General features: G+C 71.4%; 101 protein-coding genes and 3 pseudogenes (1 of these 104 only partly in view). 34 read left to right on the top strand and 70 right to left on the bottom strand.

What is annotated here, in order from left to right; genetic code table 11:
- Positions 1-120: 120 nt before the first annotated feature.
- Both ACWIHY_RS02425 and ACWIHY_RS02420 read left to right on the top strand, forming a co-directional pair.
- Positions 121-564 carry a MarR family winged helix-turn-helix transcriptional regulator gene (locus tag ACWIHY_RS02425; protein WP_454373676.1) on the top strand — a complete coding sequence of 148 codons (444 nt, stop codon included), beginning with the start codon at positions 121-123 and terminating at the stop codon, positions 562-564.
- 154 nt (positions 565-718) lie between these two features.
- The gene (locus ACWIHY_RS02420; RefSeq protein WP_454373675.1) at positions 719-1831 is read left to right on the top strand and encodes a catalase family protein; all 1113 of its coding nucleotides are present in this window, start codon (positions 719-721) and stop codon (positions 1829-1831) included.
- A gap of 45 nt (positions 1832-1876) precedes the next feature.
- Here ACWIHY_RS02420 and ACWIHY_RS02415 read toward each other — a convergent pair whose 3' ends face one another.
- The 3 genes from ACWIHY_RS02415 to ACWIHY_RS02405 all read right to left on the bottom strand — a co-directional run bounded on the left by ACWIHY_RS02415 (position 1877) and on the right by ACWIHY_RS02405 (position 6058).
- Entirely contained in the window at positions 1877-3253 is a 1377-nt protein-coding gene (locus tag ACWIHY_RS02415) for an amino acid permease (protein WP_454373674.1), read from the bottom strand.
- 66 nt (positions 3254-3319) lie between these two features.
- A complete protein-coding gene (locus tag ACWIHY_RS02410; protein WP_454373867.1) occupies positions 3320-5473 on the bottom strand; it encodes a phage holin family protein in 2154 nt (717 codons plus the stop codon).
- Positions 5474-5653: 180 nt separating this feature from the next.
- Positions 5654-6058, bottom strand: coding sequence for a hypothetical protein (locus ACWIHY_RS02405; protein WP_454373673.1), 405 nt, complete (start codon positions 6056-6058; stop codon positions 5654-5656).
- Between the two features lie 239 nt (positions 6059-6297).
- Here ACWIHY_RS02405 and ACWIHY_RS02400 point away from each other — a divergent pair, with 239 nt between their 5' ends.
- Together ACWIHY_RS02400 and ACWIHY_RS02395 are read left to right on the top strand one after the other, a co-directional pair.
- Positions 6298-7077, top strand: coding sequence for an MBL fold metallo-hydrolase (locus ACWIHY_RS02400; protein ID WP_454373672.1), 780 nt, complete (start codon positions 6298-6300; stop codon positions 7075-7077).
- Entirely contained in the window at positions 7074-7718 is a 645-nt protein-coding gene (locus ACWIHY_RS02395; RefSeq protein WP_454373671.1) for a DedA family protein, read from the top strand. Before ACWIHY_RS02400 ends, ACWIHY_RS02395 begins: the two co-directional genes overlap by 4 nt.
- A gap of 80 nt (positions 7719-7798) precedes the next feature.
- Here ACWIHY_RS02395 and ACWIHY_RS02390 read toward each other — a convergent pair whose 3' ends face one another.
- The 4 genes from ACWIHY_RS02390 to ACWIHY_RS02375 all read right to left on the bottom strand — a co-directional run bounded on the left by ACWIHY_RS02390 (position 7799) and on the right by ACWIHY_RS02375 (position 12412).
- Positions 7799-8833, bottom strand: coding sequence for an MBL fold metallo-hydrolase (locus tag ACWIHY_RS02390; RefSeq protein WP_454373670.1), 1035 nt, complete (start codon positions 8831-8833; stop codon positions 7799-7801).
- Between the two features lie 39 nt (positions 8834-8872).
- Complete coding sequence (locus ACWIHY_RS02385) at positions 8873-10090, bottom strand: aminotransferase class I/II-fold pyridoxal phosphate-dependent enzyme (RefSeq protein ID WP_454373669.1); 1218 nt, start codon at positions 10088-10090, stop codon at positions 8873-8875.
- A gap of 337 nt (positions 10091-10427) precedes the next feature.
- The gene (locus tag ACWIHY_RS02380; protein ID WP_454373668.1) at positions 10428-11663 is read right to left on the bottom strand and encodes a sulfite oxidase; all 1236 of its coding nucleotides are present in this window, start codon (positions 11661-11663) and stop codon (positions 10428-10430) included.
- Between the two features lie 41 nt (positions 11664-11704).
- Complete coding sequence (locus ACWIHY_RS02375) at positions 11705-12412, bottom strand: ANTAR domain-containing response regulator (protein WP_454373667.1); 708 nt, start codon at positions 12410-12412, stop codon at positions 11705-11707.
- Positions 12413-12487: 75 nt separating this feature from the next.
- On the opposite strand from ACWIHY_RS02375, the gene ACWIHY_RS02370 reads away from it, so the two are divergent.
- Positions 12488-13705 carry a PAS domain-containing protein gene (locus tag ACWIHY_RS02370; RefSeq protein ID WP_454373666.1) on the top strand — a complete coding sequence of 406 codons (1218 nt, stop codon included), beginning with the start codon at positions 12488-12490 and terminating at the stop codon, positions 13703-13705.
- Here the strand turns inward: ACWIHY_RS02370 and ACWIHY_RS02365 are convergent.
- Entirely contained in the window at positions 13653-14447 is a 795-nt protein-coding gene (locus ACWIHY_RS02365; protein ID WP_454373665.1) for an RNA polymerase sigma factor SigF, read from the bottom strand. The genes ACWIHY_RS02370 and ACWIHY_RS02365 overlap by 53 nt on opposite strands.
- Positions 14448-14713: 266 nt before the next feature.
- On the opposite strand from ACWIHY_RS02365, the gene ACWIHY_RS02360 reads away from it, so the two are divergent.
- The 3 genes from ACWIHY_RS02360 to ACWIHY_RS02350 all read left to right on the top strand — a co-directional run bounded on the left by ACWIHY_RS02360 (position 14714) and on the right by ACWIHY_RS02350 (position 18066).
- Complete coding sequence (locus ACWIHY_RS02360; RefSeq protein ID WP_454373664.1) at positions 14714-16519, top strand: thiamine pyrophosphate-requiring protein; 1806 nt, start codon at positions 14714-14716, stop codon at positions 16517-16519.
- Positions 16520-16987: 468 nt separating this feature from the next.
- The gene (locus tag ACWIHY_RS02355; RefSeq protein ID WP_454373663.1) at positions 16988-17425 is read left to right on the top strand and encodes a CBS domain-containing protein; all 438 of its coding nucleotides are present in this window, start codon (positions 16988-16990) and stop codon (positions 17423-17425) included.
- A 95-nt stretch (positions 17426-17520) separates the two neighbouring features.
- Positions 17521-18066, top strand: coding sequence for a type 1 glutamine amidotransferase domain-containing protein (locus ACWIHY_RS02350; RefSeq protein WP_454373662.1), 546 nt, complete (start codon positions 17521-17523; stop codon positions 18064-18066).
- Positions 18067-18113: 47 nt separating this feature from the next.
- Here ACWIHY_RS02350 and ACWIHY_RS02345 read toward each other — a convergent pair whose 3' ends face one another.
- Positions 18114-18719, bottom strand: coding sequence for a TIGR03086 family metal-binding protein (locus tag ACWIHY_RS02345; RefSeq protein ID WP_454373661.1), 606 nt, complete (start codon positions 18717-18719; stop codon positions 18114-18116).
- A gap of 55 nt (positions 18720-18774) precedes the next feature.
- Between ACWIHY_RS02345 and ACWIHY_RS02340 the strand changes: the two genes are divergently transcribed.
- Both ACWIHY_RS02340 and ACWIHY_RS02335 read left to right on the top strand, forming a co-directional pair.
- On the top strand, positions 18775-19923 hold the full coding sequence (locus ACWIHY_RS02340) for a baeRF2 domain-containing protein (RefSeq protein ID WP_454373660.1): 1149 nt from the start codon (positions 18775-18777) through the stop codon (positions 19921-19923).
- Between the two features lie 113 nt (positions 19924-20036).
- Positions 20037-21575 carry a diacylglycerol kinase family protein gene (locus tag ACWIHY_RS02335; RefSeq protein WP_454373658.1) on the top strand — a complete coding sequence of 513 codons (1539 nt, stop codon included), beginning with the start codon at positions 20037-20039 and terminating at the stop codon, positions 21573-21575.
- On the opposite strand, the gene ACWIHY_RS02330 is transcribed toward ACWIHY_RS02335, so the two are convergent.
- Positions 21547-22554, bottom strand: coding sequence for a cation diffusion facilitator family transporter (locus ACWIHY_RS02330; protein WP_454373657.1), 1008 nt, complete (start codon positions 22552-22554; stop codon positions 21547-21549). The two genes, ACWIHY_RS02335 and ACWIHY_RS02330, sit on opposite strands and share 29 nt — an antisense overlap.
- Positions 22555-22622: 68 nt before the next feature.
- Between ACWIHY_RS02330 and ACWIHY_RS02325 the strand changes: the two genes are divergently transcribed.
- On the top strand, positions 22623-22793 hold the full coding sequence (locus ACWIHY_RS02325) for a hydrophobic protein (protein ID WP_454373656.1): 171 nt from the start codon (positions 22623-22625) through the stop codon (positions 22791-22793).
- Positions 22794-22898: 105 nt separating this feature from the next.
- On the opposite strand, the gene ACWIHY_RS02320 is transcribed toward ACWIHY_RS02325, so the two are convergent.
- From ACWIHY_RS02320 to ACWIHY_RS02285, 8 genes are read right to left on the bottom strand one after another with little or no spacing between them, the layout of a single operon-like run.
- Positions 22899-23198, bottom strand: coding sequence for a gas vesicle protein K (locus ACWIHY_RS02320; protein WP_454373655.1), 300 nt, complete (start codon positions 23196-23198; stop codon positions 22899-22901).
- Positions 23195-23410: a gas vesicle protein gene (locus tag ACWIHY_RS02315; RefSeq protein ID WP_454373654.1), complete on the bottom strand. Its 216-nt coding sequence runs from the start codon at positions 23408-23410 to the stop codon at positions 23195-23197. Before ACWIHY_RS02315 ends, ACWIHY_RS02320 begins: the two co-directional genes overlap by 4 nt.
- Complete coding sequence (locus ACWIHY_RS02310; RefSeq protein ID WP_454373653.1) at positions 23407-24225, bottom strand: GvpL/GvpF family gas vesicle protein; 819 nt, start codon at positions 24223-24225, stop codon at positions 23407-23409. Before ACWIHY_RS02310 ends, ACWIHY_RS02315 begins: the two co-directional genes overlap by 4 nt.
- Positions 24222-24563, bottom strand: coding sequence for a gas vesicle protein (locus tag ACWIHY_RS02305; protein WP_454373652.1), 342 nt, complete (start codon positions 24561-24563; stop codon positions 24222-24224). The genes ACWIHY_RS02310 and ACWIHY_RS02305 overlap by 4 nt, the downstream gene beginning before the upstream one ends.
- A gap of 46 nt (positions 24564-24609) precedes the next feature.
- Positions 24610-24846 carry a gas vesicle protein GvpG gene (locus ACWIHY_RS02300; RefSeq protein WP_454373651.1) on the bottom strand — a complete coding sequence of 79 codons (237 nt, stop codon included), beginning with the start codon at positions 24844-24846 and terminating at the stop codon, positions 24610-24612.
- A gap of 7 nt (positions 24847-24853) precedes the next feature.
- The gene (locus tag ACWIHY_RS02295) at positions 24854-25570 is read right to left on the bottom strand and encodes a GvpL/GvpF family gas vesicle protein (RefSeq protein WP_454373650.1); all 717 of its coding nucleotides are present in this window, start codon (positions 25568-25570) and stop codon (positions 24854-24856) included.
- The gene (locus ACWIHY_RS02290) at positions 25567-25995 is read right to left on the bottom strand and encodes a gas vesicle structural protein GvpA (protein ID WP_454373649.1); all 429 of its coding nucleotides are present in this window, start codon (positions 25993-25995) and stop codon (positions 25567-25569) included. Before ACWIHY_RS02290 ends, ACWIHY_RS02295 begins: the two co-directional genes overlap by 4 nt.
- A gap of 28 nt (positions 25996-26023) precedes the next feature.
- Positions 26024-26383, bottom strand: coding sequence for a gas vesicle protein GvpO (locus ACWIHY_RS02285; RefSeq protein ID WP_454373648.1), 360 nt, complete (start codon positions 26381-26383; stop codon positions 26024-26026).
- Between the two features lie 91 nt (positions 26384-26474).
- Between ACWIHY_RS02285 and ACWIHY_RS02280 the strand changes: the two are divergent.
- Positions 26475-26800: pseudogene (locus ACWIHY_RS02280) on the top strand (MFS transporter); the annotation flags it as partial.
- A gap of 60 nt (positions 26801-26860) precedes the next feature.
- On the opposite strand, the gene ligD reads toward ACWIHY_RS02280, so the two are convergent.
- From ligD to ACWIHY_RS02260, 4 genes are all read right to left on the bottom strand, one after another.
- Positions 26861-27781 (bottom strand): non-homologous end-joining DNA ligase, encoded by a 921-nt coding sequence (gene ligD, locus ACWIHY_RS02275; protein ID WP_454373647.1) that lies wholly within the window; start codon positions 27779-27781, stop codon positions 26861-26863.
- Between the two features lie 129 nt (positions 27782-27910).
- Positions 27911-29773, bottom strand: coding sequence for a transketolase (locus ACWIHY_RS02270; RefSeq protein WP_454373646.1), 1863 nt, complete (start codon positions 29771-29773; stop codon positions 27911-27913).
- Between the two features lie 27 nt (positions 29774-29800).
- Positions 29801-31153: an NAD(P)/FAD-dependent oxidoreductase gene (locus tag ACWIHY_RS02265; protein ID WP_454373645.1), complete on the bottom strand. Its 1353-nt coding sequence runs from the start codon at positions 31151-31153 to the stop codon at positions 29801-29803.
- Between the two features lie 258 nt (positions 31154-31411).
- The gene (locus ACWIHY_RS02260; protein ID WP_454373644.1) at positions 31412-31828 is read right to left on the bottom strand and encodes a phage holin family protein; all 417 of its coding nucleotides are present in this window, start codon (positions 31826-31828) and stop codon (positions 31412-31414) included.
- A gap of 137 nt (positions 31829-31965) precedes the next feature.
- On the opposite strand from ACWIHY_RS02260, the gene ACWIHY_RS02255 reads away from it, so the two are divergent.
- A complete protein-coding gene (locus tag ACWIHY_RS02255) occupies positions 31966-32775 on the top strand; it encodes a class I SAM-dependent methyltransferase (RefSeq protein ID WP_454373643.1) in 810 nt (269 codons plus the stop codon).
- Positions 32776-32851: 76 nt separating this feature from the next.
- The gene (locus tag ACWIHY_RS02250) at positions 32852-33205 is read left to right on the top strand and encodes a VOC family protein (protein WP_454373642.1); all 354 of its coding nucleotides are present in this window, start codon (positions 32852-32854) and stop codon (positions 33203-33205) included.
- Positions 33206-33208: 3 nt separating this feature from the next.
- On the opposite strand, the gene ACWIHY_RS02245 is transcribed toward ACWIHY_RS02250, so the two are convergent.
- The 3 genes from ACWIHY_RS02245 to ACWIHY_RS02235 all read right to left on the bottom strand — a co-directional run bounded on the left by ACWIHY_RS02245 (position 33209) and on the right by ACWIHY_RS02235 (position 37777).
- A complete protein-coding gene (locus ACWIHY_RS02245) occupies positions 33209-35179 on the bottom strand; it encodes a DUF5107 domain-containing protein (RefSeq protein WP_454373641.1) in 1971 nt (656 codons plus the stop codon).
- A 150-nt stretch (positions 35180-35329) separates the two neighbouring features.
- Complete coding sequence (locus ACWIHY_RS02240) at positions 35330-35875, bottom strand: GNAT family N-acetyltransferase (RefSeq protein WP_454373640.1); 546 nt, start codon at positions 35873-35875, stop codon at positions 35330-35332.
- Between the two features lie 63 nt (positions 35876-35938).
- Complete coding sequence (locus ACWIHY_RS02235) at positions 35939-37777, bottom strand: CocE/NonD family hydrolase (RefSeq protein ID WP_454373639.1); 1839 nt, start codon at positions 37775-37777, stop codon at positions 35939-35941.
- Between the two features lie 193 nt (positions 37778-37970).
- Between ACWIHY_RS02235 and ACWIHY_RS02230 the strand changes: the two genes are divergently transcribed.
- Positions 37971-38459, top strand: coding sequence for a DinB family protein (locus ACWIHY_RS02230; protein WP_454373866.1), 489 nt, complete (start codon positions 37971-37973; stop codon positions 38457-38459).
- A 27-nt stretch (positions 38460-38486) separates the two neighbouring features.
- On the opposite strand, the gene ACWIHY_RS02225 is transcribed toward ACWIHY_RS02230, so the two are convergent.
- From ACWIHY_RS02225 to ACWIHY_RS02195, 7 genes are all read right to left on the bottom strand, one after another.
- Positions 38487-39422, bottom strand: a complete 936-nt coding sequence (locus tag ACWIHY_RS02225; RefSeq protein ID WP_454373638.1) for a S66 peptidase family protein — start codon at positions 39420-39422, stop codon at positions 38487-38489.
- On the bottom strand, positions 39419-41410 hold the full coding sequence (locus ACWIHY_RS02220) for a prolyl oligopeptidase family serine peptidase (protein WP_454373637.1): 1992 nt from the start codon (positions 41408-41410) through the stop codon (positions 39419-39421). Before ACWIHY_RS02220 ends, ACWIHY_RS02225 begins: the two co-directional genes overlap by 4 nt.
- 28 nt (positions 41411-41438) lie before the next feature.
- The gene (locus tag ACWIHY_RS02215; RefSeq protein ID WP_454373636.1) at positions 41439-42800 is read right to left on the bottom strand and encodes a M20/M25/M40 family metallo-hydrolase; all 1362 of its coding nucleotides are present in this window, start codon (positions 42798-42800) and stop codon (positions 41439-41441) included.
- Positions 42793-43626, bottom strand: a complete 834-nt coding sequence (locus ACWIHY_RS02210) for a M55 family metallopeptidase (RefSeq protein WP_454373635.1) — start codon at positions 43624-43626, stop codon at positions 42793-42795. Before ACWIHY_RS02210 ends, ACWIHY_RS02215 begins: the two co-directional genes overlap by 8 nt.
- A 122-nt stretch (positions 43627-43748) precedes the next feature.
- The gene (locus ACWIHY_RS02205; RefSeq protein ID WP_454373634.1) at positions 43749-44411 is read right to left on the bottom strand and encodes a class I SAM-dependent methyltransferase; all 663 of its coding nucleotides are present in this window, start codon (positions 44409-44411) and stop codon (positions 43749-43751) included.
- 170 nt (positions 44412-44581) lie between these two features.
- The gene (locus ACWIHY_RS02200) at positions 44582-46975 is read right to left on the bottom strand and encodes a DHA2 family efflux MFS transporter permease subunit (protein WP_454373633.1); all 2394 of its coding nucleotides are present in this window, start codon (positions 46973-46975) and stop codon (positions 44582-44584) included.
- 179 nt (positions 46976-47154) lie between these two features.
- Positions 47155-47598: an SRPBCC family protein gene (locus ACWIHY_RS02195; RefSeq protein WP_454373632.1), complete on the bottom strand. Its 444-nt coding sequence runs from the start codon at positions 47596-47598 to the stop codon at positions 47155-47157.
- A 137-nt stretch (positions 47599-47735) separates the two neighbouring features.
- Here ACWIHY_RS02195 and ACWIHY_RS02190 point away from each other — a divergent pair, with 137 nt between their 5' ends.
- A complete protein-coding gene (locus ACWIHY_RS02190; RefSeq protein WP_454373631.1) occupies positions 47736-48764 on the top strand; it encodes an Rv2578c family radical SAM protein in 1029 nt (342 codons plus the stop codon).
- 591 nt (positions 48765-49355) lie between these two features.
- Here the strand turns inward: ACWIHY_RS02190 and ACWIHY_RS02185 are convergent.
- On the bottom strand, positions 49356-49934 hold the full coding sequence (locus ACWIHY_RS02185; protein WP_454373630.1) for an adenylosuccinate lyase: 579 nt from the start codon (positions 49932-49934) through the stop codon (positions 49356-49358).
- A gap of 332 nt (positions 49935-50266) precedes the next feature.
- Between ACWIHY_RS02185 and ACWIHY_RS02180 the strand changes: the two genes are divergently transcribed.
- The 9 genes from ACWIHY_RS02180 to pssA all read left to right on the top strand — a co-directional run bounded on the left by ACWIHY_RS02180 (position 50267) and on the right by pssA (position 61097).
- Positions 50267-52048 (top strand): 3-hydroxyacyl-CoA dehydrogenase family protein, encoded by a 1782-nt coding sequence (locus tag ACWIHY_RS02180; RefSeq protein ID WP_454373629.1) that lies wholly within the window; start codon positions 50267-50269, stop codon positions 52046-52048.
- A gap of 79 nt (positions 52049-52127) precedes the next feature.
- On the top strand, positions 52128-52982 hold the full coding sequence (locus ACWIHY_RS02175) for a TetR family transcriptional regulator (RefSeq protein WP_454373865.1): 855 nt from the start codon (positions 52128-52130) through the stop codon (positions 52980-52982).
- A gap of 400 nt (positions 52983-53382) precedes the next feature.
- Positions 53383-54720, top strand: a complete 1338-nt coding sequence (ccrA, locus tag ACWIHY_RS02170) for a crotonyl-CoA carboxylase/reductase (RefSeq protein WP_454373628.1) — start codon at positions 53383-53385, stop codon at positions 54718-54720.
- Positions 54720-56732: a protein meaA gene (locus ACWIHY_RS02165; RefSeq protein WP_454373627.1), complete on the top strand. Its 2013-nt coding sequence runs from the start codon at positions 54720-54722 to the stop codon at positions 56730-56732. The genes ccrA and ACWIHY_RS02165 overlap by 1 nt, the downstream gene beginning before the upstream one ends.
- Positions 56729-57703: an HpcH/HpaI aldolase/citrate lyase family protein gene (locus ACWIHY_RS02160; RefSeq protein WP_454373626.1), complete on the top strand. Its 975-nt coding sequence runs from the start codon at positions 56729-56731 to the stop codon at positions 57701-57703. Before ACWIHY_RS02165 ends, ACWIHY_RS02160 begins: the two co-directional genes overlap by 4 nt.
- Positions 57704-57705: 2 nt before the next feature.
- Positions 57706-58218, top strand: a complete 513-nt coding sequence (locus ACWIHY_RS02155; protein WP_454373625.1) for a MaoC family dehydratase — start codon at positions 57706-57708, stop codon at positions 58216-58218.
- Positions 58219-58220: 2 nt separating this feature from the next.
- Positions 58221-59426 (top strand): acyl-CoA dehydrogenase family protein, encoded by a 1206-nt coding sequence (locus ACWIHY_RS02150; protein WP_069926178.1) that lies wholly within the window; start codon positions 58221-58223, stop codon positions 59424-59426.
- Positions 59427-59596: 170 nt separating this feature from the next.
- Entirely contained in the window at positions 59597-60253 is a 657-nt protein-coding gene (locus ACWIHY_RS02145; protein WP_069926179.1) for a phosphatidylserine decarboxylase, read from the top strand.
- 22 nt (positions 60254-60275) lie between these two features.
- Positions 60276-61097, top strand: a complete 822-nt coding sequence (pssA, locus tag ACWIHY_RS02140; RefSeq protein ID WP_454373864.1) for a CDP-diacylglycerol--serine O-phosphatidyltransferase — start codon at positions 60276-60278, stop codon at positions 61095-61097.
- A gap of 73 nt (positions 61098-61170) precedes the next feature.
- On the opposite strand, the gene ACWIHY_RS02135 is transcribed toward pssA, so the two are convergent.
- From ACWIHY_RS02135 to ACWIHY_RS02115, 5 genes are read right to left on the bottom strand one after another with little or no spacing between them, the layout of a single operon-like run.
- Entirely contained in the window at positions 61171-62448 is a 1278-nt protein-coding gene (locus ACWIHY_RS02135; protein WP_454373624.1) for an ABC transporter substrate-binding protein, read from the bottom strand.
- Between the two features lie 2 nt (positions 62449-62450).
- Complete coding sequence (locus tag ACWIHY_RS02130) at positions 62451-63521, bottom strand: branched-chain amino acid ABC transporter permease (RefSeq protein WP_454373623.1); 1071 nt, start codon at positions 63519-63521, stop codon at positions 62451-62453.
- Complete coding sequence (locus ACWIHY_RS02125; protein WP_454373621.1) at positions 63514-64404, bottom strand: branched-chain amino acid ABC transporter permease; 891 nt, start codon at positions 64402-64404, stop codon at positions 63514-63516. Before ACWIHY_RS02125 ends, ACWIHY_RS02130 begins: the two co-directional genes overlap by 8 nt.
- Positions 64401-65183, bottom strand: coding sequence for an ABC transporter ATP-binding protein (locus tag ACWIHY_RS02120; RefSeq protein ID WP_454373620.1), 783 nt, complete (start codon positions 65181-65183; stop codon positions 64401-64403). The genes ACWIHY_RS02125 and ACWIHY_RS02120 overlap by 4 nt, the downstream gene beginning before the upstream one ends.
- Entirely contained in the window at positions 65180-65989 is an 810-nt protein-coding gene (locus ACWIHY_RS02115) for an ABC transporter ATP-binding protein (RefSeq protein WP_454373619.1), read from the bottom strand. The genes ACWIHY_RS02120 and ACWIHY_RS02115 overlap by 4 nt, the downstream gene beginning before the upstream one ends.
- 181 nt (positions 65990-66170) lie before the next feature.
- Here ACWIHY_RS02115 and ACWIHY_RS02110 point away from each other — a divergent pair, with 181 nt between their 5' ends.
- On the top strand, positions 66171-67397 hold the full coding sequence (locus ACWIHY_RS02110) for a PucR family transcriptional regulator (protein WP_454373618.1): 1227 nt from the start codon (positions 66171-66173) through the stop codon (positions 67395-67397).
- Positions 67398-67684: 287 nt separating this feature from the next.
- On the opposite strand, the gene ACWIHY_RS02105 is transcribed toward ACWIHY_RS02110, so the two are convergent.
- Positions 67685-68818, bottom strand: coding sequence for a glycerate kinase (locus ACWIHY_RS02105; protein WP_454373617.1), 1134 nt, complete (start codon positions 68816-68818; stop codon positions 67685-67687).
- A 258-nt stretch (positions 68819-69076) separates the two neighbouring features.
- Between ACWIHY_RS02105 and ACWIHY_RS02100 the strand changes: the two genes are divergently transcribed.
- Positions 69077-70138 carry an ADP-ribosylglycohydrolase family protein gene (locus ACWIHY_RS02100; protein WP_454373616.1) on the top strand — a complete coding sequence of 354 codons (1062 nt, stop codon included), beginning with the start codon at positions 69077-69079 and terminating at the stop codon, positions 70136-70138.
- 219 nt (positions 70139-70357) lie between these two features.
- Positions 70358-71539: a hypothetical protein gene (locus tag ACWIHY_RS02095; RefSeq protein WP_454373615.1), complete on the top strand. Its 1182-nt coding sequence runs from the start codon at positions 70358-70360 to the stop codon at positions 71537-71539.
- 81 nt (positions 71540-71620) lie between these two features.
- On the opposite strand, the gene ACWIHY_RS02090 is transcribed toward ACWIHY_RS02095, so the two are convergent.
- The 15 genes from ACWIHY_RS02090 to ACWIHY_RS02020 all read right to left on the bottom strand — a co-directional run bounded on the left by ACWIHY_RS02090 (position 71621) and on the right by ACWIHY_RS02020 (position 90206).
- Complete coding sequence (locus ACWIHY_RS02090; RefSeq protein ID WP_454373614.1) at positions 71621-72163, bottom strand: methylated-DNA--[protein]-cysteine S-methyltransferase; 543 nt, start codon at positions 72161-72163, stop codon at positions 71621-71623.
- Between the two features lie 11 nt (positions 72164-72174).
- Positions 72175-73638 (bottom strand): AlkA N-terminal domain-containing protein, encoded by a 1464-nt coding sequence (locus ACWIHY_RS02085; protein ID WP_454373613.1) that lies wholly within the window; start codon positions 73636-73638, stop codon positions 72175-72177.
- Between the two features lie 50 nt (positions 73639-73688).
- A complete protein-coding gene (locus tag ACWIHY_RS02080) occupies positions 73689-74213 on the bottom strand; it encodes an O-acetyl-ADP-ribose deacetylase (protein ID WP_454373612.1) in 525 nt (174 codons plus the stop codon).
- A 25-nt stretch (positions 74214-74238) separates the two neighbouring features.
- Entirely contained in the window at positions 74239-75654 is a 1416-nt protein-coding gene (locus ACWIHY_RS02075; RefSeq protein ID WP_454373611.1) for a phytoene desaturase family protein, read from the bottom strand.
- Positions 75655-75770: 116 nt separating this feature from the next.
- Positions 75771-76589, bottom strand: coding sequence for an inositol monophosphatase family protein (locus ACWIHY_RS02070; RefSeq protein ID WP_454373610.1), 819 nt, complete (start codon positions 76587-76589; stop codon positions 75771-75773).
- 50 nt (positions 76590-76639) lie between these two features.
- Positions 76640-78445 carry a gamma-glutamyltransferase family protein gene (locus tag ACWIHY_RS02065; RefSeq protein ID WP_454373609.1) on the bottom strand — a complete coding sequence of 602 codons (1806 nt, stop codon included), beginning with the start codon at positions 78443-78445 and terminating at the stop codon, positions 76640-76642.
- Positions 78446-78499: 54 nt separating this feature from the next.
- On the bottom strand, positions 78500-80035 hold the full coding sequence (locus tag ACWIHY_RS02060; RefSeq protein ID WP_454373608.1) for an NCS1 family nucleobase:cation symporter-1: 1536 nt from the start codon (positions 80033-80035) through the stop codon (positions 78500-78502).
- A gap of 133 nt (positions 80036-80168) precedes the next feature.
- Positions 80169-81170, bottom strand: coding sequence for a TIGR03842 family LLM class F420-dependent oxidoreductase (locus tag ACWIHY_RS02055; RefSeq protein WP_454373607.1), 1002 nt, complete (start codon positions 81168-81170; stop codon positions 80169-80171).
- Between the two features lie 27 nt (positions 81171-81197).
- Entirely contained in the window at positions 81198-82601 is a 1404-nt protein-coding gene (gene hydA, locus ACWIHY_RS02050; protein WP_454373863.1) for a dihydropyrimidinase, read from the bottom strand.
- A gap of 250 nt (positions 82602-82851) precedes the next feature.
- Positions 82852-85116, bottom strand: a complete 2265-nt coding sequence (locus ACWIHY_RS02045; protein ID WP_454373606.1) for a bifunctional glycosyltransferase/CDP-glycerol:glycerophosphate glycerophosphotransferase — start codon at positions 85114-85116, stop codon at positions 82852-82854.
- Between the two features lie 182 nt (positions 85117-85298).
- Complete coding sequence (locus ACWIHY_RS02040; protein WP_454373862.1) at positions 85299-86552, bottom strand: aspartate aminotransferase family protein; 1254 nt, start codon at positions 86550-86552, stop codon at positions 85299-85301.
- Positions 86553-86593: 41 nt separating this feature from the next.
- The gene (locus ACWIHY_RS02035; RefSeq protein ID WP_454373605.1) at positions 86594-87436 is read right to left on the bottom strand and encodes a nitrilase-related carbon-nitrogen hydrolase; all 843 of its coding nucleotides are present in this window, start codon (positions 87434-87436) and stop codon (positions 86594-86596) included.
- Between the two features lie 196 nt (positions 87437-87632).
- The gene (locus tag ACWIHY_RS02030; protein WP_454373604.1) at positions 87633-89255 is read right to left on the bottom strand and encodes a hypothetical protein; all 1623 of its coding nucleotides are present in this window, start codon (positions 89253-89255) and stop codon (positions 87633-87635) included.
- A 157-nt stretch (positions 89256-89412) separates the two neighbouring features.
- Positions 89413-89826, bottom strand: a complete 414-nt coding sequence (locus ACWIHY_RS02025) for a PPOX class F420-dependent oxidoreductase (RefSeq protein ID WP_454373603.1) — start codon at positions 89824-89826, stop codon at positions 89413-89415.
- The gene (locus tag ACWIHY_RS02020; protein WP_454373602.1) at positions 89823-90206 is read right to left on the bottom strand and encodes a winged helix-turn-helix transcriptional regulator; all 384 of its coding nucleotides are present in this window, start codon (positions 90204-90206) and stop codon (positions 89823-89825) included. Before ACWIHY_RS02020 ends, ACWIHY_RS02025 begins: the two co-directional genes overlap by 4 nt.
- Positions 90207-90323: 117 nt before the next feature.
- Between ACWIHY_RS02020 and ACWIHY_RS02015 the strand changes: the two genes are divergently transcribed.
- Entirely contained in the window at positions 90324-90968 is a 645-nt protein-coding gene (locus ACWIHY_RS02015; RefSeq protein WP_454373601.1) for an NAD(P)-dependent oxidoreductase, read from the top strand.
- A gap of 22 nt (positions 90969-90990) precedes the next feature.
- Here the strand turns inward: ACWIHY_RS02015 and ACWIHY_RS02010 are convergent, their stop codons facing one another.
- Positions 90991-91242, bottom strand: coding sequence for a helix-turn-helix domain-containing protein (locus tag ACWIHY_RS02010; protein WP_454373600.1), 252 nt, complete (start codon positions 91240-91242; stop codon positions 90991-90993).
- A 41-nt stretch (positions 91243-91283) separates the two neighbouring features.
- Here ACWIHY_RS02010 and map point away from each other — a divergent pair, with 41 nt between their 5' ends.
- Complete coding sequence (gene map, locus ACWIHY_RS02005) at positions 91284-92051, top strand: type I methionyl aminopeptidase (protein ID WP_454373599.1); 768 nt, start codon at positions 91284-91286, stop codon at positions 92049-92051.
- 148 nt (positions 92052-92199) lie between these two features.
- Here the strand turns inward: map and ggt are convergent, their stop codons facing one another.
- Positions 92200-94038, bottom strand: coding sequence for a gamma-glutamyltransferase (gene ggt, locus ACWIHY_RS02000; RefSeq protein ID WP_454373598.1), 1839 nt, complete (start codon positions 94036-94038; stop codon positions 92200-92202).
- A 104-nt stretch (positions 94039-94142) separates the two neighbouring features.
- On the opposite strand from ggt, the gene ACWIHY_RS01995 reads away from it, so the two are divergent.
- Entirely contained in the window at positions 94143-94886 is a 744-nt protein-coding gene (locus tag ACWIHY_RS01995; RefSeq protein WP_454373597.1) for a hypothetical protein, read from the top strand.
- A gap of 9 nt (positions 94887-94895) precedes the next feature.
- Here ACWIHY_RS01995 and ACWIHY_RS01990 read toward each other — a convergent pair whose 3' ends face one another.
- Both ACWIHY_RS01990 and ACWIHY_RS01985 read right to left on the bottom strand, forming a co-directional pair.
- The gene (locus ACWIHY_RS01990; RefSeq protein WP_454373596.1) at positions 94896-96137 is read right to left on the bottom strand and encodes a cytochrome P450; all 1242 of its coding nucleotides are present in this window, start codon (positions 96135-96137) and stop codon (positions 94896-94898) included.
- Positions 96134-96740: pseudogene (locus ACWIHY_RS01985) on the bottom strand (alpha/beta fold hydrolase). Before ACWIHY_RS01985 ends, ACWIHY_RS01990 begins: the two are co-directional and overlap by 4 nt.
- 239 nt (positions 96741-96979) lie before the next feature.
- Here ACWIHY_RS01985 and ACWIHY_RS01980 point away from each other — a divergent pair.
- A complete protein-coding gene (locus ACWIHY_RS01980; protein WP_454373595.1) occupies positions 96980-98167 on the top strand; it encodes a L,D-transpeptidase in 1188 nt (395 codons plus the stop codon).
- A 126-nt stretch (positions 98168-98293) separates the two neighbouring features.
- Complete coding sequence (locus ACWIHY_RS01975) at positions 98294-99886, top strand: CocE/NonD family hydrolase (protein ID WP_454373861.1); 1593 nt, start codon at positions 98294-98296, stop codon at positions 99884-99886.
- Between the two features lie 37 nt (positions 99887-99923).
- On the opposite strand, the pseudogene ACWIHY_RS01970 reads toward ACWIHY_RS01975, so the two are convergent.
- The 12 genes and pseudogenes from ACWIHY_RS01970 to ACWIHY_RS01915 form a co-directional block, all read right to left on the bottom strand.
- A pseudogene (locus ACWIHY_RS01970) lies at positions 99924-100073 on the bottom strand (amino acid ABC transporter permease); the annotation flags it as partial.
- A 167-nt stretch (positions 100074-100240) separates the two neighbouring features.
- Positions 100241-100693 carry a DUF6278 family protein gene (locus ACWIHY_RS01965; RefSeq protein WP_454373594.1) on the bottom strand — a complete coding sequence of 151 codons (453 nt, stop codon included), beginning with the start codon at positions 100691-100693 and terminating at the stop codon, positions 100241-100243.
- Positions 100694-100764: 71 nt separating this feature from the next.
- The gene (locus ACWIHY_RS01960) at positions 100765-101544 is read right to left on the bottom strand and encodes an exodeoxyribonuclease III (RefSeq protein WP_454373593.1); all 780 of its coding nucleotides are present in this window, start codon (positions 101542-101544) and stop codon (positions 100765-100767) included.
- A 30-nt stretch (positions 101545-101574) separates the two neighbouring features.
- Positions 101575-102207, bottom strand: a complete 633-nt coding sequence (locus ACWIHY_RS01955) for an MBL fold metallo-hydrolase (protein ID WP_454373592.1) — start codon at positions 102205-102207, stop codon at positions 101575-101577.
- Between the two features lie 117 nt (positions 102208-102324).
- A complete protein-coding gene (gene pcaDC / locus ACWIHY_RS01950) occupies positions 102325-103644 on the bottom strand; it encodes a bifunctional 3-oxoadipate enol-lactonase/4-carboxymuconolactone decarboxylase PcaDC (RefSeq protein ID WP_454373591.1) in 1320 nt (439 codons plus the stop codon).
- A gap of 44 nt (positions 103645-103688) precedes the next feature.
- Entirely contained in the window at positions 103689-104270 is a 582-nt protein-coding gene (locus tag ACWIHY_RS01945) for a hypothetical protein (protein WP_454373590.1), read from the bottom strand.
- On the bottom strand, positions 104270-105418 hold the full coding sequence (locus ACWIHY_RS01940; RefSeq protein WP_454373589.1) for an ROK family glucokinase: 1149 nt from the start codon (positions 105416-105418) through the stop codon (positions 104270-104272). The genes ACWIHY_RS01945 and ACWIHY_RS01940 overlap by 1 nt, the downstream gene beginning before the upstream one ends.
- Before the next feature lie 189 nt (positions 105419-105607).
- The gene (locus ACWIHY_RS01935) at positions 105608-106423 is read right to left on the bottom strand and encodes an ATP-binding cassette domain-containing protein (RefSeq protein ID WP_454373588.1); all 816 of its coding nucleotides are present in this window, start codon (positions 106421-106423) and stop codon (positions 105608-105610) included.
- Positions 106390-107457, bottom strand: a complete 1068-nt coding sequence (locus ACWIHY_RS01930; protein WP_454373587.1) for an ABC transporter permease — start codon at positions 107455-107457, stop codon at positions 106390-106392. The genes ACWIHY_RS01935 and ACWIHY_RS01930 overlap by 34 nt, the downstream gene beginning before the upstream one ends.
- A complete protein-coding gene (locus ACWIHY_RS01925) occupies positions 107454-108467 on the bottom strand; it encodes a substrate-binding domain-containing protein (RefSeq protein ID WP_454373586.1) in 1014 nt (337 codons plus the stop codon). The genes ACWIHY_RS01930 and ACWIHY_RS01925 overlap by 4 nt, the downstream gene beginning before the upstream one ends.
- A gap of 95 nt (positions 108468-108562) precedes the next feature.
- Positions 108563-109561, bottom strand: a complete 999-nt coding sequence (locus ACWIHY_RS01920) for a sugar ABC transporter substrate-binding protein (RefSeq protein WP_454373585.1) — start codon at positions 109559-109561, stop codon at positions 108563-108565.
- A 107-nt stretch (positions 109562-109668) separates the two neighbouring features.
- On the bottom strand, positions 109669-110388 hold the full coding sequence (locus tag ACWIHY_RS01915) for a GntR family transcriptional regulator (protein WP_454373860.1): 720 nt from the start codon (positions 110386-110388) through the stop codon (positions 109669-109671).
- Between the two features lie 147 nt (positions 110389-110535).
- Here ACWIHY_RS01915 and ACWIHY_RS01910 point away from each other — a divergent pair, with 147 nt between their 5' ends.
- Positions 110536-111398, top strand: partial view of a Gfo/Idh/MocA family protein gene (locus ACWIHY_RS01910; protein ID WP_454373584.1) — the 5' portion only. 142 nt of this gene lie beyond the right edge of the window; the window shows 863 of its 1005 coding nt (coding positions 1-863); it begins with the start codon at positions 110536-110538; the stop codon falls past the right edge of the window.

Raw genomic sequence — 111398 nt, 5'->3', positions numbered from 1 at the left:
AGCCGGTGCGTGAGCCAGGCGGCCGTACGGATGCCGTGCGTACGTACACCACCGGGACAGTGGACCACGAGTGCGGGCCACCGGACCGGACAGCACCGGCTGGTCACGGAGAATGGGGACATGGGTGAGATCAGACCTCCGGCCGGGTCCATGGCAATCGACGACCAGCTGTGCTTCGCGCTGCACTCCGCATCGCGTGCGGTGACGGCCGCGTACCGGCCGGTGCTGGCCGAGCTCGGCCTGACCTATCCGCAGTACTTGGTGATGCTGGCGGTCTGGGAGCGCGGCGACGTTCCGATGAAGGAGCTGGGCGCCGTCCTCGGGCTGGACTACGGGACGCTCTCGCCCCTGTTGAAGCGGCTGGAGACGGCGGGGCTGGTGCGGCGGGAGCGGCAGGCGGACGACGAGCGGCTGGTCACCGTGTCGGCGACCGAGCAGGGCCGGGCGCTGAAGGCCGGGGCCGAGCGGGTGCCGGGCGCGATGGGACAGCGCTACGGCATGTCGGCCGAGGAGGCAGAGGGGCTGAGGACACGGCTGCGGGACCTCGTCGACCGGCTGAGCTGAGACGGGCGGCTGTGACGTGATGACGTGTCGCGACGTGGGGTCAATCACAGGCAGTTAAATCGTGCGCAATTAAGTTGTGCACTATCTTTTTCCCTGAGCAGGCCGCCCGGCCGCCCATCAGGAGACCCCAGGGGTCGGAAGAAGGAGTGCCGTCATGGATTTCGTCAGGTACGAGTCGTACACGCCGGTCGAGCGCCCCACCTACCAGGCCGAACTCGACGAAGTGGTGCGCAATGTCGGGCGCCGCACCCGGGAGTCCGTCGAGCGCCAGGGTGTGGGCCGCGCGGTCCGCACGGCACACGGCAAGACGTACGGCCTGGTGAAGGCCACCGTCATGGTGGGTGAACTGCCCGAGCCGTACGCCCAGGGCATCTTCGCCGCCCCGGCCGCCTACGACGCCGTCGTGCGCTACTCGAACGGGCTCGGCCACCTGCGGGCGGACTCCCTGCTCGGCGCGGCCTGCGGCATGGGCATCAAGATGTTCGGCGTGCCCGGCGCGTCGCTCCTGACGGACGAGGCCGAGGCGGCCACCTTTGACCTCAACCTGATCAACAACCGGGTGTTCTTCGCCAATACGGCGTACGACTACATGGTGATCGAGCGGCTCTTCGCCGAACTCCCCGACGCGCTGGTGGACCCGGCGCGGCGCAAGTCATGGATGGGTGAGTTCCTCACCCGCCAGGGCACGTTGGAGACAGCCGACGAATGGCTGTGGGACGAGCTCTTCGCGATGCTGTCGTTCGCCAAGGTCCCGCGGAACAACCTCTTCTCGTACACGTACAACAGCATGGGAGCCTTCCGGTACGGCGATCACATCGCCAAGGTGCGGACCGTCCCCACGCCGGACTCACTGGCGGGCATCGCACACACCGGTGTCGACGTGCTGTCCGACGGTGAGGCGTTCCGTAACACCCTGGTGGCGGAGGCAGGTGAGCGCGACCACTCCTTCGAGCTCCAGGTGCAGCTCAACACCGATCTGACGCGCATGCCGGTCGACAACACCTCGGTGGAGTGGCCGGAACAGCTCTCACCGTGGATCACGGTGGCCCGGATCGCCGTCCCCCGCCAGGACATCTCGGGAGAGGAGAACCTCGCCGCGGCGGACGGTACGTCGATCACCCCGTGGCGCTCGCGCGAAGACCACCGGCCCATCGGCGAGATCCAGCGGGTGCGGGAGGAGGTGTACCGCCGCTCCTCCATCGAGCGGCACCGCCTCAATGGCCTGCCCCGGCAGGAGCCGACGAGCAGTGCGGAACTCCTGGGCTGAGGCCGGGCCGGGGCCGGGTGCGGTCCCACCCGGCCCGAAGACCCGTCAGGCCGGGGCGTCGGCCCTGGCCTTGCGGGCCGCGATCCACGCGTAGACCAGGACGCCCGCGAAGAGGAACAGCACGCCCTGGTACACCGCCGCGTAACCGGAACCGGCCACCAGCCACATCGAGAAGCCGAAGGCCAGGGCGGCGAGGACCGCGTCGCGGACCAGGCGGGGGCGGTTGACGCGGTCCGAGCGGCCCGAGGCGAGGAAGTAGATCTGGGCTGCGGTCGACAGGAGGTAGGGGACGGTCGCCGTGAACGTCGTGACCAGGACCAGGATCTCGAAGACGCCCTCGGAGCCCGCCGCGTAGTTGTAGACGGTCAGGAGCGAGGCGAGGACGGCCGTGACGAGGACGCCCGCCGTCGGGACACCGCGCCGCTTCGTGGCGAACACCGCGGGGAAGAGGCCGTCCTTGGCGGCCGCGTACGGCGTCTGCGCGCTCAGCAGCGTCCAGCCGTTCAGCGCGCCGACCATGGAGACCAGGGCGGCGCAGGCGACGGCGGTGCCGCCCCACGAGCCGCCGAACATGGCGTTCACGGCGTCGGAGAAGGGCGCGGTGGAGCCGACCAGCTTGTCGTGGGCGACGGTGCCGAAGACCGCGAGCGTCCCCAGCAGGTAGATGAACGCGGCGCCGAGTGTGCCGAGGATCGTCGCCCGGCCGACGTTGCGTCGTGGGTCGCGGACTTCGCCGGCGCTGACGGCGGCCGACTCCACTCCGAGGTAACTGAAGAGAAGGATGGCCGCGGAGGCGGAGACCGCGCCGAGGGGACCCTGGCCGCTCGCCTGGAACGGGCCGAGGTTCGAGGCGTCGAAGAAGAAGAGGCCGCCGACGGCGACCAGCAGCAGGGGCGCGAACTTCAGCACCGTCGAGACCAGCTGGACCGCTCCCACGTACCGCGTGCCAGCCAGGTTCGCGAGGGCGGGGAGCCACTGGAGCGCCAGCGCGGCGGTGAGGGTGGCGGCGAGCGAGCCGTGGACGGGGATCAGCACGTCGAGGTAGCCGACGGCGGCCACGGCGAGGGCCGCGTTCGACACCCAGGTGGTGATCCAGTAGCTCCAGGCGGCGAGGAAGCCGGCGAAGTCGCCGAAGGCCTCGCGGGCGTAGACGTACGGGCCGCCCGTCTGCGGGTGCCTCTCGGCCAGACGCCCGAAGACCAGGGCGAGCGCGATCGCGCCGAGGGTCAGGATGCCGAAGGCGACGAGGCTGATGGTGCCGAAGGGGGCGACGGAGGCGGGCAGCAGGAAGATCCCGCCGCCGATGATGTTGCCCATGACCAGGGCGGTCGCGACCGGGAGGCCGAAGCGCCGGGCGTGCTTGCTCGGGGCGTCGGCGCCGCTCGCTGTGAGCTCGGGGGGTGGGGTGGTCAAGGTGGTCATGGGGTGGTGTGCCTCTCTCCGTACCAAAACCAGACCATGTTCTGGTACGGGGAACTGCGCACCAAATCAGGCTGATTTATCCTGTACGGCGCGCCCACCAACCGGAAAAGATCCTTCCGCTTCCACTTCTGGCTGGGAATCTTCCGCCGCCGCCAGCGGCACCTGCGGCCCCTGGCACTCCCGCAGCCACCGCCGCAGCACACCGTGCACCTGCTCCGCGCCTGCCAGCTCCTCCCCCTCGGTGACGGGCGGGGAGAGCGTGTAGGGGGAAAGGAGGAAGGGTCTGGCCTGTTCGCCGCCGAGGCCGCCGTGCGAGCCGATCTGCTCCTCGAAGGCGTGCACCCGCCCGGTCTCCGGATCGTGCCAGGAGTTCACCATGATGTCGGCGACGTGCGGGAAGCCGGACGTCCTGCGTACGGCGTCGGCGGCGCCCTTCCCGAACACGGCGAGCGGCCCCGTGCCGCCCGCACGATCGCTGGTTCCCTCGTCGCCGGCGCTGTCGTCTCCGTCGTCGTCTCCGTCGTCGTCGCGGTCGTCGTCCAGCCGGAATTCCGCGCCGTCGGCGCCGAGCACCAGCGCCCCGTGCTCCTCGCTCCGCACCAGCAGGAAGCCGATCCCGGGGTGGTTGGCGAGCGTCGTCAGCAGCGCCGGGTGGTGGCGGTCGATCTGCTCGCGCGTCGCCCGGCCCGCCGCGTCGGGGAAGGAGATCAGCCCGAGGTTGCCCGAGGCCAGCACGACCGGATCGGTGCCGGGCTCCGGGTGCTCCGGCTCCTCCTCGTCGTCGGGCACCGGCCGGTGAAGCGCGGTCCGTACGGCGTCGCGCGCCTCGGAGGCGCTAATGGTGCCCGCCGCGCGGCGCGGCACGGGCAGCCCGCAGCCGGCCCTGACGAGGTTCGCGAGGGTGAGCCCGTACGCCGACTGGAAGGTTTCCCCCGGGCTCTGCCCGTGGTCGGACAGCAGCACGAGCCGGTACGCGCGCGGAGCGTGCTCGGCGACCTTCGCTATCAGCTCCACCGACCGGTCGAGCCGCTCCAGTACCTTCAGCGCGTCCGTGCTGTGCGGTCCGGAGTGGTGCGCCACTTCGTCGTACGCCACCAGGTCGGCGTAGACGGCGGTACGTCCGGCGAGCATGTCGCCGAGGACCGCCGCGACCACGATGTCCCGCTGGACGACGGTCGCGAAGGCCCGGATGAAGGGGTAGAGGCCGCCGCGTTTCACTCGGGGGGTGTCGCCGCGCAGCCGCGCGCGCGTGGACTGGGCGATCTCCCGGACGACTTCGGCAACGAAGGAGATGGCGGTGCGTACGGCGTTGGCCGGGTCGGAGAAGTACGCGAAGTAGCCGGCCCGGGACCGGTTGGACCTGCCGCGCCGGGCCGCGATCGACAGGACGAGGGCGAGCTGGTCGGCGCCGCCGCTGAAGAGGTTGCCGCGGCTCGCGCCGTCGAAGGTGAGCAGTCCGCCGTCCCCGGTACGGGCGATCGCGCGGCGCTGCATCAGGGCCGCGCTGGCGGGGCGGCTGGAGACGACGACCTCCCGGCTCTCCTTCTCGTACCAGCGGAAGGCGGGGACGTCGTGGTTGGAACCGTGCAGTATGCCGAGCTGGCTGGCGCCGGTCTGGCTGGACCAGTCCGTACGCCACGGGGTCAGCCGGTGCGTGGGTTCCTCGCCGTCGAGCCAGCTCGCGACGGTCGGCATCAGGCCGTCGGCGACCGCCTGGAGCAGCACGTCGTGGCCGACGCCGTCGAGCTGGAGGAAGAGCGTGCCGGGGAGCCCGTTGCGTCCGTCGTCGCCGCCCTGCCTGCCACGGCGGTGGGCGAGCCGGGAGAGCCGGCGTTGATACGCGTCGTCGTCGCGTACCGCGAGGGCGGCGGAGGTCGCGGAGGCGACGGCGGACATGACGGCGGCCACGACGACCGCCGTCTCGGGGTCGGCCTCGCCCCGCCCGTCGGGGATGAGGCTGAGCGCGACGAGCAGCAGCGAGCCGTTGAGGAAGAAGACGAGCACGCCGAGTACGAGGGCGGGAACGAGCAGCAGCGCCCGTACGGCCAGGGGCCAGACCAGCGCGCCGAGCAGGCCGAACGCGCCCGCGCCCCAGACGGCGGTGAGCGCGACCCGGGTGATGCTGTCGCCGTCGTCCGCCTTGAGCTGGAAGTCCGGCAGGATCCCGGCGAGCACCAGCATCGTGAGCGTCGACACGGCCCAGACCGTGATCACGCGCAGCACGGCGCTGCCCGCGCTGCGCCATCGCCGTCGGACCACGCCGTCCCCACCTCACGTCCCGGGCCGCACCTGGGGCCCGCTTCCATTCCAGCGTGGCACAGCGGGACGTGGTGCCCCGGGCCTGCGCGTCGGTGATCGACGACGGCAGCGGTCAGAGGTACGCCGGAGCCTCAGTAGCGGTCAGCAGCCGTCATAACCGGCCGTCGGCATCGACAGTCTCCGGTGCACGCCCGCCTTCATGGCGGCGTTGTACGCGGGCTCGTCGAGGCCGGCCGTCTCGAGGCGTACGCCCCGGCGCTCGCACTCGGCGGAGAACTCCCGCACGGACGTCACGGCCCGCGCCAGCACGCGCTCGCTGGGCGCCACGAAGAGGTCGACGGCGCCCGCCTCGACGTCCGCCCACAGCGCGCGGTGGTCCGGGCGCATGCCGTAGAAGAGCAGCTGCCGGGTGACGACGTAGCCCTTGTCGGCAGCCCAGCGGGCGCACATCGCCTGCTGACTGCGGGTGTCCACCAGGAACGGATCACTGTCGAGCTCCTCGAGCGGAGTCAGGCTGGCTATGGCCGCCACTCGTATCCCGTCCATGACCCGACCCCCTGGGACGCTAGTTGTCGCCGCAGACCCTACTCCGCTTGTGCGACGGCGAGGAGGCGCACGCGGCGCACTCAGGGGGAGACCCAGGGGGAAGGAGAGGAGCGGCGGGCAACTCGCTCTTTTCACGTGCTCACAAGCGCTTTTCCGATGGGACGGCCCGGCACCGCCTACGCTCGTACTGGCAGGCGCCCCCCGGCGAGGCGGGCGAGGATCTGGCGAGGAGGCCGTTCGTGGCGGTGGAGATCACCTGGTGGGGTCATGCCACCTGCACCGTCGCGGACTCCGGGACCCGGGTGCTGACCGACCCCCTCTTCGCGCGGCGCCTCGCCCATCTGCGCCGCAGGCGTGGTGCGCTGCCGCCGCCCGCGGCCACCGAGGCCGACGCCGTGCTCGTCTCCCACCTGCACAGCGACCATCTGCATCTGCCGTCGCTGGGCCGGCTCGCGCCCGGCACCGCACTGATCGTGCCGCGCGGCGCGGTGCGTGCCGTGCCCGCCCTGCGCCGGCTGTCCGCTCAGGGTCTGTCCCTCACCGAGGTGGAGCCGGGCGAGGAGGTGCGGGTGAAGGATCTGGTCGTACGGGCGGTTCCGGCGCTGCACGACGGGCGGCGGCTGCCGTTCGGGCCGCACCACGCCCCCGCGCTCGGGTACGTCGTCACCGGTGAGGCGCGTACGTACTTCGCCGGGGACACGGGGCTCTTCGACGACATGGCCGACGCCGTGGGGCCCGTGGACGTGGCCCTGTTGCCGGTCGGCGGCTGGGGGCCCTTCCTCGGCCACGGGCATCTGGACGCGCGGAGGGCGGCGCAGGCGCTGGCCCGGATCGCGCCGCGCGCGGCCGTGCCGGTGCACTACGGGACGTACTGGCCGATCGGGATGGACGGGGTCAGGCCGCACGAGTTCCACTCGCCGGGCGACGAGTTCGCGCGGCATGCGGCGCGGCTCGCTCCGGGTGTCGTGGTGCACCGTCTCGGGCACGGCGAGAGTGTCCGGCCGGAGGCCCGCCGATGATCCACTCCGGCCTGCTGGAGACGGCGCAGGACGTGGTGGGCCGGGTGGACCAGGTGCCGCCGGAGTCGACCCAGCAGGCGGTCGGCTATCCGGCGTTGTTCCTGCTGGTGCTGCTGGGTTCGCTGGTGCCGGTGGTGCCTACCGGGGCACTGGTGAGTACGGCCGCCGTGGTGGCGTTCCATCACAGCGACCCGTTCGCGCTGCTGGTCGTCTTCGCGCTGGCGGCCTCCGCCGCGTTCCTGGGCGACATAGGTCTCTACTGGCTCGGCCTGCGCGGGGTCCGCTCGAAGAACGGCTCGCGCTGGCTGGAGGCGCTGCGCGGCCGGGCCGCACCCGACCGTCTGGAGCAGGCACGGAGCAAGCTGCACGAGCACGGGTCCCAGGTCCTGGTGCTCTCCCGGCTTGTTCCGGCCGGCCGGATTCCGGTGATGCTGGCGTGTCTGCTGTCACGGATGTCGATGCGCCGGTTCGCCCGGGGCGACGTGCCGGCCTGTCTCGCCTGGGCGGCGGCGTACCAGCTGATCGGCATCCTCGGCGGATCGCTCTTCCCCGAGCCGTGGCAGGGCGTGGTGGCGGCGGTGGCCCTGACGCTGGTGATCAGCGGGACGCCGGCCGTGTGGCGCCGGATGCGGCGTACGTAGCGGCCGGCAGCCCCCTGCGCCGGCCGGAGCACGGTGTGCCGCCGAGGCGGCCCAGCGCGCTACGCCGCGTCTCAGGGCCGTCAGGGCTCCAGAACGCGCGAGCCGCCGATCGGCAGGTCCCACAGCGTGTCGCGGGCCCGGCCGGCCGCCTCCCAGGCCGACCGTACCCGGGTCAGCGGCTCCAGGACCGGCTCGGCGGAGAGCACGAACGTCCCCCAGTGCATCGGCGCCATGCGCGCCGCCCCGAGGTCCTCGCACGCCTGCACGGCCTCTTCCGGATCCGCGTGTACGTCGCTGAGCCACCAGCGCGGCTCGTACGCGCCGATGGGGAGCAGCGCCAGGTCGATCCCTGGGTGGCGGGCACCGATCTCCTTGAACCAGTGGCCGTAGCCCGTGTCGCCCGCGAAGTACACGCGCTGTCCGTGGCCCCGTTGGTCGCTCATGACCCAACCGCCCCACAGCGAGCGGCAGGTGTCGGTGAGGGAGCGCTTGCTCCAGTGGTGGGCGGGGACGAAGTCGAAGCGGACACCGCCCAGTTCGGCACCCTCCCACCAGTCGAGTTCGGTGACGCGGGTGAAGCCGCGGCGCCGGCACCAGCGGGCCAGGCCGGCCGGGACGAAGAGCGGGGTGTCGTGCGGGAGCCTCTTGAGGGTGGGGGCGTCCAGATGGTCGTAGTGGTTGTGGCTGATGACCACGGCGTCGACCTGCGGCAGGTCCTCCCAGCGGACGCCGACGGGGGTGAGGCGGGCGGGCGTACCCAGGATCTTCTGCGACCAGACAGGGTCGGTGAGGATCGTGAGGCCGCCGGTGCGGACGATCCAACTGGCGTGCCCCGCCCAGGTGACGGCGAGGGTGGAGACGTCGGCGGCGGGCAGCGGGCCCGGCTCGAAGGGCACCAGCGTGATGTCACGCAGACCTTCGGGTGCCGGACGCAGGGCACCCTCGCGGGCGAGTCTGGCGAACGCCGTGACGCCGGGGAGCGGGCTGGTGAGCCGGTCGGCGAACGACCGGGGCCAGGTGCGGATTTCGCCCAGGGGGCGGGGCGGAGAGAGCGTGCCGGGGGCGGCGAGGGAGCGTGGGATCTGCTGCTCGGTCTGCGCTTGCGTCTCCGTCATCGAGGGGGGCTCCGTTCGGTGGCGTGAACCGGCTTGGGGTCAGCGGAGTTCGTCGAAGGCCGTTCCGAACGTGCTCAACGCTCGGGCCACGTGCGGTAGTTCCAGCGGCTCCGCTGCCATGAGGGACTCCAGACGCTGCTCCTGGGTTGCCCCGAGCAGCGGAGCGGTCTCGATCCGCACGCGCAGCGCGCCCATTTCGTCGCCGAACCGGTGGCCGCCGGGGACCGGGGCGCCGAGCCGTGCGCTCAGGTACTCCTCCAGGTCCATGGAGTCGGTGACCTCGCGGGCGGCGAGGCCGGCACGCAGCGGACCGAGGTCGGCGTACAGGTGGCGGCCCGCGTGCGGCGGGCGGGCGAGCGCCCCGGAGGCGAGGACCGCACGGTGTGCGGCGGCGGCCACGCGCGCGTGCAGCGCGGCGGCGGTCCTGAGCCTGACGGCGACCGGCTCGGGCTCGCCCAGCGCGTACGTCGCCGCCTCGGCGACGGGCCCCGCCACGACGGCGCCGATCGCGGTCAGCAGATCGAGGGTCCTGGCGCGCAGAGCGGCGCCGTACGCGGTGAGGGGGCAGCGGGCGACGGCGACGGGCCAGCTCGCCGGGGTGTAGGCCCCCGCCAGGTCGGCGAGGACGGTCACCTGGCCCGGGAACATCTCGGCGGGGCTGACGAACACCGTCTCCTGCGGCCGGTGCAAGGTGTCGCCCCAGGTCTCGTCGCTGATGATGTGCAGGCCCTCGGAGACCGCCGCCTCGCAGACCTCGTGCACGAGTTCGGGCGGGGCGACGGTGGCGGTCGGGTCGTCGGGGACGCAGAGCAGCAGCAGGCGCGGATCGCCGCCCTCGTCGCGAACCCGTCGTACGGTCTCCAGCAGCGCGAAGGGATCGGTGACGCCGCCGCACTCGGCGGGCGTGGGCACGTGGTACGCGGCCCGGCCGAGCATCGTGGCCTGCGGCACCCACCAGGCGGGGCAGGGCCGCGGCAGCAACACGTCGCCGCCGACAGCGGCCATCAGCGCGAACAGCAGCGGCTGTGCGCCGGCGGAGGCCGCCACGCACCGCGCCTCGGCGTGGAGCCCGCGCCGCCACCAGTACGCGGCGGCGGCACCGCACAGGGCCGGGCCGCCGCCGGGGGGTTCGGCGTGGGTGCGCCCGGCGGCGGCGGCGAGGACGGCGGACAGCTCCGGCAGCACCGGCAGGCCGGGGCCGGGGGCGGCGGGCCCGTACCGGACGGGGCCGCGCCCTTCCTCGACCGTCCGCTGCATGCGGTCACCTCCACGCCGATCGCCGGGCCCTGTATACGGTTATACGGGTGGTTCCCGTGCGGCGCTTGTGGGGCGTGCACCGGCGGGGCTCAGCCCGGGAGCCCCTCCTTCGGTCGCCGGCAGGGCTCGATTGCGCCCGGGCCCGGCCTCGGTCGTCTGCCCCGCGAGATCGCGCTGCCAACCGGCCCGGATTTCCGCCGCTCGCCCGTGGGCCCTCACCGCGGCGGGGCGACGGCCTGCGACTCCGGAGAGGGCACCGGAACGGGCCTGCGGGGCGTCCGGCGGCCGGGACCGGCGCCACCGGAACGCACCGGGGCCCGCCCCCGGCGTGCACCTCTCACCGCACGGTGACCCCGTGCCGTACGACCGCGTCGAAGAAGTAGCCCTGGGTGTTGTGCACCGAGGTGGCCGACTGCGTGTTGCCCGCCGCGTCCGTCGCGCGGGCCAGCAGCTCGGCCGGGCCCGCGTGGCGCGGGCGCCAGTCCGCCGACCAGCGCACCCAGCTGTGCCGGTGCGGGGTGTCGCGCAGCTTCGCCGGACGCCAGTGCGCGCCGCCGTCCGTACTGACCTCCACCTTGCGCACCGCGGCGGCCGCCGACCAGGAACGGCCGGTCAGACGGTGGGTCCTGCCCGCGTCGAAGGCGGTGCCCGGCGCGAACTCGAAAATGCTCTTGATCGTCTGCCGGGTGAGCGGGGCACTGCCCTCCGGCGGGTACGCCTCGCCGAACATCCGGTAGAACTGCGTGGTCCAGGGCGAGGACAACGGCGTATCGCTCACTTCGATGTCGCCGAGCCACTTGATGGACGCGATACCGACCCAGGACGGCACGACGACGCGTACCGGGAAGCCGTGGTCGTACGGCAGGGGCTCGCCGTTCATCTCGTACGCGAGGATCACGTCGTCCATCGCCTTGGTGACCGGCATGGGCCTGCGCGGCCTGCCGAGGCCTGCGCCGCCGGCCACGAACTCGTCGTCCAGGCCGCGCGGCATCACATCGACCGCGCGGTCACTGATCCCGGCGACCCGCAGCACGTCGGCGAGGCGGACCCCGCTCCAGCGTGCGACGCCGATCGCGCCGAGGGTCCAGGGGGTGCCGATGACGGGCCGGCCCTGCTGGGTGTCGAAGTAGCTGCGGCCGTTGCCGGCGCACTCCAGGAAGGCGGTGCGGGTGACGGAGGGCAGCGAGCGCAGCTGCCCGTAGGTGAAAACGACCGGGCCGCCGCGCAGCCCGCTGCCCCACACGGTCAGTCTCCACTCCGCCTCGCCGATCCGCGGCGTGGAGGTGTGGTTGCGTACGAAGAAACGGTCGACGGGGGTGAGCCGACCGGTCCCGGCGAAGGCGCCGACGTCGGTCTCGGCGTTGGTGCCGCGGATCGTGAAAACGTCGGGCGGAAGCGGCTTGACGATGCCGGGCGCGGAAGCGGCCCCGGACGGGGACGGGGACGCAGCAGCGGGCGCGGCGGCGGCCCACTGGGCGGCGACGGGCGTGGCCGCAAGCAGTTTCAGCAGGCCTCGGCGGTCCACCCCGCTCCATCCTGAGCGGTGGGGCCCAGAGGTCGTCGCAGCGCTCATCGCGGAACTCCTCGCACGTCGGGAGACAGGGAGGGGTGATCCTAGGGGTGCGCCGCGAGCCGGGCCAGAGTGCTTTCCAGGCCACGCCCCTTACCCCCGACGACCGTCTCCGCGACGTCCGACAGCCTGCGGTTCGACCGCTGGGACATCTGCCGCAGCACCGCGAACGCCTCCGCGCTGTCGCAACGCAGCACATGCATCACGATGCCGCTGGCCTGATCGATGGCGGCGCGTGAGCGCAGCGCCGTCTCCAGCTGGTCGACCTCGGCGAGGGCCTCGCGATAGCGCCGGTCGCGGACCAGCCCGGCGGTCACCTGCTCGCCGAGGACGCCCACGGGACCGTACGCCGCGCGCTCCAGGGAACCGGGGCGGAAACTGTAGAGACTGACGGTGACCTCGATGCCGGTACGGCGGAAGGGGATGGTCACACTGGCCCGTACGCCGGAATCGAGCGCCAGGGCCCGGTACGCGGGCCACCGCTCCTCGTTCAGCAGGTCTTCCGCGTCCACGGGCGCGCCACGGTCGAGCGCGGCCGGGATCGGTCCGTCGTCCACGGCGAGCTGGACCGAGGCGAGCGCGGCGAGATCGGGGTGGGTCGCCGTGGCGCGCCGCTCCGAGCCACCGCCGGCGATGGTCGCCACCGCGCCGCAACTGGCGGGGGCGCAGCGTGCGGACTGCTCGGCCAGCTCGGAGAGCCTGCGGACCGCGGAGCCGGGTTCCGCTCCCTGGACCTCCTGCTCGTACACCATGAGGGAGTCCTCCCTTCGTAGTGCGGCTTCCCGCCACCCGGTCCGCAAAACCGCTGGACCCGTTAGCTTTCTCGTATGACGCAGACGGACGACTTCGGCGCGGAACTTGCGGATTTCGTCAGACGGGTCGGCGAGTTGAGGGCAGCGCGCGCCCTGCCGCCCGACGAGCACCTCGCCGTCCTGGACGCGGCTCTCTTCGAACTCCGGCACGTGGCCGACACTTTGTGGCCCCGGTACGAGCAACTGAAGGCGGCCGCCCCGAACGCCTCCTCCCCGGACCGTCAGGAGCGACAGGAGCGCCAGTTGCTCAAGGCCCTGTTCCAGCGGCTGCCGATGCCGGTCGCGCTGGTGGACAGAGACACCGTCGTACGCCGGATGAACTTCGCCGCGACGGGACTCACCGGCGTACGCGCCGGATATGCGACGGGGCGCCCGCTGGCGGCGCTCCTGAGCCCCGGGGACCGGGCCGCGTTCCGTTCGCAGGCGGCGGCCGTGGCGCGTGGCGAGGGTGACCGGAGCCTGTCCGTCCATCTCCAGCAGCGGCCGGACGAGCGGCTGCTGGCCACGCTGACGGCGCTGCGCCCGCCGGACGAGCCGCATCCGGCGGTGCTCGTCCTCTTTCAGTCCGGGGTCTCCGCCGGGGCGTCCCCGTCCGCGGGGGCCGTCGCGGACGGCCGTCGGCGCCCCGCGCTGCCGGATCTCGTGGAGACGACCCGGCACGCGGAGCGCCTGGACCTGGTCGACGCGATGACGACCGAGCTGCTGTCCGTGGTGCCCGGGGACCAGGAGGCGGCCCTGGGCGGCGCGGCACGGGTGCTGCACGAACGATTCGCCGACTGGGTGGTCGCCGACGCCGTCGCCGGAAGGCCGATCAAGCGCACCCTGGTGCTCGGGCCCGGCGGCGGTCCGGGCGACGAGGCGCTCGCACAGGTCCTGGCCGGGCAGGACCCGGCCGACTGTCCTCTGGTGCTGGAGGCCGCTCGCGGCGGTTCCGCGAGCCTCCAGGTGCGGCCGGAGGACACGGAGGGTTTTGGTCACGACCCGTCGGGCGGTCCGGTGCTCGTACGGGCGGACGTCACCTCGCTGCTGTGCGTGCCGCTGACGGCGCCGGGCGTCGACGGGGCCGGGACCACCGGGCCCGTGCAGGGGGTGCTCACCCTGTTCCGTACGGGCGCCCGGCGGGCGTTCTCCATGGCGGATGGCCAGGTCATGGACCTGATGTCACGCCACGCGGCGCTCGCTATGCGGCGTCCCGCAGCGCCTCGTCGCGCAGACGGGTACAGCAGCGGCTGATGAGCCGGGAGACGTGCATCTGGGAGAGCCCGAGATCCGCGGCGATGCTGCTCTGCGTCATGTCGCGGAAGAAGCGCATGTAGAGGATCTTCTTCTCGCGCTCGGGGAGCCTGTTCAGGGCCGGCTTGACTGCCTCGCGGTCGACGACGACGTCGAGCGCTCCGTCGGGGCCGCCCAGCGCGTCGCTGAGTGAGTACCCGTCGCCCGTACCGGGCAGCTGGGCGTCGAGGGACAGCGCCGTGAACGAGTCGAGTGCCTCCAGTCCGGTGCGGGCCTCCTCCTCGGTCATGCCGGCCTTCGCGGCGATCTCCGCGACGGTCGGGGCGGGGCCGGAGACGGTCGCGGACAGCTCCTGACTGGCGGCGCGGACCCGGTTGCGGAGGTCCTGGACGCGGCGCGGCACGTGGAGGGTCCACATGTGGTCGCGGAAGTGACGCTTGATCTCGCCGGTGATGGTCGGCACGGCGTAGCTCTCGAAGGCCGAGCCGTGGTCCGGGTCGTACCGGTCGACCGCCTTGACCAGGCCGAGCGCGGCCACCTGGCGCAGGTCCTCGATGGCCTCGCCACGGTTGCGGAACCGCCCCGCGAGCCGGTCGGCCATCGGAAGCCAGGCGTTCACGATCTCCTGGCGCAGCGCGTCCCGCTCCTCGCCCTCGGGCATGGCGCACAGACGGCGGAAAGCCTCGGTCGTGTCGGGGGCGTCGTGGTGCGGGTGCGTCCTACGGGCGGTGGTGGATCGCATCTTCGTTGCAACTCCCTGAACGGTGCAAATGTCGGACTGTTGTCACCGCGGGGAGGGTTTGCCGGGCTCCGGGACATCGCACGCCCGGAGCGTCAGACTGCCGCTCCCACGGACGTGCCTCCGGTCCGAAGCACATGGAGCACGTGCCCCCGCTCCTGCACGGCAAACGGGTCGGGTTTCGAAGGAGGCCGGTTTCCCCTGCCGTGTCCCTGGTACCCGGCAAGGTGCTGTCTTGTCCGTCCGACACCCCCAGGAGGACCTTTCATATGAGCACCGACGTTGCCGACCGGATCCTGTCGCGCCTGCGCGAGTGGGGAGTCGAGTGCGTCTTCGGCTATCCGGGTGACGGCATCAACGGCCTGCTGGCGGCCTGGGGGCGCGCCGACGACCAGCCGCGTTTCATCCAGTCCCGGCACGAGGAGATGGCCGCGTTCGAAGCGGTCGGGTACGCCAAGTTCGGCAACCGGCTCGGCGTGTGCGTCGCGACGTCCGGGCCCGGCGCGATCCACCTCCTCAACGGCCTGTACGACGCCAAGCTCGACCATGTGCCGGTGGTGGCCATCGTCGGGCAGACCGCGCGCAGCGCGATGGGCGGCTCGTACCAGCAGGAGGTCGATCTGCACTCGCTGTTCAAGGACGTCGCCTCCGACTTCGTCGAGACGGTGACCGTGCCGGAGCAGCTGCCGAACGTACTGGACCGGGCGATCCGTACGGCGTACGCCCGGCGCTGTCCCACGGCGGTCATCGTGCCGGCGGACGTGCAGGAGCTGGAGTACACGCCGCCGCCGCACGCCTTCAAGATGGTCCCCTCCAGCCTGGACCGCAGCAGCTGGACCGCGATGCCGTCGCCGGACGCGCTGCGGCGGGCGGCGGACGTGCTCAACTCGGGGGACAAAGTGGCGATCCTCGTCGGCCAGGGCGCCGCGGGGGCGCGGGCCGAGGTCGCGGAGGTCGCGGAACTGCTGGGCGCGGGCGTCGCGAAGGCGCTGCTCGGCAAGGACGTGCTGTCCGACGAGCTGCCGTACGTCACGGGTTCCATCGGGCTGCTGGGCACCCGCCCGTCGTACGAGATGATGCGGGACTGCGACACGCTGCTGACGATCGGCTCCAGCTTCCCGTACGCCCAGTTCCTCCCCGAGTTCGGCAAGGCGCGGGCCGTGCAGATCGACATCGACCCGCACATGATCGGGATGCGCTATCCGTACGAGGTGAACCTGGTCGGCGATGCGCGGGCGACGCTGCGGGAGCTGATCCCGCTGCTGCGGCGCAACGAGGCGCGGGACTGGTTCGACGAGATCTGCGCGGGCGTCGAACGGTGGACGGAGATCATGGAGCGGCGGGCCGCCCTGTCCGCCGACCCGGTCAACCCGGAGTACGTGGCGGCGCAGCTGTCACCGCTGCTGCCGGACCACGCGATGGTGTCGGCCGACTCGGGGTCGGCCACCAATTGGTTCGCGCGCCATGTGCGGCTGCGCGGCGACATGCGGGCGTCGCTGTCGGGGACGCTGGCCACGATGGGGTGCGGTGTGCCGTACGCGATCGGGGCGAAGTTCGCCCACCCGAACCGTCCGGCGATCGCGCTCGTCGGTGACGGGGCGATGCAGATGAACGGGATGGCGGAGCTGATCTCGGTCGCGAAGTACCGGCACCTGTGGGAGGACCCGCGGCTGGTGGTCGCCGTCTGGAACAACCGGGACCTCAACCAGGTGACCTGGGAGCTGCGGGCCATGGGCGGCGCCCCGTCCTTCCTGCCGTCCCAGTCGCTCCCCGATGTGTCGTACGCGGCGTTCGCCGAGTCGATCGGCCTCACCGGGATCCGGGTGGAGCAGCCGGAGCAGGTGGAGAGCGCGTGGCGGACGGCGCTGGAGGCGGACGGTCCGGTCGTACTCGACTTCGTGACAGACCCGTCGGTGCCGCCGGTGCCGCCGCACGCGACGTGGGAGCAGATCGAGGCGACGGCGTCGGCGCTGCTGAAGGGCGACGCGGACGGGGCCTCGGTGATGAAGCAGGGCCTGAAGTCCAAGCTCCAGGAGTTCCTGCCGGGCAGCCCCAGGCCGGGCGCGGACGACTGAACCTCCGTCCCCCGCCGGGGCGCTGGTCGCCGGACGGGCTCGTCACCGAGCCTGTCCGGCGATGACGGTTTCGCTTCGCCTCCGTCGGCAGTACGAGTTCCTCGTAGCGGCCGAGCGCGATGATCACGCCCAGCATGAGAACCGGCATGAATACCGGGACCAGCACGGCTAAGCCCACCATGGCCCTGTCCTTCCTGAGGGACGGCCTGTGGTCCGGGTCACCAGCACGGCGGCGGGCAAACCTGCTGGGGCGAACGCTCCGGGCGCGGCCCGCACCGCCGCCTGTCGAAGCGGTACGCACACGCGCCCGGAGACTCATCCCTCTTCCCAGGGTGGCCGCTAGGCCGTGCACCGGGTCCCCCCTGCGGCAGGGCTCAAACACCACTGGCCGGCTCATGTTTGCCACCCGCGCCACGGGTACCCGCGCCCGTAGCAGACGGCGAGAAGGAAGAGATGAGGCGGACGGTCATGGCCCAGCTCGTGAGGGAATTCATGACGGCAGGTGTCGCGGCCGTACGGCCCGATGCCTCGCTCGTCGAAGCGGCGCAGCTGATGCGCGCGCAGGACATCGGTGATGTGCTGGTGGCGCAGGACAATGAGCTGATCGGTGTACTCACCGACCGGGACATCACCCTGCGCGCGGTCGCGGACGGCTTCGATCCCCTCACTGTCGACGCCCGGTCCGTGTGCACGCCGGCCCCGGTGTGCATAGGTCCGGACGACGAGGTGTCGACGGCCGTCGCCCTGATGCGGCAGCACGCCGTCAGGCGGCTTCCCGTCGTGGAGGACGGCCGCCCCCTCGGTGTGGTGAGCATCGGCGACCTCGCGGAGTTCCGGGACCCGCGGTCGGCGCTCGCCGACATCAGCCGGGCCGCGCCCGGCGCGGGCCCGGGCACCGGCGCCTGAGGCACCGGCAGAACAGCACACAGACAGCGCGGACAGCACGGACAGCGGTCAGCACGGGCAGACAGCACCGCACGCAGTCCGAGGGAAGGAGCACGATGCGGATCGCGTTTCTCGTGGCGCCGAAGGGCGTCGAGCAGGTCGAACTCACCGAGCCCTGGCAGGCGGTGACCGACACGGGTGACACCCCCCGGCTGGTCTCCACGAAGCCGGGCAGGATCCAGGCCTTCAACCACCTCGACAAGGCAGACACGTTCCCCGTCGACCAGGTGGCCGGCGACGCGTTGGTGGAGGAGTACGGCGGCCTGGTGCTCCCCGGCGGCGTGGCCAACCCGGATTTCCTGCGCATGGACGAGAAGGCGGTGGCGTTCGTACGGGCCTTCTTCGACGCCGGCAAGCCGGTGGCGTCCATCTGTCACGGCCCCTGGACGCTCGTCGAGGCGGATGTCGTGCGCGGCAGGACCCTGACCTCGTGGCCCAGCCTGCGTACGGACATCCGCAACGCCGGCGGGACCTGGGTCGACGAACAGGTGAAGGTCTGTGACGCGGCTCCCGCCACGCTGATCACCAGCCGCAGGCCGGGCGACCTCAAGGCGTTCTGCACAGCCTTCACCGCGGAGTTCGCGCGGGCCTCCAAGGCCTGACCCCGGCCCGTGCGGGGCCCGGGCCCGGGCAGGTCCGGGACCGGGCGTCAGGCGCGGCGCCCGAGCAGGGCGAGCAGCTTGGTCTGTACGTCGGCTCCGGGGGGCGGTTCCACCGGGGCGGCGAACAGACCGGTCTTCTCCAGCTCGGCGGAGTACGGCCCCACTTCGCGCACCGCGAAGTTCACCAGGTCCTCGGGCAGCCGCTCGTCGGCGCCGATCCCCCGCGCCAGATCCCACGCGTGAACCACCAGGTCGGAGACCATCTGCGAGCAGTACGCCGCGCACGGGGTGTCCCCGTACGACAGCTGTACGGTCCGCTCCAGCGCCCCCGGCGCCGCGAACGCCTCGCGTGCGGCCGCCGCCGCCCGGTCCCAGGCCGCCACCGGGTCGTCGCCCAGCGTGTCGCCCTCGGGGTCGAAGCCGAAGGCGCCGTCGGCGCCCTCCTCGGTCGAGCGCTGCTCGGTCACCAGCGGGGGGACCCACAGCTGTTCCACGGTCAGATGGTTGACAAGGTCGCGCACCGACCAGTCGGTGCAGGGGGTCGGCGCCTGCCACTGGTTCTCGCGTACGGCGTGCACGTGACCGCCGAAGAGTGCGAGCGCTTCGCTGTGGCGCGCAAGGAGCGGGTTCAGGTTCGAATCGTTGGTGTTCATGGTTCACCTTCGGGTACTCACCGTGCACGTCCTACCAGACATCCCGGAGGGAGAAATGGACCTCTCATTCCTCACCCCACTGTACGAACGTCCCGGCCCGTGGGCATCCGTCTACGCCGACACCTCGACGGTCGACGAGTCCACACCGGAGCGGCGCGAGCTCCACGCCCGTCAGGCCTGTCGCGATCTCCTGGAGCAGGGAGCCGACGAGGCGACGGGATACGCGGTGTACGACGCCCTGGCCTCGTACACCCACGGCGCGTCGCCCGCGGGCCGCGCCGTCTTCGCGCGGGGCGGCGAGGTGGTGATGGACCCGCCCCTGGCGGCCCGCCCGCCGGCCCCCTCGACCAGTTGGTCCGGGCTGCCGCGAGTCGCCCCGCTGCTCGTTCTCGCGGGCGAGGAGCCGGTGTGCCTGGTCGCGTACATCGACCGCAAGGGCGCGGACTTCGAGCTGCGCACCACCCTCGGGAGCCGTCCCGCCGGGCAGATCCACGGCGCGGACCGGCCGGTGCACCGCGCGGCGAGGGACGACCGGTCCGAACGCCACTTCCAGCGAAGTGCCGAGCACACGGGGGAGCAGAACGCCCGTGACACCGCAGAGGCGCTGAGTGCCTGTCAGGAGGAAACCATGGCCGCTCTGGTGGTCCTGGCGGGCGACGAGCGCGAGCGTCGCGCCGTGCACGACGCCCTTCCCCGGCGGCTCCGGCCCCTGACCGTCGAGACGGAGCACGGCGGCCGGTCGGCCGGGGCGGACTCCCGGCTGCTGGACGAGGACGTGGAACGGGCCAGGCAGGAGCACGCGCGCGGCAGGGCCGCCACCGAGCTGGAGCGCTTTCGCGCCGGGCGCGCCCCGTCCGCCGACCGGGGCATCGTCGTGGCGGCCGAAGGGGTGCCCGCGCTCGTTGACGCGGCGCGCGAGCACCGGATCTCCGAGCTGCTGGTGGACCCCGCGGGGCCCGACGCCGGGCGCGAGGTGTGGGTGGGCGACGAGCCGCACCAGCTGGCGGTACGCCGCACGGACGCACGCGCTCTGAGCGACTGCGAGCCGCACACGGCCCGCGCCGACGACGCGCTGCTGCGCTCGGCCGCCATGACCGGCGCCGAGGCGATCAGGGTCCCGGCGGGGGACGGCGACGCCCAGGACTCCGGTCCCGCGGGCGGCCTCGGGGCGCTGCTGCGGTGGGCCCGGCCGGACGGAACCTAACGGGGGCCCGCGAACGTGCGGCAGGGGGCCGGAGGTCCCGATGCGCGGGGGCCTTCAGGCCCGTCCCGGCGTGCCGCTGATTCGGAAGGCGCCGCGCCGGGTACTCGCGTGCCATGTCTTCTGCGTCTTCAGCGTCTTCTGCGTTTTCAGCACACGCGCATGTCCCGCCCCGGGCACCGGGGCGGATCGCCGCCTGGCTGAGCGCCCGTGACCGGGCGCTCTTCCACGGCGTGGCGACCCACCACTGGCCGGGCGCCGACCGCGTCCTGCCGCGCCTCAGCCACGGGGCGAACCACGGGGCGCTGTGGTTCGGTGCGGCCGCCGGAATAGCGGCGCTCGGCAGCGGTACCCGCGCCCGCCGGGCCGCCGTGCGCGGGGTCGCCTCGCTCGCGCTGGCCTCCCTCACCGTCAACACCGTGGGGAAGCGTTCGGTGCGCCGGGTCAGGCCCCTCCTGGACGCGGTGCCGCTGATGCGGCAGCTCAAGCGCCAGCCGGTCACGACCTCCTTCCCCTCCGGGCACTCGGCCTCCGCCGCGGCCTTCGCGACGGGTGTCGCGCTGGAGTCCAGGGGATGGGGCGCGGTCGTGGCGCCGATCGCGGCGTCCGTGGCGTTCTCCCGCGTATATACGGGTGCGCACTATCCGAGCGACGTGCTGGTCGGCGCGGCCCTGGGCGTCGGAGCCGCCTTCGCGGTGCGGGGGCTCGTACCGACGCGGGCGCAGATCCCGGCGCCCGGGCGGCCGTACACCGAGGCGCCCGAGCTGCCCGCCGGCCGGGGTCTGATCGTTGTCGTCAACAGACGGTCGGGCTCCGCGGCGGCCAAGGCGGCGCTGGTACGGGACGCGCTGCCGCGCGCCGAGGTCGTCGAGTGCGAGCCCGACGACCTGTCTGCCGAGCTGGAGAAGGCCGCGCAGCAGGGCCGGGCGCTCGGTGTCTGCGGCGGGGACGGCACGGTCAACCGGGCCGCGGTCGCCGCCGCCCGTCACGGGGTGCCGCTCGCCGTGTTCCCCGGCGGAACGCTCAATCATTTCGCCTACGACCTGGGCATCGAGGAAGTCGCCGACACCTGCCGGGCACTGAACTCAGGTGACGCGGTCAAGGTGGACCTCGGCCGGTTCACGCCCGGCCCCGGTCCCGACGGCGAGCCGGGACACTTCCTCAACACCTTCAGCCTGGGCGTCTACCCCGAACTGGTACGGATCAGGGAGCACTGGGCGCCGCGGATCGGCGGCTGGCCCGCCGGCGTACTCGCGGCGGCCGAAGTGCTGCGCGGCGAGCGGCCGCTGGAGGCCGAGATCGGTGAGCACAAGGGGCGCCGGCGCGCCCTGTGGATGCTGTTCGCGGGCAACGGCATGTACCAGCGCTTCGGCCCGACCCCCGGCCTGCGGCACAACCTGGCCGACGGGCTGCTCGACGTACGCGTGGTGCACGGCGGGCGGCTGCCCGGCCTGCGGCTGCTGGCCGCGGCGCTCGCGGGGCCGCTGAGCCGCTCCCCCGTGCACGCGGCGCAGCGGCTGCGCAGGGTGTGGATCTCGGGCCTCGCCCCGGGCACGCTGCTCGCGTACGACGGTGAAGTGGCTCCGGCGCCGCAGGAGTTCGTCATCGACAAGGCCGACGAAGCGCTCACCGTCTACCGTCCGCTTCCTCTGTAGAGAACTCTGCCGGCACCTCGGCAGGCGCTTCGGACGGAGTGTCAGTGTCGGACCGGAGGTCGGAAGAGGGGTCGGAAGGGGCCTCGGTGACATCGAGAAAGACCTGGTCGGCACGCGGCCAGGTCTTTTTCACGGCGCGTTTGATGCGTACGCAGACCAGCTCCACCTCCTCGCTGTCCAGCCCCGGCATCAGGTCGACGCGCGCCGCCACCAGGAGCGAGTCGAGCCCGAGCTGCATGGTCAGCAGTTCGGCGACGTTGTCGATCTCCGACTGGTCCTCGATGAGCGCGCGGATGGCCGCCCGCAGTTCGGGGTCGGCGGCCTCTCCGACGAGCTGGGCCCTGGCGTCCCGGCCGAGCCGGTAGGCGACGTACACGAGCAGCAGGCCGATGGAGAACGACGCGGCGGCTTCGTAGACGACCTTTCCGGTCACCATGTGGAGTGCCATGCCGGCCGCGGCGAGGAGCACGCCGACGACGGCGGTGCCGTCCTCCGCGACGACCGTGCGCAGGGCAGGGTCCTTGCCCAGTCCGACGCCCGGCTGGCGGTGCGCCTGGTGGAGGGCGCGGGCCAGGGAGGTGCCCTCGGCGAGCAGGGCGACACCGAGGACGGCGAGCCCGGCGACGTAGCCGGTGTGCGACTCCTTGCCGTCGGCTCCGGTGAGTGCCTCGAAGCCCTGGAAGAAGGAGAAACAGCCGCCCATGACGAAGATGCCGACGGCGGCGAGCAGGGCCCAGAAATAGCGCTCCTTGCCGTATCCGAAGGGGTGCTTCTTGTCCGGCGGGCGGCGGCTGCGGCTCAAGGACGCGAGCAGGAAGACTTCGTTGACGCTGTCCGCGACGGAGTGCGCGGCCTCGGAAAGCAGGGCGGGCGATCCCGATACCAGTCCGCCGACTGATTTCGCGGCGGCGATGACGAGGTTGGCGGCGAGCGCCACGAGGACGGTAATCCGGGTCTTGCGGTCGGACTTTCCGGTCACATCAGCTCTCAGGGGATTCAGTGTGCGGGGTCAAAATCCGGGCACTCGGAGCTCAGGAGGTACACACCATGGTTCCCATCCTGCTCGTTCTGCTTCTGGCACTGATTCTTTTCGGCGCCGGATTCGCGGTGAAGATTCTCTGGTGGATCGCCATCGCGGTCCTGGTCATCTGGCTCCTGGGATTCCTGATGCGCAGCACATCGACTACGGGAGGCAGGTCGCGTTGGTACCGCTGGTAGGAAAGTCGAGATGAACGGGGCGGCGGCCTGAGGGCCGCCGCCCCGTTTCTCTGTCCATTTCCCTGCCCTTCTCTGTCCTTCTTGTCTTTCTGCGCCCCGGTGTTCCTATTCGCCCTTGGGCAGCAGCGGCCCCAAAGGCCCCAGGTCGATATTGAGGTCCTCCGGTTCGAGCCCGAACCGGGTGCGCAGCACGTCCATCCGGTCCTCCAGGAGCATCAGCGTCATGCCGATCCGCTCCTCCTGCTCCTCGCTGAGGTCCCCGGTCTCCACCCGGCGCAGCGCCTGGCGTTCCATCAGCTGGCGCAGCAGCTCAACGACCGTCAGCACGAGCTTGACGAGATCGCGCTCGACGGTGTCGGCGTCGAGCTCCACACGGCGGCGTCCTTCGGTGGTTTCGGCGGTCACAGGGACTCCTCCTCGAACGGGGACGGCACGTCGACATTGACGGAGCTGATGAGCGCGTTGAGGTCGACCCGTACGAGATCGACGTCCGCGATACGCAGGGTCAGGTCGCCCGTGATGACGACCCCGCCGGCAAGCAGCCGGTCCAGGAGGTCGACCAGGGCGAGCTGGCGCTGGGCGAGCGGGCCGGTGTCGGCCGGCTGCGTCACCGTCATCCGGCTGCCTCTTCCTGGCCCGGCTGCCCCGCTCGGCCCGCGAAGGAGTACGGCGCCCAGGGGCCGGTGAGTTCCACCCGCACGCCCCTGTCCGCCGGTGTGAGCCGGCCGACCTCCGCCACGAACTCCTCGCTGCCCTCGCGCGGCACCAGATAGGCCGCGTTGAGGACGTTCTGCCCGGACGCCTCGGAGAGCCGGGAGTCCTGCGGGCGGTGCAGGGCGGCGGCCTGTGCGCGCCGGGAGAGTTCCGCGTGCAGCGTGCGCGACACCGCGTCGGCGCGCTCCCAGACGCCCTCGCGCGCCTGGCGCCGGCTGAGGCGGCGGCGCAGGTAGTCACGCCCGGTCGCGGGCGCGGCGCTCCGCGCCTGCGGCACCTCCGGCGGCGCGGACGGCTCCGACCCGGGGCTCGGCTCCGGCTCGGGATCGGCGTACACCTTGACGCCCCACTCCACCCGTCCCTCCAGCCGCTCCAGCGTCTGTACGAAGCGGTCGTGGCCCGCGTCGAGCAGCCTGCGTACGCCGCTGTCGTCCAGGCACACGGTGGCCAGGCGCAGCGGCACCGGGCAGGTGACGGTGGTCATGGCGCCGATGACGGCCTCGTGCGTGCGGGCGGTGGCGGTGAGCCAGTCGAGGTCCTCCAGGTTCTTCTTGAGCGGCGCCTCGGCGAAGTCCTCGGCCGGCACCGGGCTGACCACGGCGACGAGGCCGCCGTGGTCCAGCAGCCTGGGCGGCTCGCCGTCGAGGCCGCGCACGCCCTCGGGGAGGACCCCGTCGAAGGGCCGGGTGACCGCGTACACATAGCGCAGTTCGTTCATGCTCCGTCGTCCTCGCGCTCTTCGAGTGCGGGCGCCTTCGCCTCCAGATCGGCGATACGCCGCTGCAACCGCTCGTTCTCCTCGGCGAGTTCACGTCGGCGGGCGCCGGAGGAGAGCGACGGGTCGTCCTCCCACCAGTCGATGCCCATTTCCTTCGCCTTGTCGACGGAGGCCACGATGAGACGCAGTTTGATGGTGAGAAGTTCGATGTCGAGGAGATTGATTTTGATATCTCCCGCGATGACAACGCCCTTGTCCAGTACGCGCTCGAGAATGTCGGCGAGATTCGCGCCGCCGTTCGAGGCGTACGGGTCGGGAAGCCTGTTCGGCGTCGTCATACGTGGCCCCGGCTTCCGCCGGCTCCGTATTCAGCCGGTCTGTCGTTCATGTTTGCGGGTTCCTCTTCTCCAGCCGGTCGAGGAGTTCGTCCTCACGCCGGTCGAATTCGGCCTCGTCGATCTCTCCGGCCTCAAGCCGTCGCTCCAGGGCGGCGAGTTCACGCTGGATGGCCGAGGGGTCGTAGTACTGCCGTTCCGCCTCCGTGACCACCTGCCGCAGCACCCATGAGGTGCCGCGGACAGGGGCCAGGGGCAGGAGAAGAAGCTCTCCAAGGAGGCCCATCGCGTCGTCACTCCACGAAGCTGTAGGGCGGCAGCGGACCGTTCACCTGGAGTACGAGGTGGGGGTGCTCCTTGCGCAGGGCGTCCACCGCCTCCACGAAGTCCGCCGTGTGGTCACGGTCGACGAGGAACGAGACGTTCGCCAGCCAGCCGCTGCTCTCGGGCCCCGGACTGACGGCTCCCGCCGCCCCCTCCAGGGCACGGCGCACGAGCTCGCCGTCCCGCTTCTCGCGCTCCTGCACGGCCGCCACGACGCGTTCGCCGAGCCTGAGCTTCTGCTCGTACGTGCCGCCGCCTGCCGCCCGGTTGGCCTCGTTGAGCGCGCGCAGTTCGGCGTCGTCCGCCAGCACCTGATGGAGGACGGCCTCCTCGTCGTGCGAGGCCTTCACGTTGTACTCGACCTTCTTGTCGAGTGCGTCGAGCCGCTCCAGGTAGTGCTTCTCCCGTTCGGCGAGCACGGTGCGTACCGCGTCGTCGTCGGTCGACAGGCTCCCGAAGCGCATCGGGAGCACGGAGCCCACCGCGCCGGCCTCGGCGAGCACGGTCTGGTGCGCCAGCAGATCACGGCGCTTGGGCCTGAGGTCCTCGGGCGCGTCGCTGACCAGGGCGGTCAGTTCGCCGGTCCTCAGAGCGCGGACGGACATCGGCGGTTCGCCGACTCCGTTCGTCGGGTCAGGGAGTTCGGGGTGGTTACCGCGTGCGATGCCGTAGACGTACGTACTCATTCCTGCTCCTCCTTCCGGCGGGACGTGCTGCTGCGACGGGCGCGCGGCTTCGGCTCGGACTCCTCGTCACCGCCGCGGGCCTGCTGGAACGCGCCCGAGATGGTCTCGGCGGCGCCGGACAGCGCGCCCTTCGACTTGCCGCGGGCGCCGGACTCGGTGACCTGGCCGACTATCTCCGGCAGGCCGGGGCTCTTGTTGGCACCGGTCTCGAGGTCGAGGCGGTTACAGGCCTCGGCGAAGCGCAGGTACGTGTCGACGCTCGCCACCACGACCCGGATGTCGATCTTGAGGATCTCGATGCCGACCAGGGAGACACGTACGAACGCGTCGATGACCAGCCCTCGGTCGAGGACGAGCTCCAGGACGTCGTAGAGGCCGCTGGTACCGCCGCCGCCTCCACCTTGCTGTGCCGGGACTACAGTCATGCCGACCGGTCCTCCTTAGTGTGGGTGTCTATGAACGGTCTGCCCTGCCGCGCTCGTAGCGGTGAGCGCGCCGGTAGCCGGTGAGCGCTCCGTAGGCGTCGAGCGTGACTTCGTACGACGCGAGGAGGCTCATCGTGTCGGGGACCCGGGCCAGTTCGAGGACCTCGATCCGCAACGCCCAGCCGCCGTCCTCCGTGTGTTCGAAGGACGAGACCGACTCGGCCTCCATGCCGGTGAGCTCCGCCAGTTGTGCCTTCGCTCCGCGCAGCACATCCATCGGGCCCGGCAGGCTTTCCGCCGTGGACTGTGAACTCTGTTTGTTCTTGGGTGCGTTCTCGGACGCATCAGACGTATCGGACTTGCCGGATGTACCGGATGTATTTGCCATTGCAGCCTCCGTCATCGGGTAACCCGTGCTGCCGGTTCCAAACTCCCCGGCGCCCGAGCGTTGTTCGATTGCGTTCGGGTACCCGCCGGCGATGACATCAACGGACACAGGGGTGATTCGCGCCGGCATCCCGGCGAGGCTCGGTGGCCTCCCGTGGTCTCCCTGGCACTGGCGGATGGTCATCGGGCTGGGCACGGCCTGGGTCCTCGACGGCCTGGAAGTGACCATCGTCGGCAACATCGTCGGCCGTCTCGCCGAGGGGCAGCGGCATCGACGTCACCACCCGGGTGACCACCTGGGCGGCTGGCCTGTACGTCGCCGGGGCAATGCGTGGGCGCGCTGTACTTCGGCCGCCCCACCGACATCCCCGGCCGCAAGGAGCTGTTCGTGCTCACGCTCGCGGTCTGTCTCGCGGCGCCGCTCAGCGCGGTGACGGACCCGGCCCAGGGCGGCAGGACGGCCTGAGCGGGCTGCCGGTCACCGCAGAGCGCGCAGGCGCCTGCGCGCCGGGCCCAGGGCGCGGCCCCGGGAGGAGACGCCCGACCAGGGGTGCGTGCGGGCCTGTTCCAGGACGCCGTCGGGGTCCTTCAACGACCAGCTGTGCGCGGTGAGTCGCTCGTCGTCGAGCTGGCTCCAGGAGACCGGCACGGCGACCGGCGCGCCCTCCTTGGCGCGGACCGACCAGGGTGCGACAGCGGTCTGGGCGTAACCGTTGCGCCCGATGTCCAGGAAGAGCCGGTCACCACGGGCCTGTTTGCGTACGGCCGTCGTCAGCTCGTCGGGCCGGCGCGCGGCGAGGGTCTCCGCGATCTCCCTGGCGAAGGCGCGGGAGTCGTCGAACGTGGTGTTCCCGTCGAGGGGCACGATCACGTGAAGTCCCTTCGAGCCGGTGGTCATGAGCGTGGACGGCAGCCGGATCTGGTCGAGGAGTTCGCCGAGCCGGTACGCCGCGTCCCGTACGGCCGGGAAGTCGTCCCCGGGCGGGTCCAGGTCGAATACCAGCCGGTCGGGCCGGTCGACGCGGTCCGCCCTGGAGAGCCAGCGGTGGAACGTGAGGCATGCCTGGTCGGCCAGGAAGACGAGGGTGGCGCTGGTGTCGCACACGGTGTGCGTGACGGTCCCGCCCTCCTTCGGGACCCGCACCCGGCGTACCCACTCGGGGTAGTGCTCGGGCGTGTCCTTCTGCATGAAACGCGGGCCGTCGGTGCCGTCGGGCCGGCGTTCCAGCATCAGGGGGCGGTCGCGGAGCTGGGGCACCATGAACGCCGCCGCCCGCCGGTAGTAGTCGGCGACATCGGCCTTGGTGAGGCCGCAGTCGGGGAAGAGGACCTTCCCGGGGCGGTGGACGGTCACCGTGCGGTGTCCTGCCCTGACGGTCGTGGTCTCGGTGTCGCTCATTCTCTCTCCCGGGCTCGCTCCGGCGTCGTGCACCGGCACGCACAAGCGCGGGCCGCCTGCGGGCCCGCACGGCGCGGGGAGGGTGGCGGGATGTTCAGGGCACCCCGCCACCCACGCCCCGCCGCGCTGTCACAGCACGAGCACCTTCTCCGCCAGGAGCTTCACGGCGGCCGCGATCGAGTCGGCGTCGATGCCCGCGGCGCTGAGCTGTTCCTGCTCGGTGGCCGAGCCGGGCATGTTCCCCACGGCCAGCCGGACCAGCCGCGGCGCCGGCCGGCCGTCGGAGAACACCTCGGCGACCGCGTCGCCCAGGCCGCCCTGCGGATGGTGGTCCTCCACCGTCACCAGGCAGCCGGTGCGTTCCGCCGCCTCCTGCACGGCGCGCTCGTCGACGGGCTTGACCGAGTACAGGTCGACGACCCGGACCGGCAGGCCGTCGCGCTCCAGCAGGTCCGCCGCGCGCAGGGCCTCGTGGACCGTCACTCCCGCGGCGAGCAGGGTCAGCTTGTCGGCGTCGCCGGAGCGCAGCAGCTTGCTGCCGCCGACCGGGAACTCCTCCTCGGGCCCGTAGATGACGGGCATGGCGCCCCTGCTGGTGCGCAGATAGCGCACGCCCCGGCTCTGCGCCTCCCCCTCCGCCATCGCGGCGACGAGCTTGGCGGTCTGGTTGGCGTCGCACGGGTAGAGGACGGTGCTGCCGTGCACGGCGCGGAACATCGCGAGGTCTTCGAGCCCCATCTGGGAGGGCCCGTCCTCGCCGATGGCGACCCCGGCGTGCGAGCCCACCAGGTTGATCCCGGCCCTGCTGACCGCCGCCATCCGCACGAAGTCGTGCGCACGGGTCAGGAACGCCGCGAAGGACGAGGCGTACGGGACATAACCGCGCGTCTGCATCCCGACCGCCGCCGCGACCAGTTGCTGCTCGGCGATGTAGCACTCGAAAAACCGGTCCGGGTGCTCCTTCGCGAAGAACTGCGACCGCGTCGAGTCGCTCACCTCGCCGTCCAGGGCCACGATGTCGCCGCGCGCGGATCCGAGCGCGGCGAGCGCCTCGCCGTAGGCGTTGCGCGTGGCGACCTCGTCTCCCTTCTCGTAACCCGGCAGCTGCAGCTTGCCGCCGGGCGCGCCGAGGAGGCCGGAACTCCGCGTGCTGGGCGGCTTCTGCACCTCCACCCGGACGAACCGGGGCCCGCCGAGCTCCGCGATCGCGCTGTCGGCGTCCTTCAGCGGCTTGCCGTGCATGCCTTCCTTGTCCTCCACGGCGGCGACACCGCGCCCCTTGTGGGTGCGCGCGACGACGGCGGTGGGGCGGCCCGTGGTCGAACGAGCCTCGTTGAAGGCGGCGTCGACGGCCTCGACGTCGTGGCCGTCGACCTCGATGGTGTGCCAGCCGAAGCCGTGCAGCCTGCGGCTGTACGCCGCCAGGTCCCACTCGTGGCGGGTGGGGCCGCGCTGACCGAGCCGGTTGACGTCGATCACGAGGGTGAGGTTGTCGAGGTGCTCGTGGGCCGCGTGCTCGACGGCCTCCCACACCGATCCCTCCGCCATCTCGCTGTCGCCGCTCAGCACCCACACCCGGTACGGGGCCCGGTCGAGCCGCTTGCCCGCCAGCGCCACGCCGACGCCGACCGGCAGCCCCTGCCCGAGCGAGCCCGTCGCCACGTCCACCCAGGGGAGCCTGGGTGTCGGGTGGCCTTCGAGGCGGCTGCCGCGCTGCCGGTAGGTCAGGAATTCCTCGTCGTCGACGGCGCCGGCCGCCCGGTACATGGCGTACAGCAGCGGTGAGGCGTGCCCCTTCGACAGGATGAAACGGTCGTTGCCGGGATGGTCGGGCCGGTCGAAGTCGTAGCGCAGGTGCCCGCCGAGGAGTACGGCCGCGAGGTCCGCCGCCGACATCGACGACGTCGGATGGCCCGACTGCGCGGCGTCGGCGGCCCGTACCGCGTCCACCCTCAGCTGCTGCCCGAGCTGGATGAGCTGTTCGCTGTCCATGTCACTCCCTGTGGTCGCTCCCTGCGGTCACCCGTCGGGTTCACTCTGCTCCGCCCGGCCGCGCGGGCCGGGGATCCTGGCCAGTTCCGGCGACGACGTGTCGAGCGGCACCGACCAGGACCGGACCAGGCCCAGCTGCACGGCCTGGCGCGGCAGTACGGCGTCGAGCATCCAGTCGGCGGCGACCCGCACCCGGTTCCCCGGCATGGCGGCGAGGTGGTAGCCGCGTGTGACCGCGCCCGCGACGGGGCCGGACAGCGGGACGCCGAGAGGGTTGGCTGCGGCCTTGACCCCGCCGAGGTCCACGACGAACCCCAGATCGTTGTGCTTGTACTGCTGCCGCTCCCCGTACCCGAGGGAGGCGGCGACATTGCGGCCCGCCACCTTTCCCTGCCGGGCGGCGTGCTGGGCGGTCATCGGCGTGAACTCGCCCGGCCTGGTGAGGTCGGGCACGGCCGCCGCGTCGCCGCAGGCGAACACCTCCGGGTGACCGGGCACATTGAGGGACGGGTCGACGAGCAGCCGCCCGCGTTCGACGGGCAGGCCGACCTCGGAGACCAGCGGGTCGGGTCGTACGCCGACACACCACACCAGGGTCTTCGTGCCGACGAACTCCCCGTCGTCCAGCAGGACCCCTTCGCGGGTGGCCTCCTTGACGGACGTCCCCGTCCGTACGTCGACTCCGCGCCCGCGCAGCACCTTGTCGGCGGTCCGCGAAAGACGACGGTCCAGTTCGGGCAGGACGCGCGGCGCGATGTCGAGGAGCAGCCAGCGCGGCTTGTGCCCGGCGTGCTTCCAGGCGCGCTGCTTGCGGACGAGGGCGTCGGTGAACATCTGGCCCTGGGCGGCGACCTCGGTCCCGGTGTAGCCGGCGCCGACGACGACGAAGGTGCGGCGGACGGCGCACTCGTCCGGGTCGCCGGTGGCGGCTGCCAGTTCGATCTGGCGGGTCACGTGGTCGCGCAGGTAGAGGGCCTCGGGCAGACCGCGGAAGCCGTGGGCGTGTTCGGCGACGCCGGGAACCGGCAGGAGCTTGTTGACGCTGCCGACGGCCAGCACGAGCCGGTCGTACTCCAGCTCGCCCTTGTCGTCCTCGGGCCCGGTGTAGTGCACACGCCGCGCCTCCAGGTCGATGTGGTCCGCCTCGCCGAGGACCAGCCGTACGCGCGGAAGCGTCCCCGGCAGCGAGACCGTCACGCGGCGCGGCTCGAGGATGCCGGCGGCGACCTGTGGCAGGAGGGGGAGGTAGAGGAAGTAGTCGGTGGGATTGAGAAGGACGATCTCGGCGTTGTCCCTGAGCCGCCGGGAGAGGGTCCTCGCGGCCTGGTGGCCGGCGAAGCCCGCTCCGACGATGACGATGCGGGGACGAATACGGGTCACTGCGTTCACCTCGTAGGCGGGGCGGTTGCGGTGGACCTTCCCGGTGCCCCTGTCCCCGGGGGCCAAACACGGGGGCGGCGCGAGTTTCCCGGCCTACGCGCTGGTTGCCCGGCGCACGGAAACTCGGGATCGACGCGCCGCGGCGGGATCACGGAGTTCCCCGCGGGCGGCGGCCCTCGCGCAGGCGCACCGCCTGGAGGTCCCGGGCCACCGCGCGCCGCACGCCCAGGCGCACGCGGCGGCGGTCCTGATGGGCCGTCAGGCGTGGTGGTGCGGGCCCTTCGAGTCGCCGGGCGCCGGGGTGGCCGGGGGCGCCTGCGGCACGGGCGGGGCGCCGAAGGGCGTGCCGCTCGGCGGGGTGACGGGCGGCACGGCGGGGGCGCCGAGCTCGGCGTCGTGAGTGCCGCTGCCGGGGCGGCCGGCCTGCTGCTTGAGCACGACGGCCAGCCCGATCAGCAGGATCCCGGCGACCAGCCCGGCCGCCCACGCGGGCAGGGCGATGTCCAGTACGAGTACGAGGAACGCGGTGACCGCCGCGCCCCCGTACAGCGCGGCCGCTCCGGCGGCGGTGTAGAGGCGCGCGGTGCGGCTCTGCTTCCTGGTCTGTTCGCGCAGCTCGTCCTTGATGGTGTCGCGGACGACCTGTGCGACGTGTTCCGACAGGTTCGTATCCATGGGCGTGCGAGTACCCGCGCGGCGCTCTCGTACTCGTGTCTCTCATATTGAGATCCACGTCTCACATTCCGGCTGGTCGGCGTAACGTTCGGCGTACCGCTTCGACGCTCAGGCGCTTCAGGAGAAGGAGTACGGCCATGCCCGAGGAGACCGCCGTCTACACCCATGGACACCACGAGTCGGTGCTGCGCTCGCACAGTTGGCGTACCGCCGCCAACTCCGCGGCGTACCTCCTGGACGAACTGCGGCCGGGGCTGGACGTCCTGGACGTGGGCTGCGGACCCGGCACCATCACGGCGGACCTGGCCGCACTGGTCGCTCCTGGCCGGGTGACTGCGGTCGACGCGGCGCGGGACGTCCTCGGGCGGGCGCGCGAGGTGACGGCGGAACGCGGGCTGGCGAACGTGGAGTTCGCGGTGGCCGATGTGCACGCGCTCGACTTCCCCGACGGCTCCTTCGACGTCGTCCACGCTCACCAGGTACTCCAGCACGTCGGCGATCCGGTGCGCGCGCTGCGCGAGATGCGGCGGGTGTGCCGCCCCGGTGGTGTCGTCGCGGCGCGCGACAGCGACTACGCGGCCATGACGTGGTTCCCGGAGGTGCCGCTCATGGACGAGTGGCAGCGGCTGTACGGCCGTGTCGCCCGCGCGAACGGCGGCGAACCGGACGCGGGCCGCAGGCTCCTGCACTGGGCGCGCGCGGCCGGCTTCACCGACGTACGGGCTTCGGCGGCCGCGTGGTGCTTCGCGACGCCGGTCGAGCGTGCGTGGTGGAGCGGCCTGTGGGCGGACCGTACGACGGGCTCGGTCTACGCCGAACTGGCGGTGAAGGGCGGCCACGCGACGCGGGACGACCTGGCGGCGATCGCGGGGGCGTGGCGGGACTGGGGCGACCGGGAGGACGCGTGGTTCATGGTGCCGCACGGGGAGGTGCTGTGCCGCGCGTAAGGACGGCTTTCCTTCCCCGGCAGGCACCCTGCCGTACCCCCGCCGGGCCGACAGAGCACCAACTACCCTGATCCTTATGGAGATCCTGGGAACCACGCTGCGCATCTGCGTCGACGACCTGGAGGCCACCGTGGCCTTCTACGAACGCCTCACGGGAAGCCGCGCACTGCGCTTCGAACGCGGCGGGGTCTCCGTCGCCGCAGTCGGCTGCTTCCTCCTGATGAGCGGCCCCGAGTCGGAACTCGAAGTGTTGCGCAAGGTCTCGGCGACCATCGCCGTCAAAGACGTCGACGAGGCCGGCGCGGCCCTGACCGGGGCCGGTGCCCGCATCATCGCGGGCCCCGTCCCGACCCCGGTCGGCCGCAATCTGATCGCCGCGCACCCGGACGGCTCCGTGTTCGAGTACGTCGACCGCCGTGCGGTGAGCTGAGCCCTACTCCCCCGCAGGCCGCATCCGGTAGTCGTACGCGGCGGGCAACGGCTCGTCGCTGACCGCCGCCCACACCTCGCCCAGGGTCTCCGCACCCTCCCGCAGGTCCGGCACCTCGAACCCGTCGTCGAAGAGGGCCCGGGCGCCCGTCTTGTCGCCCTCGGCGGCAAGGAGCTGCGCCTCGACCAGCCGGAATCGGCCGGTCGCCCGCAGAACGGCAGGCAGCCCCTCCCACACCGCGCGCGCCGCCTCCGGCCGCCCCGCCGCGAGCAGCGCGGCGATCGCCTCGCGCCCCAGCGCGGCGGTCGCCGCCGCCCACGCCTCGCCGTCGCCCCGCTCACGGCAGAGGTCCTCGAACGCCTCGGCGTAATGGTCGGCGGCGCGCCCCGTGTTGCCCGCGTCCCGGTCCGCGACAGCGAGGCAGCGCAGCAACGGCCAGCGGGAACTGGTGACTTGAAGACCTCGCTCCCAGCTGCGCACCGCCTGCGCCACATCGCCCGCGTGCCACTGGGCGACGCCCAGGTGGTACTCGGTGAGGGGCTCGGCGGGCGCCGTCTCCAGCATGTCCCGCCAGTGCGGCGCGACCAGGGACGGGCCGGGCGGGACCGCCTCGCCCGCCGTCGGGAACGTCCCGCTGCGCAGCAACTCCAGCCAGGGCTGCTGCTCTTCCCCCAGCGCCGCCTCACCGAACGGCGTGCCGGGGAGCTTGAACCCGGCGCGCAGGACTTCCAACGCGCCCCACCCGGAGCCGGTCGCGAGCGAATCCCCCGGCTCGTGGTCGGCGTACGGCCGCCACGCCTCGTACGCCGCGTCCACCCGTGCCCGCGGCAGCGCGCCCTCCAGCCGGGCCTCGGCCTCCGCGCGGGCCTCGGCCCAGTCGTCACCGTGCACCGCTCCCGGGTCGGCGGTCAGCGGACCGTACGCTTCCAGCCAGCTGAACTCGGCTCCGGCCTCCAGCGGTACGTGCTCCAGTTGCGTGCGGGCGAGGCCGGCCTGGATCTCGGCGTAACCCGGGGTCCCCGGTTCGGTGAGCCACTGCTGCCAGCGCCGGCCGCCACGCCCCGCGCCCCACAGGAACAGCTTGCGCCCGCGCAGGTGGTCGGTGGAGGTCTGGACGAGCCCCTGACCGTCGGCGTCGAGCGAGGCGACCCACTTGCGGGCCTCTTCGGGCACGTCGTAGAAGTAGTCGGCCGGGTAGTCGCCGCGCAGCGGGTACGTGCGGTCGACGCCGCCGGACTCCGGCACGGGCACACGCCGCAGGCTGCGTTCGTACCCGAAGTGCCATGCTCGGTCCGCCGGGGCGAGGACCCGGGTCCCCTCGTCCTCCGGGACCGCGATGTTGGACCACCAGTAGGTGGGCACGGTCCGCTCGTGCGGATTGCGTATCCGTACGCCGACGTACAGGAAGTCGGAGTCGGCCGGCAGCCACAGGTCCACCTGGAAAGGCAGGTCACGCAGCCGTTCCCACTCCCAGAGCCGGACCATGTCGTCGCCGTCGGGGCCGGGGACGATGGCGGCGTGCAGCGGGGCGCAGGACAGCGTCGTGTGTCCGGTGGCGCCGATGTTCCACTCCAGCCCGCCGGAGAACCAGGCGCCGTTGAGCGCGAAATCGGCGGGCTGGAAGACCGGGTTGCGGTAGAGGAGTTCGCGTCCGGACGGCTTGTGGAACAGCGAATGCACCCGCCCGCCGAGTCCCGGCAGCACGGTAGCCCGCAGCCGGTCGTTCTCGATGACGATCGCGTCGAAGCCGGTCTCCGTCCGCTCGCGTCCGTATCCGTCCCGCACGCGCACCGGCAGGAGGGTGCGCAGCGGCTCGTATCCGGCCTGCCGCGCCATGTCGCGCGGGAGACCCGCGCGCGAACGCTCGTCGAGGACGTGCTGCTCGTCGAGGGGGCGGAGTCCCGGAAGCGGGTTCTCCGGCCCCAAAGGGGCGGCGGGCAGGGTCAGTACGGCACGTCGCACGGTCGTGGCCAAGGCAGCCTCACTCCCTCACACGGGCCGCCGTCCACCGGCGCCCGACGCCCATCGGATCACGCCGGACGCCACCCTGACCAGGGGGTCCTGGCTGGATCTGACCGTGCGGGAGCGGTAGAGAGCGCGGGGGCCGGCGCCCGGGGGGCCGGGTCAGCGGTGTCGCATCTCCGAGGTGATCGCCCATCGTTCGTGGTCGCGCCAGGCGCCGTCGACGTGGATGAAGTCCGGCGAGTAGCCCTCCAGTCGGAAGCCGGCCCTGCGGACGAGTGCGATGGACGCCTTGTTCCCGGGCTGGATGTTGGCTTCCAGCCGGTGCAGGCCCAGCGGGCCGAAGGCCTGGTCCACGACCAGGCCCAGGCCCTCGCTCATCAGGCCCCGGCCCGCCGCGTGGGCGAACGCGCCGTAGCCCAGCGCGCCGCACAGGAAGCCGCCGCCGACGATGTTGTTGATGTTGATGAAGCCCGCGATGCGGCCGTCGGAGCGCTCGCACACCAGGTAGCCGACCCGCGCCGGGTCGTCGAGGAGCAGACCCGCGTAGGAGGCGTACGCCACCGGCTGTTCCGGCGGGAAGAGCCATGGGCGGTGCAGGCTCCTGCTCTCGCGCGCCCGCGCCGTGAACTCGTCGGCGTCGGCGTGGCTGAAGTGGCGCAGGGCCACGCGCGGGCCCTCGGCAAGGTGGACGACGCTCTCAGGCATGCGGCCAGGCTACGTCCGCCGGCCGTGAAACAGCCGGCCTGCGACGCGTCCCCCACGGCCGCCTCAGCCGAGCGACCCCCTGACCACCGGGAGCTCCAGGACGCCGGTGTCCTCGGGCGCGCTGGTGACGGTCACCGGCTTGATGCCGCGGTTGCCGTAGTAAGCGTCGTCGCTGGCCGCGACGACGAACTCCAGACGGTGCCCCGCCTCGTACCGGTGCACGATGCCGGGGAGCGAGACCGTGAAGGGGCGGCTCACGTCGGGCACCCGGACCGGCGCGACCAGGCGCTGGACCAGCGTCTTCTCGCCGTCGGGGGCGACGTCGTACAGCTTGGCGAAGAGGACGAGCTTGTCCGCCGCGTCGCCGGAGTGCTGTACGCGCCCTGTCTTCGGGGAGACGACCCTGAGCGTCGCCCTCGGCGCGCCGACCACGTCCACGGGTGCCTCGAGCGGCTCGGTGGACCAGCCCAGGTAGGTCCCGGGGGTGTCGCTGGGGTCGCGCTCGGGCAGACCGGTCAGGCCGGCCAGCGAGGTCTCGGAGTGGCTGGTGGGAAGCGGGTGATTGCGGTACTCGCGGGCGCCGCGCACGACCTTGGACCGGTTGTCGACGAGCTTGCCGTCACCGGAGAGATAGACCTTCTGCGACAGCGCGGGCGGCGCGGCGGCCGTACCGTAACCGCTCTGCCAGTCGCGGTAGTACGCGAAGGCAGGACCGGTGTCCGTGCCCTTCTTGCCGTGCAGATAGCGGTCGAACCAGGTGAGGATGCGCCTGCCGACGTAACTCGTCTCCAGGTTCCCCTGCCCGAGGTCGAGTTCCCCGGCCGCAGGGGCGGTGATCCCGCCGCTGTGGCCCCAGGACTGCCAGATCATGCGGGTCTCGGTGCCCTGTGCCTTGAGCGTCCGGTACGTCGCCTCGGCCTCGTTGAGGTTGAAGAGCGTGTCGGCCTGGCCCTGGACGATCAGAGTGGGCGCCTTGACCTTGTGGAGGTACGAGGCCGGGGAGACGCTGCGCGCGTACGCCATCATCTCGGCGGTGGGGCCGGCGGGGTAGCGGCCGGTGGCGAGGAGCCGGGTGGTCCCGCAGGCCCTGGCGACGAAGTGCAGACAGCCGCCGCCCCCGATGCGGGACAGGTCCAGGCCGGGGTTGAGCAGGCCCTGCGCCTCGCCCATGAGGAAGAAGCCGGACGTCCACTGGTACTTGTACGCCCCGGGGGTGGCCGGGCCGTCCGCGTTGTTCGTGTTGCCCGCGTTGCCCGCCCTGTTCGGGTAGTCCGCGTTGTTCGGGGCGAGGGAGTAGGCGAGGTCGTTCCAGGTGATCAGGGGTACGAGGGCGTCCAGGCGGCGGTCGTTCGCGGCCGTGGCCAGCTGGATCGTGCCGCCGTACGAGCCGCCGATCATCCCGACGCGCGGATCGCCCGCGCCGTCCTTGACGACGTAGTCGGCGCGGGTGCCGTCGGCGGCGGCGCGGGTGCCGCCCAGGAAGTCGACGAGTCCCGATGCCGCCCTGCCGTCGATCTGCGGGTCATTGAGCGAGATGGGGCACCCGGACTTGCCGAAGCCGAGGCCGGAGTAGGCGAGGGCGACGTAGCCGCGCGTGGCGAAGGCCTTGGCGATGGCGTCGGTGGAGCCGTCCGCCTTGCTGCCGCCGAAGCCGTTGGTGGTGAGGACGGCGGGGGCGGGGTGGGCCTTGCCGACCCCGGCGGGGCGGTAGAGGTCGGCGTCGACCGTGCAGTTCCTGTCGCCCGCCCGCACCGTGAACTTCAGCGGCGTGACGGTGAATTCGCCCGCCGCGCCCGCCTGTCCGGGGGCGGCGAGGGCGAGCGGCGCGGCAAGGGCGGCCCCTACGGCGAGAACGAGGGGCCTGCGGGAGCCGGAGGCCAAGTGGCGACGGCGACGGGACATGAGGACCTCCACAGTGAGGGGACCTTACCGACCAGTAGGTATCGGCGCCGGTCATGCTGTGACACGTGTCATACCACTGTCGACTCCCCTGACACGGGTGATTGATGGAAAGTCAGCAGGTTGGCGCCAACCGGTCCGGAAGGCTCGGCGGAAGTACGTTGTCAGACCCGGCTGTTACGTTTCGGGCATGACGATGAAGCAGGTGCCGTTCACCGGCGGCGAGAAGGAGAGTCTCCACGTCAGCCTCGACCGCCACCGTGATGCCGTGCTCTGGAAGCTCGACGGCCTCGACGACGAGCAGCTGCGCCGGCCCATGACCCCGTCGGGGACGAATCTGCTCGGCCTGGTGAAGCATCTGGCGACGGTGGAGTACGGATGGTTCTGCACCCCGTTCGGCCGTGAGAGCGAACCGCTGTGGTTCGATCCCGAAGAGGACATGGCCGCCGCCGACAACGAGTCCACGGCCGACATCGTGGCGTTCTACGGCCGCGCCCGGGCCGCCGCCGACCGGGCCATCGCCGAGCTGGACCTCGACACGCTGGGCACGTCGTGGTCGGGCAACACCGTGTCGCTGCGCTGGGTGCTCATCCACATGCTGGAGGACACCGCACGGCACGCGGGTCACATGGACATCGTCCGCGAACTCATCGACGGGGCGACGGGTGACTCGCCGGGGGCCTGACACCGGACGGCCCTGCCGGCGGACACCTCAGCGCAGCGCGGGCACGTCCAGCGTGAGGGTGCGGGTGTCCGTGTCGAGTACGGCGGGCACGCCGAGCGGCATGGTCAGGGCGGTCGCGCAGTGCCCGAAGCCCAGCTCCTCGACGACCGGCACCCCCAGAGGCCCCAGCCGGTCGTAGAGCAGGCTCCGTACCTCGTGTTCGTACGGGCCGCAGTCCTCCCACGAGCCGAGGGCGACGCCCGCCACGCCGTCCAGCCAGCCGGACCGCGACAGCTGCGTGAGGATGCGGTCGAGGCGGTACGCCTCCTCACCGATGTCCTCGATGAGCAGCAGACCGCCGCGGGCGCCGGCGCGCGCGTCCGGGGTGCCGAGACCGGCGGCGAGCAGGCTGACGCAGCCGCCGAGGGTGATGCCGCGCGCCCGGCCGGGGACCAGTACGCCCGCTGTCTCCAGCCCCAGCGTCATGACCGACTCGGGGTCGAAGAGCGTGGCCCGCAACGACTCCTGGGTGCGGGCGTCCTTGAGGAAGGACATGGTGGCGGCCATCGGGCCGTGCAGGGTGGACAGGCCCAGCCGTACGGCGAACGCCTCGTGCAGCGCCGTGATGTCGCTGTACCCGACGAAGACCTTGGGCCCGGCCGCCCGCATCGCGTCCCAGTCGAGCAGATCCACCATGCGCTGGACGCCGTAGCCGCCCCGCGCGCAGATCACCGCGTCCACCGACGGGTCGCACCAGGCGTCCTCCAGGTCCCGGGCCCGCGCCTCGTCCGGGCCGGCGAGGTAACCGAACTCCAGGTGGGTTTGCAGCACATGGGCCCCCACCACCGGTTCGAGGCCCCAGCTCCGCAGGATACCCAGCCCCGTCTCGAGCCGTTCCGCGGGGACGGGCCCGCTGGGGGCGACGACGGCGACCCGGGCTCCCCGCCCCAGTCGCGCGGGCCGGGTCAGTGGCGCGAGAGTCATGTGGTGAGCTCCAGACGCGGTACGTCGCTCCGGTCGATGCCGAAGACCTGGGCGTACAGGGAGAGTTCGGCCTCCAGCGCGCGAGTCAGCGTCTCGGCCCTGCGGAAGCCGTGCCCCTCCCCCTCGAAGGCGATGTACGCGTGCGGAATGCCGCGCCCCGCCATGCGCTCCAGGAACCGCTCGCACTGCGCCGGCAGGCAGATCACGTCGTCGAGCCCCTGGAGCAGCAGGAAGGGAGCGGTGATCCTGTCGGCCTGGTGGGCGGGCGAGCGCTCACGGTAGCGCTCCGGGTAGGCGGCGAGCGGCCCGACGAGGCTCTCCAGGTACTGCGACTCGAAATCGTGGGTCTCGCCCGTCCCCCAGCCCGCCAGGTCGAGGATCGGGTAGAGGACGGTGCCGCAGGCGTACACGTCGGTGGCGGTCAACGAGGCGGCGGCGGTCCAGCCACCCGCGCTGCCGCCGCGGATCGCGAGCCTTCGCGGATCGGCGGTGCCCTCCTCGGCCAGGGCGACGGCGACGGCCGCGCAGTCCTCCACGTCCACGACGCCCCACTGTTCGCGCAGCCGGTTGCGGTACTCGCGCCCGTACCCGGCCGATCCGCCGTAGTTGACCTCCGCGACCCCGATGCCGCGCGACGTGAAATAGGCGATCTCCAGGTCGAGTACGAGCGGGGCGCGCCCGGTGGGGCCGCCGTGCGCCCACACGACGTACGGCGGCAGCTCGTCGGCGGGCGCGACGCGGCCGGGGTTGTGCGGCGGGTAGATGTGGGCGTGCGTCTCGCGCCCGTCGGGTCCGGTGAAGACGCGGATCTGCGGCTCCGGATAGAAGGACGGGTCGACCGGGTCGTCGTGCGCGGACCCGATCACCCGGGTGTGCCCGGTGGAGGTGTCGAGCTCCATGACTTCGTACGCGCTGCGCGGGCTGGCGGCGACACCGACGACCCGGCTGCCGTGCACGGCGAGCGTGGGGGTCCATTCGGTCCAGGGGCCCGCGGAGTCGACGACTTCGCAGCTCTCAGGGTCGAGGATGCCCAGCGCGGTCGTGCCGCTGCCGTGGACGACGGCGACCAGGCCGTTGTCCAGCGGGTGGAACCAGCGCAGGCCGATCCTCCAGAGCGGCCCGCCGAACTCCTCGTCACGGGAGCACAGCGCGACGGTCTCCCCGCGCGGGTCCGCGCGGTACAGGTTCCACCACCCGCTGCGGTCGCTCGAGAAGAGCAGCTGCCCGTCGGCGGTCCAGTCGACCTGGGCGACCGACTCGTCGGGCCCGCCGACCAGGGACCGTGCCTCGTGGAAGGCGCCGTCCCCGCCGATGTCCGCGAGGATCACCTCCGTGCCGTCCCAGGGCATCCGGGGATGGTCCCACGCGATCCAGGCGGCCAGGCGTCCGTCCGGGGAGACCCGGGGCCCTGTGACGAAGCGGTGCGCGCCGTCGGAGAGTTCCCGTACGGCCGCGCGGTCACCGGCGGCCGATCCGTCGAGCGGTACGGCCGCGATGACGCGCCGTACGTCGGTGGGCGCCTCGCCCGTGAACTCCTCCAACACGCACCACACCTCGCCCGCCGCGCCCCGGTCCATGCGCAGCTGCGGGTCGGCCCAGCGCAGCCCACCGCCGGACTCCGACACGGGGGTGAGGGGGCGGGGTACGGCGCCGGGGACGTCGGGTTCGTACGCGTAGAGCCGCTGGTCGGGGAAGTGGATGAAGACGACGAGCGGCCCGCCCGCTGCCCGCTGTGCCCCGGCCCAGGGCCTGCCGCCGTACTCGATCACTCTGCTGCGTACGTTCCAGGGAGCGGGCAGGACCGATTCCTCACCGCCGTCCGCGCGACGGCGTACCAGCGCGCGCCGGCCTGCCTCGGCGGGACGCGGCGCCGTCCACCACACCTCGTCGCCGATCACGCCGACGTACTCGGGGTGCCCGTCGTGCGAGGCGGCGAGCCCGGCGCCGATCGGCGACGGCCAGCTTCCGTACGTCCCTGTGGGCACCATGCCGTCCAACTCCCCCTGCTAGTCCCTGCTAGGCGGTCTTCAGGTAATGATCGAGCACGCGCACTCCGAAGTGGAGAGCCTCGACAGGTACGCGTTCGTCCACCCCGTGGAAGAGCGCCTGATAGTCGAAGTCGACGGGCAGCTTCAGCGGCGAGAAGCCGTAGCCCGTGATGCCGAGCCGTGAGAACTGCTTGGCGTCCGTGCCGCCCGACATGCAGTACGGCACGACGTGCCCGCCGGGCGCGAAGTGCTCGACCGCCGCGCGCAGTTTCGCGTACGTCGCGGAGTCGGTCGGCGCCTCGAGGGCGGTCTCCCGGTGGTGGAACTCCCAGTCCACCTGATCGCCGGTGAGCAGGTCCAGGGTCCGGCGGAACTCCTCCTCGCCACCGGGCAGGAACCGCCCGTCGACGTACGCGGTCGCCCGCCCGGGAATGACATTGACCTTGTAACCGGCGTCCAGCATGGTCGGGTTGGCGCTCCCCCGTACCGTCGCCTCGACCAGCGCGGCGGCGGGCCCCAGCTTGTTGAGCAGCGCGTCCACGTCGAAGTCGGGCGCGTCGAAGTCCGGTACGTCGAGGTGGTGCAGGGCGGCGAGTTCGGTGAGGCTGGCCCGGACGGTCGGGGTGAGCCGCACCGGCCATTCGTACGCTCCGATGCGGGCGATGGCGGCCGCCAGCCTGCTCACCGCGTTGTCCCGGTTGACCTTGGAGCCGTGGCCGGCCGTGCCGACTCCGGTGAGCTTGAGCCAGCCGGTGCCGCGCTCACCGGCGGCGATCGGGTAGATCTCCATGCCGGGGCCCGCGTGGAAGGTGTAGGCGCCGGACTCGCTGATGCCCTCCGTACAGCCTTCGAAGAGCTCCGGGTGCTCGGCGGCGAGGAAGCCCGAGCCGTCGACCGCGCTGGCCTCCTCGTCGGCGGTGAAGGCGAGCACGATGTCCCGGCGGGGTCTGGTGCCGGAGCGCGCCCAGGCCCGTACGACGGCGAGGACCATCGCGTCCATGTTCTTCATGTCGATCGCGCCACGGCCCCAGACCACGCCGTCGCGGACCTCCCCGGAAAAGGGGTGCACGGCCCAGTCGGCGGGCTCGGCGGGTACGACGTCGAGGTGGCCGTGCACGAGGAGCGCGTCCGCGGACGGCTCGGTGCCGGCGATCCTGGCCACGACGTTGGTCCGTCCGGGGGAGCGTTCGAGCAGGACGGGCTCCAGGCCGGCGCCGGCCAGCCGCTCGGCGACGTACTCCGCGGCGGGGCGCTCGCGGCAGTCCCCGCCGCCCCGGTTGGTGGTGTCGATGCGGATGAGATCGGACGTGAAGGCCACGACCTCGTCGAGCGCGAGCGCGTCGATGGTGGCCTCGGCCGTTCTGCCGTCGGCCGGCTGCTTGTCAGCCATACTGCTCCTCCACCGCGGCCGAGACGATCGTCGTGACGGCCTTGAAAGTACGAATGCCCTCATACATCGTTCCGCTGGTGTACGCGACACGCCGTTCGCCGGTCGCCTCCACCCCCGGTACCACGGTGGCGACCCCCGAAAGGTGCTCCGCGTCGAATTCCAGCTCCACCGTGAACGGGCCGCCGGCCACCGGCTCGTGGCGTACGGCCAGGGCAGTGGCCTCCTTCGCGGCGGCCCTGATGTCCGCGGCGGTGCGGGCAGGCGTGCGGCACACCGCGGCGTACCGCGACACGTAGTCCTTGACCGCGACCTTGCGGGCCCCGGGAGCGTACCCCTTGGCGTCCTCACAGGTGAGGTCGTCCCCTGTGACAAGTACCACCGGTACGCCGTACTCCGCGACGACGTGGGAGTTCAGCAGGCCCTCGCTCGCCCGCTCGCCGTTCACCCACACGCCCGTGACCGAATTGGCGAGGTAGGTGTGCGCGAGGACGCCCTCGGTGCCGGCGCCGGTGTGATAGCCGACGAACGCGATGCCGTCCACGTCCCCGTGCTGCACACCCTCGACCATGCTGAGCGACTTGTGCCGCCCCGTGAGCATCTCGGCGCGCTCGTCGAGATGCTCGAGGAAGAGGTTGCGCATCGACCAGTGGGCCTCGTTGATGAGCACCTCGTCGGCTCCCCCGTCGAAGAAGCCGAGAACGGCCGCGTTCACGTCCGAGGTGAACAGCGACCGGCAGCGCTCCCACTGCGCGGTCCCCGGCAGCACATCGGCCGGCCAGGTGACACCGGTGGCGCCCTCCATGTCGGCGCTGATGAGGATCTTCATGCGGCATCACGTTACGCGTCGGCGTCGACCCCGGCCAGGCTTGCCCGGCGCGTCCGAAGGTCCGGTCCGGGGAGTCCTGTCACCTTCCCCGCCGCCGCGCCGCCCGCACCGGAGCCGGCACCTCACTGCAGCGTCTGGGTGATCCGCCACAGGCGGCGCGGCAGGTCGCCCTCCTCGAAGGCGTGGACCTCGCGCAGGTCCCACCCCTCGGCCAGCGCGTCGACCAGTGCGCGGTCGAAGAAGTGCACCGCGAACCCGCCCTGCTCGAAGACGTCGTCGCCGTGGACGGTGCCCGCCCCGTAGTGGGCGTCCCCGGTGTGCCGCACGGTGTAGACGAACGTGCCACCGGGCCGCAGGACCCGCCGTACCTCTCCCGTCAGCTCATGGATCTCCGGCGTCGAAAGGGCCATGCACATCAGCATGTGGGCGAAGACCGCGTCCACGGAGCCGTCCGGCAGCGGCAGGGGGCGCCGCACGTCGTGGACCATGACGCTCACGGTGGGAGCGAGTCCCAATTCCTTGGCCCGGAACTCGAGTTGCTCCAGCCCCTCGGGGCTGAAGTCGGTGGCGCGGACCGTGAAGCCGCAGTCGGCGAAGTACAGGGCGTCGCGCCCGTGCCCCGCCCCCAGCTCCAGCACGTCCTTCGCGCCCGCCACGCAGAAGACCGCCGCGGCGTGGACAGCCGCGGCCGAGGGAGCCTCGCCGTACACCCGGGGATGTTCGGCGTACGTCCGCTGCCAGTGCTCGCGCTGCGCGTCGGCCGGCTCCCGGCCCTGGTCCGGCATCGTTGCTCCCTCGGGGTCCACCGGTGCCCCGCACCGGGGCCGGGCTCAGCGTAGGACCCCACCCGCCCCAGGGGCCCGTACCGGGCCCGGGAAGGCGCGGCGGCACTCCGAACGGCCCCACGGCCGGTCTGTCGCCCGCTGTGCACCCGGGGTGTCCCGGCCTCCAAGTCTCAGTCCTCGTGGCCGAGTTGCAGATCGCGTTCGGTACGTCCGCCGCCCGCGACCTGGAGCACGGTGGCGACCGGGGGGTAGCCCGCGGCGATCACCGTGTACTCGCCGGACGACAGATCGACGAAGCGGAAGGTGCCGTCGGGCCCCGTGGTGAGCGTGTCCGCCACATTGCCCCCGGCGTCGAGCAGCGTCACCCGGGCGTCCTCCACGGGCCGGCCGCCCGTCGCCCGTACGGTGCCGCGCAGCACCGCGCCGCCCGCCAGCTCGATGTTTTGCCTGGTCTCCCGTGAGGCCTGCACGCTGACCGGCAGAGCGGCGGGCCGGAACGCCGGGGCGCTCCCGGCCAGGGTGTACTCCCCCGCCACCAGCTCCGTGATGACGTAGCCGCCCTCTCGTCCGCTGCGGGTCGACGCGACGACCTCGCCCCGTACGTCGGTGAGCGTCACGGCGGCGTCCCGCACCGGTGTGCCGTCCGCGGTGAGTACGGTCCCGGCGAGGCGGCCCGCGCCGCCGAGCACCACGTCCAGCTCGACGGGGCGTTCGCCGACGGTGACGGTGACGGCCTGTGGCTGGTGTCCGCCGGCCGCCGCGATCATCACGTACGAGCCGGACCCGGCCACGCTCAACGCGTACCGCCCGTCGTCGCCGCTCGCACCGCGTCCGACCTGCCGTCCCGATACGTCGATGAGGGTGAGGGCGGCGCGCGGCACGACGCTGCCGTCGTGGTGCTGGACGGTGCCGCAGACGGGGACGCCCGACAAGTAGGGAGGGGCGGTGCGGGCCGCGGGGATCGCGGAGGGATCGGCTGTGGGGGCGTTGTGGGACACCAGCGGTTTCTCCTTGAGGAAGCAGGCGATGAGGAGGCCGAGTACGAGCACCGGCACGAGGTGGAGGAAGATCCGCGGCATGGCTTCGGCGTACGCCTCGATGTAGGCGTCGCGCACCGCGGGCGGCATGGCGTGCACGAGCTGCGGGGTGATGGAAGCCGGATCGGGCGGGCCGGCGTCCCCGGGCAGCCGCCCGGCCGGCGCGTCGGCGAGCCGGTTGGCGAACAGGGTGCCGAGGACGGCGGCGCCGACGCTCCCGCCGATCTGCCAGCAGTAGTTGTTGGCGCTGGTGGCGGCGCCGAGGTCGGCCGGGGGCACGGCATTCTGGACGGCGAGGATGAGCACCGGCAGCACGAGCCCGACGCCGATGCCGAGTACGGCCATCCAGATGCTGTAGTGCATCCGTGAGGTGTCGGCCTCCAGCCGGGACAGCAGCCACATGCCCAGTACCGAGCACGCGCTGCCGACGACCGGGTAGACGCGGTAGCGGCCGGTGCGACTGATGAGCTGCCCCGAGACGAGGGAGGCGACGACCACCCCGCCCGTCATCGGCAGCATGAGCAGTCCGGCCTCGGTCGCGTCGGCGCCGCCGACCATCTGGAGGAACGTCGGCAGATAGCCGGCGACCCCGAAGAGCGCGATGCCGGCAACCGCGCCGACGAGGCCGCTGATGGTGAGGACCGAGTCGCGGAACAGCCTCATCGGCATGAGCGGTTCGGGCGTGCAGTGCTCGACGACGACGAAGAGCAGAGTCGTTCCGGCAGCCCCGGCGGCGAGCCCGAGAATGACCCGCGAGTCCCAGGCGTACTCCGTACCGCCCCAACTGGTCAGCAGCACAAGGCAGGTGGAGACGGCGGCGAGCAGCAACGCGCCGAGAATGTCGAGGCGCGGCAGCACATCGGGCTTGGGGAGTTTCGGTACGACGGCGATGACGGCCATCGTGACCAGCCCGAAGGGGACGTTGACGTAGAAGCACCAGCGCCAGGAGGCGTGGTCGGTGAGAAGGCCGCCGAGCAGCGGTCCCGCCACCGCCGCGAGCCCGAAGGCAGCGCCCATGAGGCCCATGAAGCGGCCGCGGGCCCTGGGCGGCACGATGTCGGCGATGATCGCCTGGACGCCGATCACGAGACCGCCGGCGCCGATGCCCTGGACGGCGCGGAAGGCAATGAGCTGGTCCATGGTCCGGGACCAGCCGGCCAGTGCCGAGCCGACGACGAAGACGGCGATCGCGAACTGGAAGATGCCCTTACGGCCGAAGAGGTCGCCGAGTTTCCCGTAGACGGGGAGGCCGATTGTGGCGGTGAGCAGGTAGGCGGTGATCACCCACGACATCCGGTCCAGGCCCCGGAGTTCACCGACGATCTTCGGGAGGGCGGTCGCGACGATCATCTGCTCCAGCGCCGCGAGGAGCAGCGCGAGCATCAGCCCGAAGAACACCAGCCGGACCCGGCCCGGGCTGAGGGGCGGGGCTCCGGGCCTTGCGGCGGCGGGGAGTTGCGCTCCGGGCGCCGGCGGCTCGACGGCGCCGCCCACCGCGCCCGTCTTCACCGAAGTGATCCCGCCCACGTACTGCTCCCCTCGTCGCACTGCGCCGCCCTTTTCTCGCATTGCGCGACAACAGGGAGCAAGTGGGGCGATCGAGGCGGGAGGCGCACGCGGGCGGCTTCACCCCCGGTGGGAACCCCTGCGGCGCACTACCGGCGCGCCGGGAAGACCACTCGAACCGGTGACGGGCTGCTCAGGGGCTACTTCTCCACCTGGGCGGCGAGGTTGGCGAGCAGCGCGTCGTAGATCCGGCCGAGCCCCTTGGGCGCGAAGGTCTTCTCGAAGAAGCCGCCGATGCCGCCGGCGCCGTTCCACACCGTGCTGACGACGGCCTTGGACTTGCCCTCGCCTGCCGGGGTGACGGTCCAGGTGGTGACCATGGACGAGTTGCGGTCCTTCTCGACGAGCTGCCCGTCGGTCGGCTCGGTCACTTCGAGCAGGCAGTCGCGGACGCGCTTGCTGGTGGCCTGGAGCTTCCAGCGGACGAGGGTGCCCTCACCGTCACCGCCCTCGCGCACCTCGTACTCGGAGAAGTGCTCGGGCAGGAGCTTCTCGCGCGACCCGCTGTAGTCGGCCAGCGTGTCGAACACCGTCTCCGCATCCGCCGCGATGATCCGCTCCGTGGTGGCCTCGACCTGCGCCATGCCTGTTCCTCCAGCACTTGGGTTTTCAAGGGTGCGGCTTACCCAACCACCTCCGGCGCGGCGGCCCAAAATCGAGGTTGCGGCAAAGAAGGGAACATGTGTTCTATTCTGTGGTGAGGGCTACCGAGGAGGCGCACATGCGCTGGAACAATCTGGCCGAAAACCCCGCCACTACCGGGGAGGCCGCGCTCTTCGGAACGGACGCGGTGACCACTCGCACCTTCGACACCCCCGAGTTCCGGGGAATCACCTTCCACGAGGTGCGCGCCCGCTCGATCGTGAACCGGGTGCCGGGCGCCTCTCGCATGCCGTTCGAATGGACGGTCAATCCGTACCGGGGCTGCACGCACGCGTGCGTCTACTGCTTCGCCCGCAAGACCCACACCTACCTGGACCTCGACACCGGCCTGGACTTCGACTCCCAGATCATCGTCAAGATCAACGCGCCCGAGCTGCTGCGCGGACAGCTCGCCTCCAGCCGCTGGCAGGGCGCGCACATCGCGATGGGCACGAACGTCGACTGCTACCAGCGGGCCGAGGGCCGCTACCGCCTCATGCCCGGCATCATCACCGCCCTGCGCGACCGCGCGAACCCCTTCTCGATCCTGACGAAGGGCACACTCATCCTGCGCGACCTCGATCTGCTGGTGCAGGCCGCCGAGGTCACCGACGTCGGCATCTCGGTCTCCGTCGGCTTCACCGACCAGGAGCTGTGGCGCACGGTCGAACCGGGCACGCCGTCCCCGGAGCGCCGACTCGGCGTCGTACGCACGCTCACGGACCACGGCATCGGCTGCGGCGTCCTGATGGCGCCCGTCATCCCCTTCCTCGGGGACTCCCCCGACCAGCTGCGCGCCACCGTCCGGGCGATCGCCGTCTCGGGAGCGACCTCGGTCACCCCGCTCGTCCTGCATCTGCGGCCGGGCGCGCGCGAGTGGTTCATGGCGTGGCTCGGGCAGAACCATCCGCATCTGGTGCGGCGGTACGAGCGGCTGTACGCCGAAGGGGCGTACGCACCCAAGTGGTACCAGCGGCGCATCACCCGTCAGGTGCACGAGCTGGCGACGGAGTTCGGCATAGGCCCGTCGGGACCGGGCGTGCGCCGGCGCGTTCCGCCGGCTGCGGATCCGGAGCCTCCCGGCCCCACGCAGCTCACTCTGCTCTGACGCCACGCCAGTCACAAAAACGGGGTCAGAACGCCTTTTTCCGGGCGACCTTCCGGCACGACGCGGCGGGGGCCGTGTCACTCACGGCCATGTTCCCCCCAGCACGGGAGGCCAGGTGAAGAAACGCGCAGGAGCCCTGTTCGCCGTCGGAACGACGGTGGCCGGACTGGTCACGGCCGTACCCGCCCTTGGTCTCGGCGGACGCCGTCCGCCGCCGGTGCTCCTCGTTCCGGGTGCCCCTCGACACGCCGATCCGGCCGGCAGGCAAGCCGGCTCTGGCACTTCCCGTCCGTACGGCCGGACTCGGTGCCGCGCGGCGAGAAGCAGGAGCGCGACGGCGTCCTCAGGGGCTCACCTGGCCGCTCACCTACCGGCCCTTCCACGACGCGGTCCTCGAAGACAGCCCGACCGCGCCGAGGCCGCCCTGACCGGCACGGTCACCCGCCCGGCCCGCTGGAGCCCCTACGTCCGACTGCTCCGCCACCTCACGCCTGGCTAGAGTGCGGCCCCACGCCCCACGCCCCACGCCCCACGCCCCACGCCCCACGGCGCCAAGGAGCCGTTCGGCATGCGCGCCGTCACCGAGACGCGTTACGCGAGGCGGCTGAGCGCGGCGGACGCGGCGGCGCCCAGGCGCGGGTGATGCAGCGCCGCCTCCAGGACCGGCCGCGCCCGCGCGTCCCGCAGCTGCCCCAGCCCCTCGACGCAGGCGAGCGCCACCCGCCAGTGCGGGTTGGCCGGGGCCAGCAGGCCGCGCAGCGTGGTGATCAGCGCCGGCACGGTTTCCGGGGCCCGGAGCTCGGTGAGCAACCGCACCGGATGCAGCGCGTACGCGGTACGCAGTGAGTTCGTGGCGAGCGCGGCGGCCGCGCGGGCGGTTCGCGGGTCGCCGAGGCGAGCCAGCGCGTACGCGGCGCTGACGCACCGTGCCGGGTCACGGTGGTTGAGAAGCAGCACCAGCGTCTCGAAGGCCCGCCGGTCGCCCGCGCAGCCGAGGCGGAAGGCGGCCGTCTCGCGGGCCCACAACGGCCGTTCCGTCTCTGTCAGTACCCGGGCCAGTTCGTCCGGGTCCTCGGTGGCGAGCAGCCGCTCGTACACCGCCGGACCACCCGGCCCGGCCCCCGCCTCACGCCGTACCCGGTCGGCGAGCGACCGCAGCTCCTCGTCCATGCCGCAAAGCGTATGCAGCGCACAGGCGTCCTAGATCACATCCCGCCAGGTCTGGCGCGCTCGTTACTCGCCGGTTACTCTCAAGTGAGCGGGCCACCCCCCGCTGATTGATCACCTCATGGCGGCCTGGTGACGCAGCCGCCCAGAGTGTTTTGTCGGTTCGGTGTTTTTCCGCGACGTGACTCCGGGACAGAGTCCGTCGGCCCCGCAGCTCGACCTGCCGCGCACTCCGCGCACCTCCGCACGCAACTTTCCTACGCCGTGCGCCCCTTGGCGTACCCACGGCGCGGTGCGTGTGCCCCTCAGTCGTCACTCACCCCTGGAGTCCCGTGATGGACACCCCTCTCAGTACCGTCGCCGTCGTCGGCCTCGGCACCATGGGCACCGGCATCGCCGAGATCCTGGCCCGCGCCGGCCGTGAAGTCATCGGCATCGACATCAGCGAAGAGGCCGGCCGGCTGGCCGTCTCCTCCCTCGAGGCCTCCACCGCCCGCGCGGTGGAGCGCGGCCGGATCACCGACGAGGAGCGTCGCGACGCCCTCGCCCGGTTCCGTACCTTCTCCGACCTCCAGGCGGCCGCGGACGCCGATCTCGTGATCGAGGTCGTGCACGAGTCGTACGAGGCCAAGCAGCAGGTTTTCCGCGCTCTGGACTCCATCGTGCGCCCCACCACGATCCTGGCGACGGGCACGAACGCGCTGTCCGTGACCCGCCTGGCCGCCGACTCCGCGCACCCCGAGCGCGTGCTCGGCATGCACTTCTTCAACCCGGCGCCCGCGATGAAGCTGGTCGAGATCGTCTCCTCGGTGCTCACCGCCCCGCATGCCGTCGAGGCCGTCACCGCGCTCGCCCGCGACCTGGGCAAGGAGCCGGTCGCGGTCGGCGACCGGCCCGGTTTCGTCGCCGACGGACTGCTCTTCGGCTACCTCAACCAGGCCGCCGCCATGTACGAGGCCAACTACGCCTCCCGCGAGGACATCGACGCCGCCATGAAGCTGGGCTGCGGCCTCCCGATGGGCCCGCTCGCCCTGCTCGACCTGATCGGCATCGACACGGCCCGCACGGTCCTGGACGCGATGTACGCCGAGTCCCACGACCGGCTGCACGCCCCGGCCCCCATCCTGAAGCAGCTCAGCGAGGCGGGGCTGAGCGGCCGCAAGTCGGGCCGCGGCTTCTACACGTACGAGGCGGCCGGCAGCCAGACCGTGGTGCGCGACGCGCTCACCCCGCTGGAGTCCGCCGACCCCACCCCCGGCCGCCCGGTGCGGTCGGTCGGTGTCGCCGGGTCCGGGACCATGGCGTCCGGCATCGCGGAGGTCTTCGCGAAGGCCGGTTACGACGTGGTGCTCGCGGCCCGGAGCCAGGAGAAGGCGGAGAAGGCGAAGGCCCGTATCGCCAAGTCCCTCGCCCGCTCCGTCGACAAGGGCCGGATGACGGCCGAGGCGCGCGACGAGACGCTGGGCCGGGTCACTCCGGCCGGCTCGCTCGACGCGTTCTCCGACGTCGACCTGGCGGTCGAGGCGGTCGCGGAGGACCTGGAGGTCAAGCAGCAGCTCTTCGCGACGCTCGACAAGGTCTGCAAGCCGGGCGCGGTGCTCGCCACGACCACGTCCTCGCTGCCCGTCGTCGCCTGCGCCCGCGCGACCTCGCGCCCGCAGGACGTCATCGGCATGCACTTCTTCAACCCGGCGCCCGCGATGAAGCTGGTCGAGGTCGTCCGTACCGTCCTCACCTCGGACGCGGTCCACACGACCGTCCGTGAGGTGTGCGCGAAGATTCGCAAGCACCCCGTGGACTGCGGCGACCGGGCCGGCTTCATCGTGAACGCGCTGCTCTTCCCGTACCTGAACAACGCGGTCAAGATGGTCGAGCAGCACTACGCGACGCTGAACGACATCGACGCCGCGATGAAGCTGGGCGGCGGCTACCCGATGGGCCCCTTCGAGCTCCTCGACGTGGTCGGCCTGGACGTCTCCCTCGCCATCCAGAAGGTTCTGCACAGCGAGTTCCGCGACCCGGGCCTGGCCCCGGCCCCGTTGCTCGAGCACCTGGTGGCCGCGGGGTGTCTCGGCCGCAAGACGGGGCGCGGCTTCCGGGAGTATGCCGGGCGCTGAGCAGGAGGGTGTGACCGGATGGGGCGGGCTGCTGGAGCCGGACGGCAGCCCGCACCCACAGGCGCGCTCTCCTGCGCAGATGCAGTACGTTCGGGGCATGTCCCAGCCCGCTGACTCCCCCCGACGTCCGTCCCGTACGAGTTCCGCGTCCGACGCCCCCGAAAGCGCCGCGGGCAGCCGGGCGGCCGCCCAGCGGCTCAAGATGCGCCGTGAACTGTCGGCCGCGGCGATGGAGCTGTTCGCGACGAAGGGGTACGAGGCGACGACGGTCGACGAGATCGCCGCCGCGGGCGGGGTCGCGCGCCGGACCTTCTTCCGGCACTTCCGTTCCAAGGAAGAGGCGATCTTCCCGGACCACGACGACACCCTCGTGCGCGCGGAGGCGGTGCTCAACGCCGCGTCGCCGCACGAGCATCCGCTGGACACGGTCTGCCGGGGCATCAAGGAAGTCATGCGGATGTACGCGGCCTCCCCCGCGGTCTCCGTGGCCCGCTACAAGCTCACCCGCGAGGTGCCCACGCTCCGGGAGGCGGAGATCGCCTCGGTGGCCCGGTACGAGCGGCTGTTCACGCGCTATCTGCTGGGCCACTTCGACGAGCACGACCACCACGACGACAACGACGATCCGCTGCTGGCGGAGGTGGCCGCCTCGGCCGTCGTCACCGCGCACAACCACGTACTGCGCCGCTGGCTGCGGGCGGGCGGCCAGGGCGACGTGGAGGCGCAGCTGGACCACGCCTTCTCGATCGTCCGCGACACCTTCGGTACCGGGATAGGAGCGGGCCGCTCCCAGGACCGCCGGAAGCCGGCAGCCGGGGCCACATCCGCCGCCTCGGCCTCCGTGAGCGGCGACGTGCTGGTGACGGTGGCCCGCACCGACGCGCCTCTGGACGAGGTCATGCGCACCATCGAGCGAGCACTGAAGCAGACCTGACCCGGCCGCGTTCCCGCCTGCCTCCGACGCCGTTCGTCCCCCGGATTTCCGGGAGGCGAGCGGCGTCTTTGCGTGCTCTGATGAAGGGCAATCGATCGATCATCGCTCATACGTGACGGCGAGGTGACAAGTGAGAGAAATTGTTGGCACTCAGTGTCTTGTCACGTGGCACGGGGTGTCATACGTTGATGGTGTCCGGGCGGCCGGCGTGCAGTGATCTTTCGTACGCCGGCTGTCCCCGCAAACCCACGTGTTTGTGCGCCCGGGCGCCTGCGTCACAGGCAACCTCCCGCGCTACCCGCGCTGCCGAAAACCCGCACCACCGCCGAACCGACGGCACACCTCCACCAGCAGCACCCCGACGTTCCCCCTCAAAAACGCGCTTCGCCGGAGGCCCCCCGTGAAGGAAATCCTGGACGCGATCCAGTCGCAGGACAGTACGGCCGCAGACATCGCCGCCCTGTCCATCCCCGAGTCGTACCGCGCGGTGACCGTGCACAAGGACGAGGCCGAGATGTTCGCCGGCGTCGCCAGCCGCGACAAGGACCCCCGCAAGTCCCTCCACGTCGAGGACGTGCCGGTGCCCGAGCTCGGCCCGGGCGAGGCCCTGGTGGCGGTCATGGCCAGCTCGGTCAACTACAACTCCGTGTGGACCTCGATCTTCGAGCCCGTCTCGACCTTCGGCTTCCTGGAGCGGTACGGCAAGCTCAGCGACCTGAGCAAGCGCCACGACCTCCCGTACCACGTCATCGGTTCCGACCTCGCGGGCGTCGTCCTGCGCACCGGCCCCGGCGTGAACGCCTGGAAGCCCGGCGACGAGGTCGTCGCGCACTGCCTGTCCGTCGAGCTGGAGTCCTCGGACGGCCACAACGACACGATGCTCGACCCCGAGCAGCGCATCTGGGGCTTCGAGACGAACTTCGGCGGTCTCGCCGAGATCGCCCTCGTCAAGTCCAACCAGCTGATGCCCAAGCCCGACCACCTCAGCTGGGAGGAGGCGGCGGCCCCCGGCCTGGTCAACTCGACGGCGTACCGCCAGCTCGTCTCCCGCAACGGCGCCGGCATGAAGCAGGGCGACAACGTGCTGATCTGGGGCGCGAGCGGCGGACTCGGTTCGTACGCCACCCAGTTCGCGCTGGCCGGTGGCGCCAACCCCATCTGTGTCGTCTCCAGCGACCAGAAGGCGGACATCTGCCGCGCGATGGGCGCCGAGGCGATCATCGACCGCAGCGCCGAGGGCTACAAGTTCTGGAAGGACGAGCACAACCAGGACCCGCGCGAGTGGAAGCGCTTCGGCAAGCGCATCCGTGAGCTGACCGGCGGCGAGGACGTCGACATCGTCTTCGAGCACCCCGGCCGCGAGACCTTCGGCGCGAGCGTGTACGTGACGCGCAAGGGCGGGACGATCGTCACCTGCGCATCGACCTCCGGCTACAACCACGAGTACGACAACCGCTACCTGTGGATGTCGCTGAAGCGGATCGTCGGCTCGCACTTCGCCAACTACCGCGAGGCGTGGGAGGCGAACCGCCTGGTCGCCAAGGGCAAGATCCACCCGACGCTGTCGAAGGTGTACTCGCTGGAGGACACCGGCCAGGCCGCGTACGACGTCCACCGCAACCTGCACCAGGGCAAGGTCGGCGTGCTGGCGCTGGCACCGCGCGAGGGCCTCGGCGTCCGCAACCACGAGCTGCGCGAGCAGCACATCGACGCGATCAACCGCTTCCGGAACATCTGATGAGTGAGCGTCGGAAGGACCGGCCCTGGCTCATGCGGACGTACGCCGGTCACTCGACCGCCGAGGCGTCCAACGAGCTGTACCGCAACAACCTCGCCAAGGGCCAGACCGGCCTGTCGGTCGCGTTCGACCTTCCGACGCAGACCGGCTACGACCCCGACCACATCCTTGCCCGCGGCGAGGTGGGCCGGGTCGGGGTCCCGGTGTCGCATCTCGGTGACATGCGGCGGCTGTTCCAGGACATCCCCCTGGAGCAGATGAACACCTCGATGACCATCAACGCCACCGCCATGTGGCTGCTGGCGATGTACCAGGTGGTCGCGGAGGAGCAGGGCGCCGACGTCACCAAGCTCCAGGGGACGACGCAGAACGACATCGTCAAGGAGTACCTGTCGCGCGGGACGCACGTCTTCCCGCCGGTGCCCAGCCTGCGCCTGACGACGGACATGATCACCTACACGGTGAACCACATCCCCAAGTGGAACCCGATCAACATCTGCAGCTACCACCTCCAGGAAGCCGGCGCCACGCCGGTCCAGGAGATCGCGTACGCGATGAGCACGGCCATCGCCGTCCTCGACGCCGTACGGGACAGCGGTCAGGTGCCGGCGGAGAAGTTCGGGGACGTCGTCGCCCGTATCTCCTTCTTCGTCAACGCGGGCGTCCGCTTCGTCGAGGAGATGTGCAAGATGCGCGCCTTCGGCCGCATCTGGGACAAGGTGACCCGCGAGCGCTACGGCATCGAGAACGACAAGCAGCGCCGCTTCCGCTACGGCGTGCAGGTCAACTCGCTGGGCCTCACCGAGGCGCAGCCGGAGAACAACGTCCAGCGCATCGTCCTCGAAATGCTGGCCGTCACCCTCTCCAAGGACGCCCGCGCCCGCGCCGTGCAGCTGCCCGCCTGGAACGAGGCGCTGGGCCTGCCCCGGCCCTGGGACCAGCAGTGGTCGCTGCGCATCCAGCAGGTGCTCGCCCTGGAGAGCGACCTGCTGGAGTACGAGGACATCTTCGCGGGGTCGCACGTCATCGAGGCCAAGGTGGAGGCGCTGGTCGCCGAGTCCTTCGCGGAGATGGACCGCATCGCGGAGATGGGCGGCGCGATGGCCGCCGTCGAGTCCGGCTACCTCAAGTCGCAGCTGGTCTCCTCGCACGCCGAGCGCCGCGCCCGCATCGAGTCGGGCGAGGAGAAGATCGTCGGCGTCAACTGCTACGAGTCGACCGCCCCCAGCCCGCTCACAGCGGACCTGGACGGCGCGATCATGACGGTCGACCCGGCCAACGAGGCCCGCGTCGTCGCCAAGCTCCACGAGTGGCGCGACAACCGCGACGAGACCCGCGCCTCCGAGGCCCTGGCGGCCCTCAAGAAGGCCGCCGCGGGCACCGAGAACCTGATGGCCGCCACCGTCGAGTGCGCCCGCGCGGGCGTCACCACCGGCGAATGGTCCTGGGCGCTGCGGGACGTCTTCGGCGAGTTCCGCGCGCCGACGGGTGTGAGCAGCGCCCCGGTCGCGGTCACGGCCGAGGCGGGCACCCCGCTCGCGTACGTACGGGAGAAGGTCGCCCGTACGGCCGAGGATCTCGGCTCGGGACGGCTGCGCCTGCTGGTCGGCAAGCCCGGCCTGGACGGGCACTCGAACGGCGCCGAGCAGATCGCCGTACGCGCGCGCGACGCGGGCTTCGAGGTGGTCTACCAGGGCATCAGGCTGACGCCGGAGCAGATCGTGAGCGCCGCCCTCGCCGAGGACGTGCACTGCGTGGGCCTGTCCATCCTGTCCGGCTCGCACGCCGAACTGGTACCGGACGTGCTGGTACGGCTTCGGGAGGCCGGTGCCGCCGACATCCCGGTGATCGCGGGCGGGATCATTCCCCCGGCGGACGCCGAGGATCTGCGGGCTGCCGGAGTGGCCGCAGTTTTCACCCCTAAGGACTTCGGTATCACGGAGATCATCGGCCGTATCGTCGACGAGATCCGGAAAGCGAACAAGCTCGACCCTCTGGAGGTCCCCGCATGACCACGCCCACGCCTGCCGTCAACCGGCTGCGCCCGCGCCGCTCCTGTCTCGCCGTTCCCGGCTCGAACCCGCGCTTCCTGGAGAAGGCCCAGGGCCTGCCGGCCGACCAGGTCTTCCTGGACCTGGAGGACGCGTGCGCGCCGCTCGCCAAGGAGGGCGCCCGGCACACCATCGTCGACGCGCTGAACAACGGTGACTGGACGGGCAAGACCCGGGTCGTGCGGGTCAACGACTGGACGACGCACTGGACGTACCGCGATGTCATCACGGTCGTCGAGGGCGCGGGCCCGAACCTCGACTGCATCATGCTGCCGAAGGTGCAGGACGCCCAGCAGGTCGTCGCGCTCGACCTCCTGCTCACCCAGATCGAGAAGACGATGGGCTTCGAGGTCGGCAAGATCGGCATAGAGGCGCAGATCGAGAACGCGAAGGGCCTGGTGAACGTCGACGAGATCGCGGCCGCCTCGCCGCGACTTGAGACGATCATCTTCGGCCCGGCCGACTTCATGGCGTCGATCAACATGAAGACGCTGGTCGTCGGCATGCAGCCGCCCGGCTACGGCGCCGACGCGTACCACTACATCCTGATGCGCATCCTGATGGCCGCCCGTACGCACGACCTCCAGGCGATCGACGGCCCCTTCCTCCAGATCCGCGACGTGGACGCGTACCGCGAGGTCGCGGGCCGTGCGGCGGCACTGGGCTTCGACGGCAAGTGGGTGCTGCACCCCGGCCAGGTCGACGCCGCCAACGAGGTCTTCTCGCCCTCGCAGGAGGACTACGACCACGCGGAGATGATTCTCGACGCCTACGAGTGGTGCACGTCCGAGGCGGGCGGCAAGAAGGGCTCCGCGATGCTCGGCGACGAGATGATCGACGAGGCCAGCCGCAAGATGGCGCTCGTCATCTCCGGCAAGGGACGCGCGGCCGGCATGCAGCGCACCTCCAAGTTCGAAGCCCCGGAGGCCTGATCATGCAGTTCGGACGCACTTACGAGGAGTTCGAGGTCGGCGCGGTCTACAAGCACTGGCCAGGAAAGACGGTCACGGAGTACGACGACCACCTCTTCTGCCTGCTGACCATGAACCACCACCCGCTGCACATGGACAGCAACTACGCCGAGAAGACGACCGACTTCGGCAAGAACGTCGTCGTCGGCAACTACATCTACTCGCTGCTGCTCGGCATGTCGGTCCCCGACGTCTCCGGAAAGGCCATCGCGAACCTGGAGGTCGAGTCGCTCAAGCACATCGCGCCGACCTTCCACGGCGACACGATCTACGGCGAGACGACCGTCCTCGACAAGACGCCGTCGAAGTCCAAGAGCGACCGCGGCATCGTCTACGTCGAGACGAAGGGCTACAAGCAGGACGGCACCGTAGTCTGCGTGTTCCGGCGCAAGGTGATGGTCCCGACCGAGACGTACATCAAGGAGCGCGGCGGCGAGCAGCCCGGCCGCCCGGAGCCGAAGACGCAGGGGAAGTAATCATGGCCCGTCTCGCCCAGACCGCCGGTCTGACCGACATCCAGCAGGAAATCCTGGCCACTGTCAGGAACTTCGTCGACAAGGAGATCATCCCTGTCGCGACCGAGCTGGAGCACCGTGACGAGTACCCGACGGAGATCGTCGAGGGACTCAAGGAGCTCGGCCTGTTCGGGCTGATGATCCCCGAGGAGTACGGGGGCCTGGGTGAGTCCCTTCTCACGTACGCGCTGTGTGTCGAAGAGATAGCTCGTGGCTGGATGAGCGTCTCCGGGATCATCAACACGCACTTCATCGTGGCGTACATGCTCAAGCAGCACGGCACGCAGGAGCAGAAGGACACGTTCCTGCCGCGCATGGCGCTGGGCGAGGTCCGTGGCGCGTTCTCGATGTCGGAGCCGGCGCTCGGTTCCGACGTGTCGGCGATCACGTCCAAGGGCGTGAAGGACGGCGACGAGTACGTTCTCAACGGCCAGAAGATGTGGCTGACGAACGGCGGCTCGTCCACGCTCGTCGCCGTCCTGTGCCGCAGTGACGAGGGTCTCCCGGAGGGCACGGCCCCGCACAAGCAGATGACGACCTTCCTGGTGGAGAAGGAGCCCGGCTTCGGCGAGGTGCGTCCGGGCCTGACCATCCCCGGGAAGATCGACAAGATGGGCTACAAGGGCGTCGACACCACCGAACTGATCATGGACGGACTGCGCATTCCGGCCAATCGTGTACTCGGTGGGACAACCGGCCGAGGGTTTTACCAAATGATGGACGGCGTCGAGGTCGGCCGCGTCAATGTGGCCGCGCGTGGTTGTGGTGTGGCGCAGCGTGCATTCGAACTCGGCGTCTCGTATGCCCAGCAACGTCACACTTTCGGAAAGCCGATCGCCCAGCATCAGGCCATTCAGTTCAAGCTGGCCGACATGGCTACCAAGGTCGAGGCCGCCCATGCGATGATGGTGAATGCAGCACGCAAAAAGGACTCCGGGGAACGAAACGACCTAGAGGCAGGGATGGCGAAGTACCTCGCCTCCGAATACTGCAAGGAAGTCGTCGAGGACGCCTTCCGTATCCATGGCGGCTACGGGTTCTCGAAGGAGTACGAGATCGAGCGTCTCTACCGTGAGGCGCCGATGCTGCTCATCGGTGAAGGTACCGCCGAGATCCAGAAAATGATCATTGGTCGGCGACTCCTCGAAGAGTACCGGTTCCAGGGCTGATTACCCCTTTCGTGGGGAAATGACCGCGAAAAAGATCACACCCTGTCATCGTCTTCAGGCCGTCGACTCGGCTTCTGGCTTGCCCAGTTGCGGCCCGCAACCGCTACCATCGCCGGAAAGCCGCCGTCCCCCTGTTGCCAGCGCGGCATCATCCGCTACGAAGGTCATCCATGCCCCACAGCCAAACCTCTGCACCACGCGACGGCCTCCTCAAGGGACGCCTTGCTCGCGGAGCATCGCCGTGGCTTCTGCCGACCGTCGCCACCGCGGCGATCAGCCTTGCCCGGGCCCGCAAGTCCGGCCGCTGGGCTGCCGTCGCCGTGCCCACCACCGCGCTCGCGGCGGGCATGCTGTGGTTCTTCCGCGACCCAGAGCGCGAGATCACTCAGGGCCGGGTCATCTCCCCGGCCGACGGAGTGGTGCAGAGCATCATGCCGTGGAAGGACGGACGTACCCGCGTCGCGATCTTCATGAGCCCGCTGAACGTACACGTCAACCGTGCCCCGCTCGCGGGCACGGTGACGTCGGTCGAGCACATCCCCGGCGGGTTCGTTCCGGCGTTCAACAAGGAGAGCGAGAACAACGAGCGCGTTGTCTGGCACTTCGACACCGAGCTCGGTGACATCGAGATGATCCAGATCGCCGGTGCCGTCGCGCGCCGCATCGTGCCGTACGTCCCCCAGGGCACGAAGGTCGAGCAGGGCGAGCGCATCGGTCTGATCCGCTTCGGCTCGCGCGTCGACATCTACCTCCCGGAGGGTGTCGAGGTCGATGTCGAGGTCGGTCAGGTCACCACCGCGGGGGTGACTCGAATTGACCGTGACTGATCCGGAGACTCAGGCCGGCTGGGTGCCGGAGGCGGAGGACGAGAACACCGACGCCGAGGACATGCCGCTCTCTCTGCGGCTGTCAATAGCGGACACCCTCACTCTCGGTAACGCGACGTGCGGGTTCATGGCGGTGTACTTCACCACCACCGGAATCCTCATTCCGCACCTCCAGGGCAGCCAGGAGACCGGCATGGCGCGGCACAGCGCCGCGACCGCCGTGATCCTGATGCTCCTGGCGGCCATCTTCGACCTCTGCGACGGGCTCGTGGCGCGCAAGCTCCGCAGCTCGCCGATGGGCGCGGAGCTGGACAACCTCTCCGACCTGATCAGCTTCGGGCTCGCCCCGGCCTACTTCGTACTCGTGTACGGAATGGTCGCGGACGACGCCCACCAGCGGGTTTCCGCCCTGGCGGCGATCGTGGTGCTGCTGGCGGTGGTCCTGCGACTCGCCAGATTCTCCTGCGTGACGCTGAAGGACGGCATGTTCCAGGGCATGCCGAGCCCCTTCGGCGCGCTGACGGTCGTCTCGATCGTGCTGCTCGAGCTCCCCTTCATCCCCACGCTGCTCGCCATCATCGGCGTCGCGTGGCTGATGGTGAGCCGCGTCGAGTACCCGAAGCCGCGGGGTGTCCTCGCGGTGGCCATGCTCGGCTGGATCGTGGGCGCGATGGGGCTGCTGGCGGCCTGGGCGTTCGACGCCCCGGGCGGACAGGTACTCCTCGCGACCGGCTGCGCGCTCCAGGTGGTCCTGGGCGCGGTCATCCCGCTCTTCGCGACGGCGCGGCGGGTGAACACCTTCCGCGACAACCGGCGCGTGGCACGCGCGGCTCAGCTGCCGTAGGCATCTTCGTACGTACGACCGAGGGCCCCGGGGACAACCCCGGGGCCCTCGGTCGTTTCGTGCGTCCGGGGCGTCAGCCGCCCACGGTGAAGCTCTTGGCGGCCTCCGACACCTCGGCCTCGCGGACCACCTTCATACCGCCGGTCGCCTTCTTGTCCGGCTTCAGGATGACCGTCTGACGCGAGGAGGGCGCCTTCGGGTCGGTGAAGTCATGGGTGGTGCCGAAGCCCGAGTCGTACGCGTTGATCGTCAGCAGGGCCTTGTCGACACCCTCCCGCGTGAGGTCCTTGGCCGTACACGCCTTCTTCAGCGCCTCACCGAAGACCGAGGCCGCCGTCCAGCCGGCCACCACACCGTTGTCGAGCGCGTCCGACGGGTACGCCGCCTTGTAGTCGGCGACGAGCTTCTCGGCGGCGGGGCTGTCCGTACCGATGGGGTCGGTGGGTGAGGCCACGTAGTAGCTCTTCATCAGGGCGGGACCGGCCTGGGTGGCGAGCAGCTGCGGCGAGAACGCCGAGTTGTTGCCGATGATCGGTACCTGGAGCTTGACCGCTGCCGCGACGCCCACGAACGAGGCCGCCTGACGCGGTCCGGCGCTGATCACGACCGCCTTGACGTCGGCCTTCTTGAGCGCTGCGACCTGGGCCGTCATGTCGTTGTCGGTCGGCTTGATCTTCTGCTCGACGACGGTGAGCCCGGCCTTACCGGCCGCGTACTCGGCCCCGGCCAGGGCGTTCTCGCCGTAGTCGCCCTCGAAGTAGACGTGACCGATCTTGTCGCCCTTCTTGACGCCCTTGTCCTTCGTCAGGAAGTCGATGGCGTTGATGGTCTCGACGTCGTACGTGTTGCCTATGACCCGGATGTACGGGCTGCCCAGCAGCGAGGCGGACCAGGCCTGCGGGATGACGAGGCCCTTGTCCTGCCCGTCGATGCGCTGCTTGACCGCGCCGACGAAGGGCGAGCCGATGAACTGGGCGAAGCCGAGGACCTGCGGCGACAGCTCGGTGTAGCCGGAGACGGCCTTCTGCGGGTCGTAGCCGTGGTCGCGCACCACGAGTTCGATCTCGCGGCCGCAGATGCCGCCGTCGGCGTTGGTCTGCTTCGCGTAGAGCTGCTGGGCCTGGGTGACGCTCTTGCCGAGTGAGGCGTAGACGCCGGTCATGTCGGTCAGCACACCGAGCTTGATCGTCTTGTCGGTGACGCCCTGCCCGGACTTGACCCCGCCGGCGTCCGGCTTGTCGCCGTCCTTGCCGCCGTCCTTCGCCTTCGAGCTGCACCCGGCCGCGGTCAGGGCGAGCAGAGCCGCGAGCGTGGCGGCGGTGGTCCTGTTGACCTGCTTGCGCGTGGTCATGGTCACTCCTCTGAGGTTGTCGGCTTGCGCCGGAAAGCGGGCCGCACGAGGCCGCCCGGCAGGAAGAGCACCACCGCGACAACGGCGGCGCCGTAGAGGTACCGCGACGCCTCGCCCGGCGCGACCCCGCCCGTACCGGGGGCGGAGACCAGGGGCAGGGCGTCGCTGTACCGGGTGAGGAGCTGGGGCAGCAGGGAGACGAAAACGGCCCCCACCACCGCTCCCGCGACCGAGCCGAGACCGCCGATGACGATCATGGCCAGGTATTCGAGGGAAAGGATCATGCCGAAGTACTCCGGCACGGTCCGCTGGAAGACGAGCGCGAGCAGCACTCCCGCCAGGCCCGCGTACATGGAGGAAAGAACGAACACCCCCGCCCGGTAGCGCGCCACGGGCACCCCCATGACCCCCGCGGCGATGCGGTGGTCGCGGATGGCGTTCATGGCCCGGCCGGGGCGCCCGCGCAGCACACCTCGGGCGAAGAGCGCGCAGCCGGCCAGGGCGAGCAGGGCGACGTACCAGAGCTTCTCGGCGGAACCGAAGGGCACGGCGGCCACCAGGAGCTCGGACTCGTCGAAGGTGAGGCCGAAGAGGCTGAGCGGGGGCACGTCGCGGCCGTTGAAGCCGCCGGTCAGGTCGTGCGCGTTGAAGAGGACGTGCTGGCCGATGAAGATCAGCGCGAGGGTGGCGATGCCGAGGTACGCGCCCTGGAGGCGTCCGGCGATGGGGCTGAAGAGGCCGCCCGCGACTCCGGCGAGCGCCACGGCGAGGACCGCCGCGAGCCAGCTGGGGAGGTTCAGGCCGCTGAGGGTTCCGGTGGAGTCGCCGGCGAAGACGCAGTAGCCGTACGCGCCGACCGCCAGGAAGAAGGCGTGGCCCATGGAGAGCTGGCCGGTGGCGCCGGTGAGGAGGTTGAGGCCGATGGCGCCGATGGCGGCCGCCATCGCGAAGAGGCCGGCCTGGAGCCAGAACCGGTCGAGGTAGAAGGGCAGCGCGAGGAGCAGGACCGCTCCGGCGGTCCACAGCGGGACGGTGCGCGGCAGGCGGCGTGGTCTCTTGGCCGGTTCAGACACGGGCCAGCTCCTTCGTGCCGAAGAGTCCGGCCGGACGGACCAGCAGGACGGCGACCATCACCAGGTACGGGGCCAGGTCGCCGATCCCGCGCCCGAGGAACGTCAGATCGCTCTGGTAGCCGGTGGCCAGTGATTCGGTGATGCCGACGAGGAACCCTCCGACGAGGGCGCCGGTGGTGGAGTCGAGGCCGCCGAGGATCGCGGCGGGGAACGCCTTCATCGCGGCCAGTGATGTGGAGCGCTCCAGACCCGGCGTCGGGAAGACCGTCAGGAACAGCGCGGCGACTGCGGCGAGTCCGCCTGCCACCGCCCAGGCGCCGAGGGAGACCCTGCCGAGGCGTACGCCCATCAGTGCGGCGGTCTCGGAGTTCTCGGCGGCGGCCCGCATCGCCACGCCCCAGGAGGTGAAGCGGAAGGCGAGCAGGAAGACCGTGATGAGCAGGCCGGCGGCGACGAACGCAGCGATCCGGGTGTGTGCCACGGTCACCCCGCCGAAGGTGAGCACCGCGTCGCCCCAGGGGTCGCCCAGGGCGAGCACATCGGTGCCGATGCGCCGCGTCAGCTCGGTGGTGAGGAGGATGTCGACACCGATGGTGACGATGGCCAGGACGCTGTGGTTGGAGCCCCGGTAGCGGCGCATCACGAGGAACTCGACCCCGGCGCCGACCACGGCGGCCCCACCGATGCCGGCGAGCAGGGCGGGCCAGAAGCCGATGTCGTCGTGCAGTACGGCGGTGACGTAGCCGCCGGCGAGGAGCAGCGAGGCGTGGGCGAAGTTGACGACCTCGGTGGCGCGGAAGATCACCACGAAGCCGAGGGCGATCAGGGCGTAGACGGAACCGATCGAGATCCCGTTGAGGAGCAGCTCGGCGAAGGTGGTCATGAGGTGGCCTCCTCTCCCAGGTAGGCGCGGACGACGGCGGGGTCGGACTGGACGGAGGCGGGCGTTCCGTCGGCGATCAGCCGTCCGAAGTCGAGGACGGTCACGGTGTCGGCGAGGCGCATCACCACCCCCATGTCGTGCTCGACGAGCACGATGGAGATGCCGAGGCTGTCCCGTACGCCGGCGACGATGGCGGCGGTGTCCCGGCGTTCACCGGCGGTCATGCCGGCGACCGGCTCGTCGAGGAGCAGCAGCTTGGGCTCCATGCACAGGGCGCGGGCCAGCTCGGCGAGTTTCTGCTGTCCGTACGGCAGGGTGCCTGCGGGGCGGGCGAGTTGATCCTCGAGTCCCACGAACGCGGCGATCTCCCGCACGCGTTCGCGGTGCCTCGCCTCCTCCCGTACGGCGGACGGCAGTTTCAGCCCGGCGGCGACGAAGCCGGTGCGGGTGAGCCGGTGGCGGCCGAGCATCAGGCTGTCCTCGACGGTGGCGCCGGGCGGCAGGGCGAGGTTCTGGAAGGTCCGGGCGATGCCCAGGTCCGCGATGCGGTGGGGCGGCAGGCCGGTCAGCTCCTGACCGCCGAAGCGGACGCTTCCGGAGGTGGCCCGGTAGACGCCCGAAAGGACGTTGAAACAGGTGGACTTGCCCGCGCCGTTGGGTCCGATCACGGCGTGCACGGTCGCGGGCCGTACGGTGAAACCGACCGCGTCCAGTGCGGTCAGACCCGCGAACCGTACGGTCAGGTCCCGCACCTCCAGGGCCGGCGCTTCGGTGGTCATCTCCCCTCCCAGACGCTGAGGGTGCGGTGGGCCGCCACGGCCCCGGAGGCGTCGGCGGCGGCTTCCTCGTCGACGACGCCCAGGTAACGGCGGCGTACCTCGTCGGAGGCGGCGAGCTCTTCGGCGGGACCCGACAGCACGACCTCTCCCACGTCGAGGACGTACGCGTGGGAGGCGAGGCGCAGTGCGATGGCCGCGTTCTGCTCGACGAGCAGTACGGCTGTGCCCTGCGCGTTGATCTCACTGATCGTCTCGGCGATCCGCTGCGCCATCAGCGGGGCGAGCCCGAGTGAGGGCTCGTCCAGCAGCAGCAGTTTCGGTCCGGCCATCAAAGCCCTGGCGACGGCGAGCATCTGCTGCTCGCCGCCGGAGAGCAGCCCCGCGCGCTGCCCGGCGCGTTCGGACAGGACCGGGAACAGCTCGTGGACGCGGCGCAGAGCGGTGGCCTGGGCGGCGCGGTTGCCGGTGGAACCGAGAGCGCCGGCTCGCAGGTTGTCGGCGACCGTCATCCGGGCGAACACCTGACGTCCTTCCGGCACTTGGCACAGCCCGGCGGCCACCACCCGGTCGGGTGTCAGGCCCGTCAGCGGCAGGCCGCCGAAGGCGACAGTGCCCCCGGTGACCGCTCCGCCGTGAAACGACAGCGTGCGGGAGATGGCGCGCAGGAGCGTGGACTTGCCCGCTCCGTTGCTGCCCAGTACGGCGACCACGGCCCCTTCGGGCAGCGTGAGCGACACATGTCGCAGCGCCCTCACGGGTCCGTATCCCGCCGACAGATCCCGTATTTCCAATGCGGCGCCAGCCATGGCACCCCTTCCTCGGGCCGTTCGGTGGCGCTCACCTCAGCACCGGCGCGGCCCGCGCGTCCACGGGTGGCGACAGAACCGCTGCCGGTGACCAGCCGCACCGAAGGCCGGTTGTGCACGTGCACAACACTGCCTGTCAGGGGGGTGCCGGACGGGCCCCGCTCGTGACACGCTCCGGCGCATGAGTGGCCGCAGAGCACGTACGGGGCACGACTGGGCGGTGCTGACCGAGGCATGTACGGCACTGCTCGACCGGCTGCCGGAACTGGTGGACCAGCACTTGCACGAGCTGCACGCGCACTCGCCGCTGTATGCCCGGGTCCTGTCGCAGGACCAGCACTGGCAGGAGACCGAGCGGGCCATGCGGATCGGAATCGAGGCGATCTCTGCGCCGAAGTCGCAGCCTCGCCGCGACCTCGAGTACGCGGAGTGGACGGGCCGGCGCCGGGCTCAGCAGGGCTTCCCGCTGGAGCTGCTGGTGCACTCCTACCGGCAGGCCGGCTACCTGATCTGGGACGCGCTGCTGGAGGGCGCGCCGGGTGCGGAGGGTACGGAGGGTACGGAGGGCGGCGATCCGGAGAGGCTCGCGGTGCTGATGCGGGCGGCTACGACGGTGTTCGCGGCGGTGGACGCGGAGACGGCGACGGCGTCGGAGGCGTACCGCGCGACGGAGGCCGAGCTGCGCCACCGTACAGACGAACGGCTCCAGGCGCTTCTCGACGCCCTGCTGGAGGGCGAGGACTCGCCGGCTCTCGCGGCCCGCGCGGCGGCGGGTCTCGATCTGCCGGAGCAGGGGCGGTACGCGGTGGTGGTGCTGCGGCTGGAGCGGCGGGACGGGCGCGAGCCCTTTCACCGGCGGATCCAGGGCTCCGGGATGCGGTTCATCTGGCGGATGCGTACGGACTGCGAAGTGGGGGTCGTCTCGCTGGGCGAGGAGACGACGCCGGCCGACCTGTCGGAGCTGCTCGCCGCGCGCTGTCCGGGGCCCGGCGGGATCAGTCCGGTGGTGGACGGCCTGGCCGGGCTGGGCCGGGCCCGGCGGCTGGCGGACCTGGCCCTGCGGACCTGCGCGCCGGACGCGACCGGGATCGTACGGCTCGACGAGCGGATGCCGACGGCGCTGGTGGTCAGCCAGCCGGAGCTGGCCGAGCGGCTGGTCGCGGACGTGTTCGGAAACCTGATGGGGCTGGACCCGGCGGACCGGGTGGTGCTGCTGGAGACGCTGGACGCGTGGCTTTCGTGCGAGGGGTCGGCGGGGCGTACCGCCGGGCGGCTGTACTGCCATCGGAACACGGTGTTCAACCGGCTGCGTCGGCTTGAGCAGTTGACGTCGCGTTCGCTGTCGCGGCCGCGGGATCTGATCGAGATGACACTGGCTCTGGACGCGTTCCGGCTGTCCGGGGCGTGAGGTGGCGGCGGGCGGGGACTTCCTCTGCCCGCCCCTTCCCGAAAGCGGGACTCCGCCCCCCCGGCCCGCGTCCTCGAACGCCGGACGGGCTGAGAGTGCCCTGCGGGGGCGGGTGACGCGGCCCGGTGCCGGGCCGCGTCACGGGAACGATCCCGTCCGGCGATGCACGCCCCGTCCGACGATTGAGGGCAGGGCCCGCAGGGCGTGGCGGGGGCGCGGGGCCTGCCCCCGGGTACGGAAGGGGCGGGTAGGGGAGCAGCCCCCGCGGGTCACCCGCCCCCGTGCCGTCAGGTCAGGAAGTCGCGGGCGATGTTCTCCGCCACTCGTTCCAGCAGCGGTCCCGCCTCCGCCATCGAGCGGGCCGGGTCCGGCTCCAGGTCTGCCAGGGCGTACGCGCGGCGGATGCCTGCCGCGCCGAGAACCTCCGGGCGGAGAGCGAGGCGGCCGCAGACGGCGATCACCTCGACGTTCTTCGCGCGCGCCGCCGCCGCCACCCCCGCCGGCGCCTTCCCGTGCAGGGTCTGCGCGTCGAGCGAGCCCTCACCGGTGATGACCAGGGTGGCCCGGGACAGTGCTGCTGCGAAGCCGAGGACGTCGAGCATGACCTCGATCCCGGGGCGGAAGCTCGCGCCGAGTGCGATCAGCGCGCCGTACCCGATGCCGCCCGCCGCGCCCGCGCCGGGCGAGTCCGCGTGCTTCGGCCCGAGTACGGACGCGTAGTGCGCCAGGGCCGCGTCGAGCGTGGCCACGTCCTCCTCGGTGGCGCCCTTCTGGGGGCCGTACACCGCCGCCGCGCCCTTGGGGCCCGTCAGCGGGTTGTCGACGTCACTGGCGAGGACCAGGTCCACCTCGGCGAGACGCGGGTCCAGGCCGGACAGGTCGGCCGTGGCCAGATCGCTCAGCGCACCGCCACCGGGACCGACCGGCTCGCCCGCCGCGTCCAGGAAGCGCGCCCCGAGCGCGGCCAGCATGCCCGCGCCGCCGTCGGTGGTGGCGCTGCCGCCGACGCCGAAGACGATCGTGCGGGCGCCCGCGTCGAGTGCGGCGCGCAGCAGTTCGCCGGAGCCGTACGTCGTCGCGGTGAGCGGCGCGAACACGCCCTCGGGGAGGTGCTGGAGGCCCGATGCCTCCGCCATTTCGACCACGGCGGTGCCGTCGCGCAGCGCGAACGCCGCTGTGACCTGCTCGCCGAGCGGTCCGGTGACCCGTACCTCCCGGCGCTCGAATCCGGCCGCCACCGCCGCGGCCACCGTGCCGTCGCCGCCGTCGGCGACCGGCAGTGCCTCGACGCTTACGTCGGGGACGACCCGCCGCAGCCCGGCCGTCACCCGCTCCGCGACCTGCACGGCCGTGAGCGAGCCCTTGAACTTGTCCGCCGCGACGAGCACGCGGGCGGTCTCAGTTACTGCTCCGTCCGTCACCTTGCTATCCCTTGCTTTCGAACAGGCAGTCGCGCCGACCCGACCATATCCGCAGGAAGGCCCCCCTGCCCATGGGCGTCCAGCGTGGCCCGGCGTCCCGAACGGCGTGCCAACCCGATGTGTCATCTTTTGACACCCATAGTGGGTCGTCATGCGCACCGACCCGATCGAACAACCCCACACCCCCCTCTCTCACATACCAGTGAAAACCACGTAAATCTCTCATACTCGACCACGGGAAGCGGGTAGACCCGACGCATGACGCCACACAGCACGCACACGGCCGACCGGATTCTCGGCGGCTGGCTGGGCAGAATCGCCGGCAACATGCTCGGCAAGCCCGTGGAGCGCGGCGACTACTGGACACGGGCGCGCATCGACCGCTACCTGCGGCTGGCCGGAGCACTCCCCCTCACGGACTACCTGCCCGAGCCCCCGGCCGCCACGGAACCTTTCGAACTGCGCCCCGAATGGCGGCACTGCGTGCGCGGCCGGATCAGTGGCAGCTGCCGGGACGACGACGTCGACTACGCGATCCTCGGTCTGCACCTGCTGGAGACCCACGGCTTCGCCTTCACCACCGAGGAGGTCGGCGAACTGTGGCTGCTGCGCCTGCCGTACCTGCAGACCTTCACCGCCGAGCGGGCGACGTACCGCAATCTCGCGAACGGGCTGAAGCCCCCGTTGACCGCCACCTTCGAAAACCCGTACCAGGAGTGGATCGGCGCCCTCATCCGCGCCGACATCTTCGGCTGGACCAACCCCGGCGACCCGCACCGCGCGGCAGCGCTGGCCCGCCGCGACGCGGTGCTCTCGCACACCGGCAACGGCGTGTACGGCGCGATGTGGGCGGCGGCACTGATCGCCGCCGCGTTCACCGCGTCCGGGCCGCGTGCCGCCCTGGAGGCGGCGGTGGAGCGCGTACCCGCGAGCAGCCGCCTCGCCCGTACGGTCCGCCACACGCTCGCCCTGCACGCGGCCGGGGCGGCCTGGGAGGACACACTCACCGCGATGGACGAGGAGACGGGCCGGCTCGGCTGGATCCACGCCGTCCCGAACGCCGCCGTCATCACGGCCGGACTGCTGTACGGCGACGGCGACTTCACCCGGACCATCGCACTCACCGTGCGCGGCGGCCTGGACACCGATTCCAACGGCGCGACGGCCGGCTCGGTGGCGGGGGTGCTGTGCGGGTCGGCCGGGATCGGGCGGCAGTGGACCGAGCCGCTGGAGGACACGGTGCGCAGTGCGGTGTTCGGCTTCGACGGCGTACGGATCACCGAACTGGCCCACCGTACGGCGCGGCTGGTGCTCGGCTGAATCGAGTCTGTCCGTCAACCCCCCTGCGCTCTACGGTCTGTTGCCTCAGTGCCTTCACCCGGTGTTGCACCGGAGTGCACCGAGCGGACCACAGCGCGGTCTAACGTGCCCGGCATCCCCCTCCTTCGTTCCGCTCCCCTTCGTCGCCCCTTCCGCCGCCCCTTCCGCTTCCCGTCCGCGTCAGTTCCGCTTCGTTCCTCGACGAGACCTGGAGAGCCCATGCGCACATTCGCCGGTGGAGTCCTGACCGCCCTTGCCGCCGGGGCCCTTGTGGCCCAGGGAGCCGTCTCGGCCGGAGCGGCGGCGCCGTCCGTCCCGACAGCGGCGCACAAGGCACGGCACCTGCCCGCCGAGATAAAGGGCGGGGCGTGGAAGGCCGGGCACGTGCAGGGTGTGGCGGTGGACCGCCACAAGGGATTCATGTACTTCTCCTTCACCAACCTGCTCGTCAAGACTGATTTGCGCGGCAATCCGGTGGGGTCCGTATCTGGATTCACCGGACATCTCGGCGACCTGGACTACAACGTGAAGGACGGGCGGGTCTACGGCTCGCTGGAGTACAAGGCGGCGAAGGCCTTCTACATCGCGATCCTCGACGTGGACCGGATCGACCGGATGGGCATGGACGCACGGACCAGCGACGTCGTGTCGACGGTCCACCTCCAGGAGGTCGTGGACGACTACACGGCCGACATGAACGGCGACGGCAGGTTCGACGGCGACACCGCCAACACCCCCGACCACCGGTACGGGTGCAGCGGGATCGACGGGGTGGCCTTCGGGCCCAAGTTCGACCGCAGCAGCCGCACCAGGCGCGGCAAGCAGGTCCTGACGGTCGCGTACGGCATCTACTCCAACATCAAGCGGCAGGACAACGACCACCAGGTCCTGCTCCAGTACGACGTACGGAAGTGGCGCAGATACGAACGCCCGCTGCCGGAGAGCGACCCCCACACCAGCGGGCCTTCGGACGTCGACGGCAAGTACTTCGTCCGCACCGGCAACACCCGGTACGGCGTGCAGAATCTGGAGTACGACGAGCGCACGGGCAACTGGCTGATGGCCGTCTACAAGGGTGCGAAGCCGCAGTTCCCCAACTACTCGCTCTTCGTGGCCGACGGTTCGAAGCGGCCGGTCACCGGGCCGGTCACGGGCCAGCCGCAGCCGGAGCGCGGCGAACTGCTGCCGCTGCTCCGCAAGGGGCTGCACCACGAGGCGTCGGGCACGTACGGGTGGGAGTCGGGCGGGCAGTACGGTCTCATCTCGCTCGGCGACGGGCGGTACTACCTGGTGGAGGCGGGCACGGTGGTGGAGGACGGGGTGACGAAGCAGACGGCGCGGTCGATTCTGCACCGATGGACGGGGCAGACCCCGACCCCGTTCGCGCGGATCACCGAGTAGGCCGGGCGGCGGGCCGGTTGCTGCCGTCTCGCGGCACCGACCGGCCCGTCCGGCTCCCGGGCTCCCGGCGGGCGGGCGTGGCTAGAACAGCCGGTCGTCGGCCGGCGCCGCCCCGCCCGCCTCGAACGCCAGCAGCCTCTGCTTGCGCTCCAGGCCGCCGCCGTAGCCGGTGAGGCTGCCCGCGGCGCCGACCACGCGGTGACAGGGCACGATGATGCCGACCGGGTTCTTGCCGTTGGCGAGGCCCACCGCACGGGACGCCGCCGGGTTGCCGAGGCGCTCGGCCAGTTCGCCGTACGTCCAGGTCTCGCCGTACGGGATCCGCTGGAGCTGCGCCCAGACGCTGCGCTGGAACGGCGTGCCGGCCAGGCTCAGCTCCAGGTCGAACTCCATGAGCTCGCCCGCGAAGTACGCGTCGAGCTGCCGCACCGCCTCCTTCAGAATGCCCGGCGTCCGCTCCCCGAAGGACTCCTCCGGCGGCCGGTGACGCTGGTCCGTCATGTACAGCCCCGAAAGGCGGCCGTCGGTCGCGACCAGGGTGAGCGGCCCGTACGGGCTGTCGATCACGCTGTGCTGCCTCGCGCTCACGCCCGCGCCCGTGTTCGTGCTCGTGCTCGTGTGCATGGACGCGCTCCTCATACCGGCAGGTTGTTGATGGGGTGGTCGTCGGTGGCCCACAGGTACTGGACGGCGTACGCACGCCACGGCCGCCAGGCCGCCGCCCGCGCGGTGAACGCCGCCGGGGTCGACGGCAGCCCCAGTTCCCGGGCCGCCCGCCGGATTCCGAGGTCGGTCGGCAGGAACGCGTCCGGGTCCCCGAGCGCGCGCATCGCGATCACCTCCACCGTCCACGGGCCGAAGCCGGGCAGCTCCATGAGCCGGTCGCGGGCGCGCTCCCAGTCGCTGTCGAAGCCGAGCTGGAGGCTGCCGTCGGCGAGCGAGGAGACCAGCGTCGTCAGCGTCGTGCGGCGGTTGCGCGGCAGGGCCAGCGACTCGGGGTCGAGCGCGGCCAGGCGGGCCGGGTCCGGGAAGAGGTGCGTAAGTCCGCCGGCCGGGTCGTCGACCGGCGTGCCGTGCGCCGTGACCAGGCGGGCCGCGTGCGTACGCGCCGCGGCCGTCGACACCTGCTGGCCGAGCACCGCGCGTACCGCGAACTCCGCCGCGTCGGTCGTACGCGGCACCCTGCGCCCCGGGGCCTTGTCGACCAGCGGAGCGAGCAGCGGATCGGTGCGCAGCTGGTCGTCGATGGCCACCGGATCGGCGTCGAGGTCGAGCAGCCGCCGGCAGCGGCTGATGGCGATGGTCAGATCGCGCAGGTCGGTGAGGGACAGGAGGCAGCCGATGTGGTCGGGCCGCGGGGTGAGCGTGGCGATGCCGTGCCCGTACGGAAGGGCGAGCGTGCGCCGGTACGCCCCGTCGCGCCATTCCTCGACGCCCGGTACGGCGGTCGCGGCGAGGTGGCCGAAGAGGTTGGTGGGGTTGAGCGGGGCACGGAACGGCAGGCGCAGAGAGATCGCGCCGGGGGTCTGCGGCTGCTTCTTCCCGCGGCTGCGCAGCTCGCTGGGTGACAGGGCGAAGACCTCGCGGACCGTGTCGTTGAACGTGCGTACGGACGAGAACCCGGCGGCGAAGGCCACGTCCGCCATGGGCAGCGGGGTCGTCTCGATGAGCAGGCGGGCGGTCTGGGCGCGCTGGGCGCGGGCGAGGGCGAGCGGCCCGGCACCCAGTTCGGCCAGCAGCTGCCGCTCGATCTGCCGGGTGCTGTAGCCGAGGCGGGCGGCGAGTCCGGGGACGCCCTCGCGGTCGACGACACCGTCACCGATCAGGCGCATCGCGCGGGCCACGACGTCGGCACGGGCGTTCCACTCCGGGGAGCCGGGGCTGGTGTCGGGCCGGCAGCGCTTGCAGGCCCGGAAGCCGGCCTGCTGGCAGGCGGCCGCGCTCGGGTAGAAGGTCATGTTCTCGACCTTGGGCGGCACGACCGGGCAGCTGGGGCGGCAGTAGATGCGGGTGGTCAGGACCGCCGTGAAGAACCAGCCGTCGAAGCGCGAGTCCTTGGACTGGACAGCGCGTACGCAACGCTCGGTGTCGGTGTGCATGGCTCAAGCATCGGGCACGACGCCCCAGCGGGGCTGGCGAGAATCCGACATCAAGGTGCGGCTGCCAGGGCCGTTTCGAACGCCTGGTACGCGGCCTCGTCGAACAGTACGAACCGCACCTCGGCCACCGACCCGCCGGCCGCCTCCCTGACCGTACGCACGGCGACGCGCGCGCCGTCGTCCATCGGCCACCGGAACACACCGGTCGAGATGGCGGGGAACGCGACGCTCACCGCGCCCAGCTCCCGCGCGACACGCAGGGACTCGCGGTAGCAGGAGGCGAGCAGCCCGGACTGGTCCTGGTCGGGCTGCCACACCGGGCCGACGGTATGGATGACCCACTGGGCGTTCAGCTCTCCCGCCGTCGTCGCGACGGCCCGTCCGGTCGGCAGCCCTCTGCCGTACCGGGAGGCTCGCAGGCGGCGGCAGTCGGCCAGGACGGCCGGGCCGCCCTTGCGGTGAATGGCGCCATCGACGCCGCCCCCTCCGAGCAGGGACGAGTTGGCGGCGTTCACGATGGCGTCGACGTGCTGCTCGGTGATGTCACCGCGCACAAGGGTGATGGTGGCCGTCATGGGACCATCCTCCCCCGCCGGGGCCTCAGGCCGCGCGCAGGCGCCGCCACACCGCCTTCGCCGCGTTGTGCCCCGACATGCCGTGCACGCCGGGTCCGGGCGGGGTCGCGGACGAACAGATGAAGACGGCCGGGTGCTGTGTCGCGTACGGGAAGAGAGACACCTTCGGCCGGAGTACCAGCTGAAGGCCCGTCGCGGCGCCGCACGCGATGTCCCCGCCGATGTAGTTGGCGTTGCGGGCGGCCAGTTGCGGCGGACCGGCGGTGGCCCGGGCGAGCACGCGGTCGCGGAATCCGGGCGCGAAGCGTTCGATCTGGCGCTCGACCGCTTCTGTGAAGTCGCCGTCCCAGGCGTGCGGGACATGACCGTACGCCCAGAAGACGTGCTTGCCCTCGGGGGCGCGGGACGGGTCGACCAGGCTCGGCTGAGCGGTGATCAGGAACGGCGTTTCGGGGGCCGTTCCGCCCGAGGCCTGATCGAGCGCGGTGCCGATCTCCCCGGTGCTCGGGCCGACTTGGACGGTTCCGGCCCGCCTGGCCTCCTCCGCCGTCCAGGGCACGGGTCCGTCGAGGGCGTAATCAATCTTGAACACGCTCGCGCCGTACCGGTACTTCTCGTATGCCCGCCCCAGGCCGGCGATACGCGCCAGCGCGGTGGGCGACGTGTCGAAGACGTACGCGCGCGCGGGCGGCAGATCGTCCAGCCGCTTGACCTCGAAACCGGTGTGCACCACGCCGCCGAGATCGCGCAGGTACGCCGCGAGCGCGTCCGAGATCGACTGGGAACCGCCCCGCGGCATCGGCCAGCCACCGGTATGCGCGGCGAGCGCGAAGACGAGCCCGACGGCGCTCGTCGCGACTCCCCCCAGCGGCGCTATGACATGGGCGACCAGCCCGGCGAACAGGGCCCGCGCCTTGTCGTCCCGGAAGCGGCGCATCAGCCACGTACTGGGCGGCAGCCCGTCGATGCCGAAACGGGCCAGGGTGAGCGGGTCGCGGGGCAGCGCGCTGTAGGGCAGCGACATGAAGTCCCGGGCCAGCGTGTCCCACTTCGCCACATAGGGCGCGACCAGCCGCCGGTACGTCCCGGCGTCCCGCGCGCCGAACGAGGCCGCGGTCTCGGCGACCGACCGGGAGAGCACGGCGGCGGTGCCGTCGTCCCAGGGATGGGCCATGGGCAGCTCGGGGTGCAGCCACTCCAGCCCGTACCGGCCCAGCGGCATGGCTTTGAAGGCCGGCGACCCCGCGCCCAGCGGGTGCACGGCGGAACAGGGGTCGTGCCGGAACCCGGGGAGCGTGAGCTCCTCGGTCCTGGCGCCGCCCCCCACGGTGTCCAGTGCTTCGAACACCTCTACCGAGAAGCCCCGGCGGGCGAGTTCGACGGCGGCGGTCAGTCCGTTGGGCCCCGCCCCTACGACGACGGCATCGAGCATCGACGGCACCTTCGGACTCCTTCGTCAGCCGATGGCCAAGGGCCCCAGGATATTCCCGGCCACGGCGGGGGAGACGGCGGGAGGGTGGCATGGCCGGAAGTACTCGCCCGTCCCGTCCCCGCGCGCTATGCCGCGCCACCGCCGAGCAGCCCGGCCACCCGCGCGACCGTGGCCGCGTCCCGGGCGGCCGTGAAGGGCAGCGCGTTGCCGCCCGTCAGCCGGAACCGCTCCCCCGCGACGGTCGCGTGCGAACCGCCCGCCTCCTCGACCAGCAGCAGCCCCGCCGCGTGGTCCCACGCCAGTTCCCACGAGAAGGCCACGGCGTCCAGGTCTCCCCGGGCCACCGCCAGATACTCGAGACCGGCCGACCCGCAGGGTCGTGCGTCGACGCCCGGGACGTTCAGGCCGAGCAGCGCCGCCTTCTGGTCGTCCGTCGTGAAGTCCGGATGGGACGTGGCGACCCGCAGCGTCGCGCCCGTACCCGGAAGGCCCGCCCGCAGCACCTCGCCGTTCAGCCGGGCCCCGCCGCCCCGCACCGCCACGGCCATCTCCTCCAGCGCGGGCGCGTACGTCCAGGAGGCGAGCACCTCGCCCCGGTGCGCGAGGGCGACCAGCGTGCAGAAGCCCGGCTCGCCGCGCACGAACTGCCGGGTGCCGTCCACCGGATCCACGATCCACACCGGCGCGTCGCCGCGCAGCGCCTCGTACACCGCCGGGTCCTCGTGGACCGCCTCCTCCCCCACCACCACGGATCCCGGCAGCAGCCGGGTCAGGGACGCGGTGAGGTGCTCCTCGGCCTGCCGGTCGGCAATGGTCACCAGGTCGTGCGGCCCGGTCTTCTCGACGATCTCGTGCGCGGCGAGCTGCCGGTACCGCGGCACGATCTCGGCGGCGGCCGCCTTGCGCACGGCCTCTTCGACGTCGGACAACTTGTCATCGATCATGTATCCAGGAAAGCACGACCCGCTGACAACGCCGGCAACGTGGAGTGCCGTCAGCGCCCGACCGCGTAACCCTGCATTCCCCTCGGGTTCGCCGCGGCTGACAGCACGCCCGTCCGCGGATCGCGCGCGACCGCGCACAGCCGCCCCTCCGACCAGGGTCCGCCGACCGTCACGTCGTGGCCCCGGCGCCGCAGCTCCTCGACGACGCCCGGATCCGTGCGCGACTCGACGGTGACGCTCCCCGGCCGCATCGCGCGCGGACAGAAGGATCCGGGGAAGGAGTCGTTGTGCCAGTTGGGCGCGTCGATGGCCCCCTGGAGATCGAAGCCGCCGCGCGCCGGGGTGCCGGCCAGCGCGACCGCGAGGAAGAAGTGCAGCTGCCACTGATCCTGCTGGTCGCCGCCGGGCGTGCCGAAGGCCAGCACGGGGGTCCCGTCGCGCAGCGCCAGCGACGGCGTCAGGGTGGTGCGGGGCCGTCGCCCGGGCGTGAGCGTGTTCGGCAGCCCTTCGTCCAGCCAGGCCATCTGGAGCCGTGTGCCGAGCGGGAAGCCGAGTTCGGGGACCACCGGGTTCGACTGGAGCCAGCCGCCGCTCGGCGTCGCCGCGACCATGTTGCCCCAGCGGTCGACGACGTCGAGGTGGCAGGTGTCGCCGCGGGTGGCCCCGTCCCCGGCGACGGTCGGTTCACCGGCACCGGCGGCCATACCCATGACGTCGTGTCCGGGCTTCCCCGCCGCGACGGCGAGCGCGTGCGCGCTCAGCACGGGCGTACGCCCCCCGGGGCTCCCTGGCCGCAGCTCCAGCGAGGCCCTGTCCCCGACAAGCGCCCGGCGTCCGGCGTTGTATGACGCCGAGAGCAGCGCGTCGAGCGGCACCTCGGCGGCGTCGCCGTACCAGGCCTCCCGGTCCGCCATCGCCAGCTTGCACCCCTCCACGAGCAGGTGGACGTAGTCGGCGGAGCCGTGGGCGGGCAGCTCCGGCGGCAGCAGCGCGAGCTGTTGGAGGAAGACGGGCCCCTGGCTCCAGCCGCCCGCCTTGCACAGCGTCCAGCCGTTCCAGTCGTACGTCACGGGCGCCTCGTACGTCGCGGACCAGCCGGCCAGGTCGGCGGCGCTCAGCGTCCCCGTGTGCCGGGCCCCGCTGGTGTCCAGGGTGGGGCGCGCGGCCTGCCGTACCAGTGCCTCCGCGATGAACCCGTCGCGCCACACCGCCCGGGCCGCGTCGATCTGACGCACCCGGTCGTCGCCGCCCGCGGCCTCGGCCTCGGCGATCAGGCGCCGCCAGGTCGCGGCGAGAACGGGGTTGCGGAACAGCTCGCCCGGAGCCGGCGCCCTGCCGCCCGGCAGGTAGACCTCGGCGGACGAGGTCCACTCCCGCTCGAACAGGGCCCGCACCGTCTCCACCGTCTCGGCGACGCGCTCGACGGGCGCGTGTCCGTCCTCGGCGTACCCGATGGCGTACCGCAGCACCTCGCGCGGCGACTTGGTGCCGTAGTCACGGAGCAGCAGCATCCACGCGTCGAACGCTCCCGGCACGGCGGCGGCCAGCGGCCCGGTACCCGGCACGAGGCCGAGTCCCAGCGCCCGGTAGTGGGCGGCGCTCGCACCGTCCGGCGCGGGCCCCTGACCGCAGAGCACCCGCACCTCTCCACCCGCCGGGGCGAGGATGACCGGCACCTCTCCGGCGGGCCCGTTGAGGTGCGGCTCGACGACGTGCAGGACGAAACCGGCGGCGACGGCGGCGTCGTAGGCGTTGCCGCCGTCCTCCAGGACGGCCATCGCGGACTGGGAGGCGAGCCAGTGGGTGGAGGACACCATGCCGAAGGTGCCTTGGAGAGTCGGGCGGGTCGTGAACATGCGGTGCGGCTCCGTCTCGTGCGTAAGGGCGGTGCCCGTCCGGCGGCGGGGGCCTCATTTTGACGAAGCCGGGGTCCTCGCGGGCCACATCAGCACCACGTAGAGCAGCAGCGCGCTCCCCAGCCCCACCGCCCAGCCGTAGTCCGCGAGCGGCCTCAGCAGCGGGATCACACCGTCCTGCGGGAACGGCCCCTTCCCCGGCGCCGAGTGCGAGCCGCCCACCGCCAGGGCGCCGCCCACCGCGAAGGCCGCCAGCGCCCGGCCGTTCCAGCCCGCCGTGTACCAGTAGCGCCCCTCGGGCCGGTACAGGTCGGGCAGCTCCAGTACGGTCCGCCGGATGATCCAGTAGTCGGCGATCAGGATGCCCGCGACCGTGCCGAGCAGACCGCCCACGACGCCCAGCCAGGTGAAGATGTACAGCTCCGGTGTGGCGGTCAGCTTCCACGGCATGATGAGGACGCCGACCACGCCCGTGATGAGCGCCCCCGTACGGAAGTTGATGACTTTCGGTGCCACGTTCGCCAGGTCGTACGCCGGGGAGACGACGTTCGCCGCGAGATTCACCGAGATCGTCGCGACCAGCACCGTCACCAGTGCGAACAGCAGGCCGAAGACGTTGTCCGTCTTCGCGGCCAGCGCGACGGGGTCCCAGAGCGGCGCGCCGTACACGGCCTGGGATCCCGACGTCACGAACACCGACAGCAGCGCGAACAGCGTCATCGTCGTCGGCAGTCCGAGCGACTGGCCCCAGATCTGGGCGCGTTGGCCTGACGCGAACCGCGTGAAGTCGGGAATGTTCAGGCTCAGCGTCGACCAGAAGGCGATCATCCCCATCAGCGACGGGAAGAAGACCGGCCAGAAGTCGCTCCCCCAGCCGAGCTTCGACGGCTGGTCGAGCAACGGCCCGACGCCTCCCGCCTTCCAGGTGATCCATCCGAGCAGGACCAGCGCGCCGACGATGACGAAGGGCGCCGCCCAGTTCTCGAAGCGCCGCAGGGCCTCCATCCCCCGGTAGATGATGGCGAGTTCGAGCACCCAGAAGAGTACGAAGCAGACCCACAGCGTCCACGGCTGCCCGCCGACCCTCGACGCCTCCGCCCACCCGCCGAAGATCTTGCCGAGCAGGATGAAGATGCCCTGGCCGCCGATCCAGGTCTGGATGCCGAACCACGCGCAGGCGACCCCCGCCCGGATCAACGCGGGCAGATTGGCCCCGCGCAGCCCGAAGGACGCCCGCGCCAGCACCGGGAAGGGGATGCCGTACTTCGGTCCGGCGTGCCCGGTGAGGAGCATCGGCAGCAGCACGATCACATTGGCCAGGGCGATCGTGAAGACGGCCTGCTTCCAGTCCATGCCGAGGGCGACGAGTCCCGAAGCGAGCATCCAGGAGGGGATGTTGTGCGCCATGCCGACCCACAGGGCCGCGAAGTTGTACGTCGTCCACCGGCGCCGTTCCACCGGGACGGGCAGCAGGTCGTCGTTGACGAAGCGGCTGTCGGAGCCGGCCCCGCCGGGCGCGAGCCCGACGCGGCCCCGCGGGTCGGATATGGGAGGCGGAGGCGGCGGGTCGCTGGGGACGGTTGCGGTCATGGCGGCGGGCCCTTCGCTCGGGACATCGCTGGTGACTTCGCTGGTGACATCGCCGGTGGATCCGCCGGTGGATTCGGCCGTGACGTCGCAGGTGAGGTGTAGCGGTGACGTGTCGCGGTGACGCGTGCGGGACTCAGGAGGTGAGCGCGGGGATGACCTCGGCGCCGTACGCGTCGATCGTCTCCTCGCGGGCGTCGTGCATGTCGTAGACGGCGAACTGGTCGACGCCGAGCGCGCGCAGCGCCTTGAGCTTCTCGATGTGCGCCTCGGGCGGTCCCAGCAGGCAGAAGCGGTCGACGATCTCGTCGGGCACGAAGGCGGTGTCCGGGTTCCCGGCCCGCCCGTGATGGCTGTAGTCGTACCCATGACGCTGTTTGATGTACTCCGTCAGGGCCTCCGGCACCAGGCCGGAGTGCTCGCCGTACCGGGCGACCAGGTCCGCGACGTGGTTGCCGACCATGCCGCCGAACCAGCGGCACTGGTCCCGCGCGTGCGTGAGGTTGTCGCCGATGTACGCCGGGGCCGCGACGCAGATCGTGATGGACGCCGGGTCCCGTCCCGCGTCCGACGCGGCGGTACGTACCGCCTTGACCATCCACTCCGTCAGGAACGGGTCCGCGAGCTGGAGGATGAACCCGTCGGCCTTCTGCCCCGCCAGCTCCAGTGCCTTCGGCCCGTACGCCGCCATCCAGACCGGCAGCCGGCCGTCGCGCACCCACGGCAGGCGCAGCCGCTGCCCCTCGACGTCCGCCTCCCGCCCCTCGGCCAGGTCACGGATGACACCGATCGCCTCGCCGACCCGGGCCAGGGTGTTGGGTTTGCGGCCCGCGACGCGCATCGCGGAGTCGCCGCGGCCGATGCCGCACACGGTTCTGTTGCCGTACATCTCGTTGAGGGTGGCGAACGTGGAAGCGGTGACTTCCCAGGTGCGGGTGCCGGGGTTGGTCACCATCGGGCCGACGATGAGGTGTTCGGTGTGTTCGAGGATGCGGCTGTAGATGACGAAGGGTTCCTGCCACAGCACGGCGGAGTCGAAGGTCCAGCCGTAGCGGAAGCCGTTGCGTTCCGCGCGCCGCATCAGCCCGACGACCGCCGATGCGGGCGGGTCGGTCTGCAGGACGAGTCCGAAGTCCATGTCGTGGACCTCCCGGTTGGTTCAGGGTCAGTTCAGGTTCTGACACGTGGATCGGGGCGTGTAGATGCCGTGTCCTGCCCGGCCGGTGAACTTCCGTTCGTCGATGACGAGTTCGCCGCGCGAGAGCACCGTCTCCACCTGACCGGTGATCCGCTTTCCCTCGTAGGCCGAGTAGTCGACGTTCATGTGGTGGGTCTCCGCCGAAATGGTCTGCTCGGCGTGCGGGTCGTAGATGACGACGTCGGCGTCGGCGCCCGGCGCGATCGTCCCCTTCTTCGGGTAGAGGCCGAACATGCGGGCCGGGGACGCGCAGGCGATCTCGATCCAGCGGCGCCGTGAGATGTGCCCGTCGACGACGGCCTGGTGCAGGAGGTCCATGCGGTTCTCCACGCCCGGCAGCCCGTTGGGGATCTTCGAGAAGTCTCCCCGGCCCAGCTCCTTCTGCCCCGAGAAGCAGAAGGGACAGTGGTCGGTCGAGACGACCTGGAGGTCATTGGTCCGCAGACCCCGCCAGAGCGCCGCCTGGTGCTCGCGCGGGCGCAGCGGCGTACTGCACACGTACTTGGCGCCCCCGAAGTCCGGCTCCGCGAGGTTGTCCGTGGACAGGAAGAGGTACTGGGGGCAGGTCTCGCCGAAGACGTTCAGTCCCTTGTCGCGGGCCGCCGCGATCTCGGCGACGGCCTCCTCCGCCGATACGTGCACGACGTACAGCGGGGCGTCCGCGACGCGCGCGAGCTGGATCGCGCGGTGGGTCGCCTCGGCTTCGAGGAGGACCTTGCGGACCTCTCCGTGGTAGCGGGGGTCGGTGCGGCCCTCGGCCAGCGCCTGCTCGACGAGGACATCGATCGCGATGCCGTTCTCGGCGTGCATCATGATCAGCCCGCCGTTGGAGGCGGAGCGCTGCATGGCGCGCAGGATCTGCCCGTCGTCACTGTAGAAGACACCGGGGTACGCCATGAAGAGCTTGAAGGAGGTGATCCCCTCCCCCACCAGCAGGTCCATCTCCTTGAGCGAGTGCTCGTCGACGTCGGAGAGGATCATGTGGAAGCCGTAGTCGACGGCGCACTTGCCGTCGGCCTTGGCGTACCAGGCGTCGAGACCTTCGCGCACCGCCTTCCCGACGCTCTGCACGGCGAAGTCGATGATGGTGGTGGTGCCGCCCCAGGCGGCCGCCCGCGTCCCCGTCTCGAAGGTGTCGGAGGCGAACGTGCCGCCGAAGGGCAGCTCCATATGGGTGTGCGCGTCGACGCCGCCCGGGATGACGTACTTCCCGGTGGCGTCGATCGTGCGTTCGGCGGTCCAGGCGCCGGCCGCGCTACTGCCGTGCGAGGCGAGGGCGGCGATGCGCCCGTCCTCGATCAGGACGTCGGCGTGCGTTTCGTCGGAGGCCGTGATGACGAGCCCTCCGCGGACAACAGTACGGTTCACGATTCCTGCCCCTTCCCGAGCAGCAGGACCGGACGCCCGCGCAGCCGGGGGACCCGCCGCCTGTCGAACTTGCACCGTTCTCGGTCTACACCCGTAGAACCGCGTGTGCAGGAGACCGTAGAAGCATGTCACCCACTGTGGCAATACCGTGGCTGTTAATCACGTGTGACGAGTGTGTCGCCCGTCGTCCGGGGTCCGTCCGGCCCAGTGGCCGGACGGACCACGGACGCGCGGCGCGCCCCCGCCCCACCGTTCAGCGCGACGGAACCGCCTCCGCCTTGCTCGGGGTCGGAGCCGGCGTACGCAGCGACAGCGGCTGCGGCGCGGGCGTCATCTCCTCGCCCAGGAAGACGCGGCGCACCACCCGCTCGGCCGCGTTGCCGTCGTCGTACTGGACGAAGCGCTCACGGAAGGCGGCGCGCAGGGCCGCCGCCCGCTCACTGTCCCAGTCACCGCTGCGGAACGCCTCGATCAGCTCGTCCTCGGTGGTGGCCAGCACACCCGGGGTCTCGCCCGGCTCGCCCGAGAAGAGGTCGAAGGTGACGCCGCGGGACTTGACGTACACCTCCCAGTCGTCGGCGTAGGTGAGGATCGGCCGGTCCAGGCAGGCGTAGTCGAACATGATGGACGAGTAGTCCGTGATGAGCGCGTCGGCCGCCAGGCAGAGCTCCTCGACGACGGGGTACTTCGACACGTCGAGCAGCAGACCCTGCTCGTGCAACCGCTGGAGCGCGGGGTCCTGCCCGTAGAAGTAATGCGTACGGACCATCAGGACGGTGTCGGGACCGAGGCCGCGGGTGACCTTCTCCAGGTCCATCCGCGGGACGAAGCCGGCCTGGTAGTCGCGGACCGTCGGGGCGTACAGCACAGCCGTCCTTCCCCGTGCGATGCCCAGCTTCTCGCGGGCCGCGACGACGTCCTCGGCGGTGGCGGTGAAGTACACGTCGTTGCGCGGGTACCCGGCGTCGATCGACTCGAAGGTGCAGGGGTAGACGCGCTCCCAGTTCTCCGAGGAGTGCTGGTTGGAGGAGACGCTGTAGTCCCAGCGGTCGGCGCGCTGGAGCAGCTTGCGGAAGCTCATGCCCTTGGCGGCGGCCGGGTAGCGCTGCTGCTCGATGCCCATGCGCTTGAGCGGCGTGCCGTGGTGGGTCTGGATGTGGATCTGGCCGGGGCGCTTGATGATGTCGTCGGGGAAGTTGACGTTGTTGACGAAGTACGTCGCGCGGGCCATGACCTCCCAGTAGCGGGGCGAGCCCGGCACCACGTAGTCCACGCCCTCCGGGACGGTGTCCTCGAGGCCCCGGCGGACGACCCACACCCCGTGGATGTCCGGGGCGAGTTCCTGGGCCTTGCGGAAGATGGCACCCGGGTTGCACGCCACGCCCCGGTTCCAGTAGGCGGCGTAGACGGCCAGCTGGGGATCCAGGGGCCGCTTGGAGTGCATCTGGTACAGGCTGGTGAGGGCGCGCTTGCCGACGGTGGACCTGGCGCTCTTCAGCCTGCGCCGCACGGTGACCCGGGTCTTGTTGACCAGCTTGAGCGCCTGGAAGGAGGAGTACGAACCGCGGCCGAGCGCCTGGAACTTGGCGCCCGTCACCCCGGCGGGAGGCTCGTAGCCGGCCGGCAGGTGCGCGCGGTACATCGCGGAGGCGGCGCGGAAGTACTCCGCCCGGTCCGCCGGGACCACACGGCTGGCGCGGGCGAAGGTGAAGAGGAAATGGCTCACCATGCGCTCGAAGAGGAAGGGGCGCAGCGGGTCGAGGTGGGGCCTGGTGGCCACGAAATCGAAAAGCCGCTGGTACTGCTCGAAGATGGTGAAGTGCTTGCGGCCCGGCGTCACCATGGAGCTGCCCTGGCGGCGCTGGCGGTACTCGACGCAGACGTGGTTCAGGCAGGCGACGCGCTCGGCGCTGAGCATGGTCGTGTAGACCATGAGCGCGTCCTCGTACAGCCCGTCGGTGTAGCTGAAGCCGCCGGCGACGTAGAAATCGCGGCGGAAGGCCCGGTTCCAGACGACGGCGAACATCTTGAGGAACTCGGTGCGGTCGGCGGGACTGAACACCTCGTCGCCCGTCTCGGCGAGCAGTTCGGTACTCGCGCTGGGCTGCCGCTTGTCCCACCAGTACGTACGCACATGGTCGAAGAGCAGGATCTCCGGGTCGTCCGCCTCCTCCAGACGGCGCGCCATCTGCTCCAGGGCGTCCGGGGTGAAGGTGTCGTCGCTGTCGAGGAACAGCAGGTAGGTGCCGGTGGCCCGCTCCACGCCGGTGTTGCGGGCCTGGCCTATGCCGCCGTTATCCTCCCGGTGTATCGCGATGATCCGGTGGTCGCGGGCCGCGTACTCGTCGAGGATCGCCCCGCATTCGTCCGGAGAGCGGTCGTCGACGGCGAGCACCTCGAAGTCCCCGAAGGTCTGGGCCAGGACCGAGTCCAGGCATTCCCGCAGGTATCCGCGGACCTTGTACACGGGTATGACAATGCTGAACCGGGGAGCGCCGGAGCCATCGGTGGCCGACATAGAGTGCTACTCCTTGTGCTGATCTCACGATTGAGAGAAAACGAGCTGCTCAAAAATGTTGCAGCCTCGGGACGAAGACTGCCGAGATGGCTCATAGGTTGCACTCAGGTGGACACAAAGAGTCGTACGCCACAGCGGACACGGATGCTCGGCGGAGCCGCCTCCAGGAGGCGGCTCCGCGCTCACTGAGCGTTCGTCAGGGCCTTCTCGAGGATGCGCGCACCCTCCTCCGCCTCCGTGACGCTCAGCGTCAGCGGCGGGGCGATCCGCAGCACGGCGGTGTTGTGGCCGCCGCCCTTGCCGATCAGCAGGCCCCCCTCGCGGGCGGCTTCCAGTACGGCCGTCGCCGTCTCCGGCGCCGCCTCGTCGGTGCCCGGCTTGACCAGCTCGATGGCCGCCATGAGCCCCCGGCCGCGTACCTCACGTACGGACGGCACGCCGGCGGTGACGGCGCGCAGCCTTTCCAGGAGCAGGCCGCCGACGCGGCGGGCGTTGTCCTGGAGGTGGTGTTCCAGGAGGTAGTTGAGGTTGGCGAGGCCTGCCGCCATCGTGATGGGGCTGCCGCCGAACGTCGAGATCGAGTTGGCGTCGAGGCAGTTCATGACCTCGGCGCGGGCGACGACGCCGCCGATCGACATGCCGTTGCCGATCCCCTTGGCGAAGGTGAGGATGTCCGGCGGGCCGTTCTGGGCGTGCGCCTGCCACCCCCAGAAGTGCTCGCCCGTACGACCCCAGCCGGTCTGCACCTCATCGGTGATCCACAGGATGCCGTGCCGGTCGAGGACTTCGCGGAACGCGGCGTACAGCCCGTCGGGTGGGGAGGTGAACCCGCCGACGCCCTGCACGGGTTCCGCGATGAGGGCGGCCACCTGACCACGCGTCTGCCCGAGGAGGTCTTCGAGGTCGGCGACGCACGCCTCGATGAACTGGGCGTCGGACAGGTGCGCGTACGGGCCTCGGGAGCGGACGCCCCCGTGGACGTACAGGGTCTGGAGCGGTGACAGGCTGGTCGGGGACCAGCCGCGGTTGCCCGTGACGGACACGGCGGAGAACGAGCGGCCGTGGTAGCTGTTGCGCATCGCCAGGATCTGGTTCGAGCTGCGGTACGTCGTGGCGAGGAGCAGGGCCGTGTCGTTGGCCTCGGTGCCGGACGTCGTGAAGAAGACCCGCGCCTCCGGGATGCCGGAGAGGGTGGCGATGCGCTCGGCGAGCTCGACCATGGGGCGGTTGAGGTAGAGCGTCGAGGAGTGGATCAGGCGGCCGGCCTGCTCGCTGACGGCCTTGGCGACCTCGGGAAGGGCGTGGGCGGTCATGGTGGTGAGGATGCCGCCGAAGAAGTCGAGGTACCGGTTGCCGTCCGCGTCGTAGACGTACCGGCCCTCACCGTGGGTGAGCTCGATCGGCTGTCGGTAGTAGAGAGACAGCCAGTCGGGCATGACGGCCCGGTGGCGGCCGAGGAGGGGATTCACGTGGTGGGTCACGGGTTCACCAGTCCTTCGTACGCGTCGGGGCGGCGGTCCCGGTAGAACGCCCACGTCTGGCGCACTTCCTCGATGAGGTCGAAGTCGAGGTCCCGCACCAGGAGTTCCTCCTCCTTGTCACTGGCCGTCCCGCCGACGAACTTGCCGCGCGGATCGACGAAGTAGCTGGTGCCGTAGAAGTCGTTGTCGCCGTACTCCTCCTGGCCGACCCGGTTGATGGCGGCGACGTAGTACTCGTTGGCGACGGCGGCCGCGGGCTGTTCCAGCTGCCAGAGGTGGGCGGACAGGCCGCGGTGGGTGGCGGAGGGGTTGAAAACGATCTGGGCGCCGTTCAGGCCGAGTTGGCGCCAGCCCTCCGGGAAGTGGCGGTCGTAGCAGATGTAGACACCGACCTTGCCCACAGCCGTGTCGAAGACGGGCCAGCCCAGGTTGCCCGGCTTGAAGTAGAACTTCTCCCAGAAGCCCTTGACCTGGGGGATGTGGTGCTTGCGGTACTTGCCGAGGTAGCTGCCGTCGGCGTCGATCACGGCGGCGGTGTTGAAGTAGAACCCGGACTGCTCGCGCTCGAAGACCGGGACGACGACGACCATGCCGGTCTCGCGGGCGAGGTCCTGCATTCGGCGGACGGTGGGGCCGTCCGGGACGGATTCGGCCCACCGGTAGTGCTCGGCGTCCTGCACCTGACAGAAGTACGGGGCGTTGAAGACCTCCTGGAACCCTATGATCTTCGCGCCCTGCCGAGCCGCCTCGCGGGCGTGCTCCTCATGCTTGGCGATCATGGATTCGGTGTCGCCCGTCCAGGTCGCCTGGACGAGTGCGGCACGTACGACGTTGGCCATGACTTGTCTCCTTCAACGGGACGTCAGAGACCTTCTACGCCCGTAGATTCGGGACGTAGAGGGATGAACGTAAGCCCCGGCGGGGAGTGGGGCAAGACCATCGTCGTCAACCCGCAGAGTCGATCACGTTTCACACCCGAGGGGGTGACACGCGGGAGTCGTGATGTTCACGCGCCCTGCGGTGCGCGTGCGGTGCTCACGGCGCGGCGCCCGCCACGCGCAGGGCGTGGACCACGTCCCGATACCGGCTCTGCGACACCTTGCGTGCGGCGTCGAGCAGCAGCGGGGAGAGGCGGCGCGGGTCGGTCCGCGCGACCTGGGCGGCGTCCTCGGGCGTACGGACGCGTACGAACGCGTCGACCAGGGAACGCACTTCGCGCGCGTGGCCCGAGCCGTCCAGGGCGAGCAGCGCTGACGCGATCTCGGGGGCGGGGCGCGCGACGCCCTGCCGCAGGAGCTGCCGGCCGTCCTCGGCGAGTCCCGCTCCGTCGAGCGCCGCGGCGACGGCCACGACCCGGTCGGTCGGCAGCGACGCCGCCTCCCACAGGAAGGTGGCCCAGTCGGCGCCGAGCCCGGCCTGGTGCAGGGCACCGGCGAGCACGGGCAGCCGCGCGGCGGGCCACCCGGCGGCCTCGCAGAGCAGTACGTGCGCCTCGCCGGTACGCCCCTGGGCGCGCAGCTGGACGAGCAGGGCGACGGTGTCGGTGACGGCGCGCCTTTCCCGGGCGAGTACGGCGGGATCCTGGGTGCTCACGGGCTCCGCCTCTTCGACCCCCGCGAACCGGGCGCCTCGGGGAGTGGCGGCCCGCACGGGAGGCTCGGGCCTGGCGGCGGGCGCGCCGAACACCCCGCCGTCGGGCGCCCCGCTGCCGGACACACCGGCGCCGAACACACCGCTGTCGGACATCCCGCTGCCGAACACACCGCTGCTGTCGTCATCGTCCAGCCCCGCGTAACGGGCCCCGCGGGGGCGCCGCTTGGGCGCGGCGGCGCGGTCGGCGGGTGTCCGGTGGGGCTCCTTCCGGCCCCGCCCCCTCCCGGCCCGCCCCCTCCCGGCCCGCCCCTTCCCGGGCGGGACATCTGCGGCTCCGCCGCGCGAGGGACTCTGTGCCTGCCCCAGGTCCGCGGTCGCCGGCCGGCCCGAGCTTGGCCGCACCGGGATGTCCGTCGTCACGGCCGTATCCCCTTCCGTTTCCGACGCCCCGGTACCCGCCCCAAAGGCGTCCTGGGGTCCGGGAGCCCGTGCTCCGGCGGCCTCGGGTGCCTGCGTGCGGAACCAGGACTCCGGGGCCGGGGGGCGGGCCCGGGGCGGCGGGGGCAGCGCGTCCAGGTCCGCGAGGCGCGTACTCAGCTCCGCACATCGGGCCGTCGCGCGCTCGTGGTCGTCGCGCGCCCAGGCCAGCTCCACGTCGAGCCCCTGCCACTCCGAGCCGCTGACCGCGTCCCGCAGGCGTCGCGTCAGCTCCCGCTCGCGCTCGGCGGCGTACGCCTGCTCGCGCCGCATCGCCCCGAGCCGCTCCGTCAGCGTCTCGCGCCCGCCGGGCCGCCGGTCGCGCGCGGCGGCCGCCGCCCCGTGCAGGGTCCGCGCGCGTTCGCTCTCGCGCTCGGCGGCGGCCGTTCCGCGCCCGGCGACGAGGTCCTGGAGCAAGGCCTCGAGTACGTCCCACGGCGGGAGCTCGGCGCCCTCGAGACAGGCCCGCATGCCGTCGGGATCGCGCTGCCAGAAGACGCCGCACCAGCCGGCGCCGGTGTCGACGAGCGCCGTGAGCTCGCGCAGGTAGCGCGCGAACACTTCGGCCTCCACCGGAAGTTGACTCATCGTCATACCAGCCCCGCCCCTGCCACGCTGTCACCGACGCCTGGAACCATCCGGTCCGCAGGCATTCGACCGCAGTTGTGTTACGGCACGGCTACAGGCAGTTTTCATCGACGGCGCGGACTCCTCAACAAACCGCGCGCCGGAAGCGCGGCCGGAGTCAGAGTCTGATGGCGATACCGACGTGCGGACGCTTGCCGAGCCGGACGATCGTGGCGGGCACGTCGGTGAACCAGAACTGCCAGGTGTACTTGCGCGCGAGCAGCTTGCGCGCCTTGCGCAGGCCGTCCGCGTCGAGTACCCGCGCGGTGCCCCCGGCGGACGGCGCGCCGTCCTTGACCCGCCCACGCGCGTCGCACGCCGTCACGACGACCCGCTGGTCGTTGCGGATGCGCTTGACCTTCCAGGAGTCGGCCTTGGTCCAGACGTAGAGTTCGGCGCCGTCGGAGGCGGCCCACACCGGTGTGGCGACCCCGGTGCCGTTCCTGCGGAAGGTGGTCAGGCTGACGTACGGGCTGTCGCCAAGCACGGCGAGCGGGTCCTGGCCGGAAGCCGGTTCCTGGTCGGAAGTCATGCCCGCGAGACTACGTCGTACGCGTCTCGCGCCTCGACGAGCTCCGGCAGGTGCTCCCTGGCCCACGCACAGGTCGCGTCCAGCGGCCCGAGGAGGGAGCGGCCGAGGCCGGTGAGTTCGTACTCGACGCGGGGCGGGTTCTCGTCGTACGCGGTGCGGGTGAGGAAGCCGTCGCGCTCCATCGCCCGCAGCGTCTGAGTGAGCACCTTCGGGGTGACCCAGTGCAGTGGCACCCGCAGCTCGGAGAAGCGGCGCGGCCCGCCGTCCAGGCAGCGCAGCACCATGCCCGACCACTTGTCTCCGACGCGGAACGGCTGGAGCCGCCGCGAGCAGTCGGGGTCGGTGAACATGTCGGCAGGCAAGGGCATCCGCTCGGTCATACGCCCGAAGCTAGCCCAGTACCTTTGCGGGTACCAGGGGTCCCCGTTCTACGGTCCGTGCATCACCACACGGACAAGGTCGATGTCGCCGGCATTGACACCGAGCAGGGGGTTCCCATGAGCAGAGTCATCATCTTCGGAGCGGGCGGACGGGTCGGCCGGGCGGCCGTCGCGGAGGCGGTCCGCCGCGGGCACGCGGTGACGGCGGCCGTCCGCGACCCCGACAAGTACCTGGACCTCGCGGGTCCCGGCATCACGGTGGCACGGGCGGATGCCACCGACGCCTCGTCGGTGGCATCCGCCGCGGCCGGCCACGACGCGGCCGTCAACGCGTCGGCGCGGCTGGACATCCCGTCCGAGGAGTACTTCACGGCGACGGCGAAGGCACTGCTCGCGGGCCTGGAGAAGGCGGGCGTAGGGCGGCTGCTCGTGCTGGGCATCGCCACCACCCTGGAGACGGCTCCCGGCGTGCGGATCATGGACGACCCCGACTTCCCCGAGGCGCACCGCGCCTTTTCCCAGGGCCACGTGGCGGAGTTCGAGACGCTGACGGCGGCGCCGCCCTCCGGCCCCGACTGGCTGATGGTGGTTCCCCCACTGAACCTCGGCCCCGAAGGCCCCCGCACGGGCCGCTACCGCACCGCGGAGGGGACGGTCCTGGACGGCCCCGGCCACATCTCCCACGCGGACCTGGCCACAGCGCTGCTGGACGAGATCGAGGAGCCCCGCCACCACCGCATTCAGCTGGCGGTCGCGGACTGACCGTCGCGCCGCCGCGGGCGCCTCACGCGGGGACCAGCGCGCAGCGGGCCGCGACCTCGTCCATGGACAGCCCCAGTACGGCCGCCAGTGCCGCCACGGTGAAGAAGGCGGGGGTCGGGGCGCGGCCCGTCTCGATCTTGCGGAGGGTTTCGGCGGAAAGGCCGGCGTGGGCCGCGACATCCACCATGGTGCGGTCGCCGCGCGCCTGGCGGAGCAACTGGCCGAGTCGCTCGCCGCGTTCGCGCTCTTCGGGGGTGAGGGGGGTACGTACCATGCCGTCATTCTAATACCGCCGCGACCGGTATAGTAATTGGCATGGTTGAGATCAAGACGGACGCGTCGGTGGACGCGATGCGAGAAGCGGGCCGGGTGGTCGCCCAGGCGCTCACCGCAGTGCGGGAGGCGGCGGGCGTCGGCGTCAGTCTGCTGGAGCTGGACGAGGCGGCCCGGGCAGTACTGCGGGAGGCCGGGGCGTCGTCGCCCTTTCTGGGCTACCACCCCTACTGGGCGCCCGTCCCCTTCCCCGCCGTCATCTGCGCCTCCGTCAACGACGCGATCGTGCACGGCATCCCGGACGGCTACCGGCTGCGCGACGGCGACCTCGTCAGCATCGACTGCGGGGCGACGCTCGACGGCTGGTGCGGCGACTCCGCCGTCACCTTCGGCGTCGGCACGGCCCGCCCCGACGACGTACGCCTGGCCGACACGGCCCGCGCGGCGCTGGACGCGGGCATCGCGGCCGCCGTCCCCGGCAACCGGATCGGTGACATAGCCCATGCGATCGGCCGGGTCTGCCGGTCCGCGGGCTACGGCATCCCGGAGGGCTTCGGCGGACACGGCGTGGGCCGGACGATGCACGAGGGACCGGAAGTGCCGAACGAGGGGCGGGCCGGGCGGGGCCTCGTCCTGCGGCACGGCATGGTGCTGGCCATCGAGCCGATGGTGATCGGGGGCGGCAAGGACGCGTTCTACGCCGCCCCGGACGGATGGACCCTGCGCACGTCCGACAGCAGCCGCGCCGCGCACGCGGAGCACACGGTGGCGATCACGGACGCGGGCCCGCGCGTGCTGACGCTGCTGTGAGGTGCGGTGGGGTGGGTGACGTGCGGTGCGGCGCCGACGCGTTCGCCGCCCCCCACCCCGCCCCCGTGACCGCCGGCCCGGCCGCCGCGCGGGGCTTTCCCTGTGCGGCGGCCTTCGCCCCGGCCGGCGTCCGACGACGACGCAGGGGTTACGGCGTACTGCCGCTCGGGGTCACCACCATCGCCGAGCCGCCGCCCCGGCGTTCACGCTCCGCCGCCGCGACCCACCGCCCGTCCGGCAGCCGCTGCACACCCGTCGCCGCGCCGATCTCCGGGTTCTGCTTGAACACATGGCCGACGGCCTCGAGCTCCTCGCGCAACGGGCTGTTCCACAGACCCGGTTCGAGCTCCGTGGTCGCCGCGTTGCGCTGACTCGCACGCGGCGCCGCGATCGCGTCGACCAGCGGAAGCCCGCGGTCAAGGTGTCCGGTCAGCGTCTGGAGCACCGTCGTGATGATGGTCGCGCCGCCCGGCGAACCGAGCGCCAGCAACGGCCGCCCGTCCTCCAGCACGATCGTCGGGGACATCGACGAGCGCGGCCGCTTGCCCGGCCCCGGCAGGTTGGGGTCGTGCACCGCGGGGTTGGCCGGGGCGAAGGAGAAGTCCGTCAATTCGTTGTTGAGGAGGAAGCCCCGGCCCGGCACCGTGATGCCGCTGCCGCCCGTCGACTCGATGGTGAGGGTGTAGGCGACGACGTTGCCCCACCTGTCGGCGGCCGTCAGGTGCGTGGTGTTCTCGCCCTCGTACGTCGTCGGAGCGGCCGTCCCCCCGGCACCGCACCCGCCACCGCCCGGCTTGCGCGGGTCACCCGGCGCGACGGGGCTCGTCAGCACCGCGTCGTCCTGGATGAGGCACTCCCGCGAGTCCGCGAACCGCTGCGACAGCAGGCCCTTCACCGGTACGTCCTCGAAGGCCGGGTCACCGACCCACCGCCCCCGGTCGGCGAACGCGATACGGCTCGCCTCGATGAAGCGGTGCAGGTACTGGGCCTGCGAGGCGGCTTCGGGTGAAAGGTCGGTGCGCTCGAGAATGTTGAGCGCCTCCCCCACGGTCGTACCGCCCGAGGACGACGGCGCCATGCCGTACACGTCGAGCCCCTGGTACGAGACCTTGGTCGGCGCCTGGTCCAGCGTGCCGTACTTCCCGAGGTCCTTCGCCGTCAGATCACCGGCCCGCACCACCCGCGTCGCTCCGGGGCCGACCGGAGGCTTGCGGACCGTACGGACGATGTCGCGGGCGATGTCGCCCCGGTACAGCTCACCGACACCCCGGCGGCCCAGCTTCTCGTACGTACGGGCCAGATCGGGGTTCTTGAACCGCGACCCCACCACCGGCAGCTTCCCGCCCGGCAGGAACAGCTCCGCCGTGTCCGGGAAGTCCCGGAACCGCGCCTCGTTCGCCGCCGTCTGCGAGCGGAACGTCGGGTCGACGGTGAAGCCGTCGCGTGCGAGCCTCTCCGCCGGGCCGAGCAGCGTACGCAGTGGCTTGGTGCCCCACTTTCCGAGCACCGTGTCCCAGGTGGCGGGGGTCCCGGGCGTGCCGACGCTCAGCCCGCTCGTCATCGCCTGGTCGAACGCGAGGGGTTTGCCGTCCTCCAGGAAGAGGGACGCGTCGGCGCTGAGCGGCGCGGTCTCGCGGCCGTCCACCGTGCGTACCGTGCGGGACTTGGCGTCGTAGTAGACGAAGTAGCCGCCACCGCCGATGCCCGCCGAGTACGGCTCGGTGACACCGAGCGCCGCCGCCGTCGCGACAGCGGCGTCCACCGCGTTGCCGCCCCGCTTCAGGACCTCGATACCGGCGGCGGAGGCGTCGGCGTCGACGCTCGCGACCGCTCCCCCGTACCCGGTGGCTACCGGTGTCTTCACGGGTGGCGGCGGTGACATCGCGGGTGCGGCGGCGGGAGCGGCCGACGGGGCGGTGGACCCGACCGACGCCATCACCGCCGCGACGGCCCAGAACGACAGCACTCGTACCGTGGAGCGGCGCATGCGTACCTCCAGTCAACACGTGTCCGCGCAGCGTAACTTCACCGCGGCGCCCCCGTCAGGACCCCCTCGAACACCGGTGCGCCGTGCCGCTAGCATGCCGCCCCATGACGGACGACGTACGCAACATCGTGCTGGGCGTGATCGCGGCCGGACTCAGCGCCTCCCTCGGCTGGCTCACCCGTACGTACCTGTGGCGGCGCAAGCTGCGCCGCAAGCAGGCGTTCCTCGGGCTGCCCGCCAATTCCGAGTCGCTGCTCGTGGTGAACCGCGACGTGGGCGGCGACGGCGTACACCGGCACGACGTCTTCGCGCTCCTCGAACTCGCCGCCGTCATCAAGGGCTGCGGGGCGCACGCGCAGATCCTCTCCCACGACGTCGCACAGCAGGGCTTCGGCGAGCGTACGGAATTCTGCCTCGGCGGCCCGACCTCGAACCGGCGGATGGCAGCCCACCTGCGCAGCCTCCTCCCCGGCGTCCGGGTCAACACCGACGCCGCGCCGGGCCCGGACCGGGCCGCCTTCGAGATCGGCGGCGAGCGCTACCGCATGGAGCCCACCGTGGCCGAGTACGTCCTGCTGGCGCGCCTGACAGCCGGTCAGGACGCGAGACCCGTGTTCCTCTTCTGCGGTCAGCGCGCCATCACCAACCAGGCCGCGACCCGCTACCTCGCCCGCAACCACGAGAAGCTGGCCCGCAAGCACGGCAACGGCTCCTTCTGTCTGCTGCTGAAGGTGGTCAACTCCGAGGCGTACGGCCCGGACGTGGTCGAACTGGTCGCCGACGTGACGCGCGCCGCCCAGGCCCCGGCGCCCGCCACCCCGCGGACGTCCCCCCGCGCGGCCGGGTAGCCGGTCCGTTCAGGGAGCGAAGCGCAACGGCAGAGCCTTGATGCCGTTGATGAAGTTGGACACGAGACGGCGCGGCGGGCCCGCCGGCTCCAGGGCCGGCAGGCGCAGCGCTTCCTCGTGGAGGAGGCGCAGTTGCAGCCGGGCGAAGTGCGCGCCGAGGCAGACGTGCGGGCCGTCGCCGAAGGAGACGTGCGGGTTCGGCGAGCGGGACAGGTCGAGGCGGTGCGGGGCGTCGAAAACCCGCTCGTCGTAGTTGGCCGAGGCGTGGAACACGACGACCTTGTCGCCCGTACGCACCGGCTGGCCGGCGAGTTCCGTGTCCCTGGCCGCCGTGCGGCGGAAGGTGAGGACGGGCGGGTGCCAGCGCAGCAGCTCCTCGACGGCCGTGGCCGGCGACACCTCGCCGGCGCGCAGTGCGCGCTGCTGGTCCGGGTGCCCGGCCAGAGCCAGGAAGCCGCCGGGGGCGGCGCCACGCACCGTGTCGTTGCCCGCCACCGTCAGCAGGAAGAAGAACATCTCGAGTTCGGCGTCCAGGAGTTCCGAGTGCGCGAGCGACGTGATGATGTCGTCGCCGGGGCTGCCTCGCTTGTACGCCGCGAGTTCCCGCGCGTACGCGAACATCTCCCCGAGCACGGCGGGCGAGCGCGGGTTGACCGGTCTCCCGTCGGGCCCGAGGACCGGCGGCTCGTCGGGGTCCTGGTAGGCGATGATCCGCTCCGTCCACTTCAGGAGCAGGCCGCGGTCGCTCGCCGGTACGCCCAGCAGGTCGGCGAGGTTGAGCAGGGCGTAGTCGTCGGTGACGGCCGCCACCAGGTCGAAGACCGGTCCGGCCTCCCTGGCCGCGGCGAGCAGCGCCCGGGCGCGGGCCCGGGCGGACGCCTCGAAGCGGTCGGTGCGGCCCGGTGTGAAGGCCCTGCTCACGAGCCGCCGAAGCCGGCCGTGGTCCGGTGGGTCCTGGTTGAGCATCATGCGGCGGATGAAGGGCAGATCCGCCGGGTCCGGGTCGCGGATCTGGGTGGCACCCAGCGCGGAGGAGTACGTCCGGGAGTCCTTGAGTACGCCGACGACATCGCGGTGGCGCGTCACCGCCCAGAACCCGGGTCCCGCGGGCCAGCCCAGCACCTCGTACTCCTCCTGCCGGGCCACCGGATGCCGGTCGCGCAGTACCCGGAAGGACTCCTGCGGCAGCCCGGCCGCGTAGAGCCGGGGGTCGAAGACATCGGGTACGTCTGCGGGTACGGGGCCGGTCATGCGCGCAGGAAGTCCTCGACGGTACGGATCAGCTGGAGCGGCGTCTCGTCCATCGCGTAGTGACCGGCGCCCGGCAGTTCGGCGAGTGCGCCGCGCGGGAACCAGCTCAGCCAGGTCCGGCGCATCAGCTCGGCGCTCAGCGCGGGGTCCAGGGCGCCGGTGACCGCGAGCGCGGGCACGTCGGCGCCCTTGACCTCGGTGTGGAAGTCCTCACCGGCCCAGGAGTCGAACCAGGCGCGGAAGGCCCCGGGGTCGCTCTGCTCGACCGACTGGCGCACCATGCGGTCGAGCCACGCGGCCGGCCAGCACGCGCTGGACGACCGAGCCGCCCATGGAGTGGCCGACGAGCGAGAAGGAGTCCCAGCCGAGCCGGTCGGCGAGCGCGAGCACGTCCGCCGCGCCCTCGGCCGTCGTATACCGTCCCTGGGCCTGCCGGGCCTCGCCATAGCCGCGCAGGTCGACGACGGCGTAGCTGAAGGACCGTGTGTCGAGATCCGGCAGTACGGCGGCGTAGGCGCTGCGGTCGGCGAGCCAGCCGTGCACGGCGACGACCCGGTGGGGTCCGTCGCCGAGCAGCGCGTGCGGGAGTACGAAGGGAGCCATGGCTTCTCCGATCGGGAGACAGGGCGGTGCGGGACCTCGGACACGGTTGTGCCGGTCCTCACGTTGGCCCAGCCGGGAGGCCCCGACAAGACCGCGTACCCGGCCGCCATGGGCCATGGGGCCTTTCCTTCTGCGGCATTTGTCACAGCTGATTTGGGTGAATTTCTCGTCATTCGCGCAACCGATCCCTGTTCAATCGGATCTTCGGGACGACAGACATCGAACCGGAGGTTTTCCCGTTGAGCCGCTCGAGCCCCACGCCCCACCGCAACCGCAACCGCACCCTGCTGGCCGGCACCGCGACGCTTGCCGTCGCGCTCACCGCCTGCTCCGCCGGAGGGGCCGAGAAGGCGGACGCGGCCGGGCTGTCCGGAAAGAACCCCACGATCTCGGTGAATCTCCGTGGGAAGCACGCCGAGGCCGGCGAACCGGTGCGCGTGAAGATCGCCGACGGCAGGCTGAACGACGTCACGGTGAGCGACTCCGAAGGCCACAGGCTCGACGGGAAGGTGTCCGGGGACGGAACGTCCTGGACCTCCGGCCGCGAGACGGCCCCCGGCACCACCTACTCCGTGCGGGCCGAGGACGAGAACGGCGGCAGCGCGAAGGCCGCCTTCACGACGGCCGCCCCCGACAAGGTCAACAAGCTCAGCCTGGCCCCCGGCAACAAGAGCACGGTCGGTGTCGCCCAGCCCCTGTCCGTCGTCTTCGACCATCCGGTCAAGAACAAGGCCGCTGTCGAGAAGCGCCTCAAGGTCAGGACCTCGAACGCCACCGAGGGTTCCTGGGGCTGGATGCGGGACTACTCCGGCAAGGACCGCGTCGACTGGCGCCCCGCGGAGTACTGGAAGCCGGGCACGAAGGTCTCCCTCGAGGCGGATCTGAACGGCGTCGATTCGGGCAGGGCGGGCGGCTGGTTCGTACGCGACTACGCCACACACTTCACCATCGGCGAGCAGCAGACCGTCAAGGTCGACCTCGACCACCATCGCCTCAAGCTGATGCGCGACGGGCAGCTGGTCAAGGACGTGCCGATGTCGGCCGGCACCCCCGGCGGCGACAAGGCGTCGTGGCGCGGGACGGCCGTTCTGATGGCGAAGGAGGGCACGATCAACATGCGCTCCGAGACCGTGGGCCTCGGGGACGCGTACGACAAGATGGTCGACTCGTCGATGCGGCTCACCTGGTCCGGGATGTACGCCCACGCCGCGCCCTGGAACAAGGCGCACTTCGGCCAGGCCAACAAGAGCTCGGGCTGCATCGGCATGAGCGACGAGAACGCCGCCTGGATCTACCGGCACGTCCACGTCGGCGACCCGTTCGAGGTGGCCGGCGACGACGCCAAGGGCACGGTCGCGGCCAACAACGGGTACGGCGAGTGGAACCTCTCCTGGGCGGACTGGCAGACGAAGAGCGCCCTGGACTGACTCATCGTCCAACGATTGTTACCCCGACGTAACTTACCGAGGAGTTACCAACGGTAAGTGACGCAGGTTACCGTCGGGTCACTTTGCACTGACACGAGTGAGGAGTGACCCGTGAGACACCCCCACATGTCCCTGCGCGGCACTACGGCCGGCGCCGCCACCGCCGCCGTACTGCTCGCCGGGACCGCCACAGGCGTGGCTCCCACAGCCCAGGCCGCAGCCCCCGCGCAGCCGTCCACGACCGCGACCGACGCTCTCCCCGGCGTGCGGTTCGTGGACATCGCCGGCGACGGCGGAACCGTACTCAAAGCCAACGTCTTCACCCCCGCCGGAGCGGACGGCAGCCGCACGTACCCGGTGATCGTGCTGCCGACCAGCTGGGCCATGCCACAGATCGAGTACGCCGCCCAGGCCAGGAAGCTCGCCGACTCCGGCTACGTCGTGGTCAGTTACAACTCCCGCGGCTTCTGGCAGTCCGGTGGCAACATCGAGGTCGCCGGCCCGCCGGACATCGCCGACGCCTCCAAGGTCATCGACTGGGCGCTCGCCAACACCCCGGCCGACCCGCAGAAGGTCGGCATGGCGGGCGTCTCGTACGGCGCCGGGATCAGTCTCCTCGCCGCCGGACACGACAAGCGCATCAAGGCAGTTGTCGCCCTGAGCGGCTGGGCCGACCTCATCGAATCGATCTACAGCGGCCGTACGCAGCACCAGCAGGCCGCCGGGCTGCTCAGCGGCGCCGGGTACCTCACCGGCCGCCCGAGCCCCGAACTCCAGCAGACGATGAAGGACTTCCTCGGCTCCAACCTGGACAAGGAGCAGGACATGATCGAGTGGGGGCGGAAGCGCTCCCCCGCCACCTACCTCGACCAGATCAACAAGAACGGCTCGGCGATCATGCTGGGCAACGCGTGGGGCGACACCATCTTCCCGCCCAACCAGTACGCGGACTTCTACGAGAGGCTCACCGGCCCCAAGCGCCTGGAGCTGCGCCCCGGCGACCACGCCACCTCCGAAGCCACCGGTCTGCTCGGGCTCCCCAACGACGTGTGGACGAACGCCCAGCGCTGGTTCGACCATCACCTGAAAGGCGCGGCGAACGGCATCGACAGCGAGCAGCCGGTCCGGCTCAAGTCCCGCTCCACCGGCGCGTACGAGGGCTATCCGGACTGGAAGTCGGTCGGCGCGAACCAGCGGAAGATCGCCCTGGGCGGTACGAAGACCATTCGTACGAACGTCGATTCCGGGGCCAACGGCGGGGTCGTCCTGCTGTCCAGCGCCCTCGACCAGTTCCTGAAGCTGCCCCCCATGGCATCCATACCGCTGCTGCCGCGCAGCTACGCCTCGGTCTGGCAGTCGGAGCGATACGCCGAGACGCAGCGCGTCCGAGGCACCGCCAGGCTCCACACGACGCTCTCCAGCACCAAGGAGAGCGGCACCCTCGTCGCATACCTCTACGACGTGGGCCCGCTCGGCCTCGGCAAGCTGGTCAGCAACGCGCCGTACAGCTTTCACGGCCGGACACCCGGCAAGCCGTTCCCCGTCGACCTGGAGCTGTTCTCCACCGCCTACGACGTCCCGGCCGGCCACCGGCTGGCCCTGGTGGTCGACACCGTCGACCCGCTCTACATCGAACACAACCCGTCCGGCGCGCAGCTGACCTTCTCGTCGCCCGAGTCCGACCCGTCCTACGTGTCGGTCCCACTGCGCGACAAGTGATCTCCGGCTGCTGCCGGGCAGGCACGTGCCCTTTGAACTACCGCACGCCCGGCAGCAGTGTGCCCGTGTCGGCCGGACTCACCTCCACGGGGATGAACGGCAAATCGTAGTCGAGATTCGACGCGGTCGGTCTGCCGGCGTGGAGGAACCCCTCACAGGTGATCCCCGACCCGCTCCCGTAGTCCTTGTTGACGTCACGCAGCTCGATCAACAGATCGACGGCCATTCGCAGCCCTACCCACTCTCAGCTGTGTCGAGGTCAGCGCAAACTATCCATCCCACCAAGGGACTTCGCACACGACACGCCAAAATGGGGCATAAGGCGCACTAAAGAGTTCAGACGGCCGGAACCGGTCAGAGCTCCGAGACCTCGGCGTACACCTGGGACAGCTCGGGCGCGCCGTTGACCGCCCAGTCCAGACCGAACTCGACCACGTTGATCTCGCGTCCCGAGGCCAGCCGGACCACCGGCTGACCGCTGGGCCACAGGTACCAGGCCGCCCCCGCGACCGTACGCACGATCACGGAGCCGAGGTAGAGACCCGCGTCGTTGCCCAGCCAGGGCAGCTCCTCGGGATCGTCGCGCCAGAGCGGGGTCAGCTGGTCGAGCGCCTCCAACGAGGCCGGAGAGTCGTCGAGTTCCAGGCCGGCATCCCCTGCCCGGACACGCAACAGCTCGCACTCCGCGAGCAGTTCCGCCAGACCTTCCGTGTCGCTGTCTCCGACGGCGCCGGGTCCGAAAAGCGCCGTACCGCGCGCCGTGTCACGGCGCTTGAGCCAGTTGTCCAGGAAAGGGATGTTCTTCATATCGCTCAGCCTCGCATTCGTCCCGCCATGTTCACCACAGGCGCGCGGAGACCCGTTTCCCGCCGCGACCGTCAGACATCGAGGTCGACGACGACCGGTGCGTGGTCGGACGCGCCCTTGCCCTTGCGCTCCTCCCGGTCCACATAGCTGTCCTTGACCGCAGCGGCGAAGGGGGCGTTGCCGTAGGCCAGGTCGATGCGCATGCCCTTGTTCTTCGGGAAGCCCAGCAGCCGGTAGTCCCAGTAGGTATAAGGACGGTCGTACTTGAGCGGGCGCGGCACCACGTCGGAGAGCCCCGCGTCGCGCAGCGCGGCGAGCGCCGCCCGCTCGGCCGGGGTGACATGGGTGGCGCCCACGAAGAGCGACGGGTCCCAGACGTCCTCGTCGGTGGGGGCGATGTTGAAGTCGCCGAGGACGGCGAAGGGCCGCTCCCCCGCGGCGTCCTCGGCCACGGCCTTCTGGAGCGCCTCCAGCCAGCGCAGCTTGTATCCGTAGTGGTCGTGGGCGACCTCGCGGCCGTTCGGTACGTACACCGACCAGACGCGGACCGGGCCGCAGGTCGCGGAGATCGCCCGCGGCTCCTGCACGCCCTCGTAGTCGGGCCCGCCGGGCAGCCCCACGACGACGTCCTCCAGGCCGGCCTTGGAGATCACGGCCACGCCGTTCCACCGGCCCGTGGCGTTGACGGCGCACTCGTAGCCGAGCTCGCGCAGTTCCGCGGCCGGGAAGGCCTCGGAGGTGGTCTTGGCCTCCTGGAGGCACAGCACGTCGGTGCCGGTGCTCTCCAGCCAGGCCAGCAGCCGGGGAAGCCGCGCGGTGATCGAGTTGACATTCCAGGTGGCGATACGCATGTGTCCCAGCCTATCGGCGGGGTCCGACACTCACAGGTCTGCCGAGTCCCCGGGCGCGAGCCGACTGTGGTCAGCGCCGCCGAGGGCGCCGATCTGGCGGTCGTAGATCGGCCGGGCGAGGTCGGTCAGCAGCGCGTCGTGGATGTCGATGGCGCGCCGTGGCTTCACCTCGCGCACGTAGTCGATCACCTCGGAGATCTTCGACCACGGGGCCATCACCGGGAGCATCAGCGTCTCGACGGGGTGCTCGGGGACGGTGAGCGCGTCGCCGGGGTGGAACACTGAACCGTCCACCAGGTAGCCGACGTTGGTGATCCGCGGAATGTCCGGGTGGATGACGGCGTGCAGTTCGCCGTGGACCTGTACGTCGAAGCCGGCGGCGGAGAAGGTGTCGCCGTGGCCGACGGTGTGCACGCGGCCGGGGAAGGCCGCCGAGAGCTGGTCGGCGACACTGCGCAGGGTCCAGACCTCGGCGCCCGGGTTCGCCTCCATTCCGGCCCGCAGCCGGTCCCCGTCGAAGTGGTCGGGGTGCTCGTGCGTCACCAGGATCACGTCGGCGCCGACCGCCGCGTCCTGTTCGCTGAAGGCGCCGGGATCGATGACGAGCGTCCGCCCGTCCTTCTCCAGCCGGACACAGGCATGGGACTTCTTGGTCAGCTTCACTGGAATCCACCTCGCGAAGGCGCCTCGGTCGGGTCGGCCGGCCTGCTTGCCGGCCGGGTGCCCGGGGGGTGCCCCCCGGGCAGACACAGCATGCGGCACATCCCCCTCGCCGTCCCGCTACACCTGCGGTGTCGTCTCCTCCTGGATGACCGCCTGGGCCACCTTGAAGGCCGCGTTCGCCGCGGGGACGCCGCAGTAGACGGCTGTCTGGATCAGCACTTCCTTGATCTCGGCGGGCGTCAGCCCGTTGCGCAGGGCGGCCCGGGTGTGGAACGCCAGCTCGTCGAGGTGACCGCCCGCGACCAGCGCGGTCAGCGTGACACAGCTGCGCGTACGCCGGTCGAGCCCTTCCCGGGTCCACACCTCGCCCCACGCGTAGCGGGTGATCAGCTCCTGGAAGTCGCCGGTGAAGCCGTCGGCCTCGCCGAGAGCGCGGTCGACGTGGGCGTCGCCCAGCACCTCGCGGCGGACCTTGAGCCCGGCCTCGTAAGGGTCGGGCCGGCCGCCCGCCTCCGGTACGGCGACCGGCTGCGCGGCCGTGCCGATCTCGCCCACGGGGCTGATGGGGGCGGAGATCGCCGGCATCACGGGCGGGGCCTGGATCGCCTGCATGCCCGTGGTCGAGCTGGGCGTGGCCTGCCAGGCGGTGGAGAAGTGGCGTACGAGCAGATCCGTGACGGCGGCGGGCTGCTCGACGGGGGCCAGGTGGGACGCGCCGGGGACCAGTGCCAGGCGGGCGTCGGGGATGCCCGCGACCAGGGTGCGGGCCTCGGCGGGCCCGGTGACCTGGTCCTCGGAGCCGACCAGGACGAGGGTCGGGACGCCGATCCGGCGCAGGTCGACCCGGATGTCGAAGGCGGCCAGCGCCTCGCAGGCGGCGATGTAGCAGCCGGGGTCGGTGGTGCGGACCATCTGGACGGCCCACTCCACGATCGCGGGCTGCGCGGCGGCGAAACCGTGCGTGAACCAGCGGGCGGGCGCGGAGGCCGCCATGGGCTCCAGACCGTTCGTCCGTACGATCACACCGCGCTGGCGGAACTCGTCGGCGGTGCCGAACCGGGGCGACGCGGCGACCAGAGCCAGCGAGGCGATCCGCTCGGGGTGGCGCAGCGCCAGTTCCGCGCCGACCGCGCCACCGATGGAGCAGCCTGCGTAACCGAAGCGCTGGACGCCGAGACTGTCGAGGGTCGCGAGCAGCCGCTCGGCGAGATCGTTGACGGAGCTGGCGGGGTGCGCGGGAGCGCCGCCGTGACCCGGCAGGTCGAAGCGGAAGACGCGCCACTGGCGGGTCAGGTCCGGTATCTGCCGGTCCCACATGTGCCAGGTCGTGCCCAGCGAGGGGCCGAGAATGAGGACCGGGGCGTCCTCGGGGCCGTCGAACCGGTACTGCAGGGGCTGCAAGGTCTGCGGGGGCTTCTGTTCGGTCTCGTCGCTCACTCGCTCCAGATTAGCGATCCGGTCGGTGTGCTCGCCCCAGGGGGTCAGGGGGTGGCGGTGGAGACGACGTAGACGAAGGGATGCGCCGGGTCGGTGTCGTCGACGGTGATGTCGACGGTCGGCTGCGGGTTCTTCTGGTTGACCGTGGTGCCGTACCAGGTACGGGCGGGGTCGAGGGTCCAGCCGGCGATCTTGGCGTCTCGCTCGCTGATCGTGATCCGGCCCTTCCTGAGGGCGGACCGGTCGATGCCGAGGTCGTTGAGGAACCACTCGAGGTCCGGCGGGACGGTGCGGAACTGGACGTACAGCCTGCTGGTCTTCCAGTTGTTCGTCTCGTAGTACGCGACGTCCTTACCCGCGTTGGGTACGGGCACGTCGTAGATACGGCGCGTCATGCGGGACGGGAAGCCCTCGGTGAGGCCGGTGGCGGAGGCCACCTTCGCCTTGTCGCGGCCGCTGTCGCGGCTCTGCTCGGCGGAGATCAGCAGATAGCCCGCCGGAATGCCGATGAGCAGCACGATGATGATCGCCGTCAGCCATCGGCGGCGGATCATGTGGCGGCGGTCCTCGAGGGGCTTGCCCGCATCGTCCGGTGACGGCGACGGGTGAGGCACGGACGGGGTCATTACTGGGGTCCCTGGGTGGTGGAGCGGATGGCCTGGGCGTAACGCTCGTAGCGTTCGTAGCGCTCCAGGCGGCGGCGGTTGGCGCGGCGGAAGCGGCGCGCGACGAGGCGGGCCAGGTCGGCGGCGCCGACCATGCCGGCCTCCGGGCCGAGCTGGGCCTTGGCGATACGGGCCTCGGGGCGGTAGCCCCGGCCGGTCAGGTGGCGCTTGAAGGCGTCCCGGGCCGGGCCGATGAGCAGGTCGTCGGCGGCGCTGACACCGCCGCCGATGACGAAGCAGGAGGGGTCGAGCGCGGCGGCGAGGTTGGCGATGCCGACGCCGAGCCACTGGCCGATGTCCTGGAGCAGCTCGACGCACATCGCGTCGCCCTCGCGGGCGAGCTCGGTGATGAGCGGTCCGGTGATCTCGGGGATGTTGCCGCCGACGCGCTCGATGAGCCCGTACGCGACGGGGGAGTCGGCGGCGGCGAGCTCACGGGCCTCGCGCACCAGGGCGTTTCCGGAGCTGTACTGCTCCCAGCAGCCGCGGTTACCGCACGGGCAGCGGTGGCCGCCGGGCACGACCTGCATGTGGCCGAACTCGCCCGCGACGCCGTACTTGCCGCGCTTGACCTGGCCGTCCTCGAGGATCGCGCCGCCGATGCCGGTGCCGAGCGTGATCATGACGAGGTGGTCCTCGCCGCGTCCCGCGCCGAAGCGCCATTCCGCCCAGGCGGCGGTGTTGGCGTCGTTGTCGACCAGGACGGGGACGGCGAGACGCGCGGAGACCGCGTCGCGCAGGGGCTCGTTACGCCAGGCCAGGTGCGGGGCGAAGAGCACCGTCGAGCGGTCGGCGTCGACCCAGCCGGCCGCGCCGATGCCCACCGCGTGGACGTCGTGGCGGTCGGACAGGTCGAGGACCAGCTCGACGATGGTGTCCTCGACGACCTTGGGGCTCTTGGACTTGTCCGGCGTCTCGGTGCGGACCTTCTCCAGGATGACGCCGTCGGCGTCGACGACACCGGCCATCACTTTCGTACCGCCGATGTCGATCCCGACGGTGGGCACCCGGGGCGCGCTGAGGTGCGAGCGCCGCTCCCGGGTGCCGACGGTCCGCAGGACGGTGGCGCGGGCGGAGCCGCGGTGCGCGAAGTCTCGGTACGTGCTCATGTCCCCTGCGGGGTCGTGGGGGCGGTGGCGGTCATTGGGCCGATTCTGCCATCCGCCGGGGCGCGGTGCGGTGCGGCGGTGCGGGCGGGCCGCCGCACCGGTCGCACCGGGGCGCTGCCCCGGCCCTCGCTCCTCGGACGCCGGACGGGCTGGACGGGCCCGCCGCGCGGGGGCTTCCCGGCGCGGCGGCTAGCGCTCCAGTTCGTGGCTGAGCTGGTCGAGCTCGCTGCCGCCCGCCATCTCGCGTGTCAGCTCGTCGAGGGTGATCTCGTCCCGGATGTGGCTGCCGGACATCGCGCCGCGCTTGAGGAGCACGAAGCGGTCGCCGACGAGGTACGCGTGGTGCGGGTTGTGCGTGATGAGAACAACACCGAGCCCCGCGTCCCGCGCCGCCGCGACGTACTTCAGTACGACGCCGGACTGCTTGACGCCGAGTGCGGCGGTCGGCTCGTCGAGGACGAGGACCTTCGCCCCGAAGTAGACCGCTCGCGCGATCGCCACGCACTGGCGCTCGCCGCCCGAGAGCGTACCGATGGGCTGGTCGACGTCGCGCAGGTCGATGCCCATGCGCAACAGCTCGGAGCGGGTGGTGCGGCGCATGAGGCCGACGTCGAGGCGCTTGAAGGGGCCCGCGCCCTTCGTCGGCTCGGAGCCGAGGAAGAAGTTCCGCCAGACCGGCATCAGCGGTACGACGGCGAGGTCCTGGTAGACGGTGGCGATTCCCCGGTCCAGGGCGTCGCGCGGGTTCGCCAGCCGGGTCTCCTCGCCCTCGATCGCGAAGGTGCCCGCGTCGTGCTGGTGCAGACCCGCGATGATCTTGATGAGGGTGGACTTGCCGGCACCGTTGTCGCCCAGTACGCAGCTGATCTCGCCCACGTGGACTTCGAGGGAGACGCCCTCCAGCGCCTTGATGTTGCCGTAGAACTTGCTGACGTCGCGCAGCTCGACCAGCGGGGTCGTGGACTGATCGGTCACCGGGTCGCCTCCGCGCGCTTGCGTACCCATGCGTTGAGCAGGGTGGCCAGAAGGAGCATCGCTCCGAGGAAGAACTTGAACCAGTCGGGGTCCCACTCCGCGTACACGATGCCCTTGCTGGTCATGCCGAAGATGAAGGCACCGACCGCGGAGCCGATCGCCGAGCCGTAGCCGCCGGTGATCAGGCAGCCGCCGATGACGGCCGCGATGATGTAGATCAGCTCGTTGCCGACACCTTCGCCGGACTGTACGACGTCGAAGGAGAAGAGCAGGTGCTGGCCGGAGATCCAGGCGCCGAGGGACACGCCCATGTAGAGGCCGATCCGGGTCTTGTTCACCGGGACACCGACCGCGCGGGCCGCCTCGGTCTCGCCTCCGACAGCGAAGATCCAGTTGCCCGCGCGGGTGCGCAGCAGGATCCAGGTCGCGAGGGCGACCAGGGCCAGCCACCACAGGACGGTGACCTTGAGGTTCACGCCGCCGAGGGTGACCTGGGAGGCGAAGACCGCCTTGGCGGAGCTGAAGCCCTCCATGTCGGCGATGCTCTTCGTCGACACCGTGCCGCTGATCATCTTGGTGAGGCCCAGGTTCAGGCCGGTCAGCATCAGGAACGTACCGAGCGTGATGATGAAGCTCGGCAGCTTCGTGCGGGTCAGCATGACGCCGTTGAACACGCCGACGGCCAATGTCACCAGGAGCGAGACGAGGACGCCGACCCAGATGTTGGCCGTCATCTGGTAGCTGAACATCGAGGAGACCAGCGCGGAGCTGGTCACCAGGACACCGGCGGACAGGTCGAACTCGCCGCCGATCATCAGCAGCGCGACCGGGACGGCCATGATGCCGATCACGGACGCGGCGTACAGGACCGTGCCGAAGCTCGACGCGCGCAGGAAGCTGTCCGCGACGATCGCGAAGAAGAGGAAGACGGCGACGGCGCCGACGACCGAGCCGAGTTCGGGGCGGCCGAGCAGCTTGCGCAGCAGTGATGTCTTGAGCAGCCGTTCGTCGGAGGGGGCCTTCTGGCCGGGAGCCGGCGCCTGTGCCGGTGCGGTCGCGGTCATCGGGTCCCCCGCTTCGTGTAGGCCTCCAGCTCGGCGGCGTCCTTCTTGGTGATGATCTGAGGTCCGGTGAGGACGGGCTTTCCGCCGCCGAGCACGTCGGCGTTGTACTTGTGGAGCCACAGCAGGTCCACGGCCTCGTAGCCCTGGAGGTAGGGCTGCTGGTCGACGGCGAAGCCGAGCGTGTCCGCCTGGAGCGCGGTGGCGACCTGGGCGTTCAGATCGAAGGTGTCGATCTCGGCCTCGCTGCCCGCCTGCTCCTTGGCCTTGACGGCGGCGTCCGCGAAGGGCGCTCCGAGGGTCACGACGGCGTCGATGTCCTTGTCGGACTGGAGCTTCGCCTCGATGGACGCCTGTACGTCGGGCATGTTCGTGCCGTCGACGTAGAGGTTCTGCATCTCGCCGTCGAAGGAGCCCCTGGCACCGTCGCAGCGCTGTTCGTGACCGACGTTGCCCTGCTCGTGCAGGACGCACAGGGCCTTCTTCCGGCCCCGCTTGCCGAGCTCCTCGCCCACGGCCTCACCGGCGATCGTCTCGTCCTGTCCGATGTGGGCGAGCGCGCCGAAGTCCTTGGACTCGGCCGAGCCGGAGTTGACGGTGATCACCGGGATGCCGGCCTTGGTGGCCTTGGCGACGGCGGCCTTCATGGCGTCGGGCTTGGCGAGTGTGACGATCAGCCCGTCGACCTTCTTGTCGATGTACGAGTCGACCAGCTGGGCCTGCTGCTGGCCCTCGTCGCTGTGTGCGTACAGGAACTTGATGTTGTCCTTGACTGCGGCCTGCTTCGCGCCGTTCTGCACGATGTCCCAGAAGGTGTCGCCGTCGCCGGAGTGGGTGACCATGCCGACGGTCCAGCGGGGTGTGTCCACCGCGGCCCTGCCTTGCGCGGCGGCCTGCTCGGCCCGTTCCTCGGCGCGCTTGCCGCCCGTACTGCTGCAGCCCGCGAGGGACGCCCCGAGCACCGCCGCCAGCACCGCGCCCAGCGCGCGTACCCCTGTCCGAACCCTTGCCACGACGCCGTGCCCTTCTCGTACTCCTCGGTGCGGCCGGGGATCATTCAGACCGTCCCCGGCCGACCAAGTATCGGTTACGGGTGTTCGCACCGTATTCACCGGGTTCCGCGGGCCGTGTACTTCTCCAGCGCCGGCACGTCCTTGCCGGTGACGAGTGCCGGGCCGGTCAGGACGGGCTTTCCGCCGCCCAGGACGTTGCCGTTCGTCCTGTAGAGCCACAGTTCGTCGACGGCGAGGTAGCCCTGGAGGTAGGGCTGCTGGTCGACGGCGAAGCCGATCTCCTTGGCCTTGAGCTGCCTGACCACCTCGGCGTTGAGGTCGAACGTGTTGACCTCGGCCTTGCTGCCCGCGCCGGCCTTGGCCTTGACGGTGGCGGCCGCGAAGGGGGCACCGAGGGTGACGACGGCGTCGATGTCCTTGCCGGTCTGGAGCTTCGCCTCGATGGAGGACGTCGACGCGGGCATGTTGGTGCCCTCTATGTTGAGGTTCTCGACCGTTCCCTCGAACGTCTTCTTCACGCCCGCGCAGCGCGCTTCGAGCGAGACGTTGCCCTGTTCGTGGATGACGCAGAGCGCCTTCTTCCTGCCGCGCTTGTTCAGTTCCTCGCCGACGGCCTCACCGGCGACGGACTCCTCCTGGCCGATGTGGCTGAGCGCGCCCGTCGCCTCGGAGTGTTCGCCGCCCGAGTTGATGGTGACGACGGGGATGCCGGCGGCGACGGCCTTCTCGACGGCGGCCTTGACCGCTTCGGGCTTGGCGAGGGTCACCACGATGCCGTCGACCTTCTTGGCGACGTACGAATCGATGAGCTGCGCCTGTTCCTTGCCCTCCTTGTCGGCGGCGTACAGGAACTCGACGTTGTCCTTCGCCGCGGCCTGTTCGGCGCCGCTCTGGACGATGTCCCAGAAGGTGTCGCCCTCGCCCGAGTGCGTCACCATGGCGATCTTCAGGCGCTCGGTGGCGACGGCCTTCGCGCCGCCGCTCGCGTCGCCGTTCTTCTCCTCGGATTCCTTGCCGCCCTCGGAACTGCACCCGGCCGCGAGTGCGAGCGCGCATGCGGCGAGGAGGGCTGCTGCCTTGCGGTGGGTACGCATCGTGGGTTCCGCCTTGTCTCCCGGCCGCCCCGTTGCGGCTGGGGGAGTTCTAGCGGCGTACGCGATGCCCCGTCAAGACTTTGTCCGAACATTCTTACGCGGGGGTCCTACGGCCTGACGAGCAGTTGGAACTCGAACGCGTACCGGGAGGCCCGGTATATGTGCGAACCGAACTCGACCGCCCGCCCGGTGTCGTCGAACGTCGTCCGCTGCATCGTCAGCAGCGGCGCCCCCTCCGCCTCCGCCAGCTGCCGCGCCTCGTCGGCCCCGGCCGCGCGCGCCCCGACCGACTGGCGCGCGCTGTGCAGCGTTATGCCGGCGCCGCGCATCATCCGGTAGAGGCCGGTGGCTTCGAGGTGCTCGGTGTCCAGGGACAGCAGGCCGGTGGGCAGGTGGTTGCGCAGGATGGCCATGGGCTCGTTGTGCGCGAGGCGCAGCCGCTCCACCAGGTGTACGTCGCTGCCCTCCGCCACGCCGAGCGCCGCCGCGACCTCGGCGGTCGCCGGTTCCAGGGTGTTGCGCAGGACGGTGGTGGCGGGCAGCTGGCCGGCGGCTTCGAGGTCGTCGTACAGGCTGCTCAGTTCGAGCGGGCGCTTGACCTGGCTGTGCACGACCTGGGTGCCGACGCCCCTGCGGCGGACCAGCAGACCCTTGTCGACGAGCGACTGGATGGCCTGGCGGACCGTGGGACGGGACAGGCCGAGGCGGCCGGCCAGTTCGATCTCGTTGCCGAGGAGGCTTCCCGGGGAGAGCCGGCCCTTCTCGATCGCCGCCTCCAGCTGCTGGGACAGCTGGAAGTACAGCGGGACCGGGCTGTTGCGGTCCACGCCGAGCTGCAGGGCGATGGTGGGGTCAGCGGCGGGTTTCGACACGCTCCTGAGCGTAACCGCAGGTAATGACTACTGGAAGTCCTGTAGTCAGGTTGTCAGGACATACCCTTGACAGGGCGACGTTCATGGCGACACTTTGGGGCCATGCGCATCGGACTCATCGGCACGGGACGTATCGGTTCTTTCCACGCTGGCGTGCTCAGCCGCCATCGCGAAGTGGGTGCCCTGCTCGTCGCGGACACCGATGCCGCGCGGGCCGTCGCGGTGGCCGACCGGCTCGGCGCCACCGCCGCGCCCTCGGTCGACGAGATCTTCGCGTGGGGTGTTGACGCCGTCGTCATCGCCTCCGCCACCTCGGCGCACGCCGAGCTGATCGGCCGGGCGGCGCGGGCGGGACTGCCCACCTTCTGCGAGAAGCCGATCGCGCTGGACCTGCCGGGCACGCTCGGGGCGCTGCGGGAGGTCGACGCGGCGGGGACCGTGCTCCAGCTCGGCTTCATGCGCCGCTTCGACGCCGGCTACACCACGGCGCGCGAGCTCGTACGGTCCGGGAGCCTCGGCCGGCTGCACACCGTACGGGCGATGACATCCGACCCGGCGCCGCCGCCCGCCGCGTATCTTCCGCTGTCCGGCGGGCTCTTCCGGGACTGCCTGGTCCACGACTTCGACATCCTGCGCTGGGTCACGGGGCGCGAGGTCGTCGAGGTGTACGCCGCCGGGTCCGACGCCGGGCCGGTGATGTTCCGCGAGGCGGGCGACGTCGACACCGCCGCCGCGGTGCTGACCCTCGACGACGGCACGCTCGCCACGGCCACCGCCACGCGCTGCAACGGCGCCGGTTACGACGTACGGATGGAGCTGGCCGGCGAGCTCGACCAGGTCTCCGTCGGCCTCGACGACCGTACGCCGATCACCTCGACCGAACCGAAGGGACCGCCGGCCTGCGACCGGCCGTGGCCCGGCTTCCTGGAACGGTTCGCCCCGGCCTACGAGGCCGAGCTGGACGC

The organism is Streptomyces sp. NPDC055287 (assembly GCF_053646035.1).
Note: the sequence above shows the minus strand (reverse complement) of the source record. Positions and strands in the feature narration are given on the sequence as shown.

Bases quoted from the DNA above. Each gene is read 5' to 3' on its own strand.
- ACWIHY_RS02425 (WP_454373676.1), top strand. From the start codon at position 121: ATGGGTGAGATCAGACCTCCGGCCGGGTCCATGGCAATCGACGACCAG.
- ACWIHY_RS02420 (WP_454373675.1), top strand. From the start codon at position 719: ATGGATTTCGTCAGGTACGAGTCGTACACGCCGGTCGAGCGCCCCACC.
- ACWIHY_RS02415 (WP_454373674.1), bottom strand. From the start codon at position 3,253: ATGACCACCTTGACCACCCCACCCCCCGAGCTCACAGCGAGCGGCGCC.
- ACWIHY_RS02405 (WP_454373673.1), bottom strand. From the start codon at position 6,058: ATGGACGGGATACGAGTGGCGGCCATAGCCAGCCTGACTCCGCTCGAG.
- ACWIHY_RS02395 (WP_454373671.1), top strand. From the start codon at position 7,074: ATGATCCACTCCGGCCTGCTGGAGACGGCGCAGGACGTGGTGGGCCGG.
- ACWIHY_RS02390 (WP_454373670.1), bottom strand. From the start codon at position 8,833: ATGACGGAGACGCAAGCGCAGACCGAGCAGCAGATCCCACGCTCCCTC.
- ACWIHY_RS02385 (WP_454373669.1), bottom strand. From the start codon at position 10,090: ATGCAGCGGACGGTCGAGGAAGGGCGCGGCCCCGTCCGGTACGGGCCC.
- ACWIHY_RS02380 (WP_454373668.1), bottom strand. From the start codon at position 11,663: ATGAGCGCTGCGACGACCTCTGGGCCCCACCGCTCAGGATGGAGCGGG.
- ACWIHY_RS02375 (WP_454373667.1), bottom strand. From the start codon at position 12,412: ATGGTGTACGAGCAGGAGGTCCAGGGAGCGGAACCCGGCTCCGCGGTC.
- ACWIHY_RS02370 (WP_454373666.1), top strand. From the start codon at position 12,488: ATGACGCAGACGGACGACTTCGGCGCGGAACTTGCGGATTTCGTCAGA.
- ACWIHY_RS02365 (WP_454373665.1), bottom strand. From the start codon at position 14,447: ATGCGATCCACCACCGCCCGTAGGACGCACCCGCACCACGACGCCCCC.
- ACWIHY_RS02360 (WP_454373664.1), top strand. From the start codon at position 14,714: ATGAGCACCGACGTTGCCGACCGGATCCTGTCGCGCCTGCGCGAGTGG.
- ACWIHY_RS02355 (WP_454373663.1), top strand. From the start codon at position 16,988: ATGGCCCAGCTCGTGAGGGAATTCATGACGGCAGGTGTCGCGGCCGTA.
- ACWIHY_RS02350 (WP_454373662.1), top strand. From the start codon at position 17,521: ATGCGGATCGCGTTTCTCGTGGCGCCGAAGGGCGTCGAGCAGGTCGAA.
- ACWIHY_RS02345 (WP_454373661.1), bottom strand. From the start codon at position 18,719: ATGAACACCAACGATTCGAACCTGAACCCGCTCCTTGCGCGCCACAGC.
- ACWIHY_RS02340 (WP_454373660.1), top strand. From the start codon at position 18,775: ATGGACCTCTCATTCCTCACCCCACTGTACGAACGTCCCGGCCCGTGG.
- ACWIHY_RS02335 (WP_454373658.1), top strand. From the start codon at position 20,037: ATGTCTTCTGCGTCTTCAGCGTCTTCTGCGTTTTCAGCACACGCGCAT.
- ACWIHY_RS02325 (WP_454373656.1), top strand. From the start codon at position 22,623: ATGGTTCCCATCCTGCTCGTTCTGCTTCTGGCACTGATTCTTTTCGGC.
- ACWIHY_RS02315 (WP_454373654.1), bottom strand. From the start codon at position 23,410: ATGACGGTGACGCAGCCGGCCGACACCGGCCCGCTCGCCCAGCGCCAG.
- ACWIHY_RS02310 (WP_454373653.1), bottom strand. From the start codon at position 24,225: ATGAACGAACTGCGCTATGTGTACGCGGTCACCCGGCCCTTCGACGGG.
- ACWIHY_RS02305 (WP_454373652.1), bottom strand. From the start codon at position 24,563: ATGACGACGCCGAACAGGCTTCCCGACCCGTACGCCTCGAACGGCGGC.
- ACWIHY_RS02300 (WP_454373651.1), bottom strand. From the start codon at position 24,846: ATGGGCCTCCTTGGAGAGCTTCTTCTCCTGCCCCTGGCCCCTGTCCGC.
- ACWIHY_RS02295 (WP_454373650.1), bottom strand. From the start codon at position 25,570: ATGAGTACGTACGTCTACGGCATCGCACGCGGTAACCACCCCGAACTC.
- ACWIHY_RS02290 (WP_454373649.1), bottom strand. From the start codon at position 25,995: ATGACTGTAGTCCCGGCACAGCAAGGTGGAGGCGGCGGCGGTACCAGC.
- ACWIHY_RS02285 (WP_454373648.1), bottom strand. From the start codon at position 26,383: ATGGCAAATACATCCGGTACATCCGGCAAGTCCGATACGTCTGATGCG.
- ligD (WP_454373647.1), bottom strand. From the start codon at position 27,781: ATGAGCGACACCGAGACCACGACCGTCAGGGCAGGACACCGCACGGTG.
- ACWIHY_RS02270 (WP_454373646.1), bottom strand. From the start codon at position 29,773: ATGGACAGCGAACAGCTCATCCAGCTCGGGCAGCAGCTGAGGGTGGAC.
- ACWIHY_RS02260 (WP_454373644.1), bottom strand. From the start codon at position 31,828: ATGGATACGAACCTGTCGGAACACGTCGCACAGGTCGTCCGCGACACC.
- ACWIHY_RS02255 (WP_454373643.1), top strand. From the start codon at position 31,966: ATGCCCGAGGAGACCGCCGTCTACACCCATGGACACCACGAGTCGGTG.
- ACWIHY_RS02250 (WP_454373642.1), top strand. From the start codon at position 32,852: ATGGAGATCCTGGGAACCACGCTGCGCATCTGCGTCGACGACCTGGAG.
- ACWIHY_RS02240 (WP_454373640.1), bottom strand. From the start codon at position 35,875: ATGCCTGAGAGCGTCGTCCACCTTGCCGAGGGCCCGCGCGTGGCCCTG.
- ACWIHY_RS02235 (WP_454373639.1), bottom strand. From the start codon at position 37,777: ATGTCCCGTCGCCGTCGCCACTTGGCCTCCGGCTCCCGCAGGCCCCTC.
- ACWIHY_RS02230 (WP_454373866.1), top strand. From the start codon at position 37,971: ATGAAGCAGGTGCCGTTCACCGGCGGCGAGAAGGAGAGTCTCCACGTC.
- ACWIHY_RS02225 (WP_454373638.1), bottom strand. From the start codon at position 39,422: ATGACTCTCGCGCCACTGACCCGGCCCGCGCGACTGGGGCGGGGAGCC.
- ACWIHY_RS02220 (WP_454373637.1), bottom strand. From the start codon at position 41,410: ATGGTGCCCACAGGGACGTACGGAAGCTGGCCGTCGCCGATCGGCGCC.
- ACWIHY_RS02215 (WP_454373636.1), bottom strand. From the start codon at position 42,800: ATGGCTGACAAGCAGCCGGCCGACGGCAGAACGGCCGAGGCCACCATC.
- ACWIHY_RS02210 (WP_454373635.1), bottom strand. From the start codon at position 43,626: ATGAAGATCCTCATCAGCGCCGACATGGAGGGCGCCACCGGTGTCACC.
- ACWIHY_RS02205 (WP_454373634.1), bottom strand. From the start codon at position 44,411: ATGCCGGACCAGGGCCGGGAGCCGGCCGACGCGCAGCGCGAGCACTGG.
- ACWIHY_RS02195 (WP_454373632.1), bottom strand. From the start codon at position 47,598: ATGGCGCAGGTCGAGGCCACCACGGAGCGGATCATCGCGGCGGATGCG.
- ACWIHY_RS02190 (WP_454373631.1), top strand. From the start codon at position 47,736: ATGCGCTGGAACAATCTGGCCGAAAACCCCGCCACTACCGGGGAGGCC.
- ACWIHY_RS02185 (WP_454373630.1), bottom strand. From the start codon at position 49,934: ATGGACGAGGAGCTGCGGTCGCTCGCCGACCGGGTACGGCGTGAGGCG.
- ACWIHY_RS02180 (WP_454373629.1), top strand. From the start codon at position 50,267: ATGGACACCCCTCTCAGTACCGTCGCCGTCGTCGGCCTCGGCACCATG.
- ACWIHY_RS02175 (WP_454373865.1), top strand. From the start codon at position 52,128: ATGCAGTACGTTCGGGGCATGTCCCAGCCCGCTGACTCCCCCCGACGT.
- ACWIHY_RS02165 (WP_454373627.1), top strand. From the start codon at position 54,720: ATGAGTGAGCGTCGGAAGGACCGGCCCTGGCTCATGCGGACGTACGCC.
- ACWIHY_RS02160 (WP_454373626.1), top strand. From the start codon at position 56,729: ATGACCACGCCCACGCCTGCCGTCAACCGGCTGCGCCCGCGCCGCTCC.
- ACWIHY_RS02155 (WP_454373625.1), top strand. From the start codon at position 57,706: ATGCAGTTCGGACGCACTTACGAGGAGTTCGAGGTCGGCGCGGTCTAC.
- ACWIHY_RS02150 (WP_069926178.1), top strand. From the start codon at position 58,221: ATGGCCCGTCTCGCCCAGACCGCCGGTCTGACCGACATCCAGCAGGAA.
- ACWIHY_RS02145 (WP_069926179.1), top strand. From the start codon at position 59,597: ATGCCCCACAGCCAAACCTCTGCACCACGCGACGGCCTCCTCAAGGGA.
- ACWIHY_RS02135 (WP_454373624.1), bottom strand. From the start codon at position 62,448: ATGACCACGCGCAAGCAGGTCAACAGGACCACCGCCGCCACGCTCGCG.
- ACWIHY_RS02125 (WP_454373621.1), bottom strand. From the start codon at position 64,404: ATGACCACCTTCGCCGAGCTGCTCCTCAACGGGATCTCGATCGGTTCC.
- ACWIHY_RS02120 (WP_454373620.1), bottom strand. From the start codon at position 65,183: ATGACCACCGAAGCGCCGGCCCTGGAGGTGCGGGACCTGACCGTACGG.
- ACWIHY_RS02115 (WP_454373619.1), bottom strand. From the start codon at position 65,989: ATGGCTGGCGCCGCATTGGAAATACGGGATCTGTCGGCGGGATACGGA.
- ACWIHY_RS02110 (WP_454373618.1), top strand. From the start codon at position 66,171: ATGAGTGGCCGCAGAGCACGTACGGGGCACGACTGGGCGGTGCTGACC.
- ACWIHY_RS02100 (WP_454373616.1), top strand. From the start codon at position 69,077: ATGACGCCACACAGCACGCACACGGCCGACCGGATTCTCGGCGGCTGG.
- ACWIHY_RS02095 (WP_454373615.1), top strand. From the start codon at position 70,358: ATGCGCACATTCGCCGGTGGAGTCCTGACCGCCCTTGCCGCCGGGGCC.
- ACWIHY_RS02090 (WP_454373614.1), bottom strand. From the start codon at position 72,163: ATGCACACGAGCACGAGCACGAACACGGGCGCGGGCGTGAGCGCGAGG.
- ACWIHY_RS02085 (WP_454373613.1), bottom strand. From the start codon at position 73,638: ATGCACACCGACACCGAGCGTTGCGTACGCGCTGTCCAGTCCAAGGAC.
- ACWIHY_RS02080 (WP_454373612.1), bottom strand. From the start codon at position 74,213: ATGACGGCCACCATCACCCTTGTGCGCGGTGACATCACCGAGCAGCAC.
- ACWIHY_RS02070 (WP_454373610.1), bottom strand. From the start codon at position 76,589: ATGATCGATGACAAGTTGTCCGACGTCGAAGAGGCCGTGCGCAAGGCG.
- ACWIHY_RS02065 (WP_454373609.1), bottom strand. From the start codon at position 78,445: ATGTTCACGACCCGCCCGACTCTCCAAGGCACCTTCGGCATGGTGTCC.
- ACWIHY_RS02060 (WP_454373608.1), bottom strand. From the start codon at position 80,035: ATGACCGCAACCGTCCCCAGCGACCCGCCGCCTCCGCCTCCCATATCC.
- ACWIHY_RS02055 (WP_454373607.1), bottom strand. From the start codon at position 81,170: ATGGACTTCGGACTCGTCCTGCAGACCGACCCGCCCGCATCGGCGGTC.
- ACWIHY_RS02045 (WP_454373606.1), bottom strand. From the start codon at position 85,116: ATGTCGGCCACCGATGGCTCCGGCGCTCCCCGGTTCAGCATTGTCATA.
- ACWIHY_RS02040 (WP_454373862.1), bottom strand. From the start codon at position 86,552: ATGCCCGACTGGCTGTCTCTCTACTACCGACAGCCGATCGAGCTCACC.
- ACWIHY_RS02035 (WP_454373605.1), bottom strand. From the start codon at position 87,436: ATGGCCAACGTCGTACGTGCCGCACTCGTCCAGGCGACCTGGACGGGC.
- ACWIHY_RS02030 (WP_454373604.1), bottom strand. From the start codon at position 89,255: ATGAGTCAACTTCCGGTGGAGGCCGAAGTGTTCGCGCGCTACCTGCGC.
- ACWIHY_RS02025 (WP_454373603.1), bottom strand. From the start codon at position 89,826: ATGACTTCCGACCAGGAACCGGCTTCCGGCCAGGACCCGCTCGCCGTG.
- ACWIHY_RS02020 (WP_454373602.1), bottom strand. From the start codon at position 90,206: ATGACCGAGCGGATGCCCTTGCCTGCCGACATGTTCACCGACCCCGAC.
- ACWIHY_RS02015 (WP_454373601.1), top strand. From the start codon at position 90,324: ATGAGCAGAGTCATCATCTTCGGAGCGGGCGGACGGGTCGGCCGGGCG.
- ACWIHY_RS02010 (WP_454373600.1), bottom strand. From the start codon at position 91,242: ATGGTACGTACCCCCCTCACCCCCGAAGAGCGCGAACGCGGCGAGCGA.
- map (WP_454373599.1), top strand. From the start codon at position 91,284: ATGGTTGAGATCAAGACGGACGCGTCGGTGGACGCGATGCGAGAAGCG.
- ggt (WP_454373598.1), bottom strand. From the start codon at position 94,038: ATGCGCCGCTCCACGGTACGAGTGCTGTCGTTCTGGGCCGTCGCGGCG.
- ACWIHY_RS01995 (WP_454373597.1), top strand. From the start codon at position 94,143: ATGACGGACGACGTACGCAACATCGTGCTGGGCGTGATCGCGGCCGGA.
- ACWIHY_RS01990 (WP_454373596.1), bottom strand. From the start codon at position 96,137: ATGACCGGCCCCGTACCCGCAGACGTACCCGATGTCTTCGACCCCCGG.
- ACWIHY_RS01975 (WP_454373861.1), top strand. From the start codon at position 98,294: ATGTCCCTGCGCGGCACTACGGCCGGCGCCGCCACCGCCGCCGTACTG.
- ACWIHY_RS01965 (WP_454373594.1), bottom strand. From the start codon at position 100,693: ATGAAGAACATCCCTTTCCTGGACAACTGGCTCAAGCGCCGTGACACG.
- ACWIHY_RS01960 (WP_454373593.1), bottom strand. From the start codon at position 101,544: ATGCGTATCGCCACCTGGAATGTCAACTCGATCACCGCGCGGCTTCCC.
- ACWIHY_RS01945 (WP_454373590.1), bottom strand. From the start codon at position 104,270: ATGACCCCGTCCGTGCCTCACCCGTCGCCGTCACCGGACGATGCGGGC.
- ACWIHY_RS01940 (WP_454373589.1), bottom strand. From the start codon at position 105,418: ATGAGCACGTACCGAGACTTCGCGCACCGCGGCTCCGCCCGCGCCACC.
- ACWIHY_RS01935 (WP_454373588.1), bottom strand. From the start codon at position 106,423: ATGGGTACGCAAGCGCGCGGAGGCGACCCGGTGACCGATCAGTCCACG.
- ACWIHY_RS01930 (WP_454373587.1), bottom strand. From the start codon at position 107,457: ATGACCGCGACCGCACCGGCACAGGCGCCGGCTCCCGGCCAGAAGGCC.
- ACWIHY_RS01920 (WP_454373585.1), bottom strand. From the start codon at position 109,561: ATGCGTACCCACCGCAAGGCAGCAGCCCTCCTCGCCGCATGCGCGCTC.